The sequence below is a fragment of the Bacillus sp. FSL K6-3459 genome (assembly GCF_038003305.1).
In the GTDB taxonomy this organism is placed as follows: domain Bacteria; phylum Bacillota; class Bacilli; order Bacillales; family Bacillaceae; genus Bacillus; species Bacillus pumilus_O.
On sequence record NZ_JBBOOW010000001.1, the window covers coordinates 1,903,159 to 2,017,111 of the forward strand.

The 113,953-nt window shown below is 40.7% G+C and carries 128 protein-coding genes, 2 other RNA genes and 1 riboswitch (2 of these 131 running past the window's edge); of the genes, 37 read left to right on the forward strand and 93 right to left on the reverse strand.

Translation table 11 applies throughout. The features are described 5' to 3' along the window. Window positions 1-545, reverse strand: partial view of a helix-turn-helix transcriptional regulator gene (locus MHI35_RS09410; protein WP_211063928.1) — the 5' portion only. It extends 388 nt beyond the left edge of the window; the window shows 545 of its 933 coding nt (coding positions 1-545); its start codon is at window positions 543-545; its stop codon lies beyond the left edge, outside the window. Between the two features lie 118 nt (window positions 546-663). Here MHI35_RS09410 and MHI35_RS09415 point away from each other — a divergent pair, with 118 nt between their 5' ends. Further along, window positions 664-1,188, forward strand: a complete 525-nt coding sequence (locus MHI35_RS09415) for a mother cell-specific membrane sporulation protein (RefSeq protein WP_144523301.1) — start codon at window positions 664-666, stop codon at window positions 1,186-1,188. Window positions 1,189-1,222: 34 nt separating this feature from the next. Here MHI35_RS09415 and czrA read toward each other — a convergent pair whose 3' ends face one another. After that, the gene (gene czrA / locus MHI35_RS09420) at window positions 1,223-1,552 is read right to left on the reverse strand and encodes a Zn(II)-responsive metalloregulatory transcriptional repressor CzrA (protein WP_007500691.1); all 330 of its coding nucleotides are present in this window, start codon (window positions 1,550-1,552) and stop codon (window positions 1,223-1,225) included. 186 nt (window positions 1,553-1,738) lie between these two features. Between czrA and MHI35_RS09425 the strand changes: the two genes are divergently transcribed. Both MHI35_RS09425 and MHI35_RS09430 read left to right on the forward strand, forming a co-directional pair. Next, the gene (locus MHI35_RS09425; RefSeq protein ID WP_012010238.1) at window positions 1,739-3,064 is read left to right on the forward strand and encodes an APC family permease; all 1,326 of its coding nucleotides are present in this window, start codon (window positions 1,739-1,741) and stop codon (window positions 3,062-3,064) included. 97 nt (window positions 3,065-3,161) lie between these two features. After that, complete coding sequence (locus MHI35_RS09430; protein ID WP_012010239.1) at window positions 3,162-3,824, forward strand: lysozyme family protein; 663 nt, start codon at window positions 3,162-3,164, stop codon at window positions 3,822-3,824. A 103-nt stretch (window positions 3,825-3,927) separates the two neighbouring features. On the opposite strand, the gene MHI35_RS09435 is transcribed toward MHI35_RS09430, so the two are convergent. From MHI35_RS09435 to MHI35_RS09455, 5 genes are all read right to left on the reverse strand, one after another. Then, a complete protein-coding gene (locus MHI35_RS09435; RefSeq protein ID WP_340991928.1) occupies window positions 3,928-5,283 on the reverse strand; it encodes an IS1182 family transposase in 1,356 nt (451 codons plus the stop codon). Window positions 5,284-5,385: 102 nt separating this feature from the next. After that, window positions 5,386-6,303 (reverse strand): methylisocitrate lyase, encoded by a 918-nt coding sequence (gene prpB, locus MHI35_RS09440; RefSeq protein WP_144523565.1) that lies wholly within the window; start codon window positions 6,301-6,303, stop codon window positions 5,386-5,388. Window positions 6,304-6,315: 12 nt separating this feature from the next. Further along, window positions 6,316-7,752, reverse strand: a complete 1,437-nt coding sequence (locus MHI35_RS09445; RefSeq protein ID WP_144523567.1) for a bifunctional 2-methylcitrate dehydratase/aconitate hydratase — start codon at window positions 7,750-7,752, stop codon at window positions 6,316-6,318. A gap of 2 nt (window positions 7,753-7,754) precedes the next feature. Further along, the gene (mmgD, locus tag MHI35_RS09450; protein WP_144523569.1) at window positions 7,755-8,897 is read right to left on the reverse strand and encodes a citrate synthase; all 1,143 of its coding nucleotides are present in this window, start codon (window positions 8,895-8,897) and stop codon (window positions 7,755-7,757) included. 168 nt (window positions 8,898-9,065) lie between these two features. After that, window positions 9,066-9,605, reverse strand: coding sequence for a DUF420 domain-containing protein (locus tag MHI35_RS09455; RefSeq protein WP_012010243.1), 540 nt, complete (start codon window positions 9,603-9,605; stop codon window positions 9,066-9,068). Between the two features lie 204 nt (window positions 9,606-9,809). On the opposite strand from MHI35_RS09455, the gene MHI35_RS09460 reads away from it, so the two are divergent. After that, a complete protein-coding gene (locus MHI35_RS09460; RefSeq protein WP_144523571.1) occupies window positions 9,810-10,316 on the forward strand; it encodes a hypothetical protein in 507 nt (168 codons plus the stop codon). A gap of 152 nt (window positions 10,317-10,468) precedes the next feature. On the opposite strand, the gene MHI35_RS09465 is transcribed toward MHI35_RS09460, so the two are convergent. The 8 genes from MHI35_RS09465 to MHI35_RS09500 all read right to left on the reverse strand — a co-directional run bounded on the left by MHI35_RS09465 (window position 10,469) and on the right by MHI35_RS09500 (window position 16,180). Continuing rightward, window positions 10,469-11,260 (reverse strand): LysM peptidoglycan-binding and 3D domain-containing protein, encoded by a 792-nt coding sequence (locus tag MHI35_RS09465; RefSeq protein WP_012010245.1) that lies wholly within the window; start codon window positions 11,258-11,260, stop codon window positions 10,469-10,471. A gap of 255 nt (window positions 11,261-11,515) precedes the next feature. Next, the gene (recQ, locus tag MHI35_RS09470) at window positions 11,516-13,297 is read right to left on the reverse strand and encodes a DNA helicase RecQ (protein ID WP_144523573.1); all 1,782 of its coding nucleotides are present in this window, start codon (window positions 13,295-13,297) and stop codon (window positions 11,516-11,518) included. Window positions 13,298-13,430: 133 nt separating this feature from the next. Next, a non-coding RNA gene (ssrS, locus tag MHI35_RS09475) (6S RNA) lies at window positions 13,431-13,616 on the reverse strand. Window positions 13,617-13,748: 132 nt separating this feature from the next. Further along, window positions 13,749-14,249: a TraR/DksA family transcriptional regulator gene (locus MHI35_RS09480; protein WP_144523575.1), complete on the reverse strand. Its 501-nt coding sequence runs from the start codon at window positions 14,247-14,249 to the stop codon at window positions 13,749-13,751. A 91-nt stretch (window positions 14,250-14,340) separates the two neighbouring features. Then, entirely contained in the window at window positions 14,341-14,988 is a 648-nt protein-coding gene (locus MHI35_RS09485; RefSeq protein ID WP_211064423.1) for an SDR family oxidoreductase, read from the reverse strand. A gap of 177 nt (window positions 14,989-15,165) precedes the next feature. After that, window positions 15,166-15,504: a PH domain-containing protein gene (locus MHI35_RS09490; RefSeq protein WP_012010249.1), complete on the reverse strand. Its 339-nt coding sequence runs from the start codon at window positions 15,502-15,504 to the stop codon at window positions 15,166-15,168. A gap of 276 nt (window positions 15,505-15,780) precedes the next feature. After that, window positions 15,781-15,918, reverse strand: a complete 138-nt coding sequence (locus MHI35_RS09495; protein ID WP_223250615.1) for a DUF4025 domain-containing protein — start codon at window positions 15,916-15,918, stop codon at window positions 15,781-15,783. A gap of 49 nt (window positions 15,919-15,967) precedes the next feature. Further along, on the reverse strand, window positions 15,968-16,180 hold the full coding sequence (locus MHI35_RS09500) for a DUF6501 family protein (protein ID WP_012010250.1): 213 nt from the start codon (window positions 16,178-16,180) through the stop codon (window positions 15,968-15,970). Window positions 16,181-16,394: 214 nt separating this feature from the next. Here MHI35_RS09500 and MHI35_RS09505 point away from each other — a divergent pair, with 214 nt between their 5' ends. The 4 genes from MHI35_RS09505 to MHI35_RS09520 all read left to right on the forward strand — a co-directional run bounded on the left by MHI35_RS09505 (window position 16,395) and on the right by MHI35_RS09520 (window position 21,767). Beyond that, the gene (locus MHI35_RS09505; RefSeq protein ID WP_211064321.1) at window positions 16,395-17,879 is read left to right on the forward strand and encodes an aldehyde dehydrogenase family protein; all 1,485 of its coding nucleotides are present in this window, start codon (window positions 16,395-16,397) and stop codon (window positions 17,877-17,879) included. A 102-nt stretch (window positions 17,880-17,981) separates the two neighbouring features. After that, entirely contained in the window at window positions 17,982-19,856 is a 1,875-nt protein-coding gene (locus MHI35_RS09510; RefSeq protein WP_144523581.1) for a terpene cyclase/mutase family protein, read from the forward strand. Further along, a complete protein-coding gene (locus MHI35_RS09515) occupies window positions 19,849-20,670 on the forward strand; it encodes a superoxide dismutase (protein ID WP_144523582.1) in 822 nt (273 codons plus the stop codon). The genes MHI35_RS09510 and MHI35_RS09515 overlap by 8 nt, the downstream gene beginning before the upstream one ends. 146 nt (window positions 20,671-20,816) lie before the next feature. Continuing rightward, window positions 20,817-21,767 (forward strand): bile acid:sodium symporter family protein, encoded by a 951-nt coding sequence (locus MHI35_RS09520; RefSeq protein WP_211064319.1) that lies wholly within the window; start codon window positions 20,817-20,819, stop codon window positions 21,765-21,767. A gap of 34 nt (window positions 21,768-21,801) precedes the next feature. On the opposite strand, the gene odhB is transcribed toward MHI35_RS09520, so the two are convergent. The 8 genes from odhB to cdaS form a co-directional block, all read right to left on the reverse strand. Beyond that, complete coding sequence (gene odhB, locus MHI35_RS09525; RefSeq protein WP_144523586.1) at window positions 21,802-23,058, reverse strand: 2-oxoglutarate dehydrogenase complex dihydrolipoyllysine-residue succinyltransferase; 1,257 nt, start codon at window positions 23,056-23,058, stop codon at window positions 21,802-21,804. Window positions 23,059-23,072: 14 nt separating this feature from the next. Next, a complete protein-coding gene (gene sucA / locus MHI35_RS09530; RefSeq protein WP_335349500.1) occupies window positions 23,073-25,907 on the reverse strand; it encodes a 2-oxoglutarate dehydrogenase E1 component in 2,835 nt (944 codons plus the stop codon). A 224-nt stretch (window positions 25,908-26,131) separates the two neighbouring features. Then, window positions 26,132-28,048, reverse strand: a complete 1,917-nt coding sequence (locus MHI35_RS09535) for a vWA domain-containing protein (RefSeq protein WP_335349499.1) — start codon at window positions 28,046-28,048, stop codon at window positions 26,132-26,134. Window positions 28,049-28,059: 11 nt separating this feature from the next. Further along, on the reverse strand, window positions 28,060-28,938 hold the full coding sequence (locus tag MHI35_RS09540; protein WP_335349498.1) for an ATP-binding protein: 879 nt from the start codon (window positions 28,936-28,938) through the stop codon (window positions 28,060-28,062). 89 nt (window positions 28,939-29,027) lie between these two features. Then, window positions 29,028-29,606 (reverse strand): superoxide dismutase family protein, encoded by a 579-nt coding sequence (locus MHI35_RS09545; protein WP_335349497.1) that lies wholly within the window; start codon window positions 29,604-29,606, stop codon window positions 29,028-29,030. A 75-nt stretch (window positions 29,607-29,681) separates the two neighbouring features. Continuing rightward, entirely contained in the window at window positions 29,682-31,007 is a 1,326-nt protein-coding gene (locus tag MHI35_RS09550) for a C40 family peptidase (protein WP_335349496.1), read from the reverse strand. Window positions 31,008-31,434: 427 nt separating this feature from the next. Beyond that, window positions 31,435-32,585 (reverse strand): IS3 family transposase gene (locus MHI35_RS09555; protein WP_340991167.1). Its coding sequence is split into 2 segments (ribosomal slippage): window positions 31,435-32,312 and window positions 32,312-32,585, totalling 1,152 coding nucleotides; the frame shifts between segments, so codons are not numbered across the junction. 107 nt (window positions 32,586-32,692) lie between these two features. Continuing rightward, entirely contained in the window at window positions 32,693-33,319 is a 627-nt protein-coding gene (gene cdaS, locus MHI35_RS09560) for a sporulation-specific diadenylate cyclase CdaS (RefSeq protein WP_144523591.1), read from the reverse strand. 79 nt (window positions 33,320-33,398) lie between these two features. Between cdaS and MHI35_RS09565 the strand changes: the two genes are divergently transcribed. Further along, window positions 33,399-33,524, forward strand: a complete 126-nt coding sequence (locus tag MHI35_RS09565; protein ID WP_260983056.1) for a hypothetical protein — start codon at window positions 33,399-33,401, stop codon at window positions 33,522-33,524. Window positions 33,525-33,582: 58 nt separating this feature from the next. Continuing rightward, complete coding sequence (locus MHI35_RS09570; protein ID WP_144523592.1) at window positions 33,583-34,944, forward strand: MATE family efflux transporter; 1,362 nt, start codon at window positions 33,583-33,585, stop codon at window positions 34,942-34,944. Window positions 34,945-34,988: 44 nt separating this feature from the next. On the opposite strand, the gene bshB2 is transcribed toward MHI35_RS09570, so the two are convergent. The 4 genes from bshB2 to rarD all read right to left on the reverse strand — a co-directional run bounded on the left by bshB2 (window position 34,989) and on the right by rarD (window position 37,285). Beyond that, window positions 34,989-35,654, reverse strand: coding sequence for a bacillithiol biosynthesis deacetylase BshB2 (gene bshB2, locus MHI35_RS09575; protein WP_335349494.1), 666 nt, complete (start codon window positions 35,652-35,654; stop codon window positions 34,989-34,991). Between the two features lie 18 nt (window positions 35,655-35,672). Then, entirely contained in the window at window positions 35,673-36,023 is a 351-nt protein-coding gene (locus MHI35_RS09580) for a YojF family protein (RefSeq protein ID WP_335349493.1), read from the reverse strand. Then, window positions 36,020-36,301, reverse strand: a complete 282-nt coding sequence (locus MHI35_RS09585; RefSeq protein ID WP_335349492.1) for a hypothetical protein — start codon at window positions 36,299-36,301, stop codon at window positions 36,020-36,022. Before MHI35_RS09585 ends, MHI35_RS09580 begins: the two co-directional genes overlap by 4 nt. Window positions 36,302-36,379: 78 nt before the next feature. Then, complete coding sequence (rarD, locus tag MHI35_RS09590; RefSeq protein WP_012010264.1) at window positions 36,380-37,285, reverse strand: EamA family transporter RarD; 906 nt, start codon at window positions 37,283-37,285, stop codon at window positions 36,380-36,382. Between the two features lie 95 nt (window positions 37,286-37,380). On the opposite strand from rarD, the gene MHI35_RS09595 reads away from it, so the two are divergent. Then, the gene (locus MHI35_RS09595; RefSeq protein WP_034660938.1) at window positions 37,381-37,854 is read left to right on the forward strand and encodes an Hsp20/alpha crystallin family protein; all 474 of its coding nucleotides are present in this window, start codon (window positions 37,381-37,383) and stop codon (window positions 37,852-37,854) included. A 40-nt stretch (window positions 37,855-37,894) separates the two neighbouring features. Here MHI35_RS09595 and MHI35_RS09600 read toward each other — a convergent pair whose 3' ends face one another. Together MHI35_RS09600 and MHI35_RS09605 are read right to left on the reverse strand one after the other, a co-directional pair. After that, complete coding sequence (locus MHI35_RS09600; protein WP_003215921.1) at window positions 37,895-38,113, reverse strand: hypothetical protein; 219 nt, start codon at window positions 38,111-38,113, stop codon at window positions 37,895-37,897. Window positions 38,114-38,188: 75 nt separating this feature from the next. After that, window positions 38,189-38,521 carry a winged helix-turn-helix transcriptional regulator gene (locus tag MHI35_RS09605; RefSeq protein ID WP_335349491.1) on the reverse strand — a complete coding sequence of 111 codons (333 nt, stop codon included), beginning with the start codon at window positions 38,519-38,521 and terminating at the stop codon, window positions 38,189-38,191. Window positions 38,522-38,660: 139 nt separating this feature from the next. Between MHI35_RS09605 and MHI35_RS09610 the strand changes: the two genes are divergently transcribed. The 3 genes from MHI35_RS09610 to MHI35_RS09620 all read left to right on the forward strand — a co-directional run bounded on the left by MHI35_RS09610 (window position 38,661) and on the right by MHI35_RS09620 (window position 41,210). Then, on the forward strand, window positions 38,661-39,278 hold the full coding sequence (locus tag MHI35_RS09610; RefSeq protein WP_211064313.1) for a nitroreductase family protein: 618 nt from the start codon (window positions 38,661-38,663) through the stop codon (window positions 39,276-39,278). A gap of 235 nt (window positions 39,279-39,513) precedes the next feature. Then, window positions 39,514-39,717, forward strand: a complete 204-nt coding sequence (locus MHI35_RS09615) for a DUF3311 domain-containing protein (protein WP_003215965.1) — start codon at window positions 39,514-39,516, stop codon at window positions 39,715-39,717. Further along, window positions 39,717-41,210, forward strand: a complete 1,494-nt coding sequence (locus MHI35_RS09620) for a sodium:solute symporter family protein (RefSeq protein ID WP_335349490.1) — start codon at window positions 39,717-39,719, stop codon at window positions 41,208-41,210. Before MHI35_RS09615 ends, MHI35_RS09620 begins: the two co-directional genes overlap by 1 nt. A gap of 42 nt (window positions 41,211-41,252) precedes the next feature. On the opposite strand, the gene MHI35_RS09625 is transcribed toward MHI35_RS09620, so the two are convergent. Beyond that, the gene (locus tag MHI35_RS09625; RefSeq protein ID WP_211064311.1) at window positions 41,253-42,638 is read right to left on the reverse strand and encodes a S41 family peptidase; all 1,386 of its coding nucleotides are present in this window, start codon (window positions 42,636-42,638) and stop codon (window positions 41,253-41,255) included. Between the two features lie 151 nt (window positions 42,639-42,789). On the opposite strand from MHI35_RS09625, the gene MHI35_RS09630 reads away from it, so the two are divergent. Further along, window positions 42,790-43,488, forward strand: a complete 699-nt coding sequence (locus MHI35_RS09630; RefSeq protein ID WP_335349489.1) for a class I SAM-dependent methyltransferase — start codon at window positions 42,790-42,792, stop codon at window positions 43,486-43,488. A 92-nt stretch (window positions 43,489-43,580) separates the two neighbouring features. Then, a complete protein-coding gene (locus tag MHI35_RS09635) occupies window positions 43,581-43,832 on the forward strand; it encodes a hypothetical protein (RefSeq protein WP_003216113.1) in 252 nt (83 codons plus the stop codon). Window positions 43,833-43,882: 50 nt separating this feature from the next. Here the strand turns inward: MHI35_RS09635 and MHI35_RS09640 are convergent, their stop codons facing one another. The 5 genes from MHI35_RS09640 to MHI35_RS09660 form a co-directional block, all read right to left on the reverse strand. Beyond that, window positions 43,883-44,713, reverse strand: coding sequence for a M15 family metallopeptidase (locus tag MHI35_RS09640; RefSeq protein ID WP_012010273.1), 831 nt, complete (start codon window positions 44,711-44,713; stop codon window positions 43,883-43,885). Between the two features lie 68 nt (window positions 44,714-44,781). Further along, the gene (deoD, locus tag MHI35_RS09645; RefSeq protein WP_012010274.1) at window positions 44,782-45,477 is read right to left on the reverse strand and encodes a purine-nucleoside phosphorylase; all 696 of its coding nucleotides are present in this window, start codon (window positions 45,475-45,477) and stop codon (window positions 44,782-44,784) included. A 112-nt stretch (window positions 45,478-45,589) separates the two neighbouring features. Further along, window positions 45,590-45,907 (reverse strand): YodL domain-containing protein, encoded by a 318-nt coding sequence (locus MHI35_RS09650; protein WP_012010275.1) that lies wholly within the window; start codon window positions 45,905-45,907, stop codon window positions 45,590-45,592. 54 nt (window positions 45,908-45,961) lie between these two features. Continuing rightward, entirely contained in the window at window positions 45,962-46,570 is a 609-nt protein-coding gene (locus tag MHI35_RS09655) for a phosphatase PAP2 family protein (protein ID WP_335349488.1), read from the reverse strand. A 48-nt stretch (window positions 46,571-46,618) separates the two neighbouring features. Continuing rightward, the gene (locus MHI35_RS09660; RefSeq protein ID WP_012010277.1) at window positions 46,619-46,789 is read right to left on the reverse strand and encodes a YozD family protein; all 171 of its coding nucleotides are present in this window, start codon (window positions 46,787-46,789) and stop codon (window positions 46,619-46,621) included. Window positions 46,790-46,908: 119 nt separating this feature from the next. On the opposite strand from MHI35_RS09660, the gene MHI35_RS09665 reads away from it, so the two are divergent. Continuing rightward, window positions 46,909-47,043, forward strand: a complete 135-nt coding sequence (locus tag MHI35_RS09665; RefSeq protein ID WP_274607793.1) for a hypothetical protein — start codon at window positions 46,909-46,911, stop codon at window positions 47,041-47,043. On the opposite strand, the gene MHI35_RS09670 is transcribed toward MHI35_RS09665, so the two are convergent. The 7 genes from MHI35_RS09670 to cgeC all read right to left on the reverse strand — a co-directional run bounded on the left by MHI35_RS09670 (window position 47,040) and on the right by cgeC (window position 53,138). Next, on the reverse strand, window positions 47,040-47,720 hold the full coding sequence (locus MHI35_RS09670; protein ID WP_335349487.1) for a hypothetical protein: 681 nt from the start codon (window positions 47,718-47,720) through the stop codon (window positions 47,040-47,042). The genes MHI35_RS09665 and MHI35_RS09670 overlap by 4 nt on opposite strands. A 144-nt stretch (window positions 47,721-47,864) precedes the next feature. Then, window positions 47,865-48,089, reverse strand: a complete 225-nt coding sequence (locus MHI35_RS09675; protein ID WP_335349486.1) for a YozE family protein — start codon at window positions 48,087-48,089, stop codon at window positions 47,865-47,867. Window positions 48,090-48,167: 78 nt separating this feature from the next. Beyond that, on the reverse strand, window positions 48,168-48,449 hold the full coding sequence (locus MHI35_RS09680) for a YokU family protein (protein WP_012010281.1): 282 nt from the start codon (window positions 48,447-48,449) through the stop codon (window positions 48,168-48,170). A 2-nt stretch (window positions 48,450-48,451) separates the two neighbouring features. Continuing rightward, window positions 48,452-49,852, reverse strand: a complete 1,401-nt coding sequence (gene ablA / locus MHI35_RS09685) for a lysine 2,3-aminomutase (protein ID WP_335349485.1) — start codon at window positions 49,850-49,852, stop codon at window positions 48,452-48,454. Window positions 49,853-49,969: 117 nt separating this feature from the next. Continuing rightward, entirely contained in the window at window positions 49,970-51,346 is a 1,377-nt protein-coding gene (locus tag MHI35_RS09690; protein ID WP_211064307.1) for a sigma-54 interaction domain-containing protein, read from the reverse strand. 158 nt (window positions 51,347-51,504) lie between these two features. Further along, complete coding sequence (locus tag MHI35_RS09695; protein WP_211064306.1) at window positions 51,505-52,800, reverse strand: glycosyltransferase family A protein; 1,296 nt, start codon at window positions 52,798-52,800, stop codon at window positions 51,505-51,507. A gap of 17 nt (window positions 52,801-52,817) precedes the next feature. Continuing rightward, window positions 52,818-53,138: a spore maturation protein CgeC gene (cgeC, locus tag MHI35_RS09700; protein WP_211064305.1), complete on the reverse strand. Its 321-nt coding sequence runs from the start codon at window positions 53,136-53,138 to the stop codon at window positions 52,818-52,820. A gap of 207 nt (window positions 53,139-53,345) precedes the next feature. On the opposite strand from cgeC, the gene MHI35_RS09705 reads away from it, so the two are divergent. Further along, window positions 53,346-53,747 carry a hypothetical protein gene (locus tag MHI35_RS09705; RefSeq protein WP_211064304.1) on the forward strand — a complete coding sequence of 134 codons (402 nt, stop codon included), beginning with the start codon at window positions 53,346-53,348 and terminating at the stop codon, window positions 53,745-53,747. Window positions 53,748-53,762: 15 nt separating this feature from the next. Beyond that, the gene (locus MHI35_RS09710; protein ID WP_211064303.1) at window positions 53,763-54,725 is read left to right on the forward strand and encodes a CgeB family protein; all 963 of its coding nucleotides are present in this window, start codon (window positions 53,763-53,765) and stop codon (window positions 54,723-54,725) included. A 28-nt stretch (window positions 54,726-54,753) separates the two neighbouring features. Here the strand turns inward: MHI35_RS09710 and MHI35_RS09715 are convergent, their stop codons facing one another. After that, a complete protein-coding gene (locus MHI35_RS09715) occupies window positions 54,754-55,476 on the reverse strand; it encodes an acylneuraminate cytidylyltransferase family protein (RefSeq protein WP_211064302.1) in 723 nt (240 codons plus the stop codon). Window positions 55,477-55,719: 243 nt separating this feature from the next. On the opposite strand from MHI35_RS09715, the gene MHI35_RS09720 reads away from it, so the two are divergent. Further along, entirely contained in the window at window positions 55,720-56,748 is a 1,029-nt protein-coding gene (locus tag MHI35_RS09720; protein WP_144522934.1) for an SDR family NAD(P)-dependent oxidoreductase, read from the forward strand. A 51-nt stretch (window positions 56,749-56,799) separates the two neighbouring features. Here the strand turns inward: MHI35_RS09720 and msrB are convergent, their stop codons facing one another. Both msrB and msrA read right to left on the reverse strand, forming a co-directional pair. Continuing rightward, the gene (msrB, locus tag MHI35_RS09725; RefSeq protein ID WP_335349484.1) at window positions 56,800-57,231 is read right to left on the reverse strand and encodes a peptide-methionine (R)-S-oxide reductase MsrB; all 432 of its coding nucleotides are present in this window, start codon (window positions 57,229-57,231) and stop codon (window positions 56,800-56,802) included. Continuing rightward, complete coding sequence (gene msrA / locus MHI35_RS09730; protein ID WP_144522933.1) at window positions 57,228-57,764, reverse strand: peptide-methionine (S)-S-oxide reductase MsrA; 537 nt, start codon at window positions 57,762-57,764, stop codon at window positions 57,228-57,230. The genes msrB and msrA overlap by 4 nt, the downstream gene beginning before the upstream one ends. A gap of 155 nt (window positions 57,765-57,919) precedes the next feature. On the opposite strand from msrA, the gene MHI35_RS09735 reads away from it, so the two are divergent. From MHI35_RS09735 to MHI35_RS09745, 3 genes are all read left to right on the forward strand, one after another. Then, the gene (locus tag MHI35_RS09735; protein ID WP_370339267.1) at window positions 57,920-58,333 is read left to right on the forward strand and encodes a MarR family transcriptional regulator; all 414 of its coding nucleotides are present in this window, start codon (window positions 57,920-57,922) and stop codon (window positions 58,331-58,333) included. A 54-nt stretch (window positions 58,334-58,387) separates the two neighbouring features. Continuing rightward, on the forward strand, window positions 58,388-58,648 hold the full coding sequence (locus tag MHI35_RS09740; protein WP_012010293.1) for a hypothetical protein: 261 nt from the start codon (window positions 58,388-58,390) through the stop codon (window positions 58,646-58,648). Between the two features lie 120 nt (window positions 58,649-58,768). Next, window positions 58,769-59,434 carry a DUF4397 domain-containing protein gene (locus MHI35_RS09745; protein ID WP_211064301.1) on the forward strand — a complete coding sequence of 222 codons (666 nt, stop codon included), beginning with the start codon at window positions 58,769-58,771 and terminating at the stop codon, window positions 59,432-59,434. A 31-nt stretch (window positions 59,435-59,465) separates the two neighbouring features. Here MHI35_RS09745 and ypmT read toward each other — a convergent pair whose 3' ends face one another. The 7 genes from ypmT to ilvA all read right to left on the reverse strand — a co-directional run bounded on the left by ypmT (window position 59,466) and on the right by ilvA (window position 64,294). Continuing rightward, a complete protein-coding gene (gene ypmT, locus MHI35_RS09750) occupies window positions 59,466-59,663 on the reverse strand; it encodes a protein YpmT (RefSeq protein WP_012010295.1) in 198 nt (65 codons plus the stop codon). A gap of 22 nt (window positions 59,664-59,685) precedes the next feature. Next, the gene (locus tag MHI35_RS09755; RefSeq protein ID WP_211064300.1) at window positions 59,686-60,252 is read right to left on the reverse strand and encodes a YpmS family protein; all 567 of its coding nucleotides are present in this window, start codon (window positions 60,250-60,252) and stop codon (window positions 59,686-59,688) included. Between the two features lie 9 nt (window positions 60,253-60,261). After that, on the reverse strand, window positions 60,262-61,023 hold the full coding sequence (locus MHI35_RS09760) for an SGNH/GDSL hydrolase family protein (protein ID WP_249407482.1): 762 nt from the start codon (window positions 61,021-61,023) through the stop codon (window positions 60,262-60,264). 69 nt (window positions 61,024-61,092) lie between these two features. Beyond that, the gene (locus MHI35_RS09765) at window positions 61,093-61,683 is read right to left on the reverse strand and encodes an SCO family protein (RefSeq protein ID WP_088001637.1); all 591 of its coding nucleotides are present in this window, start codon (window positions 61,681-61,683) and stop codon (window positions 61,093-61,095) included. Window positions 61,684-61,707: 24 nt separating this feature from the next. Then, on the reverse strand, window positions 61,708-62,550 hold the full coding sequence (locus tag MHI35_RS09770) for a DegV family protein (RefSeq protein WP_012010299.1): 843 nt from the start codon (window positions 62,548-62,550) through the stop codon (window positions 61,708-61,710). A gap of 187 nt (window positions 62,551-62,737) precedes the next feature. Then, the gene (locus MHI35_RS09775) at window positions 62,738-62,989 is read right to left on the reverse strand and encodes a YpmP family protein (protein WP_144522929.1); all 252 of its coding nucleotides are present in this window, start codon (window positions 62,987-62,989) and stop codon (window positions 62,738-62,740) included. A 36-nt stretch (window positions 62,990-63,025) separates the two neighbouring features. Continuing rightward, the gene (gene ilvA, locus MHI35_RS09780) at window positions 63,026-64,294 is read right to left on the reverse strand and encodes a threonine ammonia-lyase IlvA (RefSeq protein WP_211064298.1); all 1,269 of its coding nucleotides are present in this window, start codon (window positions 64,292-64,294) and stop codon (window positions 63,026-63,028) included. A 181-nt stretch (window positions 64,295-64,475) separates the two neighbouring features. On the opposite strand from ilvA, the gene MHI35_RS09785 reads away from it, so the two are divergent. Beyond that, the gene (locus MHI35_RS09785; protein WP_335349483.1) at window positions 64,476-65,444 is read left to right on the forward strand and encodes a sigma 54-interacting transcriptional regulator; all 969 of its coding nucleotides are present in this window, start codon (window positions 64,476-64,478) and stop codon (window positions 65,442-65,444) included. A gap of 14 nt (window positions 65,445-65,458) precedes the next feature. Further along, a complete protein-coding gene (trhA, locus tag MHI35_RS09790) occupies window positions 65,459-66,097 on the forward strand; it encodes a PAQR family membrane homeostasis protein TrhA (RefSeq protein ID WP_012010303.1) in 639 nt (212 codons plus the stop codon). A gap of 34 nt (window positions 66,098-66,131) precedes the next feature. Here trhA and MHI35_RS09795 read toward each other — a convergent pair whose 3' ends face one another. The 12 genes from MHI35_RS09795 to MHI35_RS09850 form a co-directional block, all read right to left on the reverse strand. Then, complete coding sequence (locus MHI35_RS09795; protein ID WP_211064296.1) at window positions 66,132-66,755, reverse strand: lysophospholipid acyltransferase family protein; 624 nt, start codon at window positions 66,753-66,755, stop codon at window positions 66,132-66,134. A gap of 19 nt (window positions 66,756-66,774) precedes the next feature. Then, entirely contained in the window at window positions 66,775-67,260 is a 486-nt protein-coding gene (locus MHI35_RS09800; RefSeq protein WP_012010305.1) for a dihydrofolate reductase, read from the reverse strand. Then, on the reverse strand, window positions 67,257-68,051 hold the full coding sequence (locus MHI35_RS09805) for a thymidylate synthase (RefSeq protein ID WP_012010306.1): 795 nt from the start codon (window positions 68,049-68,051) through the stop codon (window positions 67,257-67,259). Before MHI35_RS09805 ends, MHI35_RS09800 begins: the two co-directional genes overlap by 4 nt. 103 nt (window positions 68,052-68,154) lie before the next feature. Continuing rightward, the gene (locus MHI35_RS09810) at window positions 68,155-68,682 is read right to left on the reverse strand and encodes a phosphatidylglycerophosphatase A family protein (RefSeq protein ID WP_211064295.1); all 528 of its coding nucleotides are present in this window, start codon (window positions 68,680-68,682) and stop codon (window positions 68,155-68,157) included. Between the two features lie 18 nt (window positions 68,683-68,700). Continuing rightward, entirely contained in the window at window positions 68,701-69,318 is a 618-nt protein-coding gene (locus tag MHI35_RS09815) for a YpjP family protein (protein WP_211064294.1), read from the reverse strand. A gap of 432 nt (window positions 69,319-69,750) precedes the next feature. Next, the gene (locus MHI35_RS09820) at window positions 69,751-70,539 is read right to left on the reverse strand and encodes a class I SAM-dependent methyltransferase (RefSeq protein ID WP_335349482.1); all 789 of its coding nucleotides are present in this window, start codon (window positions 70,537-70,539) and stop codon (window positions 69,751-69,753) included. Between the two features lie 66 nt (window positions 70,540-70,605). After that, window positions 70,606-71,040, reverse strand: a complete 435-nt coding sequence (locus MHI35_RS09825; protein WP_144522922.1) for a BrxA/BrxB family bacilliredoxin — start codon at window positions 71,038-71,040, stop codon at window positions 70,606-70,608. Between the two features lie 81 nt (window positions 71,041-71,121). After that, window positions 71,122-72,798 (reverse strand): dihydroxy-acid dehydratase, encoded by a 1,677-nt coding sequence (gene ilvD, locus MHI35_RS09830; RefSeq protein ID WP_012010311.1) that lies wholly within the window; start codon window positions 72,796-72,798, stop codon window positions 71,122-71,124. A gap of 307 nt (window positions 72,799-73,105) precedes the next feature. After that, window positions 73,106-74,242: a conserved virulence factor C family protein gene (locus MHI35_RS09835; RefSeq protein WP_211064290.1), complete on the reverse strand. Its 1,137-nt coding sequence runs from the start codon at window positions 74,240-74,242 to the stop codon at window positions 73,106-73,108. Window positions 74,243-74,272: 30 nt separating this feature from the next. Then, complete coding sequence (locus tag MHI35_RS09840; RefSeq protein WP_211064289.1) at window positions 74,273-74,884, reverse strand: HD domain-containing protein; 612 nt, start codon at window positions 74,882-74,884, stop codon at window positions 74,273-74,275. A 13-nt stretch (window positions 74,885-74,897) separates the two neighbouring features. Next, window positions 74,898-75,380 (reverse strand): glutathione peroxidase, encoded by a 483-nt coding sequence (locus tag MHI35_RS09845; protein ID WP_003216059.1) that lies wholly within the window; start codon window positions 75,378-75,380, stop codon window positions 74,898-74,900. A 74-nt stretch (window positions 75,381-75,454) separates the two neighbouring features. Next, window positions 75,455-77,137, reverse strand: coding sequence for a formate--tetrahydrofolate ligase (locus MHI35_RS09850; protein ID WP_335349481.1), 1,683 nt, complete (start codon window positions 77,135-77,137; stop codon window positions 75,455-75,457). Window positions 77,138-77,275: 138 nt separating this feature from the next. Here MHI35_RS09850 and metA point away from each other — a divergent pair, with 138 nt between their 5' ends. Both metA and MHI35_RS09860 read left to right on the forward strand, forming a co-directional pair. Continuing rightward, entirely contained in the window at window positions 77,276-78,184 is a 909-nt protein-coding gene (gene metA, locus MHI35_RS09855) for a homoserine O-acetyltransferase MetA (RefSeq protein WP_211064287.1), read from the forward strand. 228 nt (window positions 78,185-78,412) lie between these two features. Further along, window positions 78,413-79,564: a diglucosyl diacylglycerol synthase gene (locus tag MHI35_RS09860; protein ID WP_211064286.1), complete on the forward strand. Its 1,152-nt coding sequence runs from the start codon at window positions 78,413-78,415 to the stop codon at window positions 79,562-79,564. A gap of 34 nt (window positions 79,565-79,598) precedes the next feature. On the opposite strand, the gene MHI35_RS09865 is transcribed toward MHI35_RS09860, so the two are convergent. Continuing rightward, window positions 79,599-80,300, reverse strand: a complete 702-nt coding sequence (locus MHI35_RS09865; RefSeq protein ID WP_211064285.1) for an AIM24 family protein — start codon at window positions 80,298-80,300, stop codon at window positions 79,599-79,601. A gap of 258 nt (window positions 80,301-80,558) precedes the next feature. Between MHI35_RS09865 and cspD the strand changes: the two genes are divergently transcribed. Next, entirely contained in the window at window positions 80,559-80,759 is a 201-nt protein-coding gene (gene cspD, locus MHI35_RS09870) for a cold-shock protein CspD (protein ID WP_003215784.1), read from the forward strand. Between the two features lie 45 nt (window positions 80,760-80,804). Here the strand turns inward: cspD and MHI35_RS09875 are convergent, their stop codons facing one another. The 3 genes from MHI35_RS09875 to MHI35_RS09885 form a co-directional block, all read right to left on the reverse strand. Then, window positions 80,805-80,987 carry a hypothetical protein gene (locus MHI35_RS09875; RefSeq protein ID WP_003215507.1) on the reverse strand — a complete coding sequence of 61 codons (183 nt, stop codon included), beginning with the start codon at window positions 80,985-80,987 and terminating at the stop codon, window positions 80,805-80,807. A 169-nt stretch (window positions 80,988-81,156) separates the two neighbouring features. Then, a complete protein-coding gene (locus MHI35_RS09880) occupies window positions 81,157-81,339 on the reverse strand; it encodes a zinc-finger domain-containing protein (protein WP_003215998.1) in 183 nt (60 codons plus the stop codon). 1 nt (window position 81,340) lies between these two features. Further along, window positions 81,341-82,012 (reverse strand): ribonuclease H family protein, encoded by a 672-nt coding sequence (locus MHI35_RS09885; protein WP_211064284.1) that lies wholly within the window; start codon window positions 82,010-82,012, stop codon window positions 81,341-81,343. Between the two features lie 94 nt (window positions 82,013-82,106). Between MHI35_RS09885 and MHI35_RS09890 the strand changes: the two genes are divergently transcribed. From MHI35_RS09890 to MHI35_RS09900, 3 genes are read left to right on the forward strand one after another with little or no spacing between them, the layout of a single operon-like run. Next, window positions 82,107-82,796 carry a queuosine precursor transporter gene (locus tag MHI35_RS09890; RefSeq protein WP_211064283.1) on the forward strand — a complete coding sequence of 230 codons (690 nt, stop codon included), beginning with the start codon at window positions 82,107-82,109 and terminating at the stop codon, window positions 82,794-82,796. 1 nt (window position 82,797) lies between these two features. Next, window positions 82,798-83,193, forward strand: coding sequence for a reverse transcriptase-like protein (locus MHI35_RS09895; protein ID WP_211064282.1), 396 nt, complete (start codon window positions 82,798-82,800; stop codon window positions 83,191-83,193). A 44-nt stretch (window positions 83,194-83,237) separates the two neighbouring features. Continuing rightward, complete coding sequence (locus MHI35_RS09900) at window positions 83,238-83,363, forward strand: hypothetical protein (RefSeq protein WP_012010322.1); 126 nt, start codon at window positions 83,238-83,240, stop codon at window positions 83,361-83,363. A gap of 16 nt (window positions 83,364-83,379) precedes the next feature. Here MHI35_RS09900 and MHI35_RS09905 read toward each other — a convergent pair whose 3' ends face one another. The 6 genes from MHI35_RS09905 to MHI35_RS09930 form a co-directional block, all read right to left on the reverse strand. Continuing rightward, window positions 83,380-84,267, reverse strand: coding sequence for a 5'-3' exonuclease (locus MHI35_RS09905; RefSeq protein WP_211064281.1), 888 nt, complete (start codon window positions 84,265-84,267; stop codon window positions 83,380-83,382). Window positions 84,268-84,542: 275 nt separating this feature from the next. Further along, window positions 84,543-84,806 (reverse strand): YpbS family protein, encoded by a 264-nt coding sequence (locus MHI35_RS09910; protein ID WP_012010324.1) that lies wholly within the window; start codon window positions 84,804-84,806, stop codon window positions 84,543-84,545. 41 nt (window positions 84,807-84,847) lie between these two features. Continuing rightward, complete coding sequence (locus MHI35_RS09915; RefSeq protein WP_211064280.1) at window positions 84,848-88,447, reverse strand: dynamin family protein; 3,600 nt, start codon at window positions 88,445-88,447, stop codon at window positions 84,848-84,850. 133 nt (window positions 88,448-88,580) lie between these two features. Continuing rightward, window positions 88,581-88,688 carry a Fur-regulated basic protein FbpC gene (gene fbpC / locus MHI35_RS09920; protein WP_306172627.1) on the reverse strand — a complete coding sequence of 36 codons (108 nt, stop codon included), beginning with the start codon at window positions 88,686-88,688 and terminating at the stop codon, window positions 88,581-88,583. Between the two features lie 64 nt (window positions 88,689-88,752). Further along, window positions 88,753-89,262: an isoprenylcysteine carboxyl methyltransferase family protein gene (locus tag MHI35_RS09925; protein WP_144522912.1), complete on the reverse strand. Its 510-nt coding sequence runs from the start codon at window positions 89,260-89,262 to the stop codon at window positions 88,753-88,755. Continuing rightward, on the reverse strand, window positions 89,259-90,359 hold the full coding sequence (locus MHI35_RS09930) for a type III polyketide synthase (protein WP_211064279.1): 1,101 nt from the start codon (window positions 90,357-90,359) through the stop codon (window positions 89,259-89,261). Before MHI35_RS09930 ends, MHI35_RS09925 begins: the two co-directional genes overlap by 4 nt. 567 nt (window positions 90,360-90,926) lie before the next feature. Between MHI35_RS09930 and MHI35_RS09935 the strand changes: the two genes are divergently transcribed. Then, on the forward strand, window positions 90,927-91,730 hold the full coding sequence (locus tag MHI35_RS09935; RefSeq protein WP_335349480.1) for a polysaccharide deacetylase family protein: 804 nt from the start codon (window positions 90,927-90,929) through the stop codon (window positions 91,728-91,730). 192 nt (window positions 91,731-91,922) lie between these two features. Here the strand turns inward: MHI35_RS09935 and pbuX are convergent, their stop codons facing one another. The 12 genes from pbuX to MHI35_RS09995 all read right to left on the reverse strand — a co-directional run bounded on the left by pbuX (window position 91,923) and on the right by MHI35_RS09995 (window position 104,880). Next, window positions 91,923-93,242: a xanthine permease PbuX gene (gene pbuX / locus MHI35_RS09940; RefSeq protein WP_211064277.1), complete on the reverse strand. Its 1,320-nt coding sequence runs from the start codon at window positions 93,240-93,242 to the stop codon at window positions 91,923-91,925. Further along, on the reverse strand, window positions 93,239-93,823 hold the full coding sequence (xpt, locus tag MHI35_RS09945; protein ID WP_003215672.1) for a xanthine phosphoribosyltransferase: 585 nt from the start codon (window positions 93,821-93,823) through the stop codon (window positions 93,239-93,241). Before xpt ends, pbuX begins: the two co-directional genes overlap by 4 nt. Window positions 93,824-93,940: 117 nt before the next feature. Next, window positions 93,941-94,040, reverse strand: a riboswitch (purine riboswitch). A 136-nt stretch (window positions 94,041-94,176) separates the two neighbouring features. Further along, entirely contained in the window at window positions 94,177-95,682 is a 1,506-nt protein-coding gene (locus MHI35_RS09950; RefSeq protein WP_335349479.1) for a carboxypeptidase M32, read from the reverse strand. 127 nt (window positions 95,683-95,809) lie between these two features. After that, window positions 95,810-97,747, reverse strand: a complete 1,938-nt coding sequence (locus tag MHI35_RS09955) for an ATP-dependent DNA helicase (protein ID WP_335349478.1) — start codon at window positions 97,745-97,747, stop codon at window positions 95,810-95,812. 74 nt (window positions 97,748-97,821) lie between these two features. Beyond that, complete coding sequence (locus tag MHI35_RS09960) at window positions 97,822-98,019, reverse strand: hypothetical protein (RefSeq protein WP_211064274.1); 198 nt, start codon at window positions 98,017-98,019, stop codon at window positions 97,822-97,824. Window positions 98,020-98,125: 106 nt separating this feature from the next. Beyond that, window positions 98,126-99,280, reverse strand: coding sequence for a THUMP domain-containing class I SAM-dependent RNA methyltransferase (locus tag MHI35_RS09965; protein ID WP_335349477.1), 1,155 nt, complete (start codon window positions 99,278-99,280; stop codon window positions 98,126-98,128). Between the two features lie 110 nt (window positions 99,281-99,390). Then, an RNA gene (rnpB, locus tag MHI35_RS09970) (RNase P RNA component class B) lies at window positions 99,391-99,774 on the reverse strand. Window positions 99,775-99,834: 60 nt separating this feature from the next. Beyond that, the gene (gene gpsB / locus MHI35_RS09975; protein ID WP_211064272.1) at window positions 99,835-100,140 is read right to left on the reverse strand and encodes a cell division regulator GpsB; all 306 of its coding nucleotides are present in this window, start codon (window positions 100,138-100,140) and stop codon (window positions 99,835-99,837) included. A gap of 57 nt (window positions 100,141-100,197) precedes the next feature. Continuing rightward, on the reverse strand, window positions 100,198-100,758 hold the full coding sequence (locus MHI35_RS09980; protein WP_213019792.1) for a DUF1273 domain-containing protein: 561 nt from the start codon (window positions 100,756-100,758) through the stop codon (window positions 100,198-100,200). 49 nt (window positions 100,759-100,807) lie between these two features. Beyond that, window positions 100,808-101,047, reverse strand: a complete 240-nt coding sequence (gene cotD / locus MHI35_RS09985) for a spore coat protein CotD (RefSeq protein ID WP_034661015.1) — start codon at window positions 101,045-101,047, stop codon at window positions 100,808-100,810. 315 nt (window positions 101,048-101,362) lie between these two features. Beyond that, the gene (locus tag MHI35_RS09990) at window positions 101,363-102,610 is read right to left on the reverse strand and encodes a ribonuclease H-like domain-containing protein (RefSeq protein WP_335349476.1); all 1,248 of its coding nucleotides are present in this window, start codon (window positions 102,608-102,610) and stop codon (window positions 101,363-101,365) included. 23 nt (window positions 102,611-102,633) lie between these two features. Then, window positions 102,634-104,880 carry a DEAD/DEAH box helicase gene (locus MHI35_RS09995; protein WP_335349475.1) on the reverse strand — a complete coding sequence of 749 codons (2,247 nt, stop codon included), beginning with the start codon at window positions 104,878-104,880 and terminating at the stop codon, window positions 102,634-102,636. 160 nt (window positions 104,881-105,040) lie between these two features. On the opposite strand from MHI35_RS09995, the gene MHI35_RS10000 reads away from it, so the two are divergent. Further along, complete coding sequence (locus tag MHI35_RS10000) at window positions 105,041-106,159, forward strand: NADH-dependent flavin oxidoreductase (protein ID WP_284553845.1); 1,119 nt, start codon at window positions 105,041-105,043, stop codon at window positions 106,157-106,159. 50 nt (window positions 106,160-106,209) lie between these two features. Here the strand turns inward: MHI35_RS10000 and MHI35_RS10005 are convergent, their stop codons facing one another. Continuing rightward, window positions 106,210-106,716: a PTS sugar transporter subunit IIA gene (locus MHI35_RS10005; protein WP_211064267.1), complete on the reverse strand. Its 507-nt coding sequence runs from the start codon at window positions 106,714-106,716 to the stop codon at window positions 106,210-106,212. Window positions 106,717-106,884: 168 nt separating this feature from the next. Between MHI35_RS10005 and MHI35_RS10010 the strand changes: the two genes are divergently transcribed. Beyond that, a complete protein-coding gene (locus MHI35_RS10010; RefSeq protein WP_144521281.1) occupies window positions 106,885-107,304 on the forward strand; it encodes an Hsp20/alpha crystallin family protein in 420 nt (139 codons plus the stop codon). A gap of 20 nt (window positions 107,305-107,324) precedes the next feature. Here the strand turns inward: MHI35_RS10010 and MHI35_RS10015 are convergent, their stop codons facing one another. From MHI35_RS10015 to MHI35_RS10025, 3 genes are all read right to left on the reverse strand, one after another. Further along, window positions 107,325-107,777: a YppG family protein gene (locus MHI35_RS10015; RefSeq protein WP_335349474.1), complete on the reverse strand. Its 453-nt coding sequence runs from the start codon at window positions 107,775-107,777 to the stop codon at window positions 107,325-107,327. A 106-nt stretch (window positions 107,778-107,883) separates the two neighbouring features. Beyond that, a complete protein-coding gene (locus tag MHI35_RS10020) occupies window positions 107,884-108,255 on the reverse strand; it encodes a YppE family protein (protein ID WP_088001031.1) in 372 nt (123 codons plus the stop codon). Between the two features lie 57 nt (window positions 108,256-108,312). Continuing rightward, window positions 108,313-108,546 (reverse strand): DUF5446 family protein, encoded by a 234-nt coding sequence (locus MHI35_RS10025; protein ID WP_249407480.1) that lies wholly within the window; start codon window positions 108,544-108,546, stop codon window positions 108,313-108,315. Between the two features lie 196 nt (window positions 108,547-108,742). Between MHI35_RS10025 and sspM the strand changes: the two genes are divergently transcribed. Continuing rightward, window positions 108,743-108,847: an acid-soluble spore protein SspM gene (gene sspM, locus MHI35_RS10030; protein ID WP_012010346.1), complete on the forward strand. Its 105-nt coding sequence runs from the start codon at window positions 108,743-108,745 to the stop codon at window positions 108,845-108,847. 23 nt (window positions 108,848-108,870) lie between these two features. Here the strand turns inward: sspM and MHI35_RS10035 are convergent, their stop codons facing one another. Next, window positions 108,871-109,827 carry a DUF2515 domain-containing protein gene (locus tag MHI35_RS10035; protein ID WP_335349473.1) on the reverse strand — a complete coding sequence of 319 codons (957 nt, stop codon included), beginning with the start codon at window positions 109,825-109,827 and terminating at the stop codon, window positions 108,871-108,873. Window positions 109,828-109,873: 46 nt separating this feature from the next. Here MHI35_RS10035 and recU point away from each other — a divergent pair, with 46 nt between their 5' ends. Both recU and MHI35_RS10045 read left to right on the forward strand, forming a co-directional pair. Next, window positions 109,874-110,485 (forward strand): Holliday junction resolvase RecU, encoded by a 612-nt coding sequence (recU, locus tag MHI35_RS10040; RefSeq protein WP_335349495.1) that lies wholly within the window; start codon window positions 109,874-109,876, stop codon window positions 110,483-110,485. Between the two features lie 43 nt (window positions 110,486-110,528). Further along, entirely contained in the window at window positions 110,529-113,243 is a 2,715-nt protein-coding gene (locus MHI35_RS10045) for a PBP1A family penicillin-binding protein (protein WP_335349472.1), read from the forward strand. A 35-nt stretch (window positions 113,244-113,278) separates the two neighbouring features. On the opposite strand, the gene MHI35_RS10050 is transcribed toward MHI35_RS10045, so the two are convergent. Then, on the reverse strand, window positions 113,279-113,788 hold the full coding sequence (locus MHI35_RS10050; protein ID WP_335349471.1) for a YpoC family protein: 510 nt from the start codon (window positions 113,786-113,788) through the stop codon (window positions 113,279-113,281). Beyond that, a protein-coding gene (gene nth, locus MHI35_RS10055; protein ID WP_211064263.1) for an endonuclease III crosses the window boundary here: on the reverse strand, window positions 113,785-113,953 show its 3' portion. Its footprint extends 494 nt past the window's final position; only the last 169 of its 663 coding nucleotides appear in the window; its start codon lies off the right edge, out of view — the gene reads right to left on this strand; it ends in the stop codon at window positions 113,785-113,787. Before nth ends, MHI35_RS10050 begins: the two co-directional genes overlap by 4 nt.

Below are 113,953 nucleotides of genomic sequence, written 5' to 3' on the forward strand. Positions count from 1 at the left end.
GCATACAAATACCAATGCCTCCCTTTTAAAACGAGTGTATAAGGCTCCACTTTGCGTGGAAGTGTTTCACCTTTCGCATTGCGGTAAGTAAACTGAATGTATTGGTGCCCTGACGCAGCTGTATGTATGAGCTGGAGCTTCTGCTCTGCCTTGCTGTCTTTTCCCCAGGAGCTTAAATCGATGAAGACATGATGCAGTTTCTCGCTTTCATCTGTTTGCGTGGGAATAAGCGATTTGATTTTTTTCAGAACATGCTCACTTTCTTTAAAGGAGTACGCACTCATCATGCTTTCAAGGGCTGTTAAAATGACTTCAATGTCATCATCGGTAAATAATTTTTTCTCTAAACGATAGTCCTCAACAAGTGAAATGCCTCCACCTGCTCCTTGGGTTGTCACAACAGGGATTCCCGCTTGATTGATTGTATCAATATCACGATAAATGGTCCTCGTGCTCACTTCGTGAAGTTCAGCAAGATCTTTCGCCTGTACTTGCTTCTTGCTAATGAGCAACATCACAGTAGATAAAATACGGTCAATTTTCATGACTTTTCCTCTTTTTCATAAATGTAGGTTTTGTTTTGATAAAAAAAGAAAGAATGGTAAAGATAAGTAACAGCCAGCATTCGTTTACATCCCTGCACGTGCAGGAGGAGGTTGCATCATGACACATAACGTGTGGCAGTTGTTCATGATTGGGAGCATTATGTTGATCTGCATCATGATTCGAATGAATCGAATGAGACGCTATCAGCTTGTGCGCCCCATCAGGCTTTTGATGAGAATGTATCTCTTTGGTTTTTCAGCCCTTATTCTCCTATCAGAAGGATGGCAAAATCATAGTATCATCATCTATGCCGCTATTGGTATGCTTTTTGGAAGTAGCCTCGCTGTTCATGCCTATCAGACGATTCGTATGAAAGAAGAAAATGGCCGGCTGTATATGAAAACGAGTAAATGGATTGAAAGCTTCATATTATGTTTGTTTTTATCTAGGCTTAGTTTTAAGCTGGTTGAACTGACAAATCATTCGATCACCAAAATCAGTGTCGTTGAACTGTATCAGCACATCGTAAGCGATGATGCGATGACCATGCTCAGCTTTTTTCTTTTAGCGGCTTACTATGTTGTTTTTTCTTTTCACATGATGAAAGCAAGTAAACGATCGACACATGTCCATCATGCATAAAAAACCTTCCTATTAACGTAGGAAGGTTTTTTTATCAATCGTGCTGTGCATGATGAATCATCTGTTCAAGCACTTCCATCACATGCTGATCTTCAGGGCTATAAAAAATGGAAGTCCCTGCTCGTCTAGATTTCACAAGACGAAGATTTTTTAAGAAGCGCAGCTGATGAGAAACGGTTGATTGCATAAGATTCAGTGTTTCTGCTATATCATTAACCGAATGTTCACCTTGAGACAGCAGGTGCAGAATTCGAATACGTGTCGGATCAGATAAAGCTTTAAAGGTTTGGGAGACAAGAAATAGACTTTCTTCATCCAGCTCCATCCTTTCCTGTTCTTGATTTGTATTCAGTTCTTCCTTCATTTTGCTTCACCTTTCTTGTCCGTCAAATCACGACTTATTCTATGTATCATCATATACCAAAACGTCCGGCATGCAAAGAGAGCACACTTCAGAAAAAAGATTTACTCAAATAGCATTGACACTTGGTAGCATTCTTTTTAAAATGAGCATTATTTATTCATTTTTTTAGAGGAGCTGATAGACAAATTGACTGAGGAGCCAAGACTAAAACGCAGCCTGACTGTCTTTCCACTTGTGGTGATCGGGCTTGCTTATATGGACCCACTTGTCGTATTTGATTCATACGGCATTGTGGCTCAGCTGACGAAAGGACACGTCGCTGCCGCTTATATATTTACGTTACTTGCATTACTATTGACAGCGCTTAGCTATGGGAATATGGTGAAGGCTTTTCCAAAAGCAGGTTCTGCTTATACATACGCGCAAAAAAGTATTCATCCTCATGTTGGCTTTCTTGTTGGCTGGACACTTTTACTGGATTATTTATTTTTGCCTATGGTGAATTTTGCGATTGGAAGTGCTTATTTAACCGCAGCCTTTCCTGATGTACCTCATTACATTTGGATCATCATACTTGCTATCGCCATAACGACTGTCAATGTAATTGGTATCCGGCTTACAGCTAACATTACGGCTTTATTTGTGACTTTTCAGGTCATTGTCGCCGTCACTTTTGTGGGGTTTATTATTTATGGGCTCACTCAAAACGCAGGTAGCGGAGAATTATTGTCCGCCCGGCCTTTTTATTCCGCGAGCTTAGATCCAGCGCTTATTTTTTCAGGAGCAACCATTTTATGTTTTTCGTTTCTAGGATTTGATGCGATTTCGACCATGTCTGAGGAAACCATTAAGCCAAAAAAGACGATCCCGCTTGCCATCTTCTTAACTGTTGCCATTGGAGGCGTACTGTTTACCTTGACGTCTTATTTTTTGCAGCAAGTATTTCCAAATTTTCAGCAGTTCAAGCACCCCGATGCTGCCTCACTTGAAATTGCGGAATTTGTGGGCGGCGCCTTTCTCCACTCGTTCTTTTTAGCTGGCACAATGGTCGCTGTTATCTCTTCTTCCTTATCATCACATGCAAGTGCAGCAAGGCTGTTATATGCAATGGGTAGAGATGAATCATTACCGAAGCGTTTCTTCGGATATATTCATCCGAGATTAAAAACGCCTGTTTTTAATATTTTATTAATTGGTGCTTTCTCCTTAACCGCAGTCGTTGGCGAACTTGAAGTCATTTATTCCTTTATTAGCTTCGGGGCGTTGATTGGCTTCACATTTGTGAACTTATCTGTTTTTGCGTACTATTTCGTTAAACAAAAACAAAGAGGTGTGCTCAATACATTGAGATACGCAGTGATTCCTCTGTGCGGGACGGCCTTTTGTCTATGGCTGTTAACGAGCATCAGTACAAATGCATTAATCATTGGTATGCTTTGGCTGATTATCGGTTTTGTTTATTTCTGCTACAGACTGAAAACGAGACCCGAATTTACATTTGGGTACGATTGATTATCAGGTTTTCACTTGGTATCTTGTGCAGGATATGGCATAATAAAAAGGCTGTACTTCCCTTTTAAAAGCGGGGCAAAACAGGGGTGAACTGACCTTGAAAAAGAAAAAAACAGGATGTTTTGCCATTTCAGGCTGCTTCACGATTTTTCTGTTTGTTTTCGTATTAGCAGCCATTGTCATGTCCTTTAATCAAAAGGAGTTAAAAAAGCTGCCGATTGATACGGAATCAATTGTTTTGTCGAGATTGGATGATTTCAAACCGCTTGTAGAAACAGAGTTAAGAGATCAAGATTTAGATCAATATACCGCGTTAATCCTCGGTATGATGTATCAAGAATCAAAAGGCAGAGGCGGAGATCCAATGCAGTCCTCTGAATCTCTTGGTTTGAAACGAAATGAAATCAATGACCCTCAGAAAAGCATTAAACAAGGAGTCCATCATTTTTCTACTATGTACAAGCATGGGAAGAAAAAAGGCGTTGATTTGGAAACCATTATTCAAAGCTATAATATGGGAATTGGCTATATTGATTTTGTTGCAAAAAACGGGGGAAAACATTCCGAGAAATTGGCAAAGCAATACTCTAAAAAGCAAGTGAAACGAAACCCAGAAGTTTATACGTGTGGAGGCAACAAAGATAACTTCCGCTACCCATATTGCTTCGGTGACTTCACTTATGCTGAAAAAGTAAAAGAAAAAACGAAAACAGTTGAAGAAAAGATGAAATTGGCTTCGTCATCCTCACCATCATCGTAAAAAAAGCACTTCCATATAGGAAGTGCTTCAGACCGTAGACAAACCCCACCTTTACTTCAAGTAAAAGTGGGGTTTTCACTTTTTTTGAAAAAACATCATGTGTTTACGCTGGACATGGTACTTTCCATGTCCAGTTTGCTAGCTTTTTAAGGTTCATGGCAGCGAAAGTAAGCATCGCTTGCATTGAAACTTTTTTTAGTCCACGAAGTTTCGTCCAACGCATACCATGCTTTTCTTTTGCATCCGCAAAAACGCGTTCAATCGTTTCTTTCCGTTTTGCGTAGATGCTCTTATTTATTTCAGTAAGTCTCAGATTTTCTGCTTCATCTAGGTAATCCTGCCAAATATGCCGATGAATTTGTTTGGTGTGGTTTTGACTTTGGGTACAGTTATCTAAAAACGAGCAGGACTTACATACTTCTGAATCGGACGCATATTGCTTATAACCTTCTCTAGTCGTTGTACGATAAGAGAGAATTTGCCCGTTGGGGCAAATGTAACAATCAAAATATGCATCGTATACGTATTCATTCTTTTTCAAATAACCAGCTTTTGTTCTTGGACGAGTGTATGGCATGACAGGTCTTATCTCTTGATCCATTAAGAACTTAGCGATGTAAGGTGTTTTATATCCCGCATCTACTGCGACTACATTTGGTTTTCCGACTTTCTCTGTCACCTTTGATACGAGTGAATCCAACATACGACTATCATGAACATTTCCGCCTGTGACCAGCGAGCCTAAAATAAATCCTTTTGAATCACAAGCTGTATGAAATGAATAAGCAAATGACTTTTCACGTTCATCCTTTACATAATAGCCACTCTCTGGGTCAGTTGTACTGACTTTCATTTCTTTTTTCTTCTCTTTATTCTGTAGGGGTAACGGCTTTTTTCCATGTTCCTCACGATCAACATTGATCTCCTCATGAAGCTGATTTTGATAACTTCTCGTCTCTACCCGAACGATTTTCTTTTCAAGTTTTTTCTTATTGGCATTCGCTTTGACATGAGTGGAATCAATAAAGGCAATAGACGGGTCAACGAACCCTTTTTTCATCGCTTCTCTTAAGATTCGGTAAAAAATTTGTTCAAATAAATCTGTATCGTGGAAGCGTCTCACGTAGTTTTTACCGAAGGTAGAAAAGTGCGGAATTTTCTCCGAAAACCCATATCCAATAAACCAACGATAAGCCACGTTGGTTTCAATTTCTTTAATGGTTTGACGCATAGAGCGAATACCAAATAGATATTGGATTAAGACCATCTTAATGAGAACAACAGGATCAACACTTGGTCTACCATTATCAGAACTATAATGATCTTTGACAAGATCATAAATGAAGTCGAAATCGATTGCTTGATCTATTTTCCGTACAAGATGATCTTGAGGCACTAATTCATCTAAAGCCACTACTTCTAATTGATTCCGTCTTTCTTCTTCACGTTTCGATAACATGTTTATCCCCCACAGATTATTGTTATTACCCTTATTATACAAAAAAGCTTGTAGACTTTGTCTACAAGCTGAAGCACTTCCATATAGGAAGTGCTTTTCATTTTATCGATGTTCTTTTCCGATTTCCGGCAGGATCGTTTTCGCTAAATGCTGATCCATCTCCTCATATTGATCATAATGAATCGTTTCATACAGCTCTTGTCTCGTTTGCATGTCCTTCAGCATTCCTTGCTGCGTCCCCTTCTCCATGATTTCTGTAAATAAACGCTCATATGATTTTGCAGCGACTCTGAGTGATGACACAGGGTATATGACCATCTGAAATCCAAACATGGAAAATTCGTCTGCATGATAATAAGGCGTTTTGCCAAACTCCGTCATGTTTGCAAGAAGCGGACCTTTAATATTATTTGACGCATGCGTGAAGTCCTCTGCTGTGATGAGTGCCTCAGGAAAAATAGCATCAGCTCCTGCTTCTACGTAAAGATTGGCCCGTCGGATGACATCCTCCATTCCGCTTACAGATTTTGCATCAGTTCTCGCAATCACTAAAAGCGTTGGTGCCGCTTGTTTAATGGCTTTGATTTTTGCGACCATTTCTTCTACTGGAACAAGTGCTTTTCCGTTTAAATGCCCGCATTTTTTCGGCATTTGCTGATCTTCAATTTGAACAGCTGCCACCTTGCTTTCTACCATTTCCTTTGCCGCCCTTGCTGCATTCAATACACCGCCATAGCCAGTATCCATATCGACCAAAAGCGGCAGCTGAGAAGCTCGAATGATTTCCTTCGCTTTTTCAGCCATTTCCGTTGAATGGATCATGCCGAGATCAGGCAACCCTTTGCTGGCACAAAAAGCGGCGCCGGATAAATAGAGCCCTTGAAAGCCCATTTTTTTTGCATAAAGCGCAGACATTCCATCGTGAACGCCTGGGATTTGAAATAAAGCTGATTTGTGCATTTGTTCTTGAAAGGCTGCGGCTAAATTTGCTTGACTTGATTCATCATTCACGATCCACACACTAGTTCCCCCTTATATGACGAATAAATCCATAAATGCTGGTACAGTCGTTGTTTTTAATTGATTTGGGTTTTGACAGAGTGACACAATGTGATCCACTTGTTTTTGCGGAAATCTCGTCTTCAAATGATAGAGCCATTTCTTTTCGAGCAGAGGAATACCTTCCTGCCTTCTTCTGCGATGACCAAGTGGATATTCAATTTCAATTCGGTCTGTCATCGTCCCGTCTTTAAAGAAGATCTGCACACTGTTTGCAATGGATCTCTTTTTCGGGTCTAAATAATCCGCTGTATATTGTGTATCTTCTTTGACGACCATTTGATCCCGGAGACGATCAATAGCCGGATTTTGCGCCGTTTCTTCTTCATAATGGTCAGCCGTGAGCTCCCCATAGATCAATCCAATCGCAGTAATATATTGCAAGCAATGATCACGGTCTGCTGGATTATACAGCGGTCCCTTCTTATCGATAATTCGAATCGCCGATTCATGTGTTGTAATCTCTACCCGGTCAATTTCATCTAATCGATCTTTTACAGCGTCATGCAGGATCATAGCAGCTTCTGCAGCCGTTTGGGCGTGAAACTCAGCAGGATAAGCAATTTTGAAAAGCACATTTTCGATGACGTATGATCCTAGCGGCTGAGCAAGTGTGAGAGATTTCCCTTTCATCAGAACATCTTCAAAGCCCCACTTCTCTGCACTAAGCGGCGTTTGATAGCCCATTTCCCCTTTGAGTGTCATCATTGCAAGTCTCACTCCGCGGCTTGTTGCATCACCTGCTGCCCATGATTTCCTTGATCCTGTGTTCGGGGCATGACGATATGTTCTAAGCGGAGAATTGTCAACAAACGCTTGTGATAAAACGTGCTGCACGTCCTCCTTTGTTCCGCCAAGCATTGCACATACAACAGCACTTGTTGCTACTTTGACAAATAGCACATGATCCAAGCCATTTCGATTCAAACAATTTTCTAAAGCCAGCACGCCTTGAATTTCATGTGCTTTGACGATCGCATGTAGCACGTCATTCATTGAAAGCGGCTCTTCTCCGTTTGCAAGCCGTGTTCTACTAATATAATCGCTTACAGCTAATATCCCGCCTAAGTTATCTGACGGATGTCCCCACTCCGCTGCAAGCCACGTGTCATTATAATCTAACCAGCGAATCATACAGCCTATATCAAAAGCCGCTTGAACAGGATCTAGCACAAAGGAAGTGCCTGGAACTCTTGCTCCGTTAGGTACAACGGTTCCAGGGACGATCGGTCCAAGATGCTTCGTACATTCAGGAAAATTGAGCGCCAGCATTCCGCAACCAAGTGTGTCTATCAGCACATAGCGTGCCGTTTCAATGGCTTCTTTACTCGTAATTTCCCCGTCTACTGCATAGGCTGCGATTTCTTCTAATAGCTGATCCGTTTGATTGGCGACTGCTGTTTTATTCATGTTTATTCCCCCGTTTTTCTATCATCATCTGAAACTTTTAATCCTCTTGGCCCTAAATACCGGACTCTCGGTCTGAAAATGCGATTATGCAAATGCTGTTCAATGACATGAGCAGCTAATCCACTTGCCCTTGCAGCAAAGAAAATGGGTGTATAAAGTGAAATTGGAATCCCAAGCACGTAATAAATAGGTGCGGCATAATAATCAAGGTTTGGATAGAGATTTTTCTTCTCTTTCATGTATGCCTCTCCTGCTACACACATGTCATACAGCGTTGTATCGCCCTTCGATTCGGTAAGCGTTTTCAATGATCGTTTTAAAAGAGCGGCTCTTGGGTCCATTTTTCTCATGTATACCCTATGGCCAAAGCCCATCATTTTTTCCTTTGCAGCTAATTTTCGCTCAATGAGCGCAAGGAAGCCTTCCGTTGTTTTTCCTTCGAGAAGCATATGCATGACAGCTTCATTCGCTCCCCCGTGCAAGTCACCTTTTAAAGAAGAAATTGCTCCAGTAAAAGCACCATACATGTCAGAATGTGTGGATGCGATGACTCTAGCGGCAAACGTTGAATTAGGCAGTTCATGTTCACTATATAATGTGAGTGTTTGGTCAAAAGCGGTGATTTCGTCTTGGGTTGGCGTGCGTCCTGTTAGCATGGTTAAAAAGGTTTCAGTGTAGGATTTGGTCTGATCTGGAGAAATAGCGGCGTCTTTTGTGAGAATATGATAGCTTCCAGCGACAATCGCCGGCAGCTGGCCGAGTAATCGGACAGCGCGCTTTTGCTGGCATGCTTCTGATCGATCTTGTAATGCATCATCGTACCCACTAAGAGCAGATAGGCACGTTCTCATGGCATCCATCGGATGGGTGGTTTTTGGCAGTTTTGTTAAAATGGTTTGAATGGTTGGATGTAAGTTGGTTTGTGAGGAAATGTCTTGCTGAAATTGGTGATATTCCATGGCATCTGGTAATCTTCCATAAATAAGCAGATAGGCTGTTTCTAAATAGGTCTTTTTTTGTGCCAACTCGATGAGGTCATACCCGCGAATTACAATCTCTTCTTGCTGCACATCTAAGTATGAGATCGACGTTTCGCTTGCCACAATGTCTTCAAGCCCCGGTTTATACTGCAGTTGTTCAGTCATCATATAACCCCCGTTTCGTTCAATTGTTGTTCTCCAAACGAGCAAACGGCCAGAAATGATGTGAGTCTATAGATGGGAAGATACCGTGCAAGTCGGATACCCAATTCCCATTTTATCCAAAGCACTGCATCTTGTAAATAAAAGAACGTATGTCCAGTTGGACATACGTTAGCTGTAGTATGGAGAAATCATCATATATACAATGACGCCAGTGAGGCTGACATAAAGCCATAACGGCATTGTCCAGCGAGCAATTTTACGGTGGCGCTCGACTTGCATCTGTGCGCCTCTAAATAGCGTAATCAAGGCAAGCGGTACAATGACTGCTGATAAGACAATATGTGTGATTAAAATAAAGAAGTAAATTGGACGGATGATCCCTTCTCCTCCGAAATGGGTATCAGCTGCCATTGAATGATAGGTTACATACGAAATTAAAAAGACAAGTGTCGTTGAAAATGCAGCAAAGATAAATCGTCTATGCGCTTTAATGTTCTTTTGTTTAATCATGATGAGTGCTGAAAGTAAAAAGATAAACGTAAAGCTGTTCATCACGGCATTCAGTAACGGCAAAAATGTAATATCCAGATGACTAAATTTATCTGATTTTGGCATTAAAAATAATAAAGCGATTAATCCGTTTATGGCAATTGTTAAAATGATCACAATACCAGTAAAATTTTTCGGTTTTTGATTCTGTTCTTTCATGTTTGAAAACCTCTCTTTATTAGTTCCGACTAAGAGTATGTTATTTAAATTTCTCTATAAAGTCAATGAATTCGCTATCTTCGTCGAATTTTAGACAAACTTGCAGGTTGCAGGCGTTCTAACGGCTTGAAAGATCCATCCACATCCTTTAAAATTGGAATTTATGTGATTTTTATCATCTCTGATAGGAAAGGAGCAATGGACTTGTCAATCTTACAGGAAACAGCCAAAGATGTGAAGTCGTTAGAGCAAGAATTACAGCAATTGCAGTTCCAAATGTATCGAATGCAAGAAAATATGAAAGATATTTCGAAAAAAGCAAAAATCATTGGCATCGATCAAGCGAAAGAAGATGAGTGGCTGATCGTCTCTGCCATTGAAAGTGCAGATACATGTAAAATTATGCTCAGCGATTGTGAAAAAGCTTTTCGCGGACAATCTGATTTTTCCTTAATTGCGGAATATCCTGAAGAAGGAAAGATTCATATTGCCGATATTAAAGGCCCGCCAGATAATGGGTACGGCTCCATCTGCATGAAGCATTTAAAAGAAATCGCAAGAGAGCAGAACATCCCAGTGATTACTGGCGACCTCGTCAAAAGAGACTGGGGTCACGTGGACCGCTTGATTCATTTTTATGAAAAGCATCAATTTGATGTCCAGATCAATTGGAAAGAACAAAGCGGAGAAATTTATTGGGTGGACAGCTAACGACAAAAACCAGCGTATATCATAAGATATGCGCTACTTTATGTCGAAAATGCAAATTTTTCAGAAAAATATGTGTATTTTTGACCAAAAAAAGGGTACAATAAAAGCATCAGGCCGCCACCTGATGCTTTCTTCCAAAAAACAATTGTTTACTAGTTAAGTACTTTTACTTTGACTGATTTTACGCCCCAATTTTTCGCTTGGGATTTGCTTGGTACATGTACATCAATTTTGTTACCTTTAATTGCGCCGCCAGTATCTGCTGCGATGGCTTCACCGTAGCCTTCAACATAAACCTTACTTCCTAATGGAATGACACTAGGATCTACTGCAATCACTTTTGCATTTGGGTTTTTGTTTAAGTTTACCCCTGTTGCAGTGATACCTGAGATGCCACCATCATTTGCTGTATAAGCCGTAGCCGTAACAGTCATTTCTTTTTGTACACTCTGACTAGCAGAAGATGATTCTGCTTTAGCTGTTTCCTTTTTAGGAGCAGCTTTTTTCGTTGTTTGCTCTTTTTGGACAGGTTCCTGTTTTTGAACAGGTTCTGAGCTTACCGGAGCCGAGCTTTGGCCAGCAACACTTAGTGTTGAACCAACCATAATTATATCTGAGTTTAAGTTATTCCAAGACTTAATATCGCTAATTGACACATTGAATTTTTGAGCGATTTTCCAGAGGCTGTCCCCCTTCTGGACTTTATACTGCTCCTGAGTTTTCTCTTTTGAAGAGATTGTCAATTTATCACCCACATAGATCATATCAGTAGATAAATTGTTCCAACCCTTTAGGTCCTTTAGAGACACATCATTTTTTTGTGAGATTCCCCAAAGTGTATCACCTTTCTGTACAGTGATTTCCTTTGCAGAAGCTTGCTGTGCTCCAAATGCTGTTGTTGAGATTGCTGCAACAGCAACCAAGGACATAATAGTCTTCTTCATAAAGTAAATCCTCCCTTGTTAGCTTTTTATGGCGGCTAACGAGTGCTATCGTAACATATGTAAATGTCAATTCAATAACAAAACGATATGTTTTAGATTACAGTTCCTTTACATGAAACATCTCTCTCCATTGGTAAATCAGACCACAAAATGGCTTGATTCCCCGCCATATCAAGGTTTTAAAAGGGTCAAAAACGGCCTGATGAAAACGTGTCCAAGTGCAACGAAAAAAAATATTTTTCTTCTTCAAACTCTTTATTTTTTCTCTTTTTCTATAAATAAACGAATTTCTTCTAAAAAAACATCTCCGTATTTCTCTCTTTTTTGAGCGCCAATCCCCTTGATTTGGAGTAATTCTTCATCTGTTTGAGGCTCTACCGCTGACATTTCCTTCAATGTTTGATCAGAAAAAACAACAAACGGCGGAACACCTTGCTCTCTAGCTAGCTTCATTCTCAGCGAGCGTAATCGCTCAAATAATGCATCATTTTCTTGAATAGCTTCTGCTTTGATCGCCTGCTTTTTATACACTTTCTCTTGTCCAACTAGCACTTTCTTCCCTTTATGAGTCACCTTGAGTGTTGGGTAAGCACCTTCAGACATGTGCAAATACTCTTCTGTAATTAAAAATTCAATGAAGTCACTGATTTGCTGAGCCGAATGTTGTTTCATTAAAGCATATGTAGGGAGGCGGTCAAAACCTAGCTCTAGCACTTTTTTGTTTTTAGAGCCTGCCAGTACTTGGGCGATCATCATTTTACCGAATCGCTCATTCATTCTCACTGTACAAGATAACACCATCTGCGCTTCTCTTGTGACCTCTTCACGCTCTCTTTCATCAAGGCAATTGCTGCATTTACCGCAAGGCGAACTAGCTGTTTGATCAAAATAATCCATCACAAATTGCTGCAAACATTGCTCAGTATGACAGTAATCCACCATTTGCCTTAATTTAAGCAACTCATGCTGGTAGCGCGTCTCATCTTCTATTGACTGTTCAATGAGAAAACGCTGCACCCTTACTCCTTGAGGTGAAAACAGTAAGATGCATTCACTTTCAAGCCCATCTCTGCCGGCACGCCCAGCTTCTTGATAGTAGCTTTCTATATCCCTTGGAATTTGATGATGGATCACAAAACGCACATTCGACTTATTAATGCCCATGCCAAATGCTGATGTGGCGACCATCACCTGGATATCATCATTTAAAAAGAGATTTTGTTGCTCTTCTCTCGTATGATCATCCAAGCCACCATGATAAACACCAGCTTTGATCTTTTGTTTTTTTAGTCGATGATAAATGTGGTCCGCTTCTTTACGAGTGGCGGTATAAATAATGCCAGACTCAAGACTGTTTTTCTTCATATATTGTGTGATAAAACGTTCACTGTTTTCTCCTTTGATCACTTGAAAGGACAAATTTTCTCTAGCAAACCCAGTAAAAATGGTTTCTTCTCCGTTTATACCAAGCTGTTCACATATATCTTGTTGGACCTTTTTCGTCGCTGTAGCTGTTAATGCGACAATCACCGGTCTTTTTGACAGCTTGTTCAAGCATTCTTGAATGAAGCGATAACTTGGCCTAAAATCATGTCCCCACTCGGATATACAGTGCGCCTCATCAATTGCAATTAAAGGAATCGTTAACCGATCTAGCAGCTGAAAAAAACGTTCATTTTGTAAGCGTTCAGGTGTGATATAAAGAAGTTCATATTCCCCTTTTTCGCATTTTTTCAGCCTTGCATTCATTTCAGATGCAGACAGGGTGCTGTTTAAAAAGGAGGAACGTATCCCCATCTCATTTAACGCATCAACCTGATCCTTCATTAAAGAAATAAGCGGAGATACGACGATCGTTGTCCCTTCCATCATCAGCGCAGGGATCTGATAGCAAACTGACTTCCCTCCGCCTGTCGGCATAATGCAGACGGTATCCTTTTGTTTATTTACAATCGCTTCAATGGCTTGTTTCTGTCCTTTTCTAAAGGCATCAAAGCCATAATATTGTTTCAGGAGTGCTTCTGCTTTTTCTAACATCCAATTCCCTCTCCGTCATTTGTTTTGTCCATTTTAACATAGATTCTTGCCTTTACAGGCGATCAGTCCAATTTCGTCTTTTCGCAAAATAAAAAGCCATTTTCCGAAATGGAAAATGGCTTGAATCATCCTAGGAAAAGCTGCGGATGCCGTAATCTAAGTAAGAAAGTTTTAAACCACCACTCCTCAAAGTGGGTGTTTGCAGAAACGTTCCTGTCTTCCTCTCTAAGGAGGCATGACATTCCGGCTTCAATATAAAACTCCCTATTACAGCTTAAAGGTTAAAACTTAATTAACATTACGCGCATCGCAGCCTTTAAACTATATTACACGAAAGTTTATTAAATTTCAAGAGATCTTTTTTCTAAAAAAAACTCGTGTATACAAGAGATTTGTTCTTGCACACATAAGAAAAAATTATTCTGAAAAAATGTAACTTCCATTTATCATCCTATTTTTCATCGTCTATGTCAACATCCTGCTCTTCCTCTAATCGTTCATACGTATCTGAATGCATCTGGTCCATTGTTTGTCTATTTGTTAAATCACGCATTTGATCAGAAAAATTACGGTCAAACTCATTTGGGTCTTGAGTGGTTTCTTCATTTTTCTTCGCGTCAATTGAATAACGTGTATAGGGAACTACTTTTAAACGTTCATATGGAATGTCTTTCCCTGTTTTCTCGCAAACACCGTATGTTCCGTCTTCCATTCGTTTCAGTGCTGCATCAATTTCAGCTTCAATCTGGCCATCAACTTGGTCCAGCGTTTGTTCGGTCATGCGGTCTAAATAGATGCTTCCATGATCAGCGATATGGTTCCCAACACCATTTGAAATCTCGCTCGATTCACTTAGCATAGATTCATCTTTCTTTTTTGCCCCTTTTACATCTTCCTTTAATTGATTCAATCTTTCGTATAAATCAGCTTGTTGTTCTTTCGTTAAGCCCACGGTCAATCACTCCTTTCTTAATACCTTCCCGCTACAAAGGAATTGAAAACATCAAAAAAGCCGCCGCCTGATTGGCAGCAGCTTTCTTCTCTTACAAGGTACGAAGTGCTTCTTCTACTGATTTATCGCCTTTAATCAAGTCAAAGGATTTATTTTTTACATTGGATTCTGTTAAGCTTTCCACAAGAACAGTAGCTACGTCCTCTCTTGAAATCTCAATGTTTTGATCATCTGGAATATGCGCTGCAGCTTCAATCTTTCCTGTCTTTTCCTCATGCAGCAAGGCACCTGGTCGGACAATGGTATAGGAAAGCCCAGACTGTTTAAGGTGTTCATCTGCTTTTCTTTTTGCCTCATAATAAATTTCCATACTTCCTTGCCCTTTTCCCTGGTTTGGATCATCGGCATTATAGGAACTCAGCATCACAAAATGCTGAATATTTTCTTTTTTCGCTGTGTCAACAAGACGTTTTGCACCTTCTTGATCCACTGCAATCGTCTTTTCTGCCCCCGTTTTTGAGCCTGAACCAGCTGCAAAGATGACAGCATCTGCTTGTTTCACAGCATCTGTCACATCCTTTTCAAGATCACCGATGACAGGCAATGCACCAAGTTCTTTTAGCGCATCCGCTTGTTTTTCATCTCGAATAAGAGCAAGCGGCTCATGTCCTTTTTCTTTTAAATAACGTATGACGAGTCTACCTGTATGTCCATTTGCTCCTGCAACTAATACTTTCATTGTTCATTCTCCTTTCTGTATCTGTTTCATCTTTATCCTTTTTTACTATCATTCAAACACGTAAACAAAAAAGCCCTTCCCAGAAAATATGGGCAAGGCCTCAGGCAATGTGCGATCTATTAAAATAAATACGAAGAATGAGAAAAGTGCATGTGATCTATGTAATCGCAAGGTTGATCAGCAAAGATGTTTTGTCAAAATGGCTTGCACATCATTCAAATCCGTCTCTTTTGAAAAATCGAGTTCAAATACTTTTGAGCTTGTGACAAGCAACATACCTGTGTCCTGATCAAACACGCCAGCTTCTTGAATGGCAAAACTTTCAATTGATCGATAAGGCAAGGAGACCCTGACTTTCTTTTTAGAAAATACGCGGTTATCGCCAAAGATCAGTCGTTTATTCGTGAAACAAATTTGGTCGTGACGCAGTCTGTAAACAGCTTCAATTCTTTCCCCTTCAATTAGTAAGGATTCGAATTTCTTATCATTTTGTTTACTGACAGAAAAAATACCCACGTAAACCCCCTCTTCCTCCATCAAATTCCTTTATGAAAAAACGGCCACACGCTTTGTGGATACGTTTTGTTCTCACTTATAGAATACGCTATAAATGGTCGTTATTCCATTACGAATAGATTAAATTTCATTTAACTTTTTCTTTTTGATTCGATGCTCTTTCCTCTACTTATTTAGACAGTTAAAGCAGGAAAAAAGTTTCAGTTTTTTTTGAGAAAATGGGTAAATTGTGACCAATAAAAAAACAGTGATTTTTCAAATCACTGTTTAAAATGACTATTCGTCTTTTGGTGTTTCAATGGTTCCCTCTGCATACACATCGGAAATTTGCTCAAGCGTAATTGCCATATCAGCATCTTCGTTATCATGCCAAGCATTTTGTTGATTCTGCTCATCTGTTTGCTTCTTTTTCATCATCATCACCCTTTACTGTTTTTCTTAGTATGAGTGATGATCACCAAAATCATTCAGCAGAAATGTCTTCGAAATACTCTTTATAATACCCGCCTACTTTACCTGTATTATCAACGACAAACAGGAATTCTTCTGTTTCATTTTTCACTTCATATGTGCTGCCAACCGTTAGTGCACGGTCAACCATATATTTTTTCGCATTCGTATGTATACATTTTACTTGTTTTAACGTTTGAGCCGTTTGCCAGTTTTGATGGATCATGATTTAAAAACTCCTTTTTTCATCTATACATTTATTGTAGCCAATTTTTCATGAAATGCAATGAGTGTTATGGATTGCTTTCAAAGATGTCGTGTAATATGATGAATGTATACGTTTACATTCATATGCGTATACTAGATCATTTGCTTCAAGTCCGCTTTTCCACCTAGAACTCGCAGAACAATCCATATCTTTTAAGGAGGTTTGTTTATTTATGAGCTCTACAACACTTCAAATTAGTTCAAAACTCGAATCTTTTCTCCAAGGGACGAAAAAACTCTACATTAATGGTCAGTTTGTCACAAGTCACGATAACAAAACCTTTTCAACTCCTAACCCAGCCACAGGTGAAACCCTTATTGATGTATATGAAGCAGGTGCAAAAGACATTGATCAGGCAGTAAAAGCAGCCAAAAAAGCCTTTCATGGTCCTTGGCGCTCCATGTCTGCCGCCGAACGCGCCCGTCTTATGTTTAAGCTTGCTGATTTAATGGAAGAAAACCAAGAAGAACTCGCGCAGCTTGAAACTTTAGATAACGGAAAGCCAATTAATGAAACAACCAATGCAGATATCCCTCTCGCAATCGAGCATATGCGCTATTATGCGGGATGGACAACGAAAATAAGCGGACAAACCATTCCTGTCAGCCAAGGATACTTTAATTATACCCGTCATGAGCCTGTTGGCGTTGTAGGACAAATCATTCCTTGGAACTTCCCGCTACTTATGGCCATGTGGAAAATGGGTGCTGCACTTGCGACTGGCTGCACCATCGTGTTAAAACCAGCAGAACAAACACCCCTCTCTGCGCTCTATTTAGCTGAATTAGTAGATAAAGCTGGCTTCCCAGAAGGTGTGATTAACATCGTTCCTGGATTTGGTGAAACAGCTGGAAACGCTTTAACCGATCACCCTGATGTAAACAAGATTGCCTTCACGGGATCAACAAGTGTTGGGAAACTCATCATGGAGAAAGCTGCCAAATCCATTAAGAGAGTCACATTAGAACTTGGCGGAAAATCACCAAACATTATATTGCCAGATGCCGATTTAAAGAAAGCCATTCCAGGTGCTTTAAATGGGGTTATGTTTAACCAAGGTCAAGTATGCTGTGCAGGTTCTAGGGTCTTTGTTCACCGGAGTCAATATGATGAGGTGGTTGATCAAATGGCTGAATATGCGACATCCCTCAAACAAGGAGCCGGTCTTCATCAAGATACGCAAATCGGACCTCTTGTCAGTAAAGAACAGCATGAGCGTGTGTTAGGCTATATTGAAAAAGGTAAATCAGAAGGTGCAACAGCCGTTGTCGGTGGTGATTGCCCTTATGAGGCTGGTTATTTTGTCTCCCCTACTGTTTTTAGAGATGTAGAAGATGATATGACCATCGCAAAAGAAGAAATCTTTGGACCTGTCCTATCTGCGATTCCTTACGATTCCATTGAAGAAGTGGTCGAAAGAGCCAACCAGTCTGACTATGGATTAGCCGCAGGGCTTTGGACAGAAAACTTAAAGCATGCCCATGACATTGCTGCACGCCTTGAAGCAGGCACAATTTGGGTCAACTGCTACAACGTCTTTGATGCTGCCTCCCCGTTTGGAGGATACAAGCAATCAGGTCTTGGCAGAGAAATGGGATCATACGCCCTTAACAACTATACAGAAGTCAAAAGTGTGTGGATTAATCTCCAAGACTAATGACGCCTATAAAGCCGGTGACCAAGTCATCGGCTTTTTTGTGATTGCATGTGACAGGCAGGCTCCTGAATATAGTAATAAAGGAAAGGAGCATGGCCGAATATGCAAGATTTCAAAACGAAAGTAAACGAATATATGGATGAACTGCACATGCAAATGCAGCACAGACAACGAGAAGATGGCGCTTTTGTCTTCTGCTTTGAAGGGCCCATGATGACAAATGCTTTTTTAATTATGCTATTAAAGGCTGTTGGCGATTCGGATCAGGCTTTGGTTCATCAATTGGCAGAAGCAATTCGCAAAAAGCAAAATGAGGATGGTTCCTTCTCTTTGTATCATGATCAGGCGGGACATGTAACCGCGACTGTGCAAGGCTACTGCGGAATGCTCGTGTCAGGCAGGTATCAACAAGATGAGCCACATATGGAAAAAGCAGCACATTTTATTCGATCAAATGGCGGTTTGAAGGACGTTCATTTTATGACAAAGTGGATGCTTGCCGTCAATGGTATGCACCCTTGGCCATACTTCTATGCACCACTTGCATTTTTACTCATCCCTACATACTTCCCGCTTCATTTCTATCATCTTAGTGCCTATGCAAGAATTCATTTTGTCCCAATGATGATTGCACTCAACAAACGATATACCTCTCATGAGCAGTTCCCAAGCTTATCACATCTTGATGCGAACATGTCTAAAAATCCTTTTGACTGGTTTATGGCAAGAGAAGAACGTTCCACTCACCACTTTCTAGCGTACATGCGGTCGTATACAGTACTCGACAGCAGGTTCGACTTTTTCGGGTATGAGGCAGCGAAGCGATATATGTTTGACCGTCTTGAAAAAGATGGCACGCTGTACAGCTATTTAAGTGCCAGTATTTTTATGGTCTATGCACTCATGAGTCTTGGATACTCTCCGGGACATCATCTCATTTTAAAAGCAGTCAAAGGGATGAAACAGCTAGTCACTGACTGTGGGGGCAAAAAATATGCTGAGAATTCTACATCTACTGTTTGGGATACAGCGCTTGTCAGTTATGCTTCTCAGCGAGCGGGCAGAACACAAGATGATCCAGTTATTAAAAAATCTTTTACGTACTTACTAAACCGGCAGCAAACGAAGAAAGCAGATTGGGCAATCCATAACCGGCATGCGGCTCCGGGAGGCTTTGGTTTTTCAGATTTGAACACAAATAACCCAGATTGTGATGATACGCAAATTGTGTTAAAAGCCATTCCTCAAACTTATGCTCCTGTTCAGTGGAAACGAGGATTTGATTGGCTTCTTTCTATGCAAAACCGGGATGGTGGCTTTTCAGCTTTTGAAAAAAATCAAGATCACTTCTTGCTTCGTCATCTCCCGCTCGAATCTGCTGAGGATGCAGCCATTGATCCTTCTACTCCTGATATTACAGGTCGTGTGCTCCATCTTATCGCTCTTGAAGAGAACGACAAGTCACCACTCATGCAAAGGCAAAAAGATCATTGTGTGAAATGGCTACTTGATCATCAAGAGAAGAATGGATCATGGTTCGGCAGATGGGGCGTTTGCTATATTTATGGTACTTGGGCTGCGTTAACAGGACTAAAGGCTAGTGGCATCCCCTCATCGCATCCTGCTGTTAAAAAAGCATGTCGATTTTTAAAAACCATTCAATTAGAAGATGGCAGTTTCGGAGAATCGTGTAAAAGTGCAGAGGTTAAAAGATATGTCCCGCTTCCATTTGGAACAGTGGTTCAAACGGCTTGGGCCGCTGAAGCACTTTTACAATACGTGCAACCAGATGACAAAGCGATTTTAAAAGCCATCTCGTTTTTGATTCAACATCAGCATTCGAGTAAAGCCTTGCACTATCCAGTAGGCATTGGTCTTCCAAAGCAATTTTACATCACCTATCATAGTTATCCATTTGTTTTTCCAATGATGGCTTGTTCCACATTTTTAGAAGAAATGAGGCGTAAATATGAATAAGGAAGAATATCGTATGCAACTTAAAGATTGGCTTAGCTCCATTCAAGGTGCAATTCAAGATGACAACATCCGTCAAAAAGCAGAACATTTATCGTTCATCATGAATGATGAGCATTCCCGTGAAGAAGAGTGGTACACATTGGCTGAAAGTATTGCAGAGGATATAATTCCACAAGATGCAATGCGAGATGTAGCAGTTGGCGGTCATCAATTACCCCCTCTCCCTTACCGGTATGATGCACTAGAACCGTTTATTTCAAAAGAGATTATGTATTTGCATCACCAGAAGCATCACCAATCATATGTTGATGGTCTGAATCAAGCAGAGCTTGCATTAAAAAGAGCGAGAAGAACCAATGATTTTAAAATGATCAAGCATTGGGAACGGGAGCTTGCCTTCAATGGTGCGGGACACTATTTACATTGCATTTTTTGGTTTTCCATGAGTCCTTCAGGGAAACGAAAGCCCACTGGGCAAATGCTTCGCCAGATTGAACAATCGTTTGAAAGCTATGATGCATTCAAATCCCAATTTTCTGCTGCAGCTAAACAAGTAGAAGGTGTTGGCTGGGCGATTCTTGTTTGGGCGCCCAGATCTCAGCGATTAGAGATTTTACAAGCAGAACGCCACCAATTTTTATCACAATGGGATGTGATCCCTCTTCTCGCTCTTGACGTATGGGAACATGCCTACTATCTGCAATATCTGAATGAAAAAGCGACATATGTAGATCGTTGGTGGAATGTCGTTGACTGGCATGAGCCAGAAGCACGGCTTAAGCAAGCTCAGCAAGTGAAATGGACCCCTTTTTAACAACGCTACTCCATGTAGGCATTCGCTTATATGGAGTTTATTCAGTTTACATAATATTATTATCAGCACTGAAAGAATGGGTTGTTTTTTCAGAAAATTCATTTAAAATAGAAAAGATATGTAAAGAAAGAGAGTTGAAGTATTATATGAAGATTCTTTTAACTATTAGTCACTTTGCAGGTAGGACCTTTGCAATTTGGGTCATTGTGTTTGCGTTTCTTGGATTCGCTTTTCCTGCGGAATTCTCTAAAATCGGACCTTATATACCTTTTTTACTCGGTATCATTATGTTTGGGATGGGGCTGACATTGTCCGCTGAAGATTTTAAAGAACTGTTTCGGAAACCTCTTTATGTACTCATCGGAGTTCTAGCTCAGTACACACTCATGCCGCTTATCGCCTTTCTATTAGCTTACGGATTACAGCTTCCTACTGAAATTGCTGTAGGCGTTATTCTTGTGGGCTGCTGCCCAGGCGGTACAGCATCGAACGTTATGACCTTTTTGGCGAAAGGAAATACGGCATTATCTGTAGCCGTCACCACCATATCGACACTTCTTGCTCCCTTTTTAACACCTGTATTTATTTTACTCTTTGCAAGATCATGGTTACCTGTATCGCCAGAAGCACTATTTTTGTCAATTGTACAAGTTGTGTTAATCCCTATCATCTTAGGCGTTATCGTTAAATTATTTTTCAAAAAACAAGTGACCTATGCGGTGCAAGCACTACCGCTTGTGTCTGTCGCCGGAATTGTCGTGATCATTGCAGCGGTTGTCAGTGCAAATAAAGAGCAGATTCTTCAATCTGGGCTGCTAATATTGGCCGTTGTGATCTTACATAATGGACTTGGTCTGTTATTTGGTTATCTTATCGCAAAGTGGTGCAAAATGGACATCCCTTCTCGAAGAGCCATCTCGATTGAAGTAGGTATGCAAAACTCTGGACTCGGTGCAGCTCTAGCAACAGCACACTTCTCTCCACTTGCAGCCGTACCAAGTGCCATTTTTAGTGTGTGGCATAATTTATCCGGTTCCTGGCTTGCGACATATTGGTCAAAAAGAGGAAATGCTGAAAGTGAAAAGAAAAAAAGCTAGCCCTTTAATAGGTGCTAGCTTTTAAAATTGAAGATTATCCTTCAAGCAATAGTTGCTCCGGATCTTCAAGCAAGTTTTTAATTGTGACAAGGAATCCAACTGCTTCTTTACCATCGACAATTCGGTGGTCGTAAGAAAGAGCTAAATACATCATCGGACGGTTCTCAAAACGTTCTTCATCAATTGCCACAGGTCGAAGCTGAATTTTGTGCATCCCTAAAATTCCAACTTGAGGACTGTTTAAAATTGGTGTTGAAAGCAGTGAACCGAAAGTTCCGCCGTTTGTGATCGTGAATGACCCACCTTGTAGCTCATTTAGAGACAATTTGTTATCTCGTGCTTTTTTCGCAAGGTGACCAATTTCCTTTTCAATCCCCGCAAACGACAATCTGTCTGCATCACGGACAACCGGTACGACAAGTCCTTCATTAGCAGCAACAGCGATGCCGATGTCATAGAATTTCTTCAAGACAAGCTCATCACCTTGAATTTCTGCGTTAAGCAGCGGATATTTCTTCAGTGCTGCTACAACTGCTTTTGTGAAGAAGGACATGAAACCAAGCTTTACATCATTTTGTTCAAGGAAGGCATCTTTACGGCGCTTTCTTAAGTCCATCACAGCCGTCATATCTACTTCATTGAATGTCGTCAGCATTGCAGCCGTTTGCTGAACCTCAACTAAACGTTTTGCAATCGTTTGTCTGCGGCGCGACATTCTTTCACGTTCAACTGGCTTTCCTGGTTGTTCATTTTGCACCGCAGCATTTGCTTTTGGCGCGGCTTTTGGTGCACTTGCAGGTGCTTCATTCTTTTCATAAGAAGCGACATCCTGCTTTCGTACCCTGCCCAGCGGATCTACGGTTGGAATTTCAGATAAGTCTAGTCCCTTCTCTCTCGCTAGTTTTCTAGCTGCAGGAGAAGCGATGGTTCTGCCATTACCAGATTTCGGCTCTTCTTTCACTGCTTCTTCTTTTTGAGCAGCTGCCGGTTCATCTTTCGGAGCTGGTGCAGACTCTTGCTCAGGTGCTGGAGCTGCGGACTCGCTTCCGCCAGCTTCACCTGCTGCAATTGTTCCGATGACTTCTCCAACTTGTACAGTGTCACCAGAATCTTTCAGCACTTCTTTGAGTACACCAGATTCTTCGGCTGTCAGTTCGACATTGACTTTATCTGTTTCAAGCTCTAACAGGTATTCTCCCTGCTCCACATAGTCGCCCGGCTGCTTGAGCCATTGAGCTATCGTTCCTTCCGAGATCGATTCCGCTAATTCAGGTACTTTAATTTCCGCCATTTTTCATTTCCCCCTTAGTTTTTGCGAGTCAAGCTATCAGATACAATTCGTTCTTGTTCTTTTTTATGCACAGTTGGATCACCCTCAGCCGTACTTGAACGTCTTCTTCGGCCGATGTAACGTACTTTTACTTTTTCAGGCGCAATTTCACGTAAATATGGCTCAATGTATCCCCAAGCTCCCATATTTTGTGGCTCTTCTTGCGTCCATACGATTTCTTCTAAGTTTGTTAGTTTTGATAAAATCGCTTTAATATCTTTGGCTGGGAATGGATATAGTTGTTCCACTCTCGCAATGTGAAGCCAATCTTTCGGCTCTTCCATTTGAGTAAAACGATCACTAATATCAATGGATACCTTCCCGCTAGATAGCACGAGGCGCGATACTTTTTCGTAATCATGCACAAGGCCTGGTTGTTCAAGAACTGGTTGGAACTGTCCATCCGTTAATTCCTGGACTTCAGACAATGTGTTCGGGTTACGAAGCAGACTCTTCGGTGTCATGATCACAAGCGGACGAATCTCTTCTCGAAGCAGCATTTTCGCCTGTCTTCTCAGAATGTGGAAGTATTGCGCTGCACTTGTGAGGTTCGCCACTGTCCAGTTATTCTCAGCAGCTGATTGCAGGAATCGCTCTGTTCTTCCACTTGAATGCTCAGGACCTTGTCCTTCATATCCATGAGGCAAGAGCATCACTAGACCTGATTTTTGTCCCCATTTTGCGCGTCCAGCTGAAATAAATTGATCGAAATACACTTGAGCCGCATTTGCGAAGTCTCCAAATTGAGCCTCCCAAATGACTAACGTTTCAGGAGAATAGACATTATAACCATATTCAAACCCGATGACTGAGCCCTCTGACAGCGGACTATTATGAACAGTAAATGATGCGTTTGCATCACTCAGCTCATGAAGAGCAATAAATTCATTTCCAGTTTGACTGTCGTGAAGAACAAGGTTTCTTTGAGCAAAAGTACCGCGCTCTGAATCCTGTCCGGTCATTCGAATTGGCGTACCGTCTTTTAATATAGATGCAAATGCAAGTGCTTCTCCAAGTGACCATTCTACTTTACGGTCATCTGTAAACACTTTTGCCCGTTTTTCAAGGATCCGTTTAAGCTTACCAAATACTTGGAAATCGTCCGGCCAGCTGATCAATTCTTCATTCAGCTTACGTAATACATCAAATTCTACGGATGTATCCACTGCTGGGAAGCCATTTGATACAGGTTCTGGCAGTTCAATTTCTTGAATCGTATGCTCTTTCTTTGAAGGCACCTTTTGATAGGCTTCTTCTATTCTTGTCGCTACAGCCTGCTCGATTTCTTCACGCTGTTCTGTCGTTAGAAGACCTTCTGTGACAAGTTTATCGGCAAAGATATTCTTGACCGTTTTGTGCTTTCTGACGGCATCGTATAGCATCGGCTGAGTCGTAGAAGGCTCATCCATTTCGTTATGACCGTATCTGCGGTAACCGATCAAGTCAATTAAGAAATCCTTCTTAAAGCGTTTTCGGTATTCTACAGCTAATTGAACAGCTGCTAAACATGCTTCTGGATCATCTGCATTGACGTGAACAATTGGAATCTCAAACCCTTTTGCAAGGTCACTTGCATATTTCGTTGAGCGAGATTCATTGCTTTCCGTCGTAAATCCGATCATATTGTTTGCAATGATATGGATCGTTCCACCCACTTGATAGCCTACAAGTTGACTTAAATTTAATGTTTCTGCCACAATTCCTTCTCCAGGAAATGCTGCATCACCATGAATTAAGATGGCTAATGCCTTTTCAACGTCTTGTGCTGGATATCCCTTTTGAGTACGCAATTCCTGAGCGGCACGTGTGCTACCTTCAATGATTGGATCAATGAATTCTAGGTGACTTGGGTTATTAGCAAGCGTGACTCTCGCACTCTTTGTATCTTCGTCTTTAATTTGACGATCTGCTCCTAGATGGTACTTTACATCACCTGTCCATCCGTAGCTGATGCCGATAGAACCTTCTGATGGAACTAGCTCTTTATTCGGCGCATGCTGGAATTCCGAGAAAATAATCTCATATGGTTTTCCTAACACATGTGCTAATACATTTAAACGGCCTCTGTGTGCCATTCCAATGTTAATATTTGAAGTCCCTTGTGTAACAGACTCTGAAATAATTTCATCAAGTACTGGGACAAGTGCGTCTAAACCTTCTATTGAGAAGCGCTTTTGCCCAACAAATGTTTTATGAAGAAACTGTTCGAACTGCTCAACTTCTGTTAATCTCTTGAATACAGAAACTAGTTTATCGGCTGGTTTTTTCTTAAATAAGTCACCAGACTCGATTGATTTTGAGAGCCAGTTTCGTTCTTCGAAATCATGTACGTGATCAAACTCAAATGAAATCGTACGCTTATACGTATTTCTCAAATGGTTAATGGCTTCTATGCCGTTTGAAATGTGTTTTGGTGCGTCAGGACTAATAATAGATATTGGAATATTCTTGACGTCTTCTTCTGTTAAACCGTACTCCTTTAAAGGAAACAGCTCTTGTAATTCCTTTTCTTTGCGAAGAGGATTGACGGAAGCATTTAAATGGCCATACGTTCTGATGTCTTCTGCCAGTTTAACGACTGATGCTATCTTTTGGATTTGTTCAGAAGTAACTACGCTATTTTCTTTTTTCCCAATTTCCTCCTTCATTTCACTCGGTGGTGCACCAAGTTCATCAAATATGCCTCTTAGATCTTCATCAACACTAGTAGGATCCTGGACATACTGATCGTAGAGCTCGAGCACATAGCCGAGGTTCGGACCATGAAATTCTTCCCAACTCAACGGTTGCTTCACATCATTTTGAAACATTTTGAACACTACCCCCAACTTTGATCATCAAGTGATTGAACACTATCTCGATATAACTTCCAGAACACAATGACCAAATTTATGTAATAAAACGCTTCCAATAATATTCTACCATTGTTTCAGATTACTTTCTACATTCTTTGTTCAATTAAAGATAAAAAATTCACAGAAAAACAAAAAATTTAAATCATTCCGAAAAATATTTTGAAGAAAGGGGCAAAACCTTATGCCCCAATGCTTTTATGCAGTAATTTCTTCAGTAACGGATATAAAACATCTGGCAATGTATCGACATCTGGTACAAAAATGCTGAACTTGCCATACATATCTTGAATCGTTTTCATCTGTGCTTCTTCGATCGGTGAATTGGATAAAAACACATTGATGACCTCAATGCCTTTTTTCCTCGCCTCAAGAACTGCTTCATGTGTATCGACGATCCCATTTTGTTCGTAGCTGAATGCAGCCGGTTCTCCATCGGAAAAAACAATGAGAAACTTTTGCTCTTCTCTTCTTTTTAATATCATTTTTGTCATTTGGCGAATCGCATAGCCATCTCGGTTATCCTCTTCTGGTTCAAGAGACATAATGGAAGGACCTGCATCAAATAACGAATCTTTGAACGACACGACTGTGTTGAAATAGTTCGGCTGACTTGTTTCTGATGCATCGTTTGTATCTTCCCAAAACCCCACAATTTGATGTGGGACTTGAACGGACTTTAAGGCTTCATGAAATAGGACAATGCCTTTTTTCGTCTCGTCCATCTTGTCAAACATGCTAGCAGAACAATCCACTAATAAAGTGAACACAGCATCAATCTCCGAAGAAGGTGCCTGTTTTTTATAGAAAAGACGCGGATTCGACTCTGTAAAATAACGAATGAGCTTTTTACTCAAACGTCCCGCATGAAGATCCGTTTTTGGCCATGTTTTTTTGTGTTCGAGCGTTTTTTGAATCATCTGTTTTAATCGTTTCTGATACGGCTCAATTTCCTTGGCATGCTGCTTGTACACGTCGATTTGCTCTGGCGCAGGAGGATCTGGTGAAATCATGACTGGAAAAGCATATTTGTTCTCTTTTCCATTTTCATGAGCATCCGTCCCGCTTTCTTCGCCTTCAGCCTCTTCCAGCGCCTCAAGCTTTGAATAATCTTTTCGTTGTGTTTGCTTGGCAGAGCCTTGGACAGTGCCAAGTGCTTGATCTCCGTCATCGCCTTCTCTTGCTGCATCCTTCCCAAGATCACTTTTCCCGCCGTGCTCTAAATCAAATTGAAGGAAGCTTTTTGACGGCGCCTCTGTTTCCCGGTGCCACACTTCCATATACTCTTCGTGGATGTCTTCATCGCCCTCTTTTTCCCGGTCGACTTTGATGTCCTCACTTAATTTAGGTTTCCTTTTCAAGTCATGAAATAGCGGTTCTTTTGCCGCTTTTTCATAATCCAATTCGGGGAAGAAAAAGTATGTATTCAGCATATCTTTATCAAGAAGCTCATCAAAGCCTTCCATTAATTCTTTGACAATGACTGCGATATCTCCAGTTGAACGCGCTTCATATACACGCTCAAGACTTGATTCAATAAACGGAATCATTGAGTTGATTTGCTCATGAAGAGGCGGAATTTCTTCCAGCGGCGAATCAGCTGTTAGCTTCACATACATTGCACAATAAAGTGCATCCGTTAAAATGCTCCGCTCCTGGTTAATCGTTAATTGCGTCTTAAAATGACGCCGGTACAGTTCTCTTCTTCGTTTAAATACTTTTTTTGTTCCTGAGCGGTCACGTTTAATCCGTTCTTCTATTCTGGTATCTTCAAAGAGCATAAACAATTGTTTACACAAATCTGGAATGGATATTGTGTGAGCATAGCGAATGATTTCTTGAAAGACAGTCAGATCACTATAAACGGTTCCTACTGCACGGAGGAATACATCACTTTTCAGCCCGGCTGTCATGTCTTCTTGTTTACGGTCATCCCAAAAATGGCTGATGAAAATTTTCTTTTCAAAAGGATCATAGTAGGACTGCACGCCGTATTCAAGCTCGACATCATCACTTTTTGCTAACGTTTTGGCTAAATCCGTTAATTCCATAAATAAAAATGAATCGATTCTGCTGTCATTAAATTTGATGAATTTCAAAGCTCAGAACCTCACTCGAATAATGTTTGGGCAATATTTCTTACCGCTGCTTTTTCTCGGTCATCTTCTAGCTTTTCAACAATCCCTCGTTCAACTGCTCGAAGCGGCGGGATGTATTGTGCAAGATCACATGTGTCTAGGAGTGCGCGAATGGATGCTGCTTCTTCACTTACCTGTCCGTTGTGCGCCTGTGTAATGAGGTCTGATGAGAGCTGCACGAATTGATCGATCAAGCGTTCATCCTTTAATACAGATTGAGATTGCAATACATCCTTTAAGATACCGCCACCGATATATGGAACGTCAATGACAACAAAACGGTTTTTTAACGCTTCATTTAGAGGGACTGTGCCGACATAGCCTTCATTGATGGCCGCAATCACGCCAAAGCCTTCATCTGCTCGAACGACCTCGCCTGTAAATGGATTTGTCATCATTTTTCTGTAGTCGAGTACACCGTTTAAAATAGGCAAGGTTTCCGGCTTTGCCATGTTGATTTCATCAATATATAAAAGATGGCCTTTTTTCATTGCTTTTGTTACAGGTCCTTCTATAAATTCAATAGAAGCAACTTGACCATCATTGTGAATGGTTTTATAGCCAATCAAGCTTTCTGCATCAAGATCAACTGAGCAGTTCACACTGTGCATCGGCTGCTGAAAGTAAGCAGATAAAGTTTCTGCTAGTTTTGTTTTTCCTGAACCGGTCGGCCCTTTTAAAAGAACGTTTTTGTCGAGTGCTAGTGCAATCATCGCATCTTGTATGATAGACGTGTCCTGTGATTCATAGCCGCCTGTTCCAATAAGCGGACGGAATTCTTCTTCTAGTCCTTTTGCTTTTGCTTCAATCATTGCTTGAATTTCTTCTGGGAGTGATTGTTCGTTAAACATGTATGATTAATTCCTCTCTTCGATCATTTTCCTCACCAAGTATACTAAAAAAACCTTTATGCACTCAATACATAAAGGCTAGACATCTGTTATTTTACCATTTCTTTTGTGATTGCTCCGCAGGCGATGCGTTTCCCTGAGTTTCCAGAAGGGTTGCTTAAGTAATCATCTGCTTCTGCATGAATGATAAAGCTGCGCCCATTTTGATCGATTAATTGGTTCATTCCTCCCTTTAACGTCACATCCGGTACATTCACGACAACATCAATTTGTCCATCTGCCCCAACTTCTAAATTAGGCATATCTCCAGCATGGTGACCCTTTGGGTTATCAAAGCCATGCTCCCGGTGTGTTGGATTAAAGTGAGCCCCTGCCGTTTCAAAATCTGGCGTTTCACATCTTCCTGTTTCGTGAATATGGAAGCCATGAGGACCTGGCGGCAGATTTTTTGCTTTCACATGTAAATCCAGCCCGTTTTCTGAGGAGTCTCTTACTTCGATACTTCCTATTTTTTGCCCGCTTTCATTAATGAGTGGCGTGGTAACCGGTGCTTGTTTAGGTACTGCAACTTCAATGGTTTCTTCTGTCGTTTCTTTTTTCGGCGGTGCATGACATGCTGTTGCGACAAAGACTAGACACATCATGATCAACCACACTGACTTTTTCATATGATTGCCCCCTTTTGATATCAGTATGGACAACCTGATCAATAGGCAAACAAAAAAAGCCGAAATTCGGCTTTTTTAGAAGAAACGTTTTGCACCTAAATACGCTTTTTTCCAGTATGAGTTGCTCAAGTTCGAGATCCCCACACCGTTGTCACTTGCATGGAGGAAATCTCCTCCGCCAAGGTATAGCCCCATATGAGATGGTCCCGCTTTGTACGTTGTGAAATAAACAAAATCACCAACTTGAGGTGTGCTCACAGGTGTCATCATACTCCAATAGCCTGCTGTGCTTAATCTCGATACAGATGAAACCTTGTTAATGAGATAATAAACAAAGCCGCTACAGTCAAATCCAGACGGTGTATTGCCGCCCCATCTGTAAGGAATGCCTGTCAGCTTTTTCCCTTCTTGAATCATCGTCGTGATTTTTGCATTCATTGGCACATTGTTTTTGTCATTGTTGACTGGAGTTGTCGAGCCGTTAGACGTCGAACCATTTGACCCAGTTGAGCCTGAAGCTGCACCATTAATTTTGAGAACTTGTCCAATTCTAAGCACATCGCTTTTTAAGCTGTTAGCTGTACGGATGGATTGAACTTGCACTTTAAATTGATTTGCAATCTTCCATAAAGAATCACCTGATTTTACAGTATAAGATGTCGCTTTCCCGCTTGAAGACTGGTTACCATTTGAAGGCGGATTGCTTGGTTTTGCAGGTGCTTTAGGCTGACTTGGCTTTGATGAAGCCGTCCCCTTTACTTTCAAGACTTGATTCGGATAAATCGTATCAGATTTGATCCCATTCAATGTTTTAATTTCACCAATCGACATATTGAGCGAATTCGCAATTTTCCAGAGAGAATCCCCTAATTTGACCTTGTATGTACTTGATGAAGATGAACTATTTGAGTTCGTTGTTTTATTGTTTGAGCTGGAATTTGAAGAGGAGTTTGATGACTGGCTCCCGCTTGTCTTTGTGCTTCCAGATACCTTTAGCTTTTGTCCAGGACGAATTAAGTCACTGTTTAAGCTGTTTAGACTTTTTAAGCTTGCAACTGACATTTTATGATTGTTTGCAATAAGCCATAAAGAATCTCCAAGCTTTACAGTATAGCTTGATGTCGTTGAAGCATTTGATTTCGTTGCTTTTGAACCAGTTGACGAACTGGATTTTGTGCTTTTTGCGCCAGGAATTTTCAAGCTTTGTCCTGCAAAAATCATCGTCGTTTTTAGTTGATTAAGAGATTGAAGCTCCGAAATACTTGTATTGTACTGTTCGGCAATCTTCCAAAGTGAGTCACCGCTTTTCACCTTGATCGTCTGTGCTTCTGCCGGTGCAGCAAACACAGCTGAGCCAGCGATCGCTGATACTGTGAGGCCGGTTACTACTTTTTTCTTCATAGATGAATCTCCGCCTTTCATGATTTCATTCAATAAGACTTATGTACTAGTTTTAAGTTTAGCATTTAATGATTCTGCTTCTCTTGCACTATTTTATCTTTATTTCTATTATATTACTCGACATGTAGACGTTGGGCAATAACAAATAGGCTAAAGCAGTCAACTCAAAATGCTAAAACAGAGCCATATCGTTTGTATCGGCAGTTTACTGTATTTATAAACATTTTTTAAGGAATTTTTAAGTTGACGTTTAGAAATTTGTCAAAACAAGCACGTTGCTAGTTTCATAGTTCTATTCTACATGACAAATTTTTCTGTATCAAATGACTTTTTACTTAATTGCCTGTTTTTTCTCTTCGAATGAAAAAAGCATCCTTCCTAATGAAGGGGACTGACCCCCGTTTTTGAGACAGGAATCAAAACACCTTTATACAGCCAATTGCCGATAGTTTATCGGTGATTGGTTGTTTAGTTTCGTTTGAATACGAATGTTGTTATAATAATAAATGTATTCTTTGACAGTGCGTTCTACGATGGTGGTTGTAGTGCGATCAATCCTGTTAAGATAGAACGTTTCAGACTTTAGTGAGGAATGAAACGATTCGATGGAGGCATTATCAGCGGGCGTCCCTTTACGGGACATGCTCATGGTAATGCCTTTTATATGAACAGCTTTCTGATACTCGTAAGATGTATACACAGAACCTTGATCGCTATGTAACACGCAATTCTCAGGAAGTGCTGGGAGCTGATTAAGTGTGTTTAAGATAAAGTCTGTGTCCTGCTTATCACCAATCGTAAAAGCAATCACTTCTCCATTATATAAATCCAATATACTGGAAAGGTACAATTGTTTCTGTCCATAAGGCAAATACGTGATGTCCGTTACTAGTTTTTCAAGAGGGCGATCAGACTGAAAATTCCGATCCAGTATATTACCGGCTACGGCATAAGGCTGCCCATTCTTCTTACGCTTTTTCATTTTAACCCGGCATTGCCACTGGTTTTTCTGCATGATACGTTGAACAGTTTTATGGTTAATACGCATTCTCATTTTTAGTATGGCTGTGATTTTCCGATAACCATATCGATATTTGTGCTTTCGGCACAACGTGCCGACCTGTTTCTCTAGTTGTCTTTCAGAATGAGTCTGAGTCAAATCTTTTTTCCATCTATAATACGAAGTACGTAAGATGCCTAAATGGACACAGATGTCCTGTACCGTCATCGTTTTGCGCAATTCTTCTACCAGTTTGATTGACGTTTCCTTATCAACTTCCTTTCCAATTCGTTGTACTTTTTTAAAACTTCATTCTGTTGACTCAAATAGCGATTTTCTGCCTGTAGTCTCTCTAATTCAGAAGAGTACTCGGGGCCCTTTCCATAGGTATATTGTTTTCCAACAGGTTGTTCGAACCTGTGTGTATCCCCAGCTTTATGCCATCTCACCCATGTCTGAACCTGCGTCTTATTCTTGATATTCAATTCCTGCATGATCTCTTTCATAGGTACGCCTGCCAACCTCATTTCCACAGCCTTCTGTTTGACTTCAACCGGATAACTCACTCTTGTCCCCATAGAAAAACACCTCCATGTTTTATTTCGGATCACAACGATCCGTTTTCAAACTTGAAGGTGTTTTTTATTTGTCTCATCTTATGGGGTCAGTTCCAAGAATGCAGTTTTTATTTTTTGATTTGAGGCTCTTTTACAGTGAGCGGATAAAGGACGCCTTCTTTCGCAAATGACATTTTCCCCGTTTCCTCTGAAACGACGAGAACAAGTGCATCGGTCATGCCAGAGAGTCCAATCGCAGCCCTATGTCTTGTCCCGAGAGAAGGATTAACTTTTTTTGAAGTAAGCGGCAGCACATTTGCCGCAGATACGAGCGTATTTTCTTTGACTAAAAGCGCACCATCATGAAGCGGATTCCCCGGGTAGAAAATGCTCTCAATTAATGATGCACTTATTTTCGCATGAAGATTTGTCCCTCTTTGAATAAAATCCTCAACCTCATCCCGCCTTTGAATCACAATCAGTGCCCCGTGCTTTTGTTTTGATAAGCTCTCAATGGCTAACGAAAATTGAGCAAATCCAGGTGTGAATTCTTCCATATACGATTGTAAATAAAACGAGGAAGCCTCTGCATGCATTTCATTAAATTCATCATGTAATGACTCGAGATCACAAAGTAGACATTGCTCAATCTCATCAAGAGAATCGATAATGTCACTTGCATCCTTCATAATTTTCATCAAGTGTGTTCTCATGCCCACTTTAAATTGTGCTTCTTCATTTGTACGATTGATCATTTGATCTTTTCCCTCCTCCTTTTCGTTGTCATAAAATAACAAATGATGCGCATTCTATTATTATGGAGGTGACGTAATAATGACTATTCAGAAAGTGATTCAATATGCTTGCAGCATTTTAGGTGTTGTCAGTCTTTCCTTTATTTATGCCCAAATGTTTAAAAAAACGAAGCCATCAAAGAAAAATAATTCGACGGAGAATTGATTTTTTTACATAGCATGATATAATCCTCTCGTTATTTCTGTTCAGAGAGGAACTTATGATGAGAAAAACAAATAGCATTCGAGCTAAGGTGACACTATTTTTAACTATTTTGATTCCGATTTTAATCACTCAAGCGGGTCTTTCGCTTATTACGTTTTTAGACACCGTGATGTCTGGAAAAGTGAGTGCAGAAGACCTTGCGGGTGTTGCAATTGGTTCAAGTATTTGGACACCCGTTTATACAGGGCTTGCTGGTATTTTAATGGCCGTTACGCCGATTGTCGCTCAGCTGATGGGTGCAGGGCATAAAAAGGATGTCCCTAAGGCTGTCTTTCAGGCGATTTATTTATCCTTTCTTTTAGGTATCTGTGTGATTGCGATTGGAACAATTGGCATCCCTTACGTATTAGGGGGGCTTGGACTGGAGCAATCCGTAGAGGATATTGCGCGGCATTTCTTAAGTTTTCTTGCTTTTGGTATCATCCCGCTGTTTGGTTATTCGGTGCTTAGGTCATTTATTGATGCACTAGGAAAAACACGTGTGACGATGTTTATCACGTTAACAGCACTTCCGATTAACTTTGTGTTAAACTATGTATTTATTTTTGGGAATTTTGGCTTTCCAAAGCTTGGCGGTGCGGGAGCTGGCCTTGCTTCTGCGATGACGTATTGGGCAATTTTTATCATGAGTATTTGTATTGTCATGAAAGCAGAACCATTTGCCTCATTTCGGTTGTTTCAAAAGCTGCCTCGGATCAATTTATCCCGTATGGGGCAAATTCTGAAAATTGGTCTTCCTATTGGGTTTGCGATCTTTTTTGAAACGAGTATCTTTGCTGCTGTTACGTTATTAATGGGGCACTTTGATACTGTGACGATTGCAAGTCACCAGGCCGCGATGAACTTTGCTTCTATCTTATATATTTTACCGCTCAGTATCTCAATGGCTTTAACGATTGTCGTTGGGTTTGAAGCCGGTGCCAAGCGCTATAAAGATGCGCAAAGCTATAGCTATATCGGAATTGGAACGGCGATATTATTCTCCTTGTTTACGGCAGCACTCATTTTATTATTTAGACCAGAAATTGCTGGTTTATACACAGCTGAATCGGCTGTTTTACAGATGACACAGCACTTCTTGATTTATGCGATCTTTTTCCAACTATCAGATGCCATTGCTGCACCTATTCAAGGAGCGCTACGCGGCTATAAAGATGTGAACTATACGCTCATTGCCGCATTTGTTTCATACTGGGTGATTGGCCTTCCTTCCGGTTATCTGATTGGCACCTATACCTCGTATGGGGCATTCGGGTATTGGATTGGTCTCATTGCAGGACTTGCAGCAGGTGCTGTTGTCCTCTTTATTCGTCTCAGATTGATGGAAAAACGTTTGCTTCAGCAAGCACCTAATCACTAAATACGATACAAAAAGCAGCTGATCGGTGTCAGCTGCTTTTTTATTTAGTCATTCCATTGGTATGTCCAGAAAATTTCTTCATCGAACCATTTTTGGACAACAGGTTCTTTGTTTTTTAGCTTTTGTTCAAGCTCTCTCAGCATACCTTCTGTTTGCGTTCTATGTGCTCTCAGTGCATTTAATTTGATATCTGCTACATCTGTAATGTCGATCGTAATATCTGCATTTCCGAGCACTTCTTCTCTATTTTTCGTAATCGCCATGCAGTATGTGACAGGACGGTCTTCTTTTTTCTTACGGTAAAGAGCGCGGATTACCGCTTCCCCTATCGCATCATGATCAGGGTGTACACCGTGTCCAGGATAAAACGTGACAATCAATGTAGGTTTGACTTCATCAATGATGGTTTCCATCACATCAGCTAAATACTCGTCGTCCTCAAATTCCAAAGTTTTATCGCGAAGTCCAAGCATACGTAAGTCTGTGATATCCATTTCTTTGCAGGCGTTGATTAATTCCTGTTTTCTTAGCTCAGGAAGTGTTTCCCGATTGGCATATGTTGGGCTGCCCATATTTCTACCCATTTCCCCAAGTGTCCCGCATGCATACGTGACTGGGATGCCGCGTTTTCTGCTTTGTGCAATGAGACCTGCAACCCCAAACGATTCATCATCTGGGTGAGGCAGCATCACTAGTACATGTTCATTCATGACTCGTCACCCTCTCTTCTACACCTGAAATGGTGTTTCACTAATTTGTAATGAGATCGCTAGTTTCCCGTCTGGCAAATGCCCTGCTAACAGCAAGCGGTCTTGGTCATCAAATTCATAATCGGTTAAGCCTTCTGCGTAAATCCAGCCATCTTCAGTTTTCATTCCAACACGGTACGGACCTTGTCCTTTTATTTTCGCCTGTGAATAGACGACTTTCGCATTGCGGATATAGGCAACGACCGTCATATTTTGTTCATTTACATGAGCTGAATAAGAACCAGTGGTCGTTTCAAGATGAACGAAGACTGGGCGATTTAAAAACGATTCAAGATGTGCTGTGACATCTTCCGTTTGAATTGGTTTCATGAGTGGTTCCTTCCTTCATTTTGAATTAATTCGCGCAGCTTTTTTGTATGTAAGCTGATCAGCTGCAGTTGATGATCATGCTCAAGCCCGCTTTCTAATATTCTCTCTACAGCGAGTACATATTTTTGATGGAATGATTTTCTCACCCTCGGATGAGTGCGCGCATCGCTTAAATCATCACAAATTGCCTCGAGTAAAGAAGTCATATTATCGACATCAAGCTGACGATTTTTCCATAAAGATTGATAAGCAGCTGTAAGCTCAGTGGCTGATGACATGTAATCACCTCTACAGTTTTGGTAACAACTTATTATGACATGATTCACCTTCAAAAAAAAGCAAACTGCTCGTCGGACTTAATGAGAATTCGCTGTTTTTTTCATGCGTAATTGAGAGGTCGTAAACAATAAAATCGCCACCCAGATACAAAGGAACGTCACGATTTTAGCTGAAGATAAATGCTCGTGATACACAAACAACCCCAAAAACAGCGTAATCGTTGGTGCAATGTATTGCAAAATACCCACTTGATAAAGAGGAATTCGTTTTGCCCCTTCAGAGAATAAAAGAAGCGGTACCGCAGTAAAGACCCCTGCGAAAAATAACAGACCAAGCGATCCGAAACTGTTAGGATTCATTGTCACGACAGGTTCTTTTAAGAAGAACAATAAGTACACAAGAGCTGCCGGTGCGAGAAGCAGTGTTTCAATGGTCAAACCAATGGCACTCGTAAAGCTCATTCTTTTTTTAATCAATCCATAAAAACCAAAGCTAAAGGCAAGTAATATGGCAACGACAGGAAATGAACCGTACTGAATCGTAGAAAGAATCACCCCTGCTGCAGCAATTAAAATCGCAATGGTTTGTAATTTATTGAGCCGCTCTTTCAAGAAAATAATCCCTAGTAAAACAGAGACAAGCGGATTAATATAATACCCTAAACTAGCTTCTAGCATAAGATGATGGTTGACTGCCCAAATGTACACATACCAGTTAACCGATATTAAAATAGCAGATAGGAGTAATGAAAAAAGTGCTTTACCATCGAGCATGAGACCCTTCACGGTCTGCATGGCTGGTCGGACTTGTTTTAAATACAGAAGAATACCGCACATAAAAACAAATGACCATAAAATTCTGTGCGCTAAAATTTCGCCTGACGAAATATGTTCCATCAGTTTCCAATATAACGGAAATAGTCCCCATAATGTAAAAGATGCTGCCGTGTAGAGAACACCTTTTGATTGCTGTTGTTCGTTCAATCTAACCATTCCTTTCTAAACCTATCGTATATTATAGCACGCACTCAAGTGAATGGGCATATACTAATTCAGGGCATTTAGAAAGGATGATTTGCATGTTTGACTGGAACCGATTATTCCCTTTTCAAAAGCAATTTTCAAAAGAAGCCTTAAAGAATTCAGACCCTAAAGACGTCGAGCAGTACGTCAATCAAGTGATGGAAAGTGTATTCGGCTCCAATTATCCTGCTCAGTTCCCTTTTCAGGACCCACTCTCTCAACATCAAAAAACGAGAGAAACAGACGTCAAAAAAGAAAAAGAACCCGAAGTGGAAGTGTTTGAGACCACTGATCACGTGTTCGTTAAGATTGAGCTTGCTCGGCCGAACACAGAAAAAGTAAAAATCAAACATACAGCCAACCTGCTATTTATTGATCATTTCCCTGAGGAAGGTACGCAGAAGAAAGTCGTTCTCCCTGCTGCTGTCAAAAGAAAAGGAACGAAGGCTTCGTATCAGGACGGTATTTTGGAGATTATGTTTTTAAAGCATGATGATCCGGGGATTTCTGAAATCGATATTCCATTATAAAAAGCCTGCTTTGATATAGAAGCAGGCTTACTCTTTTTTCTTAATAGTATGGTGGATATCCTCCGCCATAAGGTGGTGGAACAGGCGGTGGTGGTGGCGGGTAATATGGACGGGGATAATTAAAAATCGCACTTCCTAAAAATCCGCCAAGCAGTCCGCCGACTAAAGGAGCGCCAAAACCAAAAAACAAAGGGACTCTGGATTCATATGGCGGAATGCCAGGGGCGCCGCCTCGGAAATACGGAGTATGAGGGTACATGCATTTCTCCTCCTTTGTCATGTGCCTAAGATCAGCATATTCATCAGGAGTCAAAACGTTTGGGCAAACCTGAAACTAGGCTTGCTCCTTTTTTTCATGAGATTCTGTGTATTCCCCTGCCCACCTAGATACCTCATGAAACACATCATGTAGCGCATTTCCTTTTTCAGTTAAACAATAAATGACTTTAACAGGCGTCTCAGCAAGTACAGTTCGCTTTATAATCCCTTCTTGCTCAAGTTCTTTTAAACGCTCTGCGAGCATTTTCTGACTGATAGATGGGATAATGTCCGTCATGTCTTTAAATCGCTTTGGACCATCAAGCAATACATGAATAATGAGACCATTCCACCTTTTGCCTAGCAGTAAAAAAGCTTGCTGAATGTGTGGACATAATTGAAATTCCATAAATTTCAGCCTTTCTTTTCATGATTGTTTGACAAACTAACGGTATACAATTTAAAATATCTCTAGTTACAATAAGTAAGTTTCTCACTTTTTTAGTTATTGTACCATACTATTTGCAAAAACGGGAGGAAATATCCATATGGCGACTGATCAAAAAACGATTGACATTTTAAAACAAAGAGCTTCAGTAAAAGAGTATGATACAACTCATGAAATGACAAAAGAAGAGCTAACAGAGCTACTTGATATCACAACAAAAGCTCCATCTGCATGGAACCTTCAGCATTGGCATTTTACTGTTTTCCACAGTGCTGAATCCAAAGCGAAGTTACTTCCAATCGCTTATAACCAAAAACAAATCTCACAAGCATCAGCTGTTATTGCTGTACTAGGTGATCTTGAAGCCAATCAAAATGGCGAAAAAATCTACAGTGAGCTGGCAGAACAGGGGTTCATTACTGAAGACATCAAAGAAACATTGATGACTCAAATCAATGGCGCATACCAAAGCGAGCAATATGCACGTGAAGCTGCGTATTCAAATGCTTCATTAGCTGCTATGCAATTAATGATTGCTGCAAAAGCAATGGGCTATGATACATGTGCAATGGGTGGTTTCAGTAAAGACGCCTTCATCAAAGAATTCAATGTAAGCGGACGTTATGAGCCAGTCATGCTGATTTCAGTTGGTAAAGCAGCGAAAGAAGCTCATAAAAGCAACCGTTTCGACATCGAAGAAGTATCTGATTTTCTTTAAAAAATGGCAAAGCCCCAGCTTTTGTGCTGGGGCTTTTTTATTTGCTTTAAATATTATTTTTGCATATTTTCTTTTTACTTTATCCCTTTTCTCCTCTACTTTTCTCCTTTTTAAGAATGAAAGCGTTATATTAGTATGATATTCTCCAAAATGATTGTTTTTTCTGAAAATGGTCTTGTGATCTAATCTGACAACTGCTATTATTATGAAATTACAAAAAATTCAGGAGGGAATCATGAATAAAAAATTGATACTGGCGCTACTTATAGCGATTCCATTCATCGGACAACTTGCACTGCTGCCCTTTGCGAATCGTATTCATCCATTTGTGATCGGCCTGCCTTTTTTCCACTTTTGGCTCTTACTATGGATCGTTCTCACACCAGTCTGTACATTTATCATTTATCGAATGCAACATTCAAATGGAGGAACTGACTAATGCAAGGAAATTTAACAGCTTTATTGATTACAGCAAGTATCATTTTCATCGTCGTGGTCATTGGATTTGCCGCTGGCCGTGATAAATCATCCAGACAATCAGTAGAGGAATGGTCTGTCGGCGGGAGGAAATTTGGCGGGCTACTCGTCTGGTTCCTTGTTGGCGCAGATTTATACACAGCCTATACCTTTTTAGGGCTTACTAGTACAGCCTATACAGCTGGAAGTGTCGCTTTTTTCGCTATTCCTTATTCAGTTCTTGCGTATTTTATTGCTTATTTCTTCTTACCAAAGCTATGGACGGTGGCGAAAAATCACAACCTCACAACGCTCGCTGATTATGCACGTGAGCGGTTTGACAGCAAGCTGTTATCCAGTCTCATTGCGATTATTGGAGTACTTATGCTCATTCCTTATATTTGTCTTCAACTGAGCGGGATTCAAGATACGTTAACTGTCGCTGGAACGAGTTATATTAATGTGAATGCAGTTGTTATTATTTCATTTATTTTAGTTGCACTTTACACATTTTTTAGCGGGATAAAAGGTCCTACATATACAGCGATTATCAAGGATATTCTCGTTTGGGTCATCATGCTGTTTATGGTGGTTTCACTACCAATCATTCATTTTAACGGCTGGACTCCGATGATGAATACGTTAGCGAAGGAAGCGCCACAGCTTCTGACAATTCCTGACGGCGGCCCTAAAGGTATTTTATGGTTCATTACCGCTTCAGGCGTTTCTGCCCTTGCTTTATTTATGTGGGCACATGCGGCAACAGGGGTTTTCACAGCCAAAAGTGCAGATGCTATCCGTAAAAACAGTATGTTTTTGCCTCTTTATAACATCGTATTGATTCTGGTCATCTTCCTTGGGTTTATTGCCTTTTTGGTCTTACCAGAAGATACGAATCCAAGATTTGCACTTCTTCATTTAATTCAAACGTCATATGGCGGCGTGATGCAGGGTCTTGCTTATTCAACGATTGCACTTGCTTCCCTCATTCCATGCTCGATCATGGCCATTGGTGCATCGAATTTATTTGCCAATAATTTATATCGTGATTTAATTCATCCAAATGTATCATCTAAAAGATTGACCATGATCACTCGTTCAATGGTATTTATCGTCATTGGGCTGGCTCTACTATTCGGAATGCTCTTCCCAACAGCGCTTGTAACACTTCAACTCATTGGTGTTTCAGGAATGGTTCAAATCTTCCCTGCCATTGCGATCAGCTTGTTCTGGAAAAAACAATCGAGAGAAGCAACGATTGCGGGGTTAGTTGTTGGCATCATCGTCACCTTTACAGCCAATATCTCACAAGTCACGTTCGGTCTTTATGAAGGATTTCTTGGTTTACTAGCAAACGTTGTGGTCATCCTGATTTTGAATCCATTCTTCCAAAAGAAGGTCACATCCAATTCTGTCATGAATGATCTATTTGAAACAGATCAAGAAAAAACAGAAGCAATTGTAAACAACGCGTAAATAAAGAAAGAGCAGTCCCCCCCTAAGTGGACTGCTCTTTCTTTATTTCATATCTTTTTTCAAGACTTCAATCGCTTTTTTCATTTGCGTATCATTGTTCTTTAACTTATCTTGGATTTTTGTCATCAGTACTGTCGTTGTATCTCCCGTCAGCATTCCGTCTGCTTTCAGGTCGTTGTCTGTTTGGAAGTTTTTGACGATCGTCTGGAAGGCTTGATCGTACTCACCATTTGCTTTTGCTTTGTAGTCAAGCGCTTGGAACATTTTTTGAGCCGCTTTGACTTCATCCCCATTGTCATTCAGCTGATACGTTTTTTTCGGGCTTAAGTATGGCAGCTTTGCATAACTTGGGAGTGATGCTTTGACCTGTGGTTCAATTCCTTTTTTGTGAATCCATGAACCATCCGGCGTCAGCCACTTAGCAATGGTTAACTTGACACTAGAACCATCATTATAGCTTTGCGCATTTTGAACAGTTCCTTTACCAAATGTCTTTTCACCAATCATTTTGATACCTGAAGATTGGTGCAGAGCCGCCGCCATGATTTCTGCAGCGCTGGCTGAGCCGCCATTTACAAGGACAACTGCCGGCTGATGCACTTTACGTTCTTTTTCAGCCTTGTACTCTTCTTTTTTCCCTTTTTCTTCAACTTGCATGATGACTTTCCCTTTATCGATAAAGTCATTACTCATTTCAATCGCTTCTGTCATGATACCGCCTGGATTATCTCTCAGGTCAATGACAAATCCTTTTGCCCCTTTTTTCTCGAGGTCATCAATGGCTTTATCTAACTCTTTCGATGTTGTTTCAGCAAAGGACGTAATTTGGATTTCTCCTATTTTGTCTTTTGTGAGTTTTGCATACACTGTTTCAACCGGAATGGTGTCTCTTGTGATGGTCACATCAACATTGCCCACTCCTTGACGGTTAAGGTGCAGCTTAACATCTGTTCCTTTTTTGCCTCTGATCAGAGAGACTGCTTGGTTGACCGACATGCCTTTTGTGTTTTTTCCATCCACCTTTAAAATACGATCATGAGGTTTCAACCCGGCTTTTTCAGCAGGAGAGCCTTTTATCGGTGCGACAATTAAAATTTGTCCATCCTTCTCTTCTACTTGCGCACCAATTCCTTCAAATGATGAAGAAATGGTGTTGTTAAATCCTTCGGCTTCCTCCTGATCCATATATGTAGAGTATGGATCATCAAGTGATGCAATCATCCCTTGAATCGCACCATCTACTAGTTTTTGATCATCCGTTTTTTCGTAATACTCATCTTTTACCTTCGTATACGCAGCCATGAGTTTACTAAACTTCTCATCTCCTGAGACATTGACAGCCCCTTGTTTTGTGATCACAAATGTAATCGCTGAGGACAGTGCCGCTGTCACCAGAATGGCGATGACGAACTTAAATTGTTTTTTCAAAAAAACACCACCTTTATCTCCTTTCATTATTATCAAGGACGATGCACCATCCGTCAACCAAAGGATCGAAGTTCTCTTTGAAAAGATAAGCCATTTGACCTTACATTGCATAATCTTTAAAGAGGAACTTGATAAGGAAAGAAGGGATTTTATGAGTGATTATGTAGAAATGCTTGCCTATTTTGGCGTATCTAGTGCCCATCCTGGTGGAATAGAGCTAACAAAAACGATGCTTGAACAGATAAAATTGACGCCAGAGGCACGTATACTGGATGCGGGATGCGGAACTGGTCAAACGGCGGCATATTTAGGCAATATTGGTTATCAGGTGGAGGCGATTGATACACACCCTTTAATGATTGAAAAGGCCAATCTGCGATTTGAACGAGAAGAACTGCCGATCCGCGCATTGCAAGCATCGATCGAACATCTGCCATTTCCAGATGAAGTGTTCAATCTTCTAATCAGTGAATCTGTTTTAAGCTTTACTAACCTTCCAGCGGCACTTGCTGAGATCAAACGCGTTCTTGCTCCTGGAAGTCAAATGATTGCAAATGAAGCAGTATTAAAAGCACCTCTTACGCCGAAGGAGCTTGCGACCGTTCGAGATTTTTACGGGTTTCACGCACTCTTTTCAGTTGAAGATTGGCAGGAGCAGCTAAAAGCAGCAGGATTTCGAGACGTTCGCATTCTCTCATTTGATGAACACATGGTACAAGAAGAGCCGACAGAAATGGAATTATCTGAGTATATCCCGCCTTCTCTTTACGAAACGATGCAAACACACTACGATTTGATTCAGGCGCACCGAAAACATCTAAGCCACGTTCTATTTGAATGTACCGTATAAAATGAGCGAATCTCCTATATGTTTTGTCCAAACTCTATGAGGTCTCTCGCATAGGATAAGAGTGAAAAGAGTTTGTCATAAGGAGGAACAATATGGAGCGCTATCAAAAGCTTTGTCAGCAGCATATGGGGAAAGTCGCTAGAATCACAGATCGTAATGGCAGAGTACATGTTGGACGCATTGAGCGGGTAACAAACCGTAAAGTGTATATTCGTCCAGTCGGCGGTTCTCGCGGCGGCTTTGGCTTTGGTTATTACGGAGGGTATTACGGCTGGGGTGCCGCTTATGGCATCGGGCTTGGGTTCATTACAGGATTCGCATTAGCAGGATTGTTCTTTTTTTAAAAGAAGAATAAAGAAGGCCCCCCGAATAGCTGGGAGGCCTTTTTATTTGATTAAATTTTCTTCACTTTGTTCATGTACTCTTCAAATGTTAAATCGTGATCATGCATCGCTTTTGCGGCTTCTTTTCCAACATAGCGCAGATGCCACGGCTCATATTCATATTTTGTAATATCTTCTTTTCCTTTTGGATAACGAATGATAAAACCATATTTATAGGCGTTTTTAGCCACCCATTTGCCATCAGGTGTTTCACCAAACTTTTCAGAGATGTCAAAGCCGGCACTTTTTGAGGAAATGTCCATCGCAAGGCCTGTTTGATGTTCACTTTCGCCTGGTAATGCTACTGCTTCTTGCGCCTTTTCTTTTCCTTTTAACTTGACTTCACTATCAAAAATGACCTTTTGACGGTCATAGGAGCGATAGCCAGATACGGCAGCCAGCTCGAAGTTTTTCTTTTTCGCATCTTTGAATAAGGTCTCAAGTGCTTCTGCTGCTTCTTTACGAATATATCGTTTTTCAATATCCTCTGAAAAAGAGAATTCTACTTTTGGTACAACGAGATCAGAAGGTTTATAGGTTCCTGGTAATGCGTATTCTTTGTTAACAAGTGCAAGCACGTTTGCAGGATTTTGAATGGTTTTCAGCCCGCTTACCACCTTGATGTCATTGAAATATTCACTCTTTAACGTCAGCTCTTGATCAGATGAATCTGCTGTATTGTTTGAGTTTTGCTGGGTAGATGAATTTTCTGCGCTTTTTTGTTCGTTTGTTTTGTTCGATTCAGATGTACCGCTTTTTTGATCCAGCAACTGGCAGCCCGATAATGCGGCTGTCAAACCAAGAATCGATGCGATTGAGAGTATTTTATAGCTTTTCTTCATGACATACCTTCCTTTTGCTCTTCTAAAAAAATAAAGATGCGCTACATCGTAGCACACCCTTTATAGTATTATAAAACGGAGTCTAGTGCAATTAAGATCATTTCGTCAAATGTCGTTTGACGCTCTTCAGCCGTTGTTTCTTCTCCTGTGAGAACATGATCACTCACTGTCAGAATAGATAACGCTTTTCGATCAAATTTTGCTGCAAGCGAATATAGAGCGGTTGTCTCCATTTCAATTGCTAGAATCCCGTATTGAGCCATGAGCTCAAGTGGTTTTTCATTATAAAACTGGTCTGCTGTAAATACATTGCCGACACGTACAGCGACATTTTTTGCTTCCGCTGTGTCATAGGCTTTCTTAAGCAGTCCAAAATCAGCGCAAGGTGCGTAATCAATCGGTCCAAACGCCACACGATTCATTTGTGAATCTGTTGAAGAGGTTTGAGCTAAAATGACATCACGTACGTTGACATCCCTTTTGATCGCCCCGCAAGATCCGACGCGGATTAAGTTTTGAACATCATAGCTTTGAATGAGTTCATTCACATAAATCGAAATAGAAGGTACGCCCATTCCAGTTCCTTGTACAGAAACACGCTTTCCTTTGTACGTTCCAGTATAACCATACATGCCGCGCACTTCGTTATAACATTCAACATCTTCTAAATATGTATCTGCAATATATTTCGCACGAAGCGGATCGCCTGGCAGCAACACCGTTTCTGCAATTTGTCCTTTTTCTGCTCCAATATGTACACTCATTTTTTAGCCTCCACTTACGTTTACTATGTGATTTGTCCTATTCAGTATAAACGATTGAGCCCAAAAAAGAAAATACCAGCTGAAGCTCAAGCTGGCATCGTCAATCATCTATTTAACTCATTGTCATCAGTCGCTCACTACGTTTCCATCCTGCCGGAAAAAGCTGATAATAGCACTTTCCTTTTTTCTTATCATCAATCACAACAATATCGCCTGTTGTCATAAACCGTGCATTGTAATCACTAGGGACTGTATCATGTACATTAAATGTCGAGAATGCTTTTTCCAGAACATCCAGGTGTGTTCTGCCGCCAATTTTTGTCCGGTACACAGGCTGATGCCCGCTTGCAGCGCCATATTCAGGTGTCTGATAAATGGTTAAGTGAAATGCTGAAGGTTTCTTTTGAAAAAATCTCAACGTCAATTGCATTCAAATCCCTCCCCTTTTATATAAAATTGGCTGGGATCTGTCAATTTCCTTCTTCTATTTTTGTCGAATGACAGACAATTTTTCGTCAATCTTTTTACAAATAAGGAATAAAGCAAGTCCTATCGCAAAACCACCTGCCACATCTGTCAAAAAATGAACGCCGATATACATTCTGCTGACCCCAATGATAAGAACACAGATCCCTGTGATCAAATAGACGATTTTTTGCCTTTCTTTCAGCCATGGAATCATTTCAACGAGTAGGTAAGCTATAAACGGATAGATGGTGGCTGCATTCATTGAATGTCCGCTCGGAAAGCTGTAATACGTTTCATTGACAAGATGATCAAAGGCTGGACGCTCTCTAGCAAACAGCCCTTTTAGTTCATGATTAATGGTTTTTTCTGTGAGATATAATAGAAAAAGCATCATGATAGAGTAATAGCGCTTATATATGAATAAAGCGACACTGAAAATGAGCATGATGGGCACGAGCAGTGCACTAATGCCAAAGTCCGTCAAAGCCAGCATCACTTCATTTAAAAAAGGGAGTCTGATGCTCTCAAACCATAAAATAATCTGGTTGTCCAATACTTGACCTACACCAGATACCATAAGCGCAGCAATGGCACCAAATAAAATTAAAAGAACTAGGATATACACGCGAAAGATTCCCCTCCCTCTTTTCAGAATCTCTTCAAAGTATAATGCCTACCACGCCTCTTCTTCAACTATCATTGTTTTTTTCAGCATATATTCAAACGTAATGTCAGCCAGTTCAAACGTTTCCAGCTCTGCAGGTATGTACCCTCTTTTGATCAGCTCCATGTAGAAGAATTCCGCAATTTCCTCTGTATCAATCACCAAATCTGCTTCTTTCATTCCATTCCGCCTCCTTTTTTATGATGTATGAACGTCGCCTGTTTTTTATTACAGTTTGTCATAATGGCTCATTCCATACATATAAATGCAGTAAACAAAAAGAAAAGGGGTTTGAGGCAATGAAATGGTTCAACATATTAGATGGAGAAATGTTTGATCAGGTGATGGGCCGTATCTTGAGGGGATGGTTTTATGTGATTGTTTTATTCTGTGTGCCTTATTTTTTATTCGTGTTAGGACAAGTCTTTCTCTAACCAAAATGCTCGTGTAAACTTTCCAATATAAAATCCATCATATCTTTGTATTCTGGATCTTCGAAAAATTCGTAGAGAATTTTATAGTCATTATAAATATCAAGAAGCTCATCCACTATAGATACAGCGAGGAATTCTAGTGATGCTTCGCTTTCTTGTTTCTCTTCTAATTGTAATAGAGCTGTTTGCACCATATCTTCTTCCATTTCTTTTGAAGTTTCACCCACGTAATGCACAAAAAGAAGCTGATGAACGAACTGGTCCATCTCATATTTCCTCAAAACAAGCGTTAAGTCTTCCTCTTCTGTTTCCAGCCACTCTCCGTCCTTTAGCCTCGTGAGTTCGTAAATGACATCTTCCCAGCCATCATCAAGGTATCGCCATATTTCAGTCCGATGGCCAATAATTTTAAATAGCTCTTTTCCGTAATCTTTTACATATACAACATCGCCAATGAGGAACTCATATTCAATGTCCAGCTTTTCTGTATCCACAATCACCCCGTTGTACTCTTCGTAAAGCTGAAGTGATGTTTCAAAATAAAGCACCTCATTATGATTGACCTCATACAAATAGTGCTGGTCAATTTGATGGACTTTTGTAATCGTTCCGACTGTGCCGTACATGACAACGACGACAATATCCCCTACTTGATATTTTGGTGCTTTCGCCTTCATTCTGTCTCCCCCTTGCCCGACTTTTGGTCTTAACGTATCGTATGCCGGCGCAAGGAATTCTGCATGGGCAACCACACCATGCAAAACGCCATTTTATTTCTCATCAAAAAACCGCTTCTCCCATCTGGAAAAAGCGGTTGTGTGTTATTTTTTTTTGACTTCTACATCATATTGCTCATACGCTTCGTCAAATGTTGTCATTGAGCTTAAATAATCGCCATTTAATTCCAAATAGGCAGACAGCTCATGATAATCAGTGGACGCTTTCGGGAAGCTGTGATCCTCATAAGCAGCATTTGCAAAATGGCTGATTTCATCTTTCGGTTTTGGATGTCTGTACTTCATTAAATAATGGTAAAACGACTTCACCTATTTTCCCTCCGCGACACTCTATTTTGTTGTTATATTATACAGCAATTTGATGACTTGTATAGGCGGAGGTACAACTTATGATGAAAAGTCAAAGTAATTTCGCTTTAATAACCGCTCCATGCTCATTAATTCTTCATATGAAATTTTTTCTGGAAGTTTTGTCTGATCCACTAAAATTAATTGATCTTCTATTTCTTTGACCGTCTCATCCTTTTGATATGTCATACCGCAATGCGTGCAGGAAATGGACGGTGTTTCGATGATTTCAATGGATTGTGTGCCAGTGATCAGTTCCCAATAGACTGTTGTCTGCTCTGCGTTTGCTTTATTTTCCTCACACCAATCACATGTCAGCAAGGCTATTTCTCCTCCTTTACAGTTTGATCTTTTTTAAGCTGCGCTTGATATTTTTTCTCTTTTAATTCATCTCGTTTTTCACGTTTGTTTTTGAGTGTGTCATGCTCAGGATTTGTTTCATATGCTTCTCTTCGTTTCATCCGGCTTAAATTCTCTGGCGCAAACGATTTCGCTTCATCCTGAAATAGTGCAGTAATACCAATTGCCGGATCTTGTTTCTCTTCATAAATTTCATTAAAATACGCATCTGCCTGGCCTGCAACGTAATGCTCTGGTTCAGGGTAAGAGGTGATGACACCTTCAAAGTTACGAAGCACGACTTTGTCAGGGCTTTGCGATAATAAATAATTTGGCTGCAAGGCGATCTTTCCCCCGCCTCCTGGTGCATCCACAACGAAGCTTGGCACGGCGTAGCCGCTCGTATGTCCTCTTAAGCCTTCGATGATTTCAAGACCTTTTGATACTGGTGTTCTAAAGTGGCCAATCCCCTCAGATAAATCACACTGATAAATATAATAAGGTCTGACCCGTATCATCACGAGATCGTGCATCAGCTTTTTCATAATCGGCACACTGTCGTTAATTCCTGCAAGGATGACGGCCTGATTACCTACAGGCACACCAGCATTTACAAGACGTTCGCACGCTTCTTTCGCTTCTTTCGTAATTTCAATGCTTGTATTGAAATGAGTATTTAGCCAAACCGGATGATATTTTTTCAAAATCTCGCACAGCTCATCTGTAATGCGCTGCGGAAAGACGACCGGCGCACGCGTGCCTATGCGAATGATTTCAACGTGCGGAATGTCTCGTAAGTTTTTCAAAATGTATTCAAGCACTTGATCGTTGATTAAAAGACCATCTCCGCCGGAAATTAACACATCCCGCACCTCAGGCGTTTCCCTAATATATCCAATGGCAGCATCTAACTGCTTTTTTGGCACGCCCATACCGATCTGTCCAGAAAAACGTCTTCTCGTACAATAGCGGCAGTACATGGAGCACTGATTGGTTACAAGAAAAAGCACACGATCTGGGTACCGATGCGTTAACCCCGGAACAGGTGAGTCTTCATCTTCGTGCAAAGGATCTTCCAGATCATATTTTGTTTTATGAAGCTCTTCAGCAATTGGCACAGATTGCATACGTACTGGACATCTTGGATCGTCTGGATTCATCAATGAGGCATAGTAGGGTGTAATGTTGAGTGGAATGGTTTTGGTGGAGATCTTCACCCCTTCTCTTTCCTCTTCTGTTAAGTTTACGATTTTCTCTAAATCTTCAAGCGTTTTCACGGTATGCGTCAGCTGCCAAATCCAGTCGTTCCATTTTTCCTCAGGTACATCTTTCCAAAGCTCAATGTCCTTCCAATGACGCGCCGGTTCATATAGTTTCTGATTCATATCCATTCCCCCTATCAGCATTCACCTTATACTATGCAAGTTATGTGCCAACATGGGAAAATGCCCCTTTTCTTTATAAAAGGAGCTTTACCCGTGATATTGTATGAATGGTGGTGCCTATATTTCGGCATCTGCATATTTCTTCAGTTTATATTGCAGCGTTTGTCGAGGGATTTTTAAAGCTGCGGCAGTTTTTTTAATATTGCCTTGATGCTTGTTTAAAGCTTCCTGAATAAGTGTTTGTTCAAATGAAGAGACCTGACTTTTTAAGGAGGCATCGGGTGTTTCATCCTCAAGCTTCTGCGTACGTAAATGAGCTGGAAGATATGAAGGTGTAATGTCTTCCGCTTCCTTTGGCATCATCAATACGGCATGCTCAATGGTATGTTTTAATTCTCGAACGTTCCCCGGCCAGTGGTGAGCCATAAACAATTGCTTTGTTTCTTCAGAAAGGCGTTTGACGTTTTTTGAAAACTGCTGATGATAGGTTTGAATGAAATGGCGGGAAAGCAGCGGAATGTCTTGCTTCCTCTCACGAAGCGGCGGGATATGAAAAGATGACACATGCAGTCTATAAAATAAGTCTTCTCTTAGAATTTGCTTTTTCACCGCTTCAAATGGGTCCATATTGAGTGCAGTAATGAGTCTTACATCTACTTGAATCGCTTTTGCATCCCCAATGCGGCGCACCACGCCATCCTCTAACACACGCAATAATTTCGTCTGCAGCGTGAGCGGCATCGCTTGCAGTTCATCAAGAAAAAGCGTGCCTCCATCAGCTAATTCAAAGAGCCCCTTACGATCAATTGCGCCCGTATAGCTCCCTTTGACAGATCCGAACAATAGGCTCTCAAGTAGCGACTCTGGGAGTGCTGCACAGTTTTGCGGAATGAACACTTGGTTTTTCCGGTCAGATTCATGAACGATGGCTTGAACGAGCACTTCTTTCCCTGTCCCTGTTTCCCCGTAGACAACAACTGATGACGGGTAAGCAGCAGCTTTTTTTGCCTTTTCAAGCATTTCATTTAAGAGCGGATCATTTGTTAAAAATGAAGAAAAATTGTGCATTTGTTCTGCCCCAGCCGCATCATGTATTCGTTTTTTTTGATCTAAACGATTCGAAAGGGCTGACAGCTTCGATACATCTTTTGCGACTTCGACAGCACCTATTAACTGGCTGTCTTCAATAATAGGCAATGTCGTGTTGACGGTCTCAATTCTTTCGCCGTTTTTATTCAAATAGGTTTGCAGCGAATGATAAATGGGCTTCCCTGTTCTCAAAACATGCATGAGCGTACTTGTTTTTTCTGTTAAAGAGGGATACACATCAAGGATGTACTTACCAATCACCTCTTCTTTTTGTAAACAGTCAAACTTAGCAGCATTATGATTGTAAAAGATCGTCATTCCTTGATCATCTACAACATGGATGGCTTCATCAATGGCTTCTAAAATTAATTCAAACCAATCCGCTCTTTCGACAACCTTCCCCATTCTTTCCCCCTCACTTTCAGTGCCGAAAAACCGGCATCCATTGCCGGATTTTCAGCGGCTTGATCATCTTCATCACACGTTCTCCTGTCCTTTCATGTTTCGCTTTTCCCTTGAAACTTCCTGCTTTTTTTGTCAATAGCGTCAAAAAAGCACCCCTCTTATGAGGAGTGCTTTCGCCCTGATGTTTGATAAAGAGACATATCGAATTCTTGCAACGATTCCATATACAGCGGCATGATCGGCTTTCCTTCTTGAAATAAGCTAAATTGGGAAGGGTATAAATTTATAGGCTGATGATAAAAAGCAAATCGCTTTACAACTTCAGGGTCAATCCGGCAAAAGGTGTGATGCATCAGTAAATACACTTCTTGTTTCCATTTAAAGAGCCGCCTGTTTGGCGGATGAAATACTGGAGAAACTTGAATCATTCCTCCATCTTTAAACAACTGAAGGCGTTCATTTGAAATGGTATAAATCTCCTTAGGATGAAACTGAAAATATTGCACGTCACGCTTTGAAGCAAATCGCCTTTTTTTCTGATCTTCAATATAATAGAACGTCTTCCCATGATCTGCCGTGACAACTGTATAATTGGGTACTGCCAGCATATCTTTTATCTCATATTTCATCGCACATAACGAAGGAACCCGAATGGCGCGCCTATTTTTTTCATTTACCCAGCACCTTTCAATTCTATGAAGATTCCCGCCTGCGATTTGGTAGAAATCACCTTCCTTTTCAATCACCGTTCCGTCAATGAGATCATACGGCATACTCGAAAACAAATGATGAAAGGAATGGGGCGTTTTATACGTTGTATCAAGTACATCTCTTAATGGAAAGAACGCGGCAAATTGATTCAGCCTCATCCAAAAAACAGAATCTGCATGATGCCAGTGTTTCGCCTCATCATCCCAATATTGTCCGTATTTTTCATGAATGAGCGGAAGCAAACGCCTTCTGTGCATGACCGAACAATGGTCCACTTGAAAGGACGCATGCTCCAATATTTGGTCTGCTTCACGCACAAAGCTCATCGTCTCGACTAATTGCTTATCAACATGCACGACCCGCTGCGAGGAATACACAATATCTATATGAGGCTTCGACTGAAAAACATCCACCATTTTCTGCAAACGATCTTGATGATACACGGTATCATCAGTTAAATAACAAATGAGCTCACCTGTTATACGAGCTAGCGCTTCATTAATGAGCGTCGCATATCGTACGGTTAACAGCCGTTTTGCAGGATGAACCGTGCGTGAATATAGATGAATGCGCTCATCTTCTAAATAGGTCTGGATCTTTTCGATGGTGTCTTGTTCTGAGCCATCATCCATAATGAGAAGCTCCCAATTTGAATACGTTTGTTCCATCATACTCTTTAGCACACGATCAATGAAATCAGGTTTATTGTAGCTTGTTAAAATCACCGATACTTTCATGATCATTATCCTTTTTAATTAGATTAAAAAGCCCCCCAGCTGACGATGTTCACGTAAGGAACATTCACTCTTAGCTGATTTGTCGCGTTTTTAAAGACCGCTACTGAATCAAAGAGTTGCACAACAACTACGTTTTGAAGGACATCTCCATTGACTAAATGAACGCGTGGCACTGGAATGCCAAGTTCAAGCCAAGGACGAAGTAATTCTTTAATATCTGACACACTCTCTTCCTCACTTTCTTCTAATAGACGAAGAAGTAGTAAAATCAAGATGACTTCAATTACTCCTTCTGCTTCTAATAATTCTTCGTTCCAACCATTTAATAATTGATCAAATTCCATTCATAATCCCTCTCTCTTCACATTTAATCTTTACTAGAGTATGAGATTCACTTCATTTAGCCTCAGCATTTGAAAACATTTTTAAAAATGTGTGAAGTGATTAAATGATAAAAAGAACAAGGAATCAGCGTTCTGCTTATACCAAAAAAAATGAACGACATATACATAGGGGTGAGTTTGAATTGATGAAGAAAGGATGGGAAAAAAATGAGCGACAAGCGTGCCGAATTAAAAAAAGAACTATTTAAAGTGTTTTTCAAACCACTTACTCGTGCATTAACAGTTAATCTTGATGAAGGAGGAGTTCAAATGGAAGAAAAATTGAATGATTTATTAAGTGAAGTGGCAGCTGAGGCATCACCTTCAGATTCTGCTACAACACTCGATGTATCTCAGCCAGCAAGATGGATTTTTGCAAGACTTTCACCAGGAACTGTCATTAGCATTGTCACTGACTCAGGAGACTTAATCGGGCCAGTTCAATTCGTATCATTCGATGCGTCAACTGGTGTTGTCTTTGTTACACAAGAAAGCTCAGTCACTCCAACAGGCTCTGCAACGACTTTATTAGATGTAGATAAAGTTGAAAGTGTTACGTTCACGTCTTAATGTGAGAGGGTCATCATGAAGCTTCTTTATATCAGCTCTGGCTACGGCGGAATCTATCACATGTTTGATCAATGGGTAGAAGAGAGCTTCATTGATTCCCCCTTTTCCTGTGTAAAGGTTGACCGAGAATCTCTACCCGCTCACATGCACAAAATCCGGACATTTTCTCCGGATTTTGTTTTGATGATGATCGGTGATCATGTTCCGAGCGAAGTGCTTCATCAATTCAAACAAGAAAAGATCCCGATCGTTTTGTGGATGACAGAAGATCCCTTTTATACAGATGTGTCAGCTGCTTGTGCACGTGATGCGCGGCTCATATTAACGATTGATGAAGGAGCTTTGCCATTTTACAAACAATTGGGGATAGGTCACGCCTACTACTTTCCCATTCCGGCAAATACACGTATTTTTCAAAAAAACGAATCGTCTGAAAAGATGTGCGTTTACGACATTGCACTCATTGGCTACCCTTACCCCAATCGCACGAAAGCCATTGATACACTCTTACAACAGAAAAAATGGCGAATTCTCGTAGCAGGTAAGGAATGGCATCGTCATTTAAATAAGATTCGAAGACATGATCGAGATCTCACATTAGTGACTAATTGGCTGAGTCCTCAGCAAATGGCGGACACCTATCAACAATCAGCCATTGTTCTTAATCCGCACAGACCGGCACATTTTTCCTATAACAAAAACAAAGCCATGATTCAAAATGTAAGCCTGAACAACAGAGCGTTTGATATCGCTGCAGCGGGAAGCTTTCAATTGACGGATCTACAACCGCCACAAGCCTTTTCAAGCTTCGCTTTTTATAAAGATGAGGACGATTTGCTTGAACAGGTTGAATATTATGGATCAAATGCCGAGAAAAGAAAAGCAATCGCACGAAACAATTATGAACAAGTCGTTTCTTGGAATACATTTGAGTCATTTCCACACAGACTTTATGAGATCGTAAAAAGCGCCCTATGACTGGGCGCTTTTCTCGTTGAAATTCATCTTATGCCTGACCCTCCGCATCTCTGCGAGCCAATAAAACTTTCTCCGCTTTCACAAGGTCTTCTTCCTGTTTCACCACGAGTGATTTTTGGGGATCCATGATATATGCTCCAACAGATCCTTCTAAAAAGGAATGAATGCATTCTTTTGCATATGGAACATGAAAAGCATACACCGCTCCATTTAAACGACCATACGTATATGGTGACTCATGCTTTGGCATGAAAAAGTAATGATTGTCCTTATATAAAGTAGCTTCATTATTCTCATGCAGTGTCCATGTTTCATTTGGGTTTTCTAGCGCCTCTGTAAAAGTTGCCATGCAGTCATAATTTCCTTCTACTAAAAGCTTCAAGCACTTCTCAATATCTTCCGGCTGTCTCAAAGGAGACGATGGATGCAAATATAGAACAATATCAAACGTCTTCCCCTCACGCTCTAAATAAGCAAGCGCATGCTTCACTGCTATGAGTGACGGTGTTTGTTCTGTTACATGACTGTCTGGTAGTTCAATCACACGGGCTCCGTAGTGAGAAGAAATGATTTGCGTATTGACATCCTCTGTAGAGACGATGATTTCGTCTAACTCAATCATTTGCAGTAACGGCTGAATGGTCCAATAGATGAGCGGGCGCTCCGCCAAGATGCGAATATGTTCATCATGCTGATCACGCCTGCTTCTAAAAGCTGGTATCAAGGCTAAAATACGATTTCCCCTATACATGTATTCCCTTCTCCCCTCGCGCACAGCTCACTTCATTTTCTCCTGAGCTGATCGCCGTACTGAAGTGTTCAGGTCTCTCGTTTTTCTACTTATTCTCTTATCTCTCCATATTCTATTAAGACGTCAAGCAGATGGTTATAATGTGTTCACCTAATTTATATAGAAAGTGGTTCTTTTCCTCAAACAGATACCGCTCTTTCACATATGATGCAAAGTAGAGAAATGAGAGTTGGGGGATTAGATATGTCCAAAAAGATAGAAAAGAGTTTAAAGGCTTTTTTTCGTGACAAAACGATATTGGTCACAGGCGGTACAGGTTCAATCGGCCGTCAAATTGTGAAAAAATTAACATCATGCTTTCCAAAGAAGATTATCGTCTTCAGCAAAGATGATAGCAAACAATACATGATGAAAAATGAGTATGCAGATCATCCAGAAGTTGTCTTCGCTTTAGGGGATGTACGAGATGCAAGCCGCGTGAGACAGCTCGTCAAAGGCGTTGATATCATCTTTCATGCAGCCGCCTTAAAACAAGTTCCTACTTGTGAAGACAATCCGTTTGAAGCCGTACAAACAAATATTATCGGCGGGCAGCACGTCATTGAGGCTGCGATCGAACATGAAGTCAGTCATGTTGTCAACATTTCCACTGATAAAGCAGTTTCTCCGACAAATGCCATGGGGGCAACAAAATTAATTTCAGAAAAACTATTCTTCCAAGCAAACGAAAGTATTCCGAACCAAAAAACAATGTTTTGCTCTGTCCGTTTTGGCAATGTGCTTGGATCAAGAGGTTCCGTCATTCCCATCATGCTCCAGCAGTTGTTAAATGAAAAACCTTTGACCGTCACTGATCCTCATATGACACGTTTTTTTATGTCCATCGAAGAGGCTGTCTCCCTCACACTTCAAGCAGCTATCATGATGAAAGGCGGCGAAACGTTTATTCTCAAGATGGAGTCGTTACAGCTTGCTGATCTCTTAAAAGCGTTTCAAGAATATGCTGCTCAAATCAATGTCGCAGCTCCGGAGATTCTCGTTGTCGGGAAAAGACCTGGAGAAAAGCTTCACGAAGAGCTTACATTTCCGCATGAAGCAGATGCACTATTTGAGCATGAACAATTTTATGCCATTTTACCAAGACCAAAACGGCATCCTGCCTTTCAAAAAGTCGACTTAACCAATTACACATCCAATGAAGCACCTCTCATTACAAAAGAAAAGCTGTTCCACATCATTGAACAATTACATCACACGCATCATAAAAAATAAAAAATCGTCACACGGAAGCAGATGCTTTCCATGTGACGATTTTTCAATAGATCAATCAAATAGATGTTTCAAATCCCCATAGCCTTCTTTTTCAAGATCATCTTTTGGGATAAACTTCAAAGCAGCTGAGTTAATACAATACCGAAGACCATTTGGTCCTAGTCCATCTGGAAAGACATGGCCTAGATGAGAATCAGCTGTCTTGCTGCGCACCTCTGTCCGCACCATCCCATGGCTCTTATCCACCTTCTCCGCTACTTCCTCATCTTCAAGCGGCTTTGTGAAACTCGGCCAGCCGCAATGGGCATCAAACTTATCTAAAGAAGAAAAAAGCGGCTTGCCTGAAATGATATCGACATAAATGCCTTCTTCTTTATGATCCCAAAATTCATTTTGAAATGGCGGTTCCGTGCCATTATTTTGTGTGACTTCGTACTGCATTCGGTTTAATTCTTTTAGTCGTTTTTCTTTATCGTTTGTCATGATTTATCACTCCAATGGGACTCAATAAAACCCGCTCTGCCAGAACCGACATGATATCGTTCATAGTGCATTTTGTTCTTTTTATAATAGTGCTGATGATACTCCTCTGCGGGATAAAAAGGAGCAGCATCTAAAATTTCTGTTACGATTGGCTTTTGGAAGATGCCGCTTTCGTTCAGCTTCTCTTTCGATGCCTCTGCAAGCTTTCTTTGCTCGTCATGATGAACATAAATACCTGTGCGGTAGGACTCTCCTCTATCACCAAATTGCCCGCCATCATCTGTTGGGTCTATTTGCTGCCAATACAGTTCTAATAGCTTTTCATACGGGAAAACGTCTGGATCAAACGTGATTTGAACCGCTTCTCTATGTCCGGTTGCATTTGTACATACTTCTTCATAGGTCGGATTCACTGTATGTCCGCCAGTATACCCTGATTCAACTTTGATAATGCCCGGCTGTTCATCAAAAGGTTTAACCATACACCAGAAACAGCCTCCTGCAAATGTGGCTAATTCTTGTTTTTCAGACATATTAGTGCCCCCTTCATTTAAAAAATGGTATCATCATATTATAACATGATGAAAAATAATGAAAATGATACGACTTGTATACCTAAATGATCAAAAAGCATTTTGTCGTATTTTAAAATATAATGGGGGTTTAATGATTGGAACAAAGAAAAAAAATGATGTATGAAATGGATACCTTACTGAGAACCGTATTTAAGCAGATCCGTTATGAGATTAACAGCCTGCTCGAAAACGAATTATCTCGGAATGAATTTCTTATTTTAAATCTGCTTCGTGAACAAGGTGCAAAAAAAGTAACGGAATTTGCGTCCATTCTAGGGGTGTCAGCAAGCCATATCACAGCTGTGACTGACACACTTGTAGAAAAGGGCTGGATCACCCGTATCCGTTCTAAAGAGGATCGCCGCATCATCAAAATCCACTTAACCGATAAGGGTAAGGAAATTACTGAGCATTTTGAGAAAAAGAAAACAGAATACTTCATGGAGCGATTTGAGTCATTCGACGACGAAGAACTAAAAACAATGATCAAATTATTTAAAAAGCTGGATAAAAGTCAAAAGGATTAAGCATAGAATTTAGCGCTCTGGACATGCTACGGATAAAAAGAGGTGGAATGAATCATGACAAGCCCTTATCTTTGTCCAAACTGTAAAACGAACAGAACGCGCTTTAATCTGATTGAGCAGCTTTCAGAACCTGTGAAACTCGACCCTGCGACCGGAGCAGTTGTCGAAAGATACGAAGGAGAGCAGCTTTCTCCTTTTCACATGAGCTATCAAGGTCCACAAATAAAAGTCCAGTGCGGTGTTTGTGGACTCATTGAGGATGAAAAAACATTCATTAAGCTAGCTGAATATCATCAATATTCTTCTCCTTCTTAACATGCGGGTCTGACGGAAAACGTCAGGCTTTTTTCTATGCCTCGTTTGCCTATACAGATCACCTTTTTCATGCATACGCTACAAAAAACACCATCGCATAAGAAAGGGGGGATTGATAACATGCAGCAGCTCTTTTATCATGACTATCCATATCGCCCACTCGCTCCGGGATTCGAGCACCATCAAAGCAGCCCTTATACCAAAGCCTTTATTCGGCTTTTTCACGCTGCCCCAGATCTTAGTGAGCTCGCTGTATATGTGAACCGGAATGAGGTCCTGAAGAAAATACGTTACAGCCAGTTAACAGCTTATATGGAGTGGGATGAGGGAATGTATGAGATAGAAGTGTTCAAGCTGGCTACAAAAGAAAGAGTTCTTCATTCTCGTATGATGATTAAACGTGACGAGATTTACACCTTATGTATCACAGGTGCACATGCGGGTTTTGCGCTGCTCACAGAGCGGCAAGACCCTGTCATTCAACATGAGGATTTGTCAGCTCTTACCTTTGTCCATCTGTCTCCAGACCTTCCTTCCATTGATCTATATGAACGTGATCAAGGGATGTTAGCACAGGAGCTTCACTATGTAAACAGCACTCACATTCATCATTTCTCTCCTAATAAATATCATTTTGAATTAAAAGCCGCCGGCACTCAAAGTATACTGCTCGATATCCCAAAAGTTCATCTGCAAGCTAATCGCGCATACCTCATTCTGCTTCATGGATTTGCTAACGGAGAGCCAGAGCTTATGGCGAAGGTGGTCTTGTCTCAGCAAATATAAAAAAGAGCCTTTTCCATAGAGGAAAGGCTCTTTACGAGACATCTTCAGCTTTTTCTTGCTTTTGAAAATCAAAAGCAAGAATCATGATACCTAGAAATAATGCACAATAGGCAATATTTAAGTAAAACTGATCGATATTTTCTGCTCTTAAATCAGTGGCAGCTGTAATGCCAAAGTATGCAGCAAATAAAAACGACAGTAAACTAAAATATTGATAGACTCGCTTCATGATTTCACTCCTGACTCACTTTCTATTGCTTTGGATGATAATAGGAGAACTCAATTTCATCGTTCTCTAAATCAATTTTGTTTGCTTTCACATACATATCATTTGGCAGTGGCATTTCTGAAAGACGCACTTCAACCGTTTTTTGATCCGGTTTCACATGAACGAATTCTGGCAGTTCATAGAACTGGCCCATGTAGCTTAGAACAAAACTAATCGGAATACTCAATTGTCCAATTGAAAGGCCATCCACTTTTAAAAGTACATCACCATTATCTTCGACAGATGGTGTAAATGAGACGTTTGCATCAATCGTCGAAGAGAAAGCTTTAATGGCGCCTGTTACTTTCACATCTTGATCGATCGCCACATGAAAGTCTGGCATATCACTCGACCCTTGATTTTTCAAATAATCATTGATAAAGCTAGTGAGTGATTCCTTTGAGCTAGATATATGAAAAGAATACTCGCTTTTCAATTCTTTCGTCGAAGCGGATTGACCGCTTGGCAGTAACATCAAAATACCGCAGGCAAGTACAATCAATAGATTGATTGCAAGTAAAATAAAAAATAAGCTTTTCCACTTTTTCATACGTTCACCCTATTCCTTCGGCAGTCCTTCTTTTTTCACTTTGGAGAATAAACGATTTGCCATAAGAGAGTACCCCTTTTGGTTTGGGTGGAAATCATCATCTGCCAGTAATTTTTCATCAGAATCTTCCTCAAATAAATCTGCTACATTGATCATATCAGCATTGCCATCTTTTTTCAGTTCCTTCTTGGCGACAGCATTCCAGTCTTTGACGACTTCATCAATGTCTTTCAGCTCAGTGAGACTGAATTTAAAAGGATTATACATGCTTACATACATGATCTTTGCATGGTCATTATGTTCTCTCAGCTGAGCAAGAATGGTTTTAAAGCGCTCCTCAAAAGGCCCTTGCTCTTTTTGAAAAGGAGCAAACGTCAAATTGAGCACATTTTGACGGACGACATGCATTAAGTCATTGCCGCCGATCGTAAAGAAAATATAGTCAGCATCTTTCAGACCGTCTTGCACCTTTTTATCTTTTAATCTTTTTAATAAATCTACCGTTCTACTGCCTTTAATGGCATAGTTTTTTAATGTGACAGATTGCACGCCATCCACCGCTTCTAGCTTATCACGGGTCATGCCTACATATCCTTTTTTTTGTTGATCTCCGATTCCTTCTGTTAAGGAATCTCCAACCGCTGCGATGGTAATATGTTCTTTTACGTCTTGTGTGTCTTCTAGTTTATCCTTTATGCTAGCCTCTTGCGCGGAACATGCAGAAAGAACAAAAGCTAGAGACATCACAATCAAAATCAAACGAGCCTTCAAACGATGATGTCCCTCCTTTTTCTGATTAAAAAAGTGTATCATGTTTTTGCTCATTTGAACATCTTTATGCTAGCTTCGGATCAGCGTTTTGATGTCCTTGATGATGTCATCATATGGCGTGTTTTGTACACCATCATAATTCTTCATCACTTTTCCTTCTTGATCAACTAGAAAAAACAATGACTGATGAATCACTTGGTCTTCATCTTCAGGTTTCTTCACAATGGTTTTAAAGCTTTTCATTGCGAATTTTTCGATCGCAGACTGTGAATAGCCAGTGAGGAAATCCCAATTTTTAAAGGATAAAGGATATGCTTTTGCAAATTCTTTTAGCTTTTTCGGTGAATCTACCTCCGGGTCCACGCTAAAGGAAATGATACGTGCATCCAATTTTTCTTCTTTTAACCGTTTTTGCAGCTCTGTCATATGCGCGGTCATCGGCGGACAGATCGTTTCACAGCTTGTGAATATAAAATCTGCCACCCATACTTTCCCCTTTAAATCATCTAACGACACCTTTTGTCCATCCTGATTTTCATACTCAAACGGCTGTATTTGATAATTTAACGCATCTTTGATTTGTCCATTTGAACATGAGACTAAAAGAAGCACGCTTATGATCATAAGCGCACCAAGTGAGGCTCCCCTTTTGTTAAGCATGACACGTCCATCCCCTTTTTCAAATCAATCGGTATAAAAAGTAAAACCTATTGCGCCCTTTCCAGTGTGACACGAAATAATCGGTGTAGTGTAGGCAATGTCGACAAGAGCTTCAGGTGTATGATCAAGCAGCGCTGATTTGAGCTTTTCAGCGAGTTCTAATGCATCTGCATGCGCTATCCCAATGGCTTGAACTGTTTTTCCTTTCACCGCCTGTACATACTGTTTGGTTAAATAGCGGACAAGAGCAGAATAGCTTCTCACATTCGCTTCCGGCGTATACACCCCGTCTGTTAAGCTGGCAATTGGTTTGATGTGAAGAAGTGAGCCGATCAGCGCCTTCCCTCTTCCAATTCTTCCACCTTTTACGAGATTTTCTAATGTATCGATTGTGACAAATAGCTTTGTTTCAAGGCGGATTTTATCCATTTCTTTAATAATGTCTTCGCGGCTTGCACCATTTTGTGCAAGTTCGGCTGCTTTGGTGACTTGAAATCCTAATCCATAGGAAATAAAGTTTGAATCAATCACGGTAATGTTTCCGTCTACCATTTTCGAAGCGCTTTCAGCAGTTTGAACTGTACCACTCATTCCGCCCGTTAAATGGATACTAATGACTTCGCTTCCATCTGCCGTTAGCTTTTCATATAACTCGACGAATTGACCGATCGCAGGTTGAGACGTTTTCGGCAATTCTTCAGCGGCCTCCATTTTTTCAATAAATTCATCTGGCTGTATATTCACTCGGTCAATATAATCAACCCCAGAAATGGAGATATTGAGCGGAATCACGTGAATCGAAAGATCATTGATTTTTTCTTGCGGAAGGTCCACAGTAGAATCTGTTACAATTTTAATTTGTTTCACTATCGTCTCATCCTTGCTGTCTTAGTCTTTACATATGATATTACCTTATTTCGCGCATAGTTGAAAACAACTGTCAGAACGTTTTTGAAATTGTCACATTTTCTTGGTTACATGAAAAAAATCCTTGCCAAGCTGAGCAGCAGCCATTTCAAAACAGCCGCTCACTCCCTTTGACAAAGATTCCTTTTTACGCATTGTGTTTCAGTGTAGGCTCCTGATAGATCTGCTCATATGTGCTCCACTTGACGTTACGTTTCACATCCTCTCTGAAAGAGTACACAGTTCTCTTTCCTTTAGATACATAGACTTTTTTCAAGAAAGCTTCAAGTCTAAAGGTGAGCATGAAACCATGCGGCTCATCTCCCTTTAGTACAGGAACTTCTGTTACCTTGATCTGAGCTCCATCCATCCGTCTAAAACATATTGTTTTGAGCAGCACAAACGATCAATCCTCTTTTCCCATGTTCTGTTAAGCCTAAATAAATAGGTGGAATAAATCTTGATCTTTATTCACTTCAACATAATGGAATCCTTTTTTATTCATCCGTTCAATGAGCGCCGTATAGTCATCTCTTTCTTTCAATTCGATGCCAACAAGCGCAGGTCCTTTGCTTCGGTTATTCTTTTTCGTATATTCAAAGCGGGAGATATCATCATTTGGCCCCAATACTTCATCTAAAAATTCCCGAAGCGCACCTGCTCTTTGCGGAAAATTGACAATGAAGTAATGTTGAAGCCCTTCATAGATCATCGACCGTTCTTTAATTTCTTGCATTCTGCCAATGTCATTATTTCCTCCACTGACAATACAGACAACATTTTTCCCTTTAATCTCCTCGCGGTGGGCATCAAGCGCTGCGATCGGAAGTGCGCCTGCCGGCTCTGCTACAATCGCACATTGATTATAAAGCTCTAAAATGGTTGTACATACTTTCCCTTCAGGTACAAGACTAATTTTATCAACAACAGACTGTAGAGATGTAAACGTCTTTTCGCCAATCCGCTGAACCGCTGCTCCGTCTACAAACTTATCAATGGAATCAAGTGTCACAACCTTACCCTTTTCATGGGAAGCATGGAGTGAAGCTGCGCCAAGCGGTTCGACTGCGATGATTTCAGTTTCTGGGGCGATATTTTTGATATATGTACCCACTCCAGATAACAGGCCTCCACCTCCAACACTTGCAAATAAAAAGTGAGGCTCCACTTCGATATCATTTAATATTTCTACAGCAGTCGTTCCTTGTCCTGCCATCACCTCTAGATCATCAAACGGGTGGATAAATTCACGCTTTTCTTCATCTCCGCATTTCACTGCTTCATGATATGAATCATCGAACGTATCTCCGGTTAAGATAATTTCAACATATTCTTTTCCGAAAAGCTCCACTTGAGATACTTTTTGCCTTGGTGTCGTAGCAGGCATAAAGATTTTCCCGTGGATACCTAGATATTTACAAGAATAAGCAACGCCTTGTGCGTGGTTTCCTGCACTTGCACAGACAATGCCGTTTTTTAGTTTATCTTTTGGAAGCTGGCTCATTTTATTAAAAGCGCCTCTTAATTTAAAGGAACGAACTACTTGAAGGTCCTCTCTTTTTAAGTAGACATTACATTCATATCGTTCAGAAAGTCGCTCATTTTTTTGAAGAGGTGTATGAATGACTACATCCTTCAAATTTTGATGGGCCTTTAAAATGTCTTTCACTTGAATTAGCGTGTTTTCTTTGAGCAACGGTTTCATGTACAAGATCCTTTCTCTTTAACCTTATTTAATTTGTCATTATAACATGAATATTCAAAAAATAAACCAATAGATCATGGATCAAGCAGAAATTTCATAAACTTTTTCGTTTCTCTGTACATTTGGTTTTATTGGGTGTTACAATTGAACCAATTAGAACCATAAAGAAAGGAATCACCCGATGACCACTCATTCGTTTACGTCTATATATGGAAAGCATCAAGAAATAAAGCGTGCCATTCACCTAGCAAAGCAATTCACAAAACACGAACAGCCAGTCTTGATCACAGGAGAAATTGGCACAGGCAAAACGCGATTTGCCTATGAAATTGCTCATGCATCGGCTTCAAACGCTTCACTGACACATCTATATTGTCCCGTCCTAGATGAAGCTACGTTGCAGAAAGCCTTCACGGAAAAAACCCGTCAAATTGTTTATTTAGACGAAATTGCCTCATTAAGTATTCCAATGCAGCATCAGGTCATTCGTTTTCTAGAAATTTCTCCTGCAACAAAAATCATTGCCACTTCGTCTTTATCATTAGAGGCATTGAGGGTTTCATCTACCTTTTTACCTGAACTGTTTTATCGCTTAAATATTTTCCATTTGCCTTTGCCGTCATTAGCAGATCGAAAAACAGATATTCCTGTGTTAACAACTGCTTTCTTTCAGGAGCTGGGCATGGCGCCTGATATTGATCCAAGTGTCTGGGAAACCTTGCAGGAGTATCCGTTTGAAGGAAATGTACAGGAACTCAAGAATATCGTTCATTATGCTGCAGTCGTTCTCGAGGGGCAAACGGTATTTTTACACCACCTGCCGCCTTTTGTGTTAACCCCTCTTTCGCCGGAGGTAAAAGGAAAAAAGGAAGAACATCAACTTACATTAATGGAAAAGCAAGAGTTTGTTTTTCTGCTAGAAGCTATTAAATCTCTCAATGAGAAAGGTGAAGCCGCCAGCAGACGCATCTTGTCTGAATTAAGCAAGCAAGGCGACATCCCGTTGACCCCTCAGCAGGTGAGGAGCCGATTAGATGACCTTGAGAAAAAAGCATACGTGACGAAAGGAAAAGGCAGGGCGGGCACAAAGATTACACTTGAAGGCCTTTCATTCCTGAAGTCACTTGATGGTTATATACCGGTTCAATAAAAGGAGGACATCCATTGTTTACTGTAAAAGAAGAAATTGCAAACGCCATTACACATGGCATTGGCGTTATTTTATCCATTCCAGCCATTGTGTTTCTCGTGTTATTCGCTGTTCAATACGGCACTGTCACAGAGATTGTGAGCTTTTCAATATTTGGCGCATCCATGCTGCTGCTCTATTTAAGCTCAACCTTGCTTCACAGCATTCGGCACAAAAAAACAAAAGATGTATTTGAAATTCTCGACCACTCGGCTATTTATGTATTGATCGCTGGTACCTATACGCCCTTTTTACTCGGACCATTAAAAGGCGCACTCGGCTATACGCTTCTTGCGATTGTATGGGCTCTTGCTGCTGGTGGAATTGTCTTTAAAATCTTTTTCGTCAAACGGTTTATCATTGTGTCTACCCTCGTTTATTTATTAATGGGCTGGATGATTATCATTGCCATCAAACCACTTTACATTGGGTTAACAGGTCCAGGGTTTGGCCTCTTACTGTTAGGCGGTCTATTGTATTCGGTCGGAACCATCTTTTATATTTGGCGGAAGATCCCCTATCATCATGCGATTTGGCACAGCTTTGTTCTAGGCGGCAGTGCATCAATGTTCTTCTGCATTCTGTTCTACTGTGTGAACATTCCTGCTGCATGAAAAAAACCAGCATCCACTTCGGATGCTGGTTTTTCTATGCCCGCTTTTGGGCGTAATCGCTCATCATAACAGGTGCTTTAATATGAATATCAACATTCACAGGGTGCAGCCTTTTTACGACTTTACCAGTTAATAGACGATCCGTTCCACTTGTTTCAATCGGTACAACCGGACAATCACAATCTTCAGCAAGTGCCTCCGCCATGTGGCGCTGTGCTTCTGAAAGCAATACACTCTGACCAGATAGAATTCTTTCCTTTGCTTCTTCTAATAAGGCATCATCAGATTGATTCTGATGAATTACCGCCATCTTTTTCAGCCATTGTTTTAAAATGGGATATCGAAAAAGATTCGGCTTTGCCATAAAAGCAAATGGTTTTTCAAGATGGCCAATTAATAATGTCATCGTAACTGGATTCAGTGCTTGCGTGATATAAATAACGGGCCCATCCGGCAGCTTCTTTTGCTGGTGAATGGTCATGACTGATCCTGACTGATCAATACAGCCCCGGGCAAACCTTTTAGCATGCTCATGTATGAGATGCATTCGTTTCGTATAGGAAATGCGCGGATCAGTTAATTCATGGGCATGCAAATGCCTCATACTTTTAAAAAAGGATACAACAACATAAATCGTTAAAAACCAATAACGAAACAACCGTACTCCTCCTACTCATTTATCCTTTTTTGTCATAAACGACAAATTCATAATTGTAGGGGTTCTTTTCGTCACGATGGCCTTTTTCGCGTGATACAACCGTCCATTTGTTTTCATCGTAATGAGGAAAGTAGCGGTCTCCTTCAAACGCATGGTGGATATGCGTGATATATAGACGATCCGCATATGGCATCATTTCTTCATACAGCTTAGACCCGCCAATGATAAATAATTCTGTCTCACCTTTTCCAATTGCCAAAATATCGGCAATGGAATGGACAACCTCGCATCCTTCTGCTTCAAAAGAAGAACTTGTTGTGAGCACGATATTACGGCGGTTAGGCAGCGCTCGTCCAATGGATTCATACGTTTTTCTGCCCATGACAATCGTATGGCCACCTGTGACCTTCTTAAAATATGCTAAATCAGCTGGTAAATGCCAAGGCATTTGATTATCTTGACCAATGACTCTGTCTTTTCCTGTCGCCACAATCATCGAAATCATACACTGACTTCTCCTTTAATATGCGGATGCGGATCATAGTTTTCAAGTACAAAATCATCGAACGTGAAATCAAAAATACTCTTCACATCTCTTGTGATGCGAAGCTGCGGAAGCGCACGTTCCTCACGCTCTAGTTGCATGTTCACCTGAGGAAGATGATTCTGATAAATATGAGCATCTCCTAGCGTATGAACAAACTCTCCTGGCTCAAGATTTGTGACTTTGGCAATCATCATCGTAAGAAGAGCATATGAAGCAATATTAAATGGCACGCCTAAAAAGATATCTGCCGATCTTTGATAAAGCTGGCAAGAAAGCTTTCCGTTTGATACGTAAAATTGAAACAGACAATGACATGGTGGCAGCGCCATTTGATCAATTTCACCCGGGTTCCAAGCGCTGACGATTAGTCTTCTTGAATTGGGATTATGCTCGATATCGTGGATCAGCTTTGTGATCTGATCAACAGTCTCACCGTCTCCACTAGCCCAAGATCGCCACTGCGCTCCGTACACACGGCCCAGTTCACCATTTTCATCTGCCCATTCGTTCCATATACGGACACCATTTTCCTGAAGGTATTTGACATTTGTATCACCTTTTAAAAACCAAAGTAACTCATGAATAATTGATTTCAGGTGCAATTTCTTTGTTGTTAAAAGTGGAAATCCTTCCTGCAAATCAAATCTCATCTGGTAACCGAACGTGCTGATTGTGCCTGTTCCCGTTCTGTCACCTTTTTCATCCCCGTGCTGTAATACATGACGGCATAACTCTTTGTATTGTTTCATTTTTTTCATCCTTTATTTATGTTCTTGTTGTAGTTTACCTTATTTCTGCTTTTGTTTAAACCAAAAAAACACGCCTGCATGAGGAGCAGACATGTTTTTCTTTTTATACTTGATTCACCCGATCCTGCTCTTCGTCCTTAATATCTTGGTGTGAGTGAGCAATACGACTAGCTGCTGCTGCGGCAAGCGCAGCGACAAGGTCATCAAGGAAGGTATGCACTTCACCTGGGCGACCTTCATCTAATTCTCTGATAATACCGAATTTCTCTTTATCTAAATAACCGAAGTTGGTCAAACCGATTGATCCATATACATTGACAATGGAAAGCGGAATAATCTCATCAATTCCATATAGCGGCTCATCTGTTTCGACTAAGTGCTGCAAAGGTTCTGGCAATAGCTTTTTTTCAGCCAGCTGATCAAGGGCAAGTCCTGTTAAAACCGCATGGACAATTTCCCTTTTCTTCAACACTTTCTCAACATTTTCAATACAGACACTAAGTGGAAGGTTTGGATGATATTTTTCTTGAAGCTTTAGCACAATGTGTGCAATATCTTCAATTTTCACTCCACGTTCGTTTAACATTTGTTTTGTAATCTGCACCATTTCGTTCATTGTATACTTTTTCAATTGGCATGACATCTCCTTCTAGTGGCTCATCCAGCTCGGCGGGGTGTTTTTGTCCCAGTAAATATTACCGAGTTCATGATGCGTCTGGAATCCATCTTCTGCTGTATGGTAGTGAAAGTTAAACCAATATCCGCTGTGTGGCGGCTGATCTCTTCTCACATGAAAACGGAGCAAATCTTCTCCAGTCTTCCGGTTGTAGATGTGAAAGATTTTTTCACCATTTCCGCTTGAAGGCTGATCAGTTAACACAACATCTTGAAATTTTTCGTCATCTTTGAAATTTGTTAAAACATCGGTTAACACTTGTTCAATTTTCGGTTGAATCTCTTCTCTGTACTCGTCTTCAATGACAGGTGTGATTTTACGGCCGAATTTGAGAAAGGATTGATTTTCTGCACTTGATAGAACCTCTTCCTTATATTGCTCAAAGGGGTCTACCTGATCTTCGCTTGCCTCTTGCGATCGTCCCCAGCTGCGCAATTCATCTGATGAATCATAAACCGCTGTATAAGGCGTTTTATCAGGTGAAGAAAGTTCAGATGGCTTGTCTGTCATCAAAGCTGACGGAGGAGAAACCAAACCAAAAGTTGCAATTGTAAAGAGCGCAACAAGCGTTTTTCTCATCCACATCTTCATGATATCTAATTCCTTCCATAAGTTATCATACTGCTATTCTAGCATATAATGAATTTTCAGTCATTCAATTTGGTCACTGATTTGAGACTTTCTTTTTCATAATAAAACGTTTACAATTACAGTACAGGCAACTAAAATTTGGGAGGAATGGGTATGCTTGAAGGCTTTTTCGTCACAGCTTCCTTGCTGACACTGTTTTATTTTGTCTATATGGAGATTACGGATTAAAAGCCCTTAGTAAGGGCTTTTCAGATTGTTGACAAAGGGCTAAAATGATCTTGATTTTAGCCCTTTGTCTTCTTTTCAGCGTGATAGAAAACCTTTGAAGTCTAGGAAGGACGAGTACTGGCGCGGAGCGAATTTGACATTCGTGAGCACCAGCACGCAGGACTGACAACGAATGCGAGGGTTTGTCTACACGCTGTAAAGCCCTTAGTAAGGGCTTTTTTCTTTCTCGATATACCCATAATGAAATTGGGCTGTTTTTCGTTTGATGACCTGAAATTGGTAAGAGTCCGCTTTAAATCGTGTACTTTTCCAATGATCTTTTAACACCACTCTTTTTCTTGCCACCCTTAATGCTTCTTGCACGGCTGCTTCGTGATCAAAGTCGTGCTCTGCCGCATGACGCAGCGGCGCTATACTTGTAGATTCTTGAATCGATTCCTCAAACATTGGGTCAAAATAGACGACATCAAATGAACCGTCAGGATACTTCTTTAGCTGCTCGATACTGTCACCACTGATAACAGATATCCGTTTCATCGCTTCATCTGCTTCCTCTATCCCCGTCTCCCATGTATTCAGTCCTTCTCGCACAAGTAATGCCGTAATCGAATTCTTTTCAATACCGACGATCTTTCCTTTCCTGCCTACCGCAAAGCTTGCAGTAATCGCATCAGATCCTAAGCCAAGTGTGCAATCTAAAAAGGAATCGCCTGGCTTTAGCTGTGCTGCTTCAATTAAAGGATCCTTTTCTTCGCGCAAGAGCCGCTTCACCCTGAACATCGCTGAGCTTGGATGAAAGAAGAACTTTTCACCATTTGGCTGATACCATTCAAATCTTTCTTTCCCGACAACAAGGACATCTCCTCGTTTCAGCGCAAGCTGCTTGACAGATTGTTTGCGTCTTTCTACATACTCACCATGTAAATCTTCTGCAAGTGCCTTCGCTGTTTCAATCGTTTGTTCATTCGCTCTAAAGCTTGTAGTAATGAGCATATCGTTCCTCCATCATGATCAAGAAAAAATGCCCTGATCTGATCGCAGGGCATTTCAACACGTGTATTAGCAATGTTTTTCGAATGCAGTTAAGACATTTTTCATGATATCTTCCATTTCATGACCTTCAATTTCGTCACGCGGGATAAAATGAACGAGCTCATTTCCTTTTAAAAGGGCCATAGAAGGAGATGATGGCTCTTCACCAGTGAAATATTCTCTCATTTTTGCCGTAGCTTCTCGGTCCTGCCCAGCGAATACTGTGACAATTTTGTTTGGCGCTTTTTCTGCCTTCATCACAGCTTGAGTCGCTGCAGGGCGTGCTAATCCTGCCGCACAGCCGCATACAGAATTTACAACAACAAATGTTGTTCCTTCAGCTTCTTGCATCGTTTGTTCTACTTCTTCTTCCGTCGTCAGTTCTTGGAATCCTGCACTTGTCAACTCTTGGCGCATTGGCACAACGAGCTGGCGCATATATTCTTCATATGCCATTGACATAAAAAAGCCCCCTCTAAAATCCTTTTGTTGTGAATAAAGGATACTATAGAGAGAGCCAATTTTCAAATGTTCTATTTCAGATTAAATTTTCATGATTCCGCCTGTATTGGCTGATGTCACAAGTTTTGAATATCTAGCAAGATAGCCAGTTTTCACTTTTGGTTCAAAGCCTTTCCAGTTGGCTTTTCTTTTTTCCCATTCTTCCTCTGGAACATCGACACTTAAAATGCGCTGCTCAATATCGACGACGACATGGTCACCATTTTCAACAAAGGCAAGCGGGCCGCCTTCAGCTGCTTCAGGAGAGACGTGTCCGATAGACAAGCCGCGAGAAGCGCCGGAAAAACGTCCGTCTGTAATTAAAGCAACCTTTGGTCCAAGTCCCATCCCGACAATTTGTGAAGTAGGAGCAAGCATTTCTGGCATACCAGGTCCGCCTTTAGGTCCTTCATAGCGAATGATGACAACATGTCCTGCTTCTACTTTTCTATTAATAATGCCTTCAAGAGCTTCTTCTTGGGATTCAAATACAATCGCAGGCCCTTCGTGACGTGTGATCCCATCTTGTACACCGCCCGTTTTAATGATAGCTCCATCTGGCGCAAGGTTTCCAAATAGAACGGCTAAGCCGCCCTTTTCAGTAAATGGCTTATCGATTGGATAAATGACATTATAGTCTTTGACTTCATGACCGGCAATGTTCTCACCAAGCGTTTTCGCTGTGACGGTCATTGTATCTAAATGAAGTGCGCCTTCTTTTTTGGACAATTCATTTAGCGCAGCTGTGACGCCGCCTGCTTCATGTAAATCCTCAATATAAACATCTGAAGCCGGCGCTAGTTTTGATAAATGAGGCACACGCTCTGCTACTTCATTGATACGTTCAAGTGAATATTCAACACCTGCTTCATTTGCGATCGCCAGTGTGTGAAGAACAGTATTCGTTGAACCACCAAGCGCCATATCTAGTGCAAATGCGTTATCAATGGCTTTTTCAGTCACAATATCACGCGGTTTAATATCCTTTTTAATGAGCTCCATCAGTTGTTTTGCTGACTTTTTCGCAAATTCTCTTCGCTCTGGTGATGTCGCCAAAATCGTTCCATTTCCAGGAAGAGCAATGCCAAGCGCCTCTGCTAAACAGTTCATTGAGTTTGCTGTAAACATCCCTGAACAAGATCCGCAGGTCGGACAGCCAAACTGTTCTAATTCATTTAATTCCTCTTCGTTAATTTTACCTGACTGATATGCACCGACGCCTTCAAATACAGAAGAAAGAGAAATTTTTCTACCATCACTTGTTCTACCCGCTTCCATCGGGCCACCGCTGACAAAGACCGTCGGAATATTGACACGCATCGCTGCCATCATCATCCCCGGTGTGATTTTATCGCAGTTAGGAATACAAACCATTCCATCAAACCAGTGAGCAGATACAACGGTTTCGACAGAGTCAGCAATGATTTCACGGCTTGGTAGTGAATATCTCATCCCGATATGCCCCATTGCAATTCCATCATCGACCCCAATCGTATTAAATTCAAATGGGACCCCGCCAGCCTCACGAATAGCTTCTTTCACAATCTTTCCGAATTCCTGAAGATGGACATGTCCTGGGACAATATCAATATAGGAATTACATACAGCAATAAATGGTTTGCCGAAGTCCTCATCCTTTACCCCCGCTGCTCTTAGTAAGCTTCGGTGAGGTGCTCTGTCAATTCCTTGTTTAATCATATTACTACGAAGTTCTGCCATCTGTTTAAAAAGCCTCCTATACTACAAGTCTTGTTGACTGTATGATTTTGAGTTGATTTTATTTTACAAATTTTCTGTTTATTTAGCCACCGATGAATGAACGATGACAAACATGTTTGCTGAAGCTAGCGCTCAGCAAGGTTCGTGTCATAAAATCTGACCTCCAATATTCTATATTGGTACTACTATATAGAGTTTTTTCGCATATTTCAACAATATTCAAAATAATTTTTCTAAAAAAATTTTTCTGTCTATGACTTTAAGAAAAACAAGCTGCCAATGATAGGCAGCTTGCTCATAAGTCTCATCATTCTGATGCATTTTTTCTACTTTCTGTCATTTGCTTCCATACTGACCCTTTCGCTTCTTCTCCATGCTCAATACGCTCAATCGCCATTTTCACTTGAAGGCTGACTTCAAATTCAGGGTCTTGCTCAGCCTCTTTTAATGCGTCAAGTGCTGTTTCGTCACCTTCTTCATAAAGAAACATCGCTGCACGCCAGCGAACAAGTTTACTTGGGTCCTTTAATGATTCAATCATTGCTTCTATAGCGCTCGGGTCACCAAGGTCTGAAATGCAGTCTCCAGCGGTTCTGCGGACTGTCACTGTTTTATCTTTAAGCCCTTTATATAAAATAGGCAAAATAGCAGGATCTTCAATCATTCCAGCATTCACAACAGCTTGTCTGCGAATGGATGTTTTAGGGTCCTCCATTGCTTTCATTAAAACAGGGATATCCTTTTGCTCTGGTAGCATTTGCTCTAAATGGGCAAAACGCTTTTTCCAGTCTTCCTCGCGCAGCATATCTTCTGTTACATCATATGCCTTTCGGTTCACCTGTCGATCTACAGCTTCTTGTCCTTCTTTGACCGCTTCTGTTAAGCGGGCTAAACGCTCGTCGTCATAGGCTGCTTGCAGCTCTTCTGTGACTTCTTGGCCAATATCTGCAAAGTCACCAAAACGAACGCCATGCTCTTTCCACACACGTTCAAATACGACATTGTCTGAACTGCTTCTGAGCTTTAAAATAGCTGCTTGGAAGCGTTCAGGCATGCCGAATCGCTCTTCTCTTTCTCCGTCCGTTAATTTAACTTGCATCGGAATTCCATTAAACATTTGGACAAACACTTTGACTTCGCCAAATGTGTCACCACCAGACTGCGATCCTTCCTGAAGGCCTTCTGTTTCTTGACCAAAGGCTTCTCTGACCTGCTGCAAAATGCCCTGCCAGTCAAACTTTGCATTACGCTCAACCGCTAAGAAATCTGCGACATGATAAACACCTTTTACACCTTCAATGTTTAAAATACGTTTAATCATCTCTGGCGCTTCGTCTTTTTGATCCTTTTTGTAGTTGTTGCTTTTACCGCCGGAAAGCGCTTCTGTCAAGATGACCTTCATCGTATTTGGACTTGGCGTCGGTTCTATCGCTGTTATTTTCATCTATACATCCTCCTTACACACATAAAGACCCTACTCATCTGTAAGGCCGCATTCTTCTTTCCATGTCTTAATAAACAGGCTCATCAAATTATGCCGCTCCTCAGCAAGCTGCTTTCCAGAACGAGTATTCATTAAGTCTTTTAATTTGAGCAGTTTTTCTTCCATATGCTTTAGTACGGAGCCCTGCTGCGTGTCCTTTGAATAGTGGGGTTCCCCTTTTGCACCTGCATAAGTAAACACCCTCGCAATACCGGTTGCTCCTATCGCATCGAGCCGATCTGCGTCTTGAACAATGGCCCCTTCTAACGATATTGGCCTATTGTGTTTATGTCGATGACGAAAAGACATCGTTGTAATGATGTCCATGATATAACGAATATCCCGCGTATGAACTTCCCAAGAAAGGAGCTGAAGTTCAAGCCGCTTTGGTGATATCCTCCATTCACTCGACAGCTTTTCATCAATGACATCATGAACAATCGCTGACATCTCAATCACAAACTGGGAGCCGCCTTCCTGATTAGAAATTTGGCGGGCAAGCTGCCGCACGCGATCAATATGAGCCGCATCGTGTCCAGTCGGTTCATCTTTCAGCCAATCTGAAACAAAGGAGGCAGCTGCCTCCAATTGTTTTTTCTGCATGACGGTCAGCACCTTATTTGTCCAAAAGAGCAATGATGGAGCTTTCTAATTCTTTTGGTGATGTTTTCGGAGAGAAACGCTCAGTGACTTCTCCGTTTTGATCCACGATAAATTTTGTAAAATTCCATTTCACTGTTTTCGTCCCAAGTACACCTTTTGCATGACTTGTTAAATGTTTGAACAGCGGGTGCGCATTGTCACCATTGACATCTACTTTCGCAAACATAGGGAAGGTCACCCCATAATTCAAAGAACAGAATTCTTGAATGGCTTCTTCTCCTTCTGGCTCTTGGTTCATAAATTGGTTACATGGAAATCCTAAAATTTCAAGGCCTTTTTCATGATATTGATCATATAGTTCTTGCAGTTGTTTAAATTGAGGAGTTAGTCCACATTTGCTTGCTGTGTTAACAATAATGAGGACTTTTCCTTTGTAATCTGCCATTGATTTTTCTTGACCGTTAATGGTTTTGACCTGAATATCATAAATTGACATCTCATAGCCTCCTAGGATTCACTTTTTCCTATCGTAACATGCTTCTTTTATAAAATCGCTTTTTATGCTTCCGGTTAAAAGAGTCCTGTCACACTGCCGTCTTCTAATAAATCCATCTCGAGCGCCGCAGGTTTTTTAGGTAATCCAGGCATTGTCAGAATGCTTCCAGTTAAAGCAACAATAAATCCTGCTCCTACAGATGGTTTTAACTCACGAATCGTGATGGTGAAGCCTTTAGGTCTCCCAATTAAAGCCGGATCCTCAGAAAGTGAATATTGCGTTTTTGCCATACAAACCGGTAAATGCCCCCAGCCGTTTTCCTCGATGGCTGCCAGCTGCTTTCTTGCTTTTGAAGTGAGTGTGACCCCGTCTGCACCGTAAACCGCTTTGGCAACTTTAGATAATTTTTCTTCGATGGATTCATCCTCTTCATACAAATAGGAAAAGCTGTTCTTCTTCTTTTCAATAAGTGTCGTGAGTTCTTCGGCAAGTGCTGTCCCGCCTTCGCCTCCTTCTTCCCATACATTCACAGCTTTGACTGGATGGTCATGTGCAAGGCACCAATCTTCTATCGCTTGAATCTCTTCTTTTGTATCCGTGATAAACCTGTTAACTGCGACGATATATGGAAGTCCGAAGGCTTGCACAGTTTCAATATGCTTTTCTAAATTATGTATACCTTTTAATACAGCTTGTGTATTCTCTTCTTTGAGTTCTGTTTTCTTCATTCCGCCATGCATCTTTAGTGCTCTGACAGTCGCTACAATAACCACTGCACCAGGCTTGAAATCACCAGCTCTTGTTTTAATGTTCAGGAACTTTTCTGCTCCAAGATCTGCTCCAAATCCAGCTTCTGTTACGACATAATCGGCTAATTTCGCCGCCATTTTAGTTGCAATTAAACTATTACATCCATGCGCAATATTGGCAAAAGGACCACCATGAACGAGGGCCGGAGTTCCTTCAATCGTTTGTACAAGATTCGGTTTGAGTGCGTCTTTTAAAAGTAACGTCAGAACACCTTCATATCCAAGTGCACCAACTGTGACTGGCTCCCCGTCTTGATTATAGGCAACAACAATAGAAGAAAGACGTTTTTTTAAGTCAGTTAAGTCTTCTGCTAAACAAAGGATGGCCATCATTTCGGAGGCAACCGTGATGTCAAACCCGTCTTCTCTAGGATATCCATTTACCTGTCCACCAAGTCCGACAACGACCTGTCTTAATGCACGATCGTTTAAATCAAGCACTCGCTTCCACACAATGCGGCGCGCGTCGATGCGAAGTTCATTTCCGTGATGGATATGGTTATCAATGAACGCAGATAAGGCATTATGTGCAGAAGTAATGGCATGAAAATCTCCTGTAAAATGAAGATTGATTTCTTCCATTGGTAGCACCTGTGAATATCCTCCACCTGCTGCACCGCCTTTTATGCCCATTGTAGGACCCAATGAAGGCTCTCGCATTGCAATGATTGCTTTTTTCCCTATTTTTTCGAAGGCCTGACCGAGTCCGACTGTGACGGTGGACTTCCCTTCACCTGCTGGCGTTGGATTGATGGATGTGACAAGAATCACATGTCCTTCTTTTTGTTCTTTTAAACGGTCAAAAATAGTTAAAGATATTTTCGCTTTTGTGAAACCATAGCATTCTAATTCTTCGTCATGTATTTGCAGCTTTGCTGCGATGTCTTGAATAGGTCTCAGCTTTGCCTTTTGGGCGATGTCAATATCTGATAAATGCTTTGTGATCATAAATAAACGGCCTCCTTTTTTTCGAGAAACAGCTTTGTTTTTGCTCTGTTTTTCATTGTAACATAATTGAAACATTGAAATATCGCCAGAAAGTTCCTATAATGAAATGAAATTAGCTTTGGTTCAGGGGGTGGCGAGTTGCCTATTAACATACCAGTTCATCTGCCGGCAAAACAAATACTAGAGAGTGAAAACATTTTCGTCATGGATGAGACAAGGGCATTCAAGCAAGATATCCGTCCTTTGAATATCGTGATCTTAAATTTAATGCCAAAAAAAATACAAACTGAAACGCAGCTACTCAGAATGCTCGGGAATTCTCCTTTGCAAGTGTACTTTACGTTTTTGATTCCAAGTACACACACACCAAAAAATACATCGAGAGAGCATCTAGATGAATTTTATACGACCTTTGAATCGATTCGCCATAAGAAATTTGATGGAATGATTATCACAGGCGCACCAATTGAGCATTTAGCTTTTGAAGAAGTTTCTTATTGGAAAGAGCTGCAGGAGATTTTGGACTGGAGTAAAACGAATGTGACATCTACTCTGCACATTTGCTGGGGCGCACAAGCAGGCCTATATCACCATTATGGTATTGAGAAAATCAAGCTTGCTGAGAAAAAATTTGGTGTATTTGAGCATCTTGTGAAAGAGAAAAAAGAAAGATTAGTCAGAGGTTTCGATGAAGTATACTATGTCCCACATTCGAGGCATACAGATATTAATACAGAACAATTAAAAAACACACCGAACTTGAAAGTATTGAGTATCTCTGAAGAAGCGGGTGTTTGTTTAATTGTTTCAGATGATGATAAACAAGTATTTTTAACTGGACATCCTGAATATGATACAGACACATTGAAGCAGGAATATGAAAGAGATTTGTTGAAGGATGATACAGTCCAAAAACCTGTCCACTATTTTATAGAAGATGGTGACACATTAGTCCCAGTGAATCGATGGAAAGCCCATGCCACATTACTGTTTATGAATTGGCTCAATTATTATGTTTATCAAGAAACACCATACGTTTGGGAATAAAATAGACTGTAGTCTGATGATAAATGGCCAAAATGTGTTAAAATACAAATGGCTCTGTCTTCCATTATCAATTTAGTCTTGTTGTTTTTTAAAATTAGTTTAATTCTTTCGTAACGAATGATATGCTCTGACTGTTTATATGTTATCTTTATGTATATGTAGACCTATGAGATTAATAGTTTTCGTACGAAATTTTGTTGTTGTTGATTACATTTGAGGTGAATATTCTTGAATACCAATAAAAAAATATTAATCTTGACCGCAAATTATGGAAATGGACATATGCAGGTGGCTAAAACACTGTATGATGAGTGCAAATCCCAAGGGTTTGAGCATGTTGTAGTTTCTAATTTGTATCAAGAATCAAATCCCATTGTGTCGGAAGTGACTCAATATTTATACTTGAAGAGCTTTTCCATTGGGAAACAATTTTATCGCTTGTTTTATTACGGTGTAGATAAAATTTACAATAAACGCAAATTTAACATTTATTTAAAAATGGGAAATAAGCGTCTTGATGAACTTATTCAATTACACAATCCGGATATCATTATTATTACATTCCCGATGATTGTTGTTCCTGAATACCGGAACAAAACAGGAAAAGTCATCCCAACATTTAATGTGATGACAGATTTCTGTCTTCATAAGATTTGGGTACACGAAAACATCGACCGGTACTATGTTGCAACCGATTATGTGAAACAAAAATTAGTCGAAATCGGCACACATCCAAGCGATGTCAAAGTGACAGGCATTCCTATTAGACCACAATTTGAAGCAGACGTGCCAAAATCGAAGATTTATAAAAAATATGGATTATCATCAAACAAAAAAGTTCTTCTGATTATGGCCGGTGCTCATGGTGTACTGAAAAATGTCAAGGAATTATGTGAAGCATTGCTTCTAGACAGTGAAGTACAAATTGTTGTTGTATGCGGAAAGAACGCGGCGCTGAAACAATCACTAAGCGATCTTGAACAAGCACATCCAGATCAATTGAAGGCGCTTGGATATGTGGAACAAATTGATGAATTGTTCAGAGTAACAGATTGTATGATCACAAAACCAGGTGGCATTACTTTAACAGAAGCAACAGCAATCGGCGTCCCAGTCATTCTTTACAAGCCTGTCCCTGGACAAGAAAAGGAAAATGCTCATTTCTTTGAAGATTATGGTGCAGCCATCGTCATCAACAGACATGAAGACATTTTAGAATCTGTGACCAACTTGCTTCAAGATGAAGAGAAGTTAGAAACCATGAAACAAAACATGAAAAATCTTCACTTAAAGCATTCTTCTCAAACCATTTTGGAAGATATCGTTGAGCAATCAGATCTCATCACGAATAACAAAACGTATGCTCGCGCATTATCATAAAAAAGGTGTCCGTCATTGACGGACACTTTTTTCTTTATCCTTGATTTCCATTTGTTGTGTACACTTCTTCAAATGGTTGCACGACCACAAATCCGCTTCCGCTAAATTTCATTTGAATAGACTCGCCGCTTCCTCTACCAATAAAGGTTTTGAATGAAACATCTGTCACAAATTCCGTTTTTAAATCCCCTGACCATGCAACTGTCGCATTTGGATCTGTATAGACAGAGTCCCCCGGCTCAACAATCAATGTGAGCGGCTCATAATGACTCGTAATCGCAACAAGACCTGGTCCTTCTAATTTGACGTTAAATAATCCCCCTGCAAGCATCCCCGACACTTTTTTCATCAATTTGATATCCCAGCGGACTGAAGGTTCAAATGCGAGCAAATCATTCCCATTCACAAATATGGATTCGCCTTGAGCCAAACGAAGAATTGAGATTTTTTTGCCTTGATCTGCTACATATAATTTCCCATCACCGGTTGCCTTCATGAGGGAAGTGCCTTCTCCTGACAGCATTTTTTTGAACATCTTTGAGACACCATGTTCAAACACGCCCTCACGTTCAAATTTGATTTTGCCTCGGTACGAAACCATGGCCCCTGTTTTGGCCCAAATGGTATCCGTCAAATTAATTTCTAAAAGTCTTGGTGTTTCAAGTTCGAAGACCCCTTCTCCCTTATCTTCCTGCTGCGTATTCTGAACAAATTCTTCGAGTGTATAACGATTCATGATAGCACCTCTTTCTGTATTTTTTTTATATACGGACAAACTGTGCATAAAGTTTCAGAAAATGGGGACGGTTTAGCTATTATTGTTATTTATCAAAAAAATCAAACATTCTGCTCAAAATTTGGCTCTCCTGCTTGACGCTTTACTTTTAATGGTGTATAGTGGAAGCATCATTTAGCAACTGCAAAGTCGTTAGGTGATGAAAATTTTTTTTAGTATGCCAAAAGGTATGCTACAGTACTAGGAGGAAAAAGCAATATGCAAAACGGTAAAGTAAAATGGTTCAATAATGAAAAAGGTTTCGGCTTCATTGAAGTTGAAGGCGGAGACGATGTATTCGTTCACTTCACAGCTATCGAAGGTGACGGCTACAAGTCTTTAGAAGAAGGACAAGAAGTTTCTTTTGAAATCGTTGAAGGTAATCGTGGACCTCAAGCTGCAAACGTAACAAAAATCTAATCAACTAAATCAATGATGCAAAATAAAGAGAGGCTTATGCCTCTCTTATTTGATTTTCAGTTGAATTTCAATTGCTAAAATATTTTGCTTCAGTCGTTGTTCAATTTCAGAAATATCTTTTTCGAGAAAAGGTCTTCCCTTCTTTGCTACATCTACAAGTTGCTCTAGATCGCTGTACACCTCTTGAAATGTTCGATGTAATACCGTTTCGAACTCCTTATTATTCATACCGGCCTTCCCCTTTTCCTCTAATATCCGTCACTTAGTCAAAAAGTAACTCAACCAAAACTTTCTATAGTTATATCGGCTCATTTTTCGGAATATGTTCTTTTTTTACACATTCTATCCGTTTTTTTTCAAGAACGGATGTTTGAGAAGGGAAAACCGGTGCATCCGTTTATTTTTTGAGTAGCGTTTGGCCATATTCTTTTATTTTCTCTCCAACGGTGCATTGCTGTATACAAAAGGAATGGGCATATTTTTTGCCAAATTCTTTTCGAAAATGCTTCTTAATCAAACAATCTGAACAATACGTGTCTTGAAGATCGGTCAATTCTTGTACTGCTGTTTTTTTATCCACATTATTCAGCTCCGTCTGCTTCTAATTTCAATGTACTTTCGATTGGGACGTCTGCAAGAACCTGTCTTGCAAGCTGATCCGCTTCTGCATTTTGTTTCCGATCGATGGCTTCATAGGTTGGCGTCAGCTTCAGCTCTTTTAAAGTCGCTTCAATTCGGTCAAGCCATTTGTTATGTACATCATCATAACAAGGCCATTCTCCTTTTAACTGATTCATGACAACAAGTGAATCTCCTCTAATCGTAACAGAATTTCTGCTTGCTCCTAGGTCTTTTAAAGTTTTTACTGCCTCAAATAAAGCCGCATACTCTGCTTCATTATTAGTGCTCCCTTGGAAAGGCTGATTTTTCCTCAATCGATAAGCGTCTTTTCCTAGCTGATAGTAGACGACAACACCAAGACCAGAGTCGCCTGTTTCTTTATGAAAACTTGCATCAAAATAGACTTGAAGCTGATCCGGTTCAAGCTTTAATTCTTCATTTAGCTTTTCAAGCTCTTTTATAGACCACATGGCCCCTTTTTCATCTTCAAATGACAGAAGTGACTGGGGTTCTTTTTTGTCGATATGTTTTGCTAACCTTAGGGCCTCTTTTAGCTCCAACCAATCTTCTTGATAAAAAGCAATGGCCCCAATCGATTTCACTTTCATTGTGTAGTGTGCTCTTAATTTCATTGATCACATCGCCTTCCCGTGCTTTTAAGGTAAACATACGTTATGCTATAATCAAAAAGTTACATTTTACAATGAGAAAGGAAGTTCATGTCACTTGTTTAATGAAGGTATTTGGATCTTATTTGCGATCATTAATTTTATCATTGTTCTTTTATTTTATAAAGGATTTGGCAAGATGGGCCTTTTTGTCTGGATTGGCTTTGCGACGGTTGCCGCAAATTTACAAGTTGTCAAAACCGTTGAATTATTTGGCCTAACGGCAACACTTGGAAATATTTTATATGGCAGTGTGTTCTTTGCAACGGACGTATTGAATGAAAAATATGGCCAAAATGAAGCGAGAAAAGCTGTTTGGATTGGTTTTGCGACCCTTCTAACACTAACTGTTGTCATGCAGGAAGCATTGCTTTTCCATCCCGCTCCATCTGATATCTCACAATCATCGCTGGAAACCATATTTGGGTTTATGCCAAGGGTTGCACTTGGCAGTCTCGCTGCTTATATCATCAGTCAAATGCTAGATGTTTATGTATATTCGTTTATTCGCCGGATATTTCCTTCCGATGGTGCGCTCTGGGTGCGCAATGCCGGAAGTACGATGATTAGCCAGCTACTTGATACATTGATTTTCACGACCATTGCCTTTCTTGGCACGTATCCAATTCATGTATGGATAGAAATTTTCATCACGACATATGTCATTAAATTTATCGTCGCTGCGATTGCAACACCTTACGCATATGCAGCGAAAAAAATGGTTCCGCTAGATGAAAGGGTGAAATGATGTGCCAGCAGAAATCTACATTGACGGTGCGAGTGCAGGGAATCCAGGTCCCTCTGGCATCGGCATTTTCATCAAATATGATGGAAAGGCTGAATCCTTCTCCATTCCTCTAGGGTCCATGAGTAATCACGAAGCAGAATTTTCTGCTCTGATCGAGGGGATGAAAATCTGCGTGGAAAAAGGATTGCGTACCGTTTCATTTCGCACAGATTCACAAGTAGTTGACCGCGCAGCCAATGCAGGATTTGCTAAAAATCCAGCCTTTCAGCATTTTATTAAAGAGATGATCGAACTTCAAAGCAAGTTTGATTTATTTTTTATTAAATGGATTCCGAGTAAGGAAAATCAAGTAGCAGATCAGCTCGCAAGAAAAGCGATTCACCTTTCTAAAGGATGAATCGCTTTTTTTCGGTTATGCTAATGTATGTGAGGTGATACTGATTGGATAAAGAAAATAAAGGTCGTGTCACAAATGGGACAACCCCACAAGGTGATGCGCAAACAAAAGATAAACAGCCACTATCTCAGCTAGAAAATAGCGCGAAGAAAAGCAATACAAAAAGATGAACATAAGAGATCGGCTTTAGCTGATCTCTCTTATATTTAAACGATTCATCATCGGTTCGATTCCTTTAATTTGATGGTGCCTTAGCATAGTAGCAGCACGTTCTTGATTGATGTTCATTTTTGCTTCATCTATTGGGCAGCTGAGCGGGACATCACATTTGATCTCTGCCAATAGACGAGAAAGCTTCAAATCTTCTAACCCTGCTTGCATTTTCTTTTGCTGTGCAGCCGTTAGTTCATGGACATTTTCTAATAAACCGTCAATCGTTTTATAAGTTTGAATAAATTTCAAAGCCGTTTTTTCTCCGATTCCTTTGACACCTGGATAATTATCACTTGCATCACCCATGAGTGCTTTCATATCAATGAGTGCCTTCGGTGAGATTCCCATTTCCTCTTCAAATAAGGCTTTTGTATAATGCTTATAATTGCCAATTCCTTTTTGCATCAAGGCCACAGTCACTTGTTCATTCAAAATTTGCAGTAAGTCTTTGTCACCAGTTAGGACAGTCACACGTGCTTCTTTTTGGTAAAGCGCAGCAAGAGTACCAATGCAATCATCTGCTTCAAAGCCCTTTAAACCAATGTTCACAATTCCTAGTTCTTCTGTAGCTTCTTTTGCTAAATCGAATTGCGGAATGAGCTCGACAGGCGCCTCTCCACGATTTGCTTTATAATCTTGAAACAATTCGTTTCGATAGGTTTGACTCCCCATATCCCAGCAGCACACAATATGAGTTGGCTCAAATGTCTGTACAGCTGTTAATAAGTGTTTCAAATAGCCATTCACTCCATTTGTCGGCACACCGTGGTCATTTATCATAAAATTGCGATGGACAGCTGTCGCATAAAACGATCTGAACAAAAGCGCCATTCCATCTACAAGCAGTACGTGTTTTCTCATTCTTATAAACTCCCTTTTCAAAACAATACTCCTATTCTATCACAGAACGCAAAACTAGACTTAAAAAAGGCGCCTTCTTCTTTTGGAAAAGAAGAGGCAGCCTGTTTACTTTTGACCGTATTGCATTTTTTTCGATTCTGCTTCTGCATAGGACGGCATGTCTTTTTGTTTAGGGTCACGCTTATCCTGCTGCTTTGCCTGTTGCTTTTTTTTCATGATCATTCCCCTTTCTCGGTACATTCATTAAGATGACCAAAAAAGAGAATGTTACTCTTTTACTTCTGTTTCCGCTCGACATACTCCCTAACCATATCATTCGTCACTAGCTTACGCAGTGGAACAATACCGCCTCGTGCAAGCTCATTCATCTTCGACGTAATGGCGTTGATCTCGTCTGTTGTAAATGGCTCGTTTTGCTCACATTTGAATACAGCCATCTCTATTGCTTGTTCTCTTTTCTGTTCAAGCTCAAGAAAAGACTGGATATGAGCATGTTGCTTTTGTGAGTGTGCGGAGATCTCTTCGTGTACGCTCGTCATTTTGTATCAACTGCTTTCTTTTTTATTTAGTCTACCATGAATCAAATGGATTTCAACTGGTTCTTCCATTCGTTTGTTTGTTCATAAACTTGTTCAATGACCGCCTGCTCTTTAGCATCTGTCGTGAGACTCGTGATAAATGTTTGTTTTTGTTCATTTAGCTGCTCGAGTGCTTCTGTTTCATATCTTTCCGTAAACGTCTTCACCATCATGTTGTACCTGCTTAGTAATTCTTCTTTTTCTTTATCTGCCCATTTCGTGGTTAGCTGATGAAGAATGTCTCGAATCCCTTCAATAAAAGCAGCCTTACCATTCTGTTCAAAGAAAACTTTCGCTGATTTTTGTTTCTTTAAGATCGGTTCGAATGGCGTCAGTTCAGCTTCGACTTCAATTTGTTTCAGTTCAGCATTTTTCTCTTCTGGCGGCGACAGTGAGAGATAAAAATAAGGGTCATCTGCACATGCCGCCTGTAATCCTTTCTCCCATTCCTCTTGGAAGTATTGAAGAATAAACGATTCCATCCGGATATCAAGTGCCTTTAACTCCTGTACAAATTCAAATTCATAATCCTTTAGTGCCTTCTCAAGTGCTTTTTTCAATTGCTGTCCGAAATTCCCTTGGGATATTCCAGGATAGAAGGCTGTCTTTAACAGATCATTCGCAAATAGTGACAGGCGCTGCACAATATGATAGAGCTGCTCAAGTAAGTCCTTTTTCACACTTTCTGTCACTAGCTTAGATTGTTTTACATGACTCATTTGATCAAGAATCGCTTCATACGATGCATCTATCTTCTTCTTTTCCGCTTGCTTCTCATCTTCTGACTGATGCAGCGTCGCATGCAGTTTGTCGACTGTTCTACATAACGTACCAGCTTCAAAATATAACAGCTCGATCGCATCTTTCGTTAATTCTTCCTCAATAAAATAGTCGAGCTTCTTTCTAAGCTTTGCGTATTGATTATAAGCCGTCTCTCCCTTTCCTTCGATCTCTTCCTTACTCGAGACATGGTGAAGGTTTGGGTTTCTTATGCCTTCTTTTGTAAGTTCATTTTTCACATAGTCAAAGACGGTGTCAAGCTCTGCTTGATCCTTTGCGAGATCAGCTGCATTAATAATAAAAAACATTTTATCCATGCTAAATGAATCTTTTACAAGCCCAAGCTTACGTAAAAATGACCGATCTGCCTTCGAAAAAGAGTGCTGGTAGTAAGTTAAATAAAGAAGCGCATCTGCGTCCTTCATATATTGAAAGGCGATTTCTGTATGACGCTTATTCATACTGCTAGCGCCTGGCGTATCAACAATAGTCAGCCCTTTATCTGTTAGAGGTGTACTCAAATAAACCGTCACTTCCTTCACTACACAAGAAACAGCTTCTTCTGCCACGTATGGCCTCAGTTCTTGTAGAGTGACATGAAGCGGCGTTTGCTTCGTAATGTGATCAAGGAAACGGGTATGCGCCTGTAAAAAATGTTCAACAATAATGCGGTGATCTTGTTCAAGCTGTCTTTTTTTCAGCGTTCGTTCGAGCTTTGATGGTAACGTCTCTCCCTTTTCGTCTGAGACCGGAAATCCTAGGATCTGATTGAGCTCCTCTAATATATCCTGTTCGGTTTTGAACACCACTTTGACACTTTCATGAGGGTGATCTTCCGTCGGCCGCGTCAGCTTATTAATGGTTGCCGTTGTTGGTGTGGGAGAGGATGGCAGCACCTTTCTCCCGACAAGAGCATTTGCAAAGGAAGATTTCCCCGAACTAAAAGCCCCAAACAAAGCGAGTGTAAATTCTTTCGCTTGCAGCCGTTTTGTTCGTTTTTCAAAGGACTTTCTTTGAGATTGGAGTGCATCTAATGGCAATAAAATCTGAGAAAGCTGCTCAAACTGGGCAATCGACTGTGCCGTCGTGACATGCTGTGCCTGACGCATTTGAGGTTGCTCTATCTGCTTGTTCGGTTTTTCTTGTTCGCTCTCTTCAAGATGAATGGTCACTTGATCCTGTTTTAGCTGGTCATGCTGCATTTGTCTCTTTTTCGCGTAAAACCAATCTTCTTCGATTTTTTCATCCGTTCCATTTTGCCATATATCCCATAGATGCTGAATATCTCGCTTCATTTGTTCATTTTTTTTGGTGAACTGATCGAGTGTTTCGAGCTCTTTTGCAGACTGAGCCCATTTTTCTTGCTGCTCTGCTCTATCTTCCATAAGCTTGGCTTTCAGCGACTCCACCATTTGTTCTACCAGTATCATCGCTTGCTGTTTAGCCTGTCTTCTCAAGGCTTCGCCAGCATCCTTTGCATATTGCAGCACGTATTCATTGGAGAACGTTGCACCTTGATGAATCACACTTGCAAGGAGTGATTCTTGCACAGGTGTTTCAAACGCCATCACTTGATTTAATAAGTCTTCACCAAGCTGATGCTTCTTGACTTCTTTTTTTAGCAGCTCAGCAATATGCCAGTCCACTTCTGCCTTCATTCTCGCTTTGACATCTGTTAAAAAGTCAGTGGCCCGTTTTTCTTTTTCCTGCTCCGTTTTATTTTTAGCAAAAAGCAGTCCCACTTTAAAACCAGGTGCTTTGGATTCAATATAGTCACTTGCGAGTTCTCTCATTTTAAATGGCGTTAGGTTGGCATTTTTCAAAATGCTCTCGATTTCAGTAGATACTTCTTCTTCTAATTGTTTGGCCCCATTTTCAATGAAGTGATTTTTCGCTTCCAATTCTTTTACTTCTTTTCTTTTTTCTTCGAGCTGTGACTCAAGCTCCTCACCTTGCAGGTCTTCTTTTAACGAGTCAATGTGCTCTTTTAAGACATGCTCAATTTTCTGGTCCGTATAAGCCCGAAGTGAGGCCTTCGGCAATGTCTGTAATTCTTGCAGTTTTTTGATTAAACGAATCATTTCATTTCTTGGGTGGGTCTCATCGGTTACAGATGTAAAGTATAGATGATCTTCTTCAATGCCCTCTTTAAGGAGCATGTCAACCACTTGATTTTTGTAGTCTTCAAATGCAGTTTCACGCTCATCATGCCGGTCCACTTGATTTACGATGAAATAAAGATTTGGCACTTTTTCTTTGATGGATCGAATAAAACGAATGTTCTCTTCAGAATGAACATGGTTGTAGTGAACGACGTAAAAAAGAGCATCTGCTTGATGAAGAATAGACGCAGCAGACATAAAGTGAGCATGATCCGTTGAATCAATTCCTGGCGTATCAATCAGTGCCACATGATCTTCAAGACCTCTATAATCACCGCTAATTTCCACCATTTCAATCTGTTCTCCATCCTTACAGAAATGCTGTACTTCTTCTTTATCATAAGAGCCGCTCATTTTTGCAAAACGGCCATCTGAGGTGTGAAGCTGCACTTCACTTTCCCCTTTCCTCACGACGACCAAGTTTGCACTTGTTGGGATTGGACTCGTTGGCAAAATGTGATCATGAAGCAGATGATTCACAAGTGATGACTTTCCAGCAGAATAGTGGCCGGTAAAAGCGATATACACTTCTTTTTCTGCTTCCTTTTTGATAATCGATGCAAGTTTGGCTGCCCGCTCATGATCATTCCTTTTGAGAAAGCTTTGATATAAAGCTCCAGTAGTTTGAACGAGCGAATCTCGAATAGACAAGTCTTTCATGACGATAAACCCCTTTGTTTTTAGAAAAGTCAGTTATGTATGTGATACCATTTTACACAAAATAAAGAGATTTTTCTTCTGATCTGAGGAAATAAAAAAAATCTGCTACCCGATCAGTCGCAATTGACTGGAATCAGGAAGCAGATTTTTTGGAGACACCTTTTAATACGAAGCCAATTAATAGACTATATACACACACCGTACCGAGCAAGAAAATCATTGTCATGTGATCACCGTCCATCCTTCATGATTGAGAATGCTTATCATTAATGAAAGTGTAGCACAATTGATAATGATTTTCAATATTAATTTAGCAAATACTGATTTAATGCTTTCTCCTCTGTTTGAATTCGTACAACCATCATCCATGCATTTAAACATGTAAACAAAATGGCAGTGACATACGCTTCAAACAATAACGGAATCAGCAAAAGCTCAATCGCTACGACTACATAGTTAGGGTGTTTCAACCAGCGATACGGCCCTTTTTTTACAATCGTTGCGTTTGGCACGACTAAAATTTTTGTATTCCAGTACGTTCCTAAAGAGCATAATGCCCAGTACCGAATAATCTGTGTAGCCATCAGGAAAAGGAGTAGAACAAGAAAATATTGAGATGGCCCTTTATGTAAAAGCCCTATCTCTACTATAAGTGAGAGAAAAAAGGCCGTATGCATAGCGACCATATAAGGATAATGACTCGCACCAAATTCAATGGCACCTAGTGCTTTTACTTTCTTTTCATTTCTTTTGGCGACAAGCATTTCAATGAGCCGCTGACAAACGAAGAAGCCGATGACAAGCCAAATGATCATGACAAGACCTCCTCCCACTTCATAAGCAGCAGCTCTGAAGAAAAGCCCGGACCAAGTGCTCCGCAAAGTCCCAACTCCCCCACTTCAGCAGATTGATGTTCAAGGAAATGCTTGATGACATACAAAACTGTGGCAGAGGACATATTTCCGTGTTGTTTGAGTACTTCTTTTGAAGAAAATAACTGATCCTCTCGCAAAGATAGACTTTCAACATACGCATCAATTACTTTTTTTCCACCAGGATGGGCTAGAAAAACAGACAAGTCTTTAGTTGAATATCCTTTCTCCTCTAAAAATTGATCCACCTGTTCTTTTAACCAGCCGGAAATCATCGATGGAATGTCACGGGAGAAAATTACCCGAAAGCCATCACTTGTAAAGTCCCAGCCCATCACATCCTCAGAATCTTTCATTGTGACGGATTGCGTGCTTAGGACTTTAGGGACCTTTTTTAAATAGGCATAGTCAAGCGTAGCTTCTTCTCCAGCTAAAAGAACCGCCGCCGTCCCGTCTCCAAATAACGAGGTGCCTATCAAATTGCTTTTTGATTGATCTTGCGGCTGAAACGTTAAACTGCACAGCTCACAGGCAACGACAAGTACCTTTGCTTCCGGAAATGCCCTTATGTATTCATAAGCTCGCGACAGCCCTGCTGCACCGCCTCCGCACCCTAGGCCCCAAATTGGTACTCGTTTCGTATAAGGAGAAAAAGGAAGGACGTTCATAAGTTTTGCATCTAGACTTGGGGTCGATAAGCCGGTACTTGAAATAAAAAACAATGCATCAATCTCTTCAACTGGGACTGGCTTTTTCAGAAACGTCTTATCTTGAAGACAATGTATGATTGCTTCTTTTGCATGAGTAAGGGCTTTTTCCAAATAGATATTGTTCTTCTCTTCAAAAGAGTGGTGCGTCTGATACCATTCAATGGGCTGCACAAACTGCCTACTTATAATTTCTCCATTTTGAAATGCTCTCAGCAGCCGGTCAATATCTTTAAACGAACGTTTAAATTGAGACCTAGCAAAATCAGCAGCTGTTTTCTGATCCACGTGATGCTTCGGGTGACTCGTTCCAACTGAAAGAATGTACGCCATCGGCTTCACCTCTTTTTTCGGTTAATATCCCCTATTGAAAAAAGGATATACATGCCAAAGCGTCACAATTCGATCAAAACATTTTCCTCCGTCTAACTTTTTGTCTTGACGACAATTGATAAATATTGGATAATATAGGTGAAAACATGATGTAGTTTTCCTCCTTCACAGGTTCGTTCCAAGCCAAGCGAACCTGCTTTTTTTATGCAAAAAAACACTTCTAAAAGAGAAGTGTTCAGAACGTAGACTCCCACACCTTTCATGAGCACCCTTTTTTCAATGAAATCATCATGATACAACACTTTCATACGGAATCTCCCTTTGCTTCGAATGAATGGTCAAATCTGCTGCTATCTTAGCGTATACATATTAACGTTTCGATCTCACCTTTTTTGCTGATCAACACAAAGTAACAACCATAAATTTTCTAATTCATTTGAATTTTCTATATAAACAGGATTTTTCCCACTATATACTTAATCAATATGAGCACCAAGAAAAACAGTGAAAAAAGAAAGAATCGACAACATGGTTCGGCTCAAAATTTAATTGACTGGAGTGATTGTCATGAAAAAGGTTTCCCAAAAAAAGACACCATACAACACGATACTTCTCTCAAAGGTAATTGGTTTAGTGCTACTTACACTGTTTCTCTTTTTTATCTGGGATATGTCTAAACCCCATTTACAGGCGACAAATGGGCAAGCAAAAGATCAGTCTACAAGAACATTGGATACACATTTTAAGACCAATCCAAACCAACAGGCAACGAATAAAACGGTCTTTTTAACATTTGATGATGGTCCTTCTGCTACATCAAATCAGCTGTTAAATGTATTAAAAGCACATCACGTGAAGGCGACATTCTTCATGCTTGGACCGCAAATCCAAGCACACCAATCAACTGTGAAAAGACTTTATCAAGAAGGACATCAATTAGGTCTTCATGGCATGACGCATGATATAAACCTTTTTTATCAGAACAGCGAGTCTCCTGTAAATGAAATGAGAGAAGCTCAGCGTATTCTTGCCTCCGTTACAGGCGTCTACAGCCGTCTTGTGAGAACCCCTTATGGAAGTGTTCCAAATTTAACATATCATCAAAAAGTACGTTTAAACCAAAGTGGCTTTATTTACTGGGACTGGACGATTGATAGCCTTGACTGGAGATATAAAAACTCACAATATGTTCCAGAGGTATTGAATCAATTGCAAATGTTTGAGAAAAATAAACCATGGGAACCAAAAGTTATTTTAATGCATGATCAACCCTCTACCACAAACTATTTAGATAGCCTAATTATCCAGCTAAAAGCAAGGGGCTATACATTTGCCGTCATTAACGAAACAATGCCGCCGGTACAACATTAATCGTGCTAATCACAAAGAGCCCGTATCCAAAAGATGCGGGCTTTCAGCTTGTAGACAAATCCTCACACGCTCTTTCCTAGGATCCTAGGGCTTCAAAAGTTTTTTATCAAGCTAAAAAAAAGACAAAGAGCTAAAATAAAAGGTCATTTTAGCTCTTTGTCCATAATCTGAACCTCTCTCCAAGAGAGGGGTTTACATAACAGATTGCTTAGGCTCTTCCATCAGGTCCTGCCCGCTTTCTTTTTTAAAAGGAATCATGTGATAAATAATATGAAGCAAAATAGCGGTAAAGCTGCCGGCCACGATGCCATTACTTGTTAATAATTTGATTGATTCTGGCAGATGCTCAAACATTTGCGGCACAACGGTGACACCTAAGCCGATCCCCACTGAGCATGCAACAATGAGCAGGTTTTCCTGTTTGGCAAAATCCACACGCGAGAGCATTTTAATACCGTAGGCAATGACCATCCCAAACATCGCAACCATTGCGCCGCCAAGAACGGACTTTGGAATAATCGTCGTAAATGCAGCAATTTTAGGAAAAAGTCCAAATAACATGAGCAATGCACCTGTCACAACGATAACTTGATTTTTCTTGACCCCAGTCAACTGGATCAACCCAACGTTTTGCGAGTAGGCTGTGTAAGGAAAAGCATTAAAGATACCACCTAATAACACAGCAATCCCTTCTGCGCGATAGCCTTTCGCTAAGTCTTTTTCTTTTAATGAGCGGTTTGTTAAATCACCTAGTGCGAAATAAACACCTGTTGATTCGACTAATGACACAATTGCCACTAACGTCATCGTCATAATCGGTGCAAATTCAAAGGTAGGCATGCCAAAATAGAATGGTTCAATCATGCGAAAAACTTGCGCATTCGCCACCTCAGCTGTTTCCACTTTTCCCATAAATGCAGCAACGGCTGTCCCAAGGAGAATACCGATTAAAATGGCGATCGCCTTCATAAAGCCTGTTGTGAATCGATAGAGCAGCACAATGATAAACAGTACAAGGAAAGCGAGTCCTAGATTTTCAAAAGAACCATAATCAGCACTTCCTTCTCCTCCTGCCATATTGTTCATCGCTACTGGAATAAGGGTTATGCCAATAATGGTGACGACAGACCCTGTCACGACAGGCGGGAAAAATTTCACAAGCTTCCCAAAGAAAAAGGAAAGCAGAATGATGATACACCCCGAAGCGATAATACTTCCATAGATAGACGAAATCCCGTATTTAGAACCAATCGCAATCATAGGAGAAACCGCAGTAAATGTACAGCCTAATACAACAGGCAGACCGATACCAAAGAAACGGTTTTTCCAAACTTGCAGGAGCGTGGCAGCCCCGCACATGAAAATGTCTGCCGAGATTAAGTAAGTCAGCTGTGCAGGGGTGAGGCCGAGTGCATCTCCCACAATGAGTGGTACAAGAACCGCACCTGCATACATCGCCAGCACATGCTGAATCCCTAGCGAGAGTGTTTTCGCTTTTTTAGCAGCACTCATGATTGTACCTCTCGTACAAACGTGACTTTCCCTTCCTCAAGTGATTCAATACGTGCAAGGGATTCGACGCGGTAGCCCATTTGAACAAGCGCATCTCTTCCTGGCTGGAATGACTTTTCAATGACAATGCCAAATCCGGCTACTTTTGCTTTCGCCTGCTTTGCGATTGCGGCAAGTCCTTTAGCGGCTTCACCGTTCGCCAAAAAGTCATCAATGATTAAGACACAATCTTTTTCACCGAGGTGCGTATTTGAGACAGCGATTGTACTTTCTACTTTTTTTGTAAAAGAGTACACACTCGCTGTTAATAGGTTTTCTGTTAGTGTTAGTGATTGACGTTTTCGAGCAAAAACAACGGGTACTTGAAGAGCTAGTCCAGCCATCACAGCAGGTGCAATGCCTGAAGACTCGATTGTGATAATTTTTGTAATGCCATCATGCTTAAATAATCTAGCAAACTCTTGCCCGATTTCATGCATTAAGACAGGATCAATTTGATGATTTAAAAAGGCATCTACCTTTAACACTTGATTTGACAGAACGATTCCTTCGTTCTCAATTTTTTGACGTAACAATTCCATCATTCTTCCTCCCAGCATATTGGCAACCATTTTCATTTTTCGCATAAAAAAAGCATTGCTGTCCATGAGGAGCAAGCAATGCGAAAACGATCCACGGATCTTCAGCTCAAACAAGAGCTGTTTCATTTGCTCACTCATAGTCGGACGGTGTCGGTGTCCGGTAGAAACTTGCGTGCCATCATCACGCGATTATATGAGTGCTATAGTGTTCAAATTATAACAAGATTTCAGACGCTTGGAAAGCACTTTTCTAGAAAAATACCGAACTTAAATAATAAATAAGATCAAAACGTTCGTTTTTAGAATATTCAAGCATCAAAAAAGCACCCTTCTGAGGAAAGGGTGCCATTTATTTAAGACAAATACAGTTTCGTATATTTATCAGTTAAATAATCGATTAAATATTGTACATTTAATTCCTCACCAGTCGCATCTTGAATGATTTCAGAAGGCTTTTTGCGTTTTCCATGCTGGTGAACATGAGTTGTGAGCCATTCTTTTATCGGTGCAAAAGACCCATTTTGAATCAGCTCATCAAAATTCGGTAAATCTTGGATCATTTGGTTCTTTAGTTGCGCCGCATACATATAACCAAGGGCATATGAAGGGAAATATCCAAAGCTACCATCAGACCAGTGAACATCCTGCAAGATGCCAAGTGCATCATTAGGAGGCGTAATGCCAAGATATGCTTTATATTTTTCATTCCACAGTGCAGGCAGGTCTTCAACCGCAACCTCTTCATTAAATATCGCTTTTTCAATTTCATAGCGGATGATAATGTGAAGTGGATAGGTGAGCTCATCTGCTTCAATTCGAATATAAGTTGGCTTCGATTCATTCACAGCATGCACAAATTCTTCTAAAGAGACATCTTTAAATTGCTCAGGAGACGCTTCTTGAAGCTTTTGATAATACGTTTTCCAGAAGTCTTCATGTCTGCCAATAAAGTTCTCAAAGAAAAGAGACTGTGATTCATGGATCCCCATTGATGTGCCATCACATAATAACGTTCCGCTCAGCGCCTCATCAATGTTTTGCTCATAGATGGCATGACCACACTCATGAATCGTGCCAAAGATTGCCATCCGAAAATCATGCTCATCATAACGAGTCGTCACACGAACATCCCCTCTGCTCAATGTCACCGCAAACGGATGTACTGTTGTATCCAGACGTCCTGCATCAAAGTCATATCCCAATTCTTTTAAGAAGAAAAGGCTCAGTTCCTTTTGTTTGTCGATCGGAAAGCTTTTCGATAAAAATGAAGTATCCGGTTTATGAGAAGAGGCTTCAATTTTTTTCACGAGAGGAACAATGGCATCACGAAGTGCACCAAACTTTTGATCGAGCTGTTCAACCGTCATATCTGGCTCATAGTTATTGAGTAGCACATCATATGGTGTTTTTTTCACGCCCCAATATTGAATAAAACGCTTGTTAAAATCAATGAGCTGTTTTAAGTATGGTGCAAAGAGTGAAAAGTCTGATTTCTCCCTTGCTTCTACCCAGACATGCTCTGCTTTTGATTGTAAAATCGAGTATTCTTTAAATTCTTCTTTCGGAATTTTGCTGTTTTCATCATACTCTTTTTGTGATAATTCGAGCGCCTTTTGTGTATCTTTTGACAGCTCATCTCGGTGTTTATTTAATGCGTCAAGAAGATCTCTCATTTCATTAGAAGTCTTCATATTAAAAATATCACTTGATAATTGACCGATCGTTTCAGCTCTGAAATCAGCGCTTTTTTTAGGCGCCTGTGTTCTAGAGTCCCAATAAAGTAAATGGAGCGCCTCCGTATAGTGGGCGATTTTTCCTAGTAATTGATAAAACGCTTTCTCTTGTGCTTCAAGACTCATACGTTTGTTCCCCCAATCGATAAAATATGTATGTACGTTTCAAGGCTACTTCAAGGAATGTTCTTTTGTCAATGAAAAAGGAGGATACGCAGATGGTATCCTCCTCTCTTTTCTCGTTATATATGATTTAAGATGTAATGATTGGCTTTACTGGCAGAACGGATTCAATTTTACTTTGAAGCTCTGCATTTTCCTTATGGTCAAAGTAAATATGAATGGTTCCTGCATCTTGGCTTGTCCGAATCAGTCTTCCAATACCTTGTCGCAAGCGTAGCAACATATACGGAAGGTCGACTTCAGCACGAGCATCCTTTGCTTCATTCCGCTTTGCCTCAAATACCGGATCATGAGGCGGGTAAGGAAGTCCCCAGATGACCACATTTGTTAAGGATTGTCCTGGAATATCCAGCCCTTCCCAAAGGTGAACTGAGCATAATACAGATGTCTCATCCGCTTGGAATTTCCGAACAATTGTACTGATTTCCTCGTCTCCCTCAAAGTACACATCGAAAGGAAGTGAATCATTCGATGCCTCAATCTGCTTTCTAAAGAAATGAAGTTCATCAAATGAAGGGAACAAAATGAGAGACCGTCCTCCATTATCTTTCAGATGAGTGATCACTTGCTGTGCTTTTACTTCTTGCTCTTGAAGCTGCTGAATCCCGTGGAAATAAATCTTCATTTGCTCATCGTAATCATACGGCGAAGCGACACTCATTGATAAATAATCTTTAATCCCAAGACTTTCAGCTAAATAATCAAAGGATTGATTTTCAGACAATGTAGCAGAAGAGAAAATGTATGGTCTTTTTTGCGAGAATACCTTTTCACCAAGCACCTCTGCGACAGTCTTTGGCATCACAACAAATGTCGTATCTAATTCCTGTTTTTCAAGCCAGCTAATCGCATTTTTTTGATAAAGCGACAGAGAATACGCCATTTGTTCAATGTACTCTTCTACAACAGATAATTCGTATTGATCAATTGTATACATCTCTGATTCAAATACGAGTGCTTCTCCGATTTTTTCAAGTAAATCACACAATTCACTTGCAGAACGCTTCACCTCATCCACACGTCCAATTTCAAGTCGATGTGAGCCCTTGATTTCTTTGGCATGTGTTTTTAAGAGATAGAAGAACTCATCGTTTGTAGCAAGTGCATCTTCAACGAGTTCGGCAAACTCCTCGCGTATATCGTTTTGAAGCAGGCGCTCTAAAAAGGTTTCGAGCATGGATTGCTTCACGCGGTATGTCAGTGCTTTTTGTGCGGCAAATTCAAGAAGGTGGCCTTCATCAAATACAACGGAGCTATGTTCTGGAAGCAGCGGAAGCTGACCTTCGCGTTTGCGAGATTCCTTTGTCCACACATGCTCCATATAAAAATCATGAGAACAGATGATGAGATCTGTTGCTTTCCGGTAATGATCTCTTGATAAATTCAATCCACAGCGATGACGCATATCGCACGTCAAACAGTCCTGAAACGAGTCGTAGCCAATACGTGACCATTCATCATTGGATAGCTCTGGGTACTCTTTACGATCCCCATACGGATAAAAGTTCTGCATCCCATGTGATTCATGAACAAACGAAGGAAGCGATTCATAAATATCAAGCCACTTCTCATCATCTTCACGCTGCATGGTTTTCTCTAATTTCTTTAAGCATAAATATTGATCATGCGATTTACTTAATCTCGCATCTATTTGAATATCAAGGTGATTGGCAATTTTATAGATATCACCCTCTTGTTTCACTAGCTGTTCAATTAACGTTTCGTCTGCACATGCAATAATCGCAGGCTTCCCTGTATACCTTGCATATGTGACCGCAAATAATAGATAAACGATGGTTTTGCCTGTGCCTACCCCAGCTTCGGCAAACATCACACTTTTTTCTTTAAAGGCTCTTTCTAGTTGAAAAGCCATAAATATTTGTTCATCTCGAAGATCAAAGCCCTTTTCTGGCAAAATGTCATAGAACACATCACCAATCCAGTTGCCCAGTTCTTCGTAAAAATTATGTTCTTTTGATAATGAAAAAGGCAAACGAGATGCTGTCACCTGCTTCAACCCCCAACTTTTGAATCATTCAGACATTCTATAGTAACATTTATGCTGGGGAATGACAATCTTTTTTATGACCGCAAACGATGATGATACGTTTCTTTCATTAAAAATGCATGCTCAGATCGCTCTATGTAAGCCTGAGCTAGCGCTAAATCTTCGATGGCTGCATTCAGCTGAGCAGATTGTCCACCTTCTTGCCCTTTCATTTCTTGAGCAGTCGAATCGAGTGCTTTTTGGATTAACTGAAATTGATCATATTGTATCATGGAGACACCTCTTTTTTTAAAATCAAGTTCAGTTTATTCCGTCCCGTGAAGGTTTATACCTTTCTGGGGTAAAAAAAGCCACACCTTCTGTAGGTGTGACCATTTTTTATGATTCAGTTGTCTGTTTTCTAGGCGGGCGTTTTCCCCAGTATTGGTAATAGTCTGTTTTAATAAAACCATTAAACAGTTTTCTCTTTTTCGTTGCTTTTCTACCAAAGCACTCTTCGAACTTTTCGTGTGACGTTAAGATGTAAATGGACCATGTGTCTAGGCTTTTAAATGCTTCGCCCATTCCTTGATACATTTTTTCAACAGCTGGTTTATCACTGAGTCGTTCTCCATAAGGCGGATTTCCGACAATCACACCGTAATCTTCTTTTGTTTGAAAGTCTTTCACTTGCATTTGTTTAAACTCAATCAATTCACTTAGTCCTGCTTCTTCCGCATTCATTTTGGCAATGTCTATCATCCGGTGGTCGATATCACTTGCAATAATGTGGAGCGGCTGATCATATTTTGCTTTTTCTTCCACTTCGTGACGCGCTTTGTTCCATACGTCTTCACCAATCCATTCCCATGACTCTGAAGCAAAATCTCGGTTAAACCCTGGGGCGATGTTTTGTCCAATCATGGCCGCTTCAATAGCGATTGTTCCTGATCCGCAGAAGGGATCAACAAACGGACGGTCAGGTGTCCAGTTCGTTAATAGCACGAGTGCAGCCGCAAGGGTTTCTTTAATAGGTGCTCCGCCTTGATCCATGCGGTACCCCCGTTTATGAAGGCCTACACCAGATGTATCAAGCGTAAGGACAGCTTTATCTTTTAAGAGGGCAACCTCAATTTTATACTCAGGTCCTGTTTCTTCAAGCCATTCAGACTGTATGTTGTAAGATGATATAAGCTTTTGCGCAATCGCCTTTTTGACGATACGCTGGCAATCCGGCACACTGGCAAGCTGTGATTTCACAGATTTACCAATGACTGGGAACGTGCTGTTTTTCGGTAAAAATGCAGCCCAGTCAATCGCCTTAGTGCGTTCAAACAGCTCATCGAATGTTTTTGCCGAAAATTCAGCAACTTGTACCTTTATTCGGTCTGCTGTACGTAGCCAAAGGTTCGCACGACAAATCGCAAGAGCGTCCCCTTCGAAAATCACTTTTCCGTTGTCTACTGTGCAGTCGTAGCCAAGGTCTCTTACTTCTTTTGCAACAATCGCTTCAATCCCCATTGGAGCCGTTGCAATAAGTGTATAGGTTTTCATTGAATTATCACCTGTTTTCTCGTCCTTTTATGTATTCCAAGATAAAAGCTCTCCATATGTTGAAATAGGAGAGCTTTGTTTTCATCATGTTTATAATAACGGATATAACGTTCTGTAAGCCATGTTTTGTTCCATTGTACTGCAAACGGCAAATGCCTCGTACTCAGGTGGTAATCATCTATCTACAGAATACTCTGTCCTTCTCTCCGTTTGGTTCCTTTGAGAAAGTTCCCCTACCAAGTTTGGGTTTCTCGCTCGAGGGGTTTACCGCGTTCCACTCTCACCATTTCTAGTGAGACTTCGTCACTGTGGCACTTTCAAGGATACTTTGCCATATCCTAAAAGGACGTAGGCATTTTTCCTGCCGTCAGCCTTTCCCAGGCTGCCCTGGCTTATCTTTTCGCCAGGCACGAACACTACGGGCATCTCAGCACCGTGCGAGCATGGACTTTCCTCTGCAATGTCTAAATGCATTGCAGCGATTACCCGAACGTTAATCAACAAGCGTTATTATAAACGACAATGACATGAGGCACAAGCTTTTTCAGCAAGGCTCAATCATAAAGTTTGCTTCCAAAAACGTGTTTCTCAAGGTTAGATAGTCTTTTTAAAATATCAAAGTTTGTTGTATTAGACTGTGTAGGCTGTCTTTTCCCTTGCTCAACGGCTTCTTCAAGCTGTTTAGACAAATGGAGGTTTTCTTGTTGAAGCTTTTCGATTTCTTGGTTGAATGTCTCATAGTCTTTAATGACCATATCTAAAAATTTATCGACTTCTTCTTGTTTGTATCCTCTGACACCTGTTTTAAATTCTTTTTCTAAAATTTCTTTCGCAGAAAGCTTTACTTTATCAGCAAGCATCTTTTTCACCTCATATCGTGAATTCATAGTATATTTTTTCAGAAATACGTGACGTTGTCAAATTTTCTCTTGCTTTTCATCAAAAAACGGATCTTCCGCCTCAACTTGCGCTCTCAAATCATCCATTGTGATGTACATAATGGGGTAATCGGTATAGTTTTCCGCTTCTTTGATCATGTACTTTGGCGAGCCATCATGCTCCGGATCATACAGAGCGAGGAGTCCATCTGTTTTTTCAATAAAAAAACGGTTCTTTTGTTTAAATTGTGCCGGACTTTCATACGGTCTATGCGTGACACTTTCTACAAAATCGGCCTGTGCAACAATTCCTTCATACAACTCTTTGTTTTGTTCATTCCAGCGCTCTTCCTGTTCATAAAATGGCGTAATGACGGCAAGTTTTAGCGCTGGATACTCCTCTTGAAGCTCAAATACCACTTCGGCTGTCCATATTTCTGCCCCTAGCTGGCCTGATATGAGAACCCACTCCAGTCCATCTTCAATTAAAGCCGTCAGCCTTTTTTGAAGCTCCGCTTTTATGTATTGAAGTGCAGGCTCGTCTTGTTTGAATATTCCAAGCTCAAATGGCTTGTACCCTGTGACAGCAATAATTTTCATTTTTTCACCTGCTTTTAAAAAAAGGGACTTATAAAAGTCCCATTCCACTTTATCTGTTACAGCAAGGTCCACCGCAGTTAAAGTGTTGATGTGTTGCCGGGTCCACCTGAGAAAACGTATGCGGGAAGTAGTGAACATGTTTGAAATTTTGATGGTGAACATTTGTCACATGTTGCGGATGGATATGCGGCACAATTGTTGTAGAATCACTGTGTGTACAGCAATGATTCGTCGGATGAACAATTGGCTGTGTAACATTCGGCTGACAATGATGATGATGATGATACATGTAGCATTCCCCTCTCCTTAATTTTCTTACATTAACAATGTATGAATTAAGAGGTGTACATGTACTAATGCATTAACCTATTTTAAAAGTTTGCAAGGAAAACATCCTTATAGTTTGAAAACACAAAAGCGACCAAAATGACAACAAGAAAAAACAAGTAGAAAAGACCCTTATACATGCTCTACGCTCCTCATTCAATATCTAACGTTATTTTACAGGATTCGCGGCCTTTCTACAATAAAAGTGCTAAACAATTTTTATTTTCGGCCGAGAGCCGAACGTTGTCATGTTTTGCGCTTTCCCGGGCAATAATGTTTATTGCCCAGCTTTCTTCAAAAGCCGTTTTTTTCGCTTTTCAAGTTCTTCAGTTTCTCGCTGACTTAACGAGGAGAATGATAATAACGATTCAGTGATAGATAGAGCTGATCTTGCATCTTTTTCACGATGTTCTTTATACTTCGCAAGTTCTATACCCGCTTTTAATGCTAAATGGACATCGCTTGATGTAAATAATGTGTCCCATATTCGAACCGCTTCATCCCACTCGTTTTGTCGTTTATATTGCAATGAAAGATCATAAGACGCCTGATTCGCATGCTCAAAGTCAGCATTCGTTAATTCCTGCAAATGCTTCGTTGCCTCCTGTACATCCCGATGAGCAAGATGCCACCTAGCGAGCGCATATTTCTCATTGTGTTCCTTTACCGCATCCTCAGATAGTATTTTTTTAGATAGATGAATGTAGAGACTAATTAACGATAAGACGTCTAATTCATTATGAGTCAAGATTCCTTCAATCAGCTTCGGGTTTTGTTCCTTTAAAAAATGAAAATAAATCATCGGTGCCAAAAACCCCGGCGTGTCGTTTTCACGCTGCACGTGCAGCTCTTCCTTTTCCACAACAGATAGCGCCATTCGTTCATATTTATGCTTCCACAATCGTCTAGATCCGTGCAAAAGATCAAAATGGCCAAATTCAGGAAGTGCAGGAATTTGATCTCTTAAAAGTGTATGTCTCGTTTTCACTTGCGGCCAATCGAACGATTTACCATTATATGTAACTAACGATTCTACATTTACCTCATCTAGAAAGCTTTTGTAAAGAGCCGCTTCATTTCCTGGATTGGTGAGCAGATGCTGTTTCACCACCACTTTGTCAGAAAAAACACGTGCGTGTCCAAGCAAGAAGATCATATTTCCCGTACCGCCAGATAATCCTGTTGTTTCAGTATCAAAGAAAAACAGCTCGTGCGGCTTGTACCCTTTAGCCGATAGCGAATGCTGGATGCCGTTTTCGTTCCATTGCTCAATGACTTTCGGCAGCTCCGCAAACGAATAGCGCCCATGCTGATCATCTAATGAATAGGTGACTTCCCGAATCAGACAAAAGGAATCCTCAAAATGATAAGGCAACACACCTAATTCTTCCCATTCTCTTAAAAATGGGATATTTTCTGAAGTCACAGGCTGAGGTTGTCCTTCTGATGTTTTCTGCCGGTTTTCTTGTGGCTGATTGTGCGATAGATGCTTTTTCATTCTGTTTAATTTCCCTTTTAAAGACATGAGCAGATGTCCCCTCCTTTCTCTTAAAATACGGACATCAATTCAACGATGCTGCTTTTTCCGTTGACCTCTTTCATTTCCATGCCAATGCAGGATGGACAGCCATTTTCACAGCGGCACCGCTCAATGAGCTGAATGGCTGCGCCTGCTATTTCATCGAAACGAGCTTGTACTTCCTTACTTAAACCAATTCCGCCAGGGTAATGGTCATATAAAAAGACCGTCGGTTTTCTGGTATGTGCCGCTTTAATTTGTGAAACCACATGAATATCAGAACGGTCACACATGACAAAAGCAGGTACAATGTGCTGAAGAACATTTGCGATGCCTAGCAGGAGCTGTTCAAGTGTCTTCTCTTCAAATCTCCGCTCTGCCTCGTGTAATTCAAACCAAGCCGCACTCGTATGAATTTCTTCTTCTGGTAAGTGAATCGGTCCAGACCCGATATTTTCACCAGTACTCAGACGGATTTTTTTAAATATCGTAGGCATTGCGTTGACGGTCACATCACCGTAGTGAACAGATACAGCTTCTTTCTCTGTCGTCTGATCGATTTCAAGTACCTTAAGTTGAACAGCTAAATTCGCATCTGTATAGTATTCTACATCTACTTGTTTCACATAAGCCTTCAGATGCTCGTAATCTAGCTTTTCCACTTGATACTGAACCCCTTCGTGTAAATAAATGGCCTCATCATGGAGCAGCGTCATCGCACTGAAACGGTCCATCTCGCCAATAATCCGAACATTCGCCACATCTGATTGATCCACAATCACGACATTTTCCTGACTTGCAGACCGGAGGCTGATGCCATGCGCCGGAAACGATTGATCTGACCAATAATACCGATTCCCGCTAAAATGGAGAACGCCTTCCTCATGTAAGTATTGCAAAATCTCTTCTACGTCCATGTCGCCAAACTGTTCATCCTCCTGAAACGGAAGCTCGTAGGAAGCACATTTTAAATGATCCACTAAAATGATGAGGTTTTCTGGGTTAATTCTGGCAGCTTCAGGCGGTCTATTAAAGAAATATTCAGGGTGTCTGACAATATATTGGTCAAGGGGTGAGGAACTTGCCACCATAATAATGAGTGCTTCCTCATGACGTCTTCCAGCACGGCCTGCCTGCTGCCATGTACTCGCTACACTGCCAGGATACCCGGTCATGATACAGACCTTGAGCTGACCTATATCAACACCTAATTCAAGTGCGTTCGTACTGACGACACCTAGAATGTCTCCTTCTCTCAATCCTTTTTCAATCACGCGCCGCTCTTTTGGTAAATAGCCTCCGCGATATCCACGAATTGATTTTGGGCCGATCTCTTTTTTCACTAGCTCTTGAATATGACTTAAAATTACTTCAACTCTTACTCTGCTTCTAGCAAAAACAATCGTTTGGATTTTTTCCTTTAAAAAAGTTTTAGCGAGTTGATTAACGACAGTGGCGGCACTTTGTCTAATATTTAGTGGTTTATTCACAACTGGCGGATTGTAAAACACAAAATTCTTTTTACCACTAGGTGCCCCGTTTCGCTCAATCAAATGCATCTTGCTTCCCGTTAGCTGCTGCGCAAGCTCTTTTGGATTCGCAATTGTTGCGGACGTACAAATGAAAATTGGATCACTTCCATAAAATGCACAAATTCGTTTTAACCTGCGAATCACATTCGCCACATGACTACCAAATACGCCTCGATATGTATGTAGCTCATCTATGACAATATACTTCAAATTCTCAAACAAGCTGACCCATTTTGTATGATGAGGCAAAATGGCTGAATGTAGCATATCTGGGTTTGTGATGACAATGTGTCCTGCTTGTCTGACTCGCTGCCGAATGGCGGGAGAGGTATCCCCGTCATATGTTTCACTATGAATCGGAACATCCATCTCGTGGATGATCTCGTTAAGTTCACTCTTTTGGTCTTGTGCGAGCGCTTTTGTTGGGAATAAATAAAGGGAGCGGCTTGTCTGATCTTCGACGATCGACTGAAGGACTGGCAGGTTGTAGCAAAGTGTTTTACCTGAAGCTGTTGGCGTGACAGTTACGACATGCTCCGCGTCCATCACACGTTCAAAGGCTTCCTTTTGATGAATGTAGAGTTCACTCACGCCTCGTTTCTCAAGCGCCTTTTTCAGCTTTTCATTCACTCTTTCAGGCACCGGAGAGGTCTGTGCAGGCTTCGCTTCAATTTCATGCCAATGTTCTACCTGTTCGTCTTTTTTTAATTCTTCTATGAGTTCGTTCATTGTTTTCTTTTTCATATCGCATCACCTCTCCTACATAGTGTACCGAATATTTGTTTGCATGACTAGGCGGCAATTTTTTGATGCGCAGCTTATGAGCAAATACTTTGAAGTGTTGTAACAGTATCTATTACACTTCTATAGTGAAATGATTTTATCAAGGAAGAAGATGATGAGAGTGAAAAACGAATTTAAGCCTTTATTTGAACCATTTACGTTTCCAGGAGGTGCGTCTATTGATGGCCGGTTAGTTGTTGCGCCAATGACACACTTCGGTTCTCACGAGGATGGCACTATTTCTAAAGAGGAAATTGATTTCATTACAGCTAGATCTAGTGATATGGGCATGGTGATCACTGCATGTGCGAACGTGACTCCAGATGGTAAGGCATTTGAAGGACAGCCTTCTATCGCAAGAGATGAAGATATACCTGGCCTGAAAAAACTAGCTTCTGCGATTCAGGCAAAGGGAACAAAAGCCATCATTCAAATTCATCACGGCGGCTCTCAGGCTCTCCCTCACTTAGTTCCAAATGGTGATGTGGTTGCGCCAAGTGACGTGTTTAAAGATGGAAAACAGATAGCACGTGCTTTAAAAGAAGAGGAAATTGTCCATATTATTGACTCTTTTAAAGAAGCGACAAGACGAGCAGTCGAAGCAGGATTTGACGGTGTGGAAATCCACGGTGCAAACGGTTATCTATTACAGCAATTTTACTCCCCGCATAGCAATCAGCGGACAGATCAGTGGGGAGGAAATGAAGAAAAGCGTCTAGCTTTCCCTATCGCTGTTGTGGATGCAGTGAAAGAAGCAATCGAAAAGCATGCGACAAAACCGTTTATCTTTGGATATCGATTATCCCCTGAAGAACCAGAAACGCCTGGTTTAACGATGACAGAGACGTTTACCTTAGTCGATGTTCTTAAAACGAAAAACCTTGATTATTTGCATATCTCTTTAATGGAGATTGACTCTAAAGCAAGACGCGGTGCAGATACGGATAAGACGCGTATGGAGTTGCTCAAAGATCGCTGTGGCGATACTCTCCCGCTCATCGGTGTAGGCAGCGTCATTACAGCCGAAGATGCACTAAGTGCCTATAACCAAGGAATTCCGCTTATCGCTGTCGCACGTGAACTGATCGTCGACCCAGATTGGGCAAAGAAGATTAAAGAAGGCAGAGAAAGCGAGATTGAAACTGTGATTAAACGCAGCCAAAAAGATCAGTATTTGATTCCAGAAGGATTGTGGTCTGTTATGGAAGCAAGTAAAGGCTGGGTTCCGATGGAAGATTAATATCATCAAAAAAACTACCCTCATACATTTGGGTAGTTTTTTTATTTTTATTATTTTAACTTAACAGTAAAAAGCTTAGATGTTTGTTTTTCAACAGATCCCTTTGGTTCTTTATCGAGTTGCTCGATCAAGTCACCATTCATAATGACAATCGGTGTCACTGTGCTTGCCGCTTTCTCTTCAATCAGTTCTAAATCACACGTAATGAGAGGGTCACCGATCTTGACTTTATCTCCCTCTTTGATGTGCGCTTCAAATCCTTCACCATTTAATCCCACTGTTTCAAGTCCGACATGAATCAGAAGCTCAAGCCCTGAGAGTGTTCGAATGCCAATTGCATGTTTTGTATGGAAGAGCTGAATGATTTCACCCTCTACTGGTGACACAATCGTTCCACTATTTGGTTTGACTGCTACGCCGTCTCCCATCATCTTTTGAGAAAAAACAGGGTCTGGTACATCCGTCATATCCATTAACTCTCCATCAGCTGGAGAATAAATGATTTCTTCCTTTACATCATCTTGGTTTTTCCCGAAACCGAATAATTTTTTCAGCAATGTCAATTGCTCCCTTCAAGCTTTGCTTCTAGATCTATTCCGTGTATGAAACGCTGCGCTCATACACCTTGCTTCATTCAACACTATTTAATCATAATTTTTTCCTCTCATCAATTGATAACCGCCTGAGTCCTTTCTGCATAGGCTGTAGAAGAGAGGTGATTCCAATTGAAACATGAAGGCGACAAGAAACATGAATTGCTGGCAAATGAAGATATTCTCTATGAAGCGATTGAACAATTTTTCGCATCCTCCCCGTTTCATGAGATATTAAATAGTGCGGAGGCGCTCATGACCACATCGCATTCACTAGCATCGATTACGACTGATGTGACAGAGGATGAGCAGTTTGTGTATATCGTAATCCAATTTCCCGACCATTTTGTCGAAGGCGATATCGCGCTAGAAGTAAAAGCCCAATATTTACACTTATCCGTGCAGGAAACAATTAAAACGGATACAGCTTCCTCGTATTCGAGCTTTACAAAAACCATTTTAATGCCGGCAAAAATAGATGAGACGAACATGAAAAGCGTGTGGAAAGATCAAACGCTTCGTGTGACGGCACCAAAGCAAAGAGCCCAATAGATCCTTCTATTGGGTTTTCACTATGCTTTAAAAATGCTCGTAAATCCTTTCGCTAATGAGCCTACTTGATTCATTGTACTCATCATTTGCCCAGCTGTATCAAACATTTTGTTAAAGTCCAATTGTCCATTCGTTTTTTTGAATTGCGATAGCACACTTTTAAATTGAGATGATTGCTGTTTTTGCGGTCTTGGCAAAGGATAAGGGTTCATAGGTTGCTGCATGGGCATCATGCCTGGTGGCTGCATCTGTGGCTGATTGATCGCTTCGGGCGGCTGATAAGGCGGCACATTTTCTTGGTATCCATAGGGCGGCTGATAGACGACAGGTGATGCCTGGCTCATTCCACCTTGATGCGGCGGCATGAAATATTCTGGAGGCTGCGGAGGCTGTTGCTGCATTTCTGGATACGGAAAAGGCCCTTGATTGAATGGATTGAATTCATACGGCTGCTGGTTTGAATAAGGGATCATATATCTCGCTCCTCTCGCTCTCAGTGCATAGTCTTGTCACTCATATATTATGTTGAAAAACAGAAGATGTGCCTAAAGCAGACATAAGAAAAACGCAGCGATATCTTCAGCTGCGCTTGTTAATTTCTTCTATTAAAAGGTTCAGTGTGTAAATCACTGACTCAACTAAATTTTTCACACGGGGTGCATGCTGTTTGCCAAAATAAGATTGCAGGACAACTTCTTTCCCATTTTCTTTGACGGCTTCAAGCTGTTCTTCGTGTAAATATCTAGGTTTCGCCAGATGAATAAACGAGATCGCAGCAGTGAGCCACTCTTCCATTTTCTGATCAAATGTCTCAACGGCTGGCTGAATGTCTGTGTGAAAATCATAAACGGGGTATTCCTCTTCAGCCTTTCCCTTTTGGTACTGCTCATACGCCTCTTCGATCCATATTCTCAAGTTTTGTGTATGTTCAAGTAATGTTTGATTATCCAAAGTGTTCACCTCTATGAACCATCCTATCAAACGATTACTTATTGCTCAAATAGAAAGCTACCCTGCGTGGTATGCCGGTCTTGCCGCCAGTTGATACTCAGCTGCGTGAATCTTCCCTTCACAGTCCTTTACTTCAGATTCAAGCCGGTCTATCATTTGCTCTTGCTCTTCTATGGCTATTCGTTTTGTTTCATTCACAGCAAGAGATAGTTCTTCTTCCACCGCATCAATTTTTCGCTCGATTTCCTCTAATAACTGCAAAATGGATTCTTTTGATACAAATTCGCTCATCATCAGATTCCTCCTTTATCGTCTCTCGTTACATTCTCTTTTCTTTCACACCCTCCTTCACACATGACAAAACTAGAAGCAAATCGCCAATCTAAGTGTAGATGAGCGCTATTTCTTCCTTTTCGACATCTGCTTGTCCTTCTTTGTATGATTGCGTCCGATTGTGTAAATTCTAAGGACAAAGGAGGTAGATTTCATGAAAAAGCAGCCAGCACCAAAAGAGCAAAAGCCAAAAGGGAAAGAAAACAGTACAGATCAGCTTGATAAAAAGCTTGGCGGTCCTAATCGACCATCCACGTAAAAAAAGCAGGTACCCCCTGCTTTTTATTTATGCAAAAAATAATGCTCTAATGAGAAAAGAAAACGAAGCTGTCTTTTTTTATGAAAATACCAGTCGGTCAGCTCAATTTGTTTTGGTAATGTCTCTGCATCAAACAAAGTTGGGCTCAATTTCTTTTGAAACCAATCTTCTCTTTGATCGTCTAATGAATGTGTCATCACTGGATAAACAGTTCGAAGAAAAGGTGTTGACCTCCTAGCGATCCCTAAAAACGGCTCAAAATCAAACCGTGATCCGGTATGCGGAACAGTATGCAAAAAATGATAAAAATCCGAAAATAAATCAGCACGAAATAATAGTTTCGCTAGTTTTTTTCCTAATGTAATACGCTCTTTTACGCGGGAAAACTTTCGTATGGTTAACCCGTACAAATGCCCGTCCACCGTTGGGAAAACAACGGTTTGAAAATGTCCCCACTCGCTAAACAGATATTGAATCGAGTGAAAAACATTCTTTTTCAGAAGAGGATTTTGTATAATAGGAGATTGTATAGTATATTGTTCATTTATGATGAGTGCATAAAGCAGGCGCTCTGTGTCACGCTTTAGCCAAAAACGTTCCCACTCAGTGCTCATAAAACGAGATACAGAAAAATACGGAAGCAGATGGAACAAAGGTTTGCCGCACCGCTTAGACCATTCATACAAAAGAAGCTGGGGATAAGCATCTGAAAAGATCAGCCAATTCGCTCTTTCATATGCTGTGAAAAAAAGGTGCCCCTCTTGATCTGTTAAACCTGGATGGAAAAGCTCGCCCTTTAGATCCGTCATAGACCATCCAGCATTTCTCGAGACAAAGGAAGCAAGCAGCGACCATTTCATCTCTGGATGACGATCATAAAAACGCTTGTAAGCATTTGTCCTCGTCAGGTTGTCTTTATTTTTCACTTTCGTTTCATGCAATATATGCTGAGTGATGATGTGCTCTTCTTGTGACAACATAGGTATCTCTCCAATACAAAATGCATTAAAAGGAGGCTGAAACTTGATGATTCGGTATCCAAACGGAAAATCGTATCAGCCCATTCAACCAATTGGGACAAAAAAACGAATCAGCGGCGAATCCTCTTATAGTAACCGCGGGATGACGCTTGAGGCTGACTTAAACGAAACCAACCAGTACTATTTGGTCAACGGGATCGCAGTCATTCATAAAAAGCCTACCCCCGTTCAAATTGTGAACGTGGATTATCCAAAAAGAAGTGCTGCTGTGATCAAAGAAGCCTATTTTAAGCAATCATCCACAACAGACTATAATGGAGTGTACAAAGGGCGCTATATCGATTTTGAAGCAAAGGAAACCAAAAGTACCACCTCGTTTCCGCTCAAAAATTTTCATGACCATCAAATTGAGCATATGAAACAGGTTGAAAAGCAAGGCGGTATTTGTTTCGTTATTATATCCGCATTTGGCTCTGTTTATTATTTGCCCGCGTCAGATCTCTTTTTCTTCTGGGAACGGCAGAAGCTAAACGGCCGGAAATCCATTAGTAAAGCTGAACTAATGGAAGCCGGTCACTTAATGACACTTGGATATTCGCCAAGAATTGATTATATTAAAGTAGTGGAGACACTTCATTTTTCGGATGAAAGTAAGTAACAATGACGTTCGAAAAAGGTTTAACACGAAAGGTTGAGATGTGATGTCTGATCAATTTACAAGTCGTGAACAGCGACGTAAAGCAAGTCAAGAAAACAATAAGAAGCAAAAGAACAAAAAAGGCAAAAAGAAAGCAGGTCTATTTAAAAAAATATTTTTATCTTTACTCGTGATCGGTCTTCTATGTCTAGTGGCCGGAATCACAACTTTTGCCGTTTTTGCATCAAGCGCTCCTTCAATTGATGATAGTAAGCTCAAAACACCTTATTCTTCAAAGCTTTATGACATAGACAAGAAAGTATTTGCAGAAGTCGGTGCGGAAAAAAGAACGTATGTCTCGATTAAAGATATACCCGATGTCGTAAAAGAAGCATTTATTGCAACGGAAGATGCACGTTTTTATAAACACCACGGGATTGATCCAATCCGTATTGGCGGTGCCCTTGTCGCAAACGTTGAGGACGGCTTTGGAGCTGAAGGTGGAAGTACAATTACACAGCAAGTTGTGAAAAACACTCTACTGAACAATCAAAAAACGTTAAAACGTAAAGTACAGGAAGTATGGCTCTCGATTCAGCTTGAGCAAAAGTACTCTAAAGATGAAATTTTAGAAATGTATTTAAACCGTATTTTCTTCTCGCCTTATGCTTATGGTGTTGGGAAAGCGGCTGAACAATTTTTCGGCGTCACAGATTTAAATAAACTAACTGTTGCACAGGCTGCGACACTTGCAGGTATGCCGCAGAGTCCTTCTGCTTATAACCCAGTGAAAAATCCTGAGGCAGCGGAAAAACGCCGTAATATCGTGTTAGGCCTCATGAAAAAACAAGGCTATATTTCAGAGAAAGACTATGAAGTGGCAAAAGCAACCCCTGTCAAAAAGACCGTAGTCCCTGCTGATAAATATAAGAGCCAGAACTCAAGTAAGTACTCTGCTTACATTGAAGAAGTCATGGAAGAAGTACAGAAAAAAGCCAAAGTGGATGTATCAACAGATGGATTAAAAATCTATACTTCACTCGATCGTAAAGCTCAGGATCACCTAGATGATATTATCAATGGGGATTCTGTTGGATTTACGAAAGGTATGCAGGCGGGTGTCACCTTACTTGATACAAAAAATGGTGAAATCCGAGCTATTGGCGGTGGCCGTGATGTACCAGCCGGCGGCTTTAACTATGCAACTGATGCAAAACGTCAGCCAGGTTCAACAATCAAACCCATTTTAGATTACGGTCCTGTCATTGAAAACAAAAAATGGTCAACATACCAGCAAATTGATGATGCGCCGTATACGTACTCAAACGGTACACCGATTAATAACTTTGACAGAAGACATTTAGGGAAAATGTCGATGAGAAGTGCTTTGGCACAATCACGAAACATCCCTGCCCTAAAGGCTTTCCAAGAAGCTGGCACAGACAATGCCGTGAAATTCGCTAATAATTTAGGTATGGACTTACCGTCTGACATTCCAGAGTCTTACTCAATCGGTGGATTTGACGATGGTGTTTCCTCCTTGAAGATGGCTGGAGCATTTAGTGCATTCGGTAATAATGGATACTATAACGAACCGCATGCTGTCACGTCTGTTGAATTTAATGACGGTACAAAGCTTGACCTTACGCCAGATTCCAAAGCGGCTATGAGTGATTACACGGCATTTATGGTTACAGATATGCTGAAAACTGCTGTCCAATCTGGAACTGGTACACTTGCACAAGTACCTAACGTTCAAGTAGCTGGTAAAACAGGTACAACGAACTTTACACAAGATGATATCAATAAATACAATATTCCTTCTGGCGGTGCAAAAGATTCGTGGTTTGTTGGTTACACGCCGCAATATACAGCAGCCGTTTGGACTGGAATTGGTAACTCAAAAGATGCGGACGGCAAAATGTGGCTCACAGATTATGAGCAGCGTGTTGCTAAACTCGTCTTCCAGCGATTAATTTCTCAAATTGATGATGGAAGCGGCTCATTTGAAAAACCAGACAGTGTCGTAGAAGCTACGGTTGAAAAAGGATCGGATCCAGCGAAATTAGCCGGACCAAATACACCTAGTGATAAGAAGACAACAGAATACTTTGTAAAAGGAACGGTTCCGACCAAAGTGTCTGACACATATGAGAAAAAAGAAGCCGATAAGCCTTCTGACTTAAAAGCGGTGTATGATGAAGAGAAAAAATCCATCACACTGACATGGGGCTATGATGACGACGCAGACGCTACATTTAATGTAAAACAAGCGGTTGATAACGGCGGCTATAAAGAGATTCAAAGCAGTTCTGCTAAAGAAGCGGTTATCTCTGATGTGAAGCCTGGCTCTACTTATAAGTTCCAAGTGACAGCCACTGTAGAGGATGTTACAAGTAAAGCAGCTTCTACCTTCCTCACCATCAAGGATGATGAAGATGAGGAAGAAAAAGCAGATGATGAGAACAAAGAAGAAGAAGAACCGCAGAAGCCTGACGACGAGCAGACAGACAAGACTGACGATAACAAAAATCAACCCCCAGGCACTGATGAGCAAAAGCCAGATGATAAAAAAGATCAAGACAAAGATAAAGATCAGGATCAAGGCGGAAATACGGAAAACGGAAATAATGGTTCTTCCGATAATGGCTCAGACAGTACAAATGGGAACGGCAACTCACAAACTGATAATAAAGATAAAAAGAAAGATGATGCCAAAACGAACTCACAAAGCTCAAGTTCGCAATCAACTTCTCCTAATCGAAAAGAAAATGAATAATGAAAAAGCACTTGCCTATGTGGCAAGTGCTTTTTTTAACGCTTTTGTCTAATCTTTTTGAGTGCTTCATATTTTCCATACTGCTTTTTTAGTTCTGTGTATAGCTCGTCTAGTTGAATAAAGCAGTGATATTGAGTTGGTTTTAGCAAAATGAACTCTAAACGTTCTGTCCAATTAATAGGAGCAACAGGAAATGTCTCTTGCTTAATATGTTCCCATTCAAGCGTTTGAAGTCTCTCCCCTTTGATCCAGTAAAACACCGCAATCATACTGACAATCCCTTGCAGCATATCATCTTCTTCACACCGAGACTTTCTTGTTTCAAAACGAGGAAGCATTTTTTCTTTTAATTCATTCCATAGTTCGAACATCACAGGAACAAATTCTTCTGTTTTCTGCCATGGAAGCTCATCTGTTAAACGTTCTGATGATAGATCATATGCGAGTGGATGCTCTCTAAGGATGTCCATTCGATCACCTTTTATCTCTACCTTTTTTGCTTTTAGTTTTTCGACATATGAGGAAAAAACAACGGCCCCGCTCATGCCAGCTTCACCAATCCTTTTTTCAGCCTCTTCTGCCCTTCTCTACACATATCAAGAAGCGGACAAGATTCGCACTGCGGACGCTGCGCCTTGCAGTGATATCTGCCAAAAAAAATGAGGCGGTGATGCGTCACAGACCAATCTTCTTCTGGCACCTTTTTCATT

Coding starts and splice junctions, on each gene's coding strand:
- MHI35_RS09565 (WP_260983056.1), top strand. CDS start 33,399: ATGACTATTCAGAAAGTGATTCAATATGCTTGCAGCATTTTAGGTGTT.
- ilvA (WP_211064298.1), bottom strand. CDS start 64,294: ATGAAACCGTTGCTCAAAGAAAACACGCTAATTCAAGTGAAAGACATT.
- MHI35_RS09630 (WP_335349489.1), top strand. CDS start 42,790: ATGAGTGATTATGTAGAAATGCTTGCCTATTTTGGCGTATCTAGTGCC.
- MHI35_RS09825 (WP_144522922.1), bottom strand. CDS start 71,040: ATGTCAATGGCATATGAAGAATATATGCGCCAGCTCGTTGTGCCAATG.
- MHI35_RS09505 (WP_211064321.1), top strand. CDS start 16,395: ATGAGCTCTACAACACTTCAAATTAGTTCAAAACTCGAATCTTTTCTC.
- MHI35_RS09610 (WP_211064313.1), top strand. CDS start 38,661: ATGGCGACTGATCAAAAAACGATTGACATTTTAAAACAAAGAGCTTCA.
- MHI35_RS09445 (WP_144523567.1), bottom strand. CDS start 7,752: ATGAATAAAACAGCAGTCGCCAATCAAACGGATCAGCTATTAGAAGAA.
- MHI35_RS09720 (WP_144522934.1), top strand. CDS start 55,720: ATGTCCAAAAAGATAGAAAAGAGTTTAAAGGCTTTTTTTCGTGACAAA.
- MHI35_RS09925 (WP_144522912.1), bottom strand. CDS start 89,262: ATGATCATTTGGCTTGTCATCGGCTTCTTCGTTTGTCAGCGGCTCATT.
- MHI35_RS09595 (WP_034660938.1), top strand. CDS start 37,381: ATGTTTGACTGGAACCGATTATTCCCTTTTCAAAAGCAATTTTCAAAA.
- MHI35_RS09930 (WP_211064279.1), bottom strand. CDS start 90,359: ATGGCGTACATTCTTTCAGTTGGAACGAGTCACCCGAAGCATCACGTG.
- MHI35_RS09820 (WP_335349482.1), bottom strand. CDS start 70,539: ATGCTCATTACTACAAGCTTTAGAGCGAATGAACAAACGATTGAAACA.
- MHI35_RS09640 (WP_012010273.1), bottom strand. CDS start 44,713: ATGAAGAAAAGCTATAAAATACTCTCAATCGCATCGATTCTTGGTTTG.
- cdaS (WP_144523591.1), bottom strand. CDS start 33,319: ATGATCAATCGTACAAATGAAGAAGCACAATTTAAAGTGGGCATGAGA.
- MHI35_RS09570 (WP_144523592.1), top strand. CDS start 33,583: ATGAGAAAAACAAATAGCATTCGAGCTAAGGTGACACTATTTTTAACT.
- MHI35_RS09960 (WP_211064274.1), bottom strand. CDS start 98,019: ATGATACAATATGATCAATTTCAGTTAATCCAAAAAGCACTCGATTCG.
- msrB (WP_335349484.1), bottom strand. CDS start 57,231: ATGACAAACGATAAAGAAAAACGACTAAAAGAATTAAACCGAATGCAG.
- cgeC (WP_211064305.1), bottom strand. CDS start 53,138: ATGGAATTTGATCAATTATTAAATGGTTGGAACGAAGAATTATTAGAA.
- MHI35_RS09850 (WP_335349481.1), bottom strand. CDS start 77,137: ATGATCACAAAGCATTTATCAGATATTGACATCGCCCAAAAGGCAAAG.
- MHI35_RS09715 (WP_211064302.1), bottom strand. CDS start 55,476: ATGTATAGGGGAAATCGTATTTTAGCCTTGATACCAGCTTTTAGAAGC.
- MHI35_RS09910 (WP_012010324.1), bottom strand. CDS start 84,806: ATGACGAGCGTACACGAAGAGATCTCCGCACACTCACAAAAGCAACAT.
- MHI35_RS09580 (WP_335349493.1), bottom strand. CDS start 36,023: ATGAAACCAATTCAAACGGAAGATGTCACAGCACATCTTGAATCGTTT.
- MHI35_RS09835 (WP_211064290.1), bottom strand. CDS start 74,242: ATGAAAATAACAGCGATAGAACCGACGCCAAGTCCAAATACGATGAAG.
- MHI35_RS09615 (WP_003215965.1), top strand. CDS start 39,514: ATGAATAAAAAATTGATACTGGCGCTACTTATAGCGATTCCATTCATC.
- msrA (WP_144522933.1), bottom strand. CDS start 57,764: ATGTCTGAAAAACAAGAATTAGCCACATTTGCAGGAGGCTGTTTCTGG.
- MHI35_RS09950 (WP_335349479.1), bottom strand. CDS start 95,682: ATGAGTCTTGAAGCACAAGAGAAAGCGTTTTATCAATTACTAGGAAAA.
- MHI35_RS09620 (WP_335349490.1), top strand. CDS start 39,717: ATGCAAGGAAATTTAACAGCTTTATTGATTACAGCAAGTATCATTTTC.
- MHI35_RS09635 (WP_003216113.1), top strand. CDS start 43,581: ATGGAGCGCTATCAAAAGCTTTGTCAGCAGCATATGGGGAAAGTCGCT.
- cspD (WP_003215784.1), top strand. CDS start 80,559: ATGCAAAACGGTAAAGTAAAATGGTTCAATAATGAAAAAGGTTTCGGC.
- MHI35_RS09765 (WP_088001637.1), bottom strand. CDS start 61,683: ATGCTTAACAAAAGGGGAGCCTCACTTGGTGCGCTTATGATCATAAGC.
- MHI35_RS09805 (WP_012010306.1), bottom strand. CDS start 68,051: ATGAAACAATACAAAGAGTTATGCCGTCATGTATTACAGCACGGGGAT.
- MHI35_RS09990 (WP_335349476.1), bottom strand. CDS start 102,610: ATGTCTTTAAAAGGGAAATTAAACAGAATGAAAAAGCATCTATCGCAC.
- sucA (WP_335349500.1), bottom strand. CDS start 25,907: ATGTTTCAAAATGATGTGAAGCAACCGTTGAGTTGGGAAGAATTTCAT.
- mmgD (WP_144523569.1), bottom strand. CDS start 8,897: ATGACTGAACAACTGCAGTATAAACCGGGGCTTGAAGACATTGTGGCA.
- sspM (WP_012010346.1), top strand. CDS start 108,743: ATGAAAAAGCAGCCAGCACCAAAAGAGCAAAAGCCAAAAGGGAAAGAA.
- ilvD (WP_012010311.1), bottom strand. CDS start 72,798: ATGGCAGAACTTCGTAGTAATATGATTAAACAAGGAATTGACAGAGCA.
- MHI35_RS09540 (WP_335349498.1), bottom strand. CDS start 28,938: ATGTTTAACGAACAATCACTCCCAGAAGAAATTCAAGCAATGATTGAA.
- cotD (WP_034661015.1), bottom strand. CDS start 101,047: ATGTATCATCATCATCATCATTGTCAGCCGAATGTTACACAGCCAATT.
- MHI35_RS09785 (WP_335349483.1), top strand. CDS start 64,476: ATGACCACTCATTCGTTTACGTCTATATATGGAAAGCATCAAGAAATA.
- MHI35_RS09510 (WP_144523581.1), top strand. CDS start 17,982: ATGCAAGATTTCAAAACGAAAGTAAACGAATATATGGATGAACTGCAC.
- MHI35_RS09690 (WP_211064307.1), bottom strand. CDS start 51,346: ATGGGGAAGGTTGTCGAAAGAGCGGATTGGTTTGAATTAATTTTAGAA.
- gpsB (WP_211064272.1), bottom strand. CDS start 100,140: ATGCTTGCTGATAAAGTAAAGCTTTCTGCGAAAGAAATTTTAGAAAAA.
- MHI35_RS10025 (WP_249407480.1), bottom strand. CDS start 108,546: ATGAGCGAATTTGTATCAAAAGAATCCATTTTGCAGTTATTAGAGGAA.
- MHI35_RS09875 (WP_003215507.1), bottom strand. CDS start 80,987: ATGAATAATAAGGAGTTCGAAACGGTATTACATCGAACATTTCAAGAG.
- fbpC (WP_306172627.1), bottom strand. CDS start 88,688: ATGGACGGTGATCACATGACAATGATTTTCTTGCTCGGTACGGTGTGT.
- MHI35_RS09885 (WP_211064284.1), bottom strand. CDS start 82,012: ATGAAATTAAGAGCACACTACACAATGAAAGTGAAATCGATTGGGGCC.
- MHI35_RS09605 (WP_335349491.1), bottom strand. CDS start 38,521: ATGGAATTTCAATTATGTCCACACATTCAGCAAGCTTTTTTACTGCTA.
- MHI35_RS09670 (WP_335349487.1), bottom strand. CDS start 47,720: ATGAAGGCGAAAGCACCAAAATATCAAGTAGGGGATATTGTCGTCGTT.
- MHI35_RS09415 (WP_144523301.1), top strand. CDS start 664: ATGACACATAACGTGTGGCAGTTGTTCATGATTGGGAGCATTATGTTG.
- MHI35_RS09435 (WP_340991928.1), bottom strand. CDS start 5,283: ATGTTATCGAAACGTGAAGAAGAAAGACGGAATCAATTAGAAGTAGTG.
- MHI35_RS09465 (WP_012010245.1), bottom strand. CDS start 11,260: ATGAAGAAGACTATTATGTCCTTGGTTGCTGTTGCAGCAATCTCAACA.
- MHI35_RS09550 (WP_335349496.1), bottom strand. CDS start 31,007: ATGAAGAAAAAAGTAGTAACCGGCCTCACAGTATCAGCGATCGCTGGC.
- MHI35_RS09845 (WP_003216059.1), bottom strand. CDS start 75,380: ATGTCAATTTATGATATTCAGGTCAAAACCATTAACGGTCAAGAAAAA.
- MHI35_RS09520 (WP_211064319.1), top strand. CDS start 20,817: ATGAAGATTCTTTTAACTATTAGTCACTTTGCAGGTAGGACCTTTGCA.
- MHI35_RS10015 (WP_335349474.1), bottom strand. CDS start 107,777: ATGATCCCTTATTCAAACCAGCAGCCGTATGAATTCAATCCATTCAAT.
- MHI35_RS10035 (WP_335349473.1), bottom strand. CDS start 109,827: ATGTTGTCACAAGAAGAGCACATCATCACTCAGCATATATTGCATGAA.
- MHI35_RS09710 (WP_211064303.1), top strand. CDS start 53,763: ATGAAGCTTCTTTATATCAGCTCTGGCTACGGCGGAATCTATCACATG.
- deoD (WP_012010274.1), bottom strand. CDS start 45,477: ATGAGTGTACATATTGGAGCAGAAAAAGGACAAATTGCAGAAACGGTG.
- czrA (WP_007500691.1), bottom strand. CDS start 1,552: ATGAAGGAAGAACTGAATACAAATCAAGAACAGGAAAGGATGGAGCTG.
- recU (WP_335349495.1), top strand. CDS start 109,874: ATGATTCGGTATCCAAACGGAAAATCGTATCAGCCCATTCAACCAATT.
- bshB2 (WP_335349494.1), bottom strand. CDS start 35,654: ATGAATGAACATGTACTAGTGATGCTGCCTCACCCAGATGATGAATCG.
- MHI35_RS09695 (WP_211064306.1), bottom strand. CDS start 52,800: ATGATCATGAAAGTATCGGTGATTTTAACAAGCTACAATAAACCTGAT.
- odhB (WP_144523586.1), bottom strand. CDS start 23,058: ATGGCGGAAATTAAAGTACCTGAATTAGCGGAATCGATCTCGGAAGGA.
- MHI35_RS09495 (WP_223250615.1), bottom strand. CDS start 15,918: ATGAAAAAGAAGCAAACAGATGAGCAGAATCAACAAAATGCTTGGCAT.
- MHI35_RS09455 (WP_012010243.1), bottom strand. CDS start 9,605: ATGAAAGAACAGAATCAAAAACCGAAAAATTTTACTGGTATTGTGATC.
- ablA (WP_335349485.1), bottom strand. CDS start 49,852: ATGAATCAGAAACTATATGAACCGGCGCGTCATTGGAAGGACATTGAG.
- MHI35_RS09995 (WP_335349475.1), bottom strand. CDS start 104,880: ATGAAAAAGAAAACAATGAACGAACTCATAGAAGAATTAAAAAAAGAC.
- MHI35_RS10045 (WP_335349472.1), top strand. CDS start 110,529: ATGTCTGATCAATTTACAAGTCGTGAACAGCGACGTAAAGCAAGTCAA.
- MHI35_RS10050 (WP_335349471.1), bottom strand. CDS start 113,788: ATGAGCGGGGCCGTTGTTTTTTCCTCATATGTCGAAAAACTAAAAGCA.
- MHI35_RS09650 (WP_012010275.1), bottom strand. CDS start 45,907: ATGCAATTGACGTTGAGATTTTTTCAAAAGAAACCTTCAGCATTTCAC.
- MHI35_RS09980 (WP_213019792.1), bottom strand. CDS start 100,758: ATGAAAATTATTGCTGTCACAGGGTACAAGCCATTTGAGCTTGGAATA.
- MHI35_RS09705 (WP_211064304.1), top strand. CDS start 53,346: ATGAGCGACAAGCGTGCCGAATTAAAAAAAGAACTATTTAAAGTGTTT.
- MHI35_RS09740 (WP_012010293.1), top strand. CDS start 58,388: ATGACAAGCCCTTATCTTTGTCCAAACTGTAAAACGAACAGAACGCGC.
- ypmT (WP_012010295.1), bottom strand. CDS start 59,663: ATGAAGCGAGTCTATCAATATTTTAGTTTACTGTCGTTTTTATTTGCT.
- MHI35_RS09660 (WP_012010277.1), bottom strand. CDS start 46,789: ATGAAAGAAGCAGATTTGGTGATTGATACAGAGGAAATTGCGGAATTC.
- pbuX (WP_211064277.1), bottom strand. CDS start 93,242: ATGAGTGCTGCTAAAAAAGCGAAAACACTCTCGCTAGGGATTCAGCAT.
- MHI35_RS09800 (WP_012010305.1), bottom strand. CDS start 67,260: ATGATTTCGATGATTGTGGCGACAGGAAAAGACAGAGTCATTGGTCAA.
- MHI35_RS09905 (WP_211064281.1), bottom strand. CDS start 84,267: ATGAGAAAACACGTACTGCTTGTAGATGGAATGGCGCTTTTGTTCAGA.
- MHI35_RS09485 (WP_211064423.1), bottom strand. CDS start 14,988: ATGAAAGTATTAGTTGCAGGAGCAAATGGACATACAGGTAGACTCGTC.
- MHI35_RS09500 (WP_012010250.1), bottom strand. CDS start 16,180: ATGATCCATCAAAACTGGCAAACGGCTCAAACGTTAAAACAAGTAAAA.
- MHI35_RS09745 (WP_211064301.1), top strand. CDS start 58,769: ATGCAGCAGCTCTTTTATCATGACTATCCATATCGCCCACTCGCTCCG.
- MHI35_RS09735 (WP_370339267.1), top strand. CDS start 57,920: ATGATGTATGAAATGGATACCTTACTGAGAACCGTATTTAAGCAGATC.
- MHI35_RS09935 (WP_335349480.1), top strand. CDS start 90,927: ATGAAAAAGGTTTCCCAAAAAAAGACACCATACAACACGATACTTCTC.
- MHI35_RS09915 (WP_211064280.1), bottom strand. CDS start 88,447: ATGAAAGACTTGTCTATTCGAGATTCGCTCGTTCAAACTACTGGAGCT.
- MHI35_RS09600 (WP_003215921.1), bottom strand. CDS start 38,113: ATGTACCCTCATACTCCGTATTTCCGAGGCGGCGCCCCTGGCATTCCG.
- MHI35_RS09665 (WP_274607793.1), top strand. CDS start 46,909: ATGAAATGGTTCAACATATTAGATGGAGAAATGTTTGATCAGGTGATG.
- MHI35_RS09965 (WP_335349477.1), bottom strand. CDS start 99,280: ATGAAAACCTATACACTTATTGCAACGGCTCCAATGGGGATTGAAGCG.
- MHI35_RS09515 (WP_144523582.1), top strand. CDS start 19,849: ATGAATAAGGAAGAATATCGTATGCAACTTAAAGATTGGCTTAGCTCC.
- xpt (WP_003215672.1), bottom strand. CDS start 93,823: ATGGAATTGTTACGTCAAAAAATTGAGAACGAAGGAATCGTTCTGTCA.
- MHI35_RS09545 (WP_335349497.1), bottom strand. CDS start 29,606: ATGAAAAAGTCAGTGTGGTTGATCATGATGTGTCTAGTCTTTGTCGCA.
- MHI35_RS09815 (WP_211064294.1), bottom strand. CDS start 69,318: ATGAAGATGTGGATGAGAAAAACGCTTGTTGCGCTCTTTACAATTGCA.
- MHI35_RS09585 (WP_335349492.1), bottom strand. CDS start 36,301: ATGTCATCAGCCACTGAGCTTACAGCTGCTTATCAATCTTTATGGAAA.
- recQ (WP_144523573.1), bottom strand. CDS start 13,297: ATGTTAGAAAAAGCAGAAGCACTCCTGAAACAATATTATGGCTTTGAT.
- MHI35_RS09755 (WP_211064300.1), bottom strand. CDS start 60,252: ATGAAAAAGTGGAAAAGCTTATTTTTTATTTTACTTGCAATCAATCTA.
- MHI35_RS09865 (WP_211064285.1), bottom strand. CDS start 80,300: ATGAATCGTTATACACTCGAAGAATTTGTTCAGAATACGCAGCAGGAA.
- MHI35_RS09840 (WP_211064289.1), bottom strand. CDS start 74,884: ATGCAGAAAAAACAATTGGAGGCAGCTGCCTCCTTTGTTTCAGATTGG.